The 112,703-nt window shown below is 67.3% G+C and carries 114 protein-coding genes, 1 tRNA gene and 2 pseudogenes (1 of these 117 only partly in view); 56 read left to right on the top strand and 61 right to left on the bottom strand.

Annotated elements, in window-relative coordinates; translation table 11 throughout:
- From IEY07_RS06895 to IEY07_RS06875, 5 genes are all read right to left on the bottom strand, one after another.
- Positions 1-3,375 carry the 5' portion of a UvrD-helicase domain-containing protein gene (locus tag IEY07_RS06895; RefSeq protein WP_188894393.1) on the bottom strand. 75 nt of this gene lie to the left of the window's left edge, so the window shows 3,375 of its 3,450 coding nt (coding positions 1-3,375); the start codon lies at positions 3,373-3,375; its stop codon lies off the left edge, out of view.
- Positions 3,372-6,878, bottom strand: coding sequence for an exodeoxyribonuclease V subunit gamma (gene recC / locus IEY07_RS06890; RefSeq protein WP_188894392.1), 3,507 nt, complete (start codon positions 6,876-6,878; stop codon positions 3,372-3,374). The genes IEY07_RS06895 and recC overlap by 4 nt, the downstream gene beginning before the upstream one ends.
- Before the next feature lie 61 nt (positions 6,879-6,939).
- Positions 6,940-7,617 (bottom strand): HAD hydrolase-like protein, encoded by a 678-nt coding sequence (locus tag IEY07_RS06885; protein WP_188894391.1) that lies wholly within the window; start codon positions 7,615-7,617, stop codon positions 6,940-6,942.
- Positions 7,614-7,874 carry a mycoredoxin gene (locus tag IEY07_RS06880; RefSeq protein WP_188894390.1) on the bottom strand — a complete coding sequence of 87 codons (261 nt, stop codon included), beginning with the start codon at positions 7,872-7,874 and terminating at the stop codon, positions 7,614-7,616. The genes IEY07_RS06885 and IEY07_RS06880 overlap by 4 nt, the downstream gene beginning before the upstream one ends.
- A 55-nt stretch (positions 7,875-7,929) precedes the next feature.
- Positions 7,930-8,991 (bottom strand): DmpA family aminopeptidase, encoded by a 1,062-nt coding sequence (locus IEY07_RS06875; RefSeq protein ID WP_229669787.1) that lies wholly within the window; start codon positions 8,989-8,991, stop codon positions 7,930-7,932.
- Between the two features lie 74 nt (positions 8,992-9,065).
- On the opposite strand from IEY07_RS06875, the gene IEY07_RS06870 reads away from it, so the two are divergent.
- From IEY07_RS06870 to IEY07_RS06860, 3 genes are all read left to right on the top strand, one after another.
- A complete protein-coding gene (locus IEY07_RS06870) occupies positions 9,066-11,165 on the top strand; it encodes an ATP-dependent DNA helicase UvrD2 (RefSeq protein WP_308422923.1) in 2,100 nt (699 codons plus the stop codon).
- A 213-nt stretch (positions 11,166-11,378) separates the two neighbouring features.
- Positions 11,379-11,750 (top strand): hypothetical protein, encoded by a 372-nt coding sequence (locus IEY07_RS06865; RefSeq protein WP_188894388.1) that lies wholly within the window; start codon positions 11,379-11,381, stop codon positions 11,748-11,750.
- Positions 11,751-11,974: 224 nt separating this feature from the next.
- Positions 11,975-12,328, top strand: coding sequence for a WhiB family transcriptional regulator (locus tag IEY07_RS06860; protein WP_444543316.1), 354 nt, complete (start codon positions 11,975-11,977; stop codon positions 12,326-12,328).
- A gap of 161 nt (positions 12,329-12,489) precedes the next feature.
- Here the strand turns inward: IEY07_RS06860 and IEY07_RS06855 are convergent, their stop codons facing one another.
- Positions 12,490-13,557, bottom strand: coding sequence for a helix-turn-helix transcriptional regulator (locus tag IEY07_RS06855; protein WP_188894386.1), 1,068 nt, complete (start codon positions 13,555-13,557; stop codon positions 12,490-12,492).
- A 61-nt stretch (positions 13,558-13,618) separates the two neighbouring features.
- Here IEY07_RS06855 and IEY07_RS06850 point away from each other — a divergent pair, with 61 nt between their 5' ends.
- A complete protein-coding gene (locus IEY07_RS06850; protein WP_229669786.1) occupies positions 13,619-14,026 on the top strand; it encodes a VOC family protein in 408 nt (135 codons plus the stop codon).
- A gap of 32 nt (positions 14,027-14,058) precedes the next feature.
- Here the strand turns inward: IEY07_RS06850 and IEY07_RS06845 are convergent, their stop codons facing one another.
- The 4 genes from IEY07_RS06845 to IEY07_RS06830 form a co-directional block, all read right to left on the bottom strand.
- Positions 14,059-14,436, bottom strand: coding sequence for a VOC family protein (locus IEY07_RS06845; RefSeq protein WP_188894385.1), 378 nt, complete (start codon positions 14,434-14,436; stop codon positions 14,059-14,061).
- Positions 14,437-14,455: 19 nt separating this feature from the next.
- Entirely contained in the window at positions 14,456-15,817 is a 1,362-nt protein-coding gene (locus tag IEY07_RS06840; protein WP_188894384.1) for an ABC1 kinase family protein, read from the bottom strand.
- Positions 15,818-15,867: 50 nt separating this feature from the next.
- Complete coding sequence (locus tag IEY07_RS06835) at positions 15,868-16,860, bottom strand: ThiF family adenylyltransferase (RefSeq protein ID WP_188894383.1); 993 nt, start codon at positions 16,858-16,860, stop codon at positions 15,868-15,870.
- Positions 16,861-17,059: 199 nt separating this feature from the next.
- A complete protein-coding gene (locus IEY07_RS06830; RefSeq protein ID WP_188894382.1) occupies positions 17,060-17,218 on the bottom strand; it encodes a DUF5679 domain-containing protein in 159 nt (52 codons plus the stop codon).
- 656 nt (positions 17,219-17,874) lie between these two features.
- Between IEY07_RS06830 and IEY07_RS06825 the strand changes: the two genes are divergently transcribed.
- Both IEY07_RS06825 and IEY07_RS06820 read left to right on the top strand, forming a co-directional pair.
- Positions 17,875-18,522 (top strand): M48 metallopeptidase family protein, encoded by a 648-nt coding sequence (locus IEY07_RS06825; RefSeq protein ID WP_188894381.1) that lies wholly within the window; start codon positions 17,875-17,877, stop codon positions 18,520-18,522.
- A 9-nt stretch (positions 18,523-18,531) separates the two neighbouring features.
- Entirely contained in the window at positions 18,532-19,269 is a 738-nt protein-coding gene (locus tag IEY07_RS06820; RefSeq protein WP_188894380.1) for a hypothetical protein, read from the top strand.
- 15 nt (positions 19,270-19,284) lie between these two features.
- Here the strand turns inward: IEY07_RS06820 and IEY07_RS06815 are convergent, their stop codons facing one another.
- Both IEY07_RS06815 and IEY07_RS06810 read right to left on the bottom strand, forming a co-directional pair.
- On the bottom strand, positions 19,285-19,839 hold the full coding sequence (locus tag IEY07_RS06815; RefSeq protein WP_188894379.1) for an NUDIX hydrolase: 555 nt from the start codon (positions 19,837-19,839) through the stop codon (positions 19,285-19,287).
- Positions 19,836-21,461, bottom strand: coding sequence for a zinc-dependent metalloprotease (locus tag IEY07_RS06810; protein ID WP_188894378.1), 1,626 nt, complete (start codon positions 21,459-21,461; stop codon positions 19,836-19,838). Before IEY07_RS06810 ends, IEY07_RS06815 begins: the two co-directional genes overlap by 4 nt.
- Before the next feature lie 190 nt (positions 21,462-21,651).
- Between IEY07_RS06810 and IEY07_RS06805 the strand changes: the two genes are divergently transcribed.
- From IEY07_RS06805 to IEY07_RS06785, 5 genes are all read left to right on the top strand, one after another.
- On the top strand, positions 21,652-22,122 hold the full coding sequence (locus tag IEY07_RS06805; protein ID WP_188894377.1) for a molybdenum cofactor biosynthesis protein MoaE: 471 nt from the start codon (positions 21,652-21,654) through the stop codon (positions 22,120-22,122).
- Positions 22,119-23,153: a YlbL family protein gene (locus IEY07_RS06800; RefSeq protein WP_188894376.1), complete on the top strand. Its 1,035-nt coding sequence runs from the start codon at positions 22,119-22,121 to the stop codon at positions 23,151-23,153. Before IEY07_RS06805 ends, IEY07_RS06800 begins: the two co-directional genes overlap by 4 nt.
- Before the next feature lie 164 nt (positions 23,154-23,317).
- The gene (locus tag IEY07_RS06795; protein ID WP_188894375.1) at positions 23,318-23,947 is read left to right on the top strand and encodes a PPA1309 family protein; all 630 of its coding nucleotides are present in this window, start codon (positions 23,318-23,320) and stop codon (positions 23,945-23,947) included.
- On the top strand, positions 23,944-26,832 hold the full coding sequence (locus IEY07_RS06790; protein WP_188894374.1) for a UPF0182 family membrane protein: 2,889 nt from the start codon (positions 23,944-23,946) through the stop codon (positions 26,830-26,832). The genes IEY07_RS06795 and IEY07_RS06790 overlap by 4 nt, the downstream gene beginning before the upstream one ends.
- 92 nt (positions 26,833-26,924) lie before the next feature.
- Entirely contained in the window at positions 26,925-27,539 is a 615-nt protein-coding gene (locus IEY07_RS06785) for a DUF4190 domain-containing protein (RefSeq protein WP_188894373.1), read from the top strand.
- Between the two features lie 5 nt (positions 27,540-27,544).
- On the opposite strand, the gene IEY07_RS06780 is transcribed toward IEY07_RS06785, so the two are convergent.
- Genes IEY07_RS06780 through IEY07_RS06770 form a run of 3 tightly spaced genes read right to left on the bottom strand, consistent with a single transcriptional unit; the run spans position 27,545 to position 28,959 of the window.
- Positions 27,545-27,814: a hypothetical protein gene (locus IEY07_RS06780; protein WP_188894372.1), complete on the bottom strand. Its 270-nt coding sequence runs from the start codon at positions 27,812-27,814 to the stop codon at positions 27,545-27,547.
- Positions 27,811-28,569 (bottom strand): M48 family metalloprotease, encoded by a 759-nt coding sequence (locus IEY07_RS06775; RefSeq protein WP_188894371.1) that lies wholly within the window; start codon positions 28,567-28,569, stop codon positions 27,811-27,813. The genes IEY07_RS06780 and IEY07_RS06775 overlap by 4 nt, the downstream gene beginning before the upstream one ends.
- A 3-nt stretch (positions 28,570-28,572) precedes the next feature.
- Positions 28,573-28,959, bottom strand: coding sequence for a BlaI/MecI/CopY family transcriptional regulator (locus IEY07_RS06770; protein ID WP_229669785.1), 387 nt, complete (start codon positions 28,957-28,959; stop codon positions 28,573-28,575).
- 99 nt (positions 28,960-29,058) lie between these two features.
- On the opposite strand from IEY07_RS06770, the gene IEY07_RS06765 reads away from it, so the two are divergent.
- The 4 genes from IEY07_RS06765 (at position 29,059) to IEY07_RS06750 (ending at position 32,384) form a co-directional block, all read left to right on the top strand.
- Positions 29,059-29,538, top strand: coding sequence for a DUF2231 domain-containing protein (locus IEY07_RS06765; RefSeq protein ID WP_188894370.1), 480 nt, complete (start codon positions 29,059-29,061; stop codon positions 29,536-29,538).
- A 143-nt stretch (positions 29,539-29,681) separates the two neighbouring features.
- Entirely contained in the window at positions 29,682-31,091 is a 1,410-nt protein-coding gene (locus IEY07_RS06760; RefSeq protein ID WP_229669784.1) for a ferredoxin reductase family protein, read from the top strand.
- Between the two features lie 4 nt (positions 31,092-31,095).
- Positions 31,096-31,575, top strand: a complete 480-nt coding sequence (locus IEY07_RS06755) for an FMN-binding protein (RefSeq protein WP_188894369.1) — start codon at positions 31,096-31,098, stop codon at positions 31,573-31,575.
- Positions 31,572-32,384, top strand: coding sequence for an FAD:protein FMN transferase (locus IEY07_RS06750; RefSeq protein WP_229669783.1), 813 nt, complete (start codon positions 31,572-31,574; stop codon positions 32,382-32,384). The genes IEY07_RS06755 and IEY07_RS06750 overlap by 4 nt, the downstream gene beginning before the upstream one ends.
- Before the next feature lie 127 nt (positions 32,385-32,511).
- Here the strand turns inward: IEY07_RS06750 and IEY07_RS06745 are convergent, their stop codons facing one another.
- Both IEY07_RS06745 and IEY07_RS06740 read right to left on the bottom strand, forming a co-directional pair.
- A complete protein-coding gene (locus IEY07_RS06745; protein ID WP_229669782.1) occupies positions 32,512-33,291 on the bottom strand; it encodes an RES family NAD+ phosphorylase in 780 nt (259 codons plus the stop codon).
- Positions 33,239-33,844 (bottom strand): hypothetical protein, encoded by a 606-nt coding sequence (locus tag IEY07_RS06740; protein WP_188894367.1) that lies wholly within the window; start codon positions 33,842-33,844, stop codon positions 33,239-33,241. Before IEY07_RS06740 ends, IEY07_RS06745 begins: the two co-directional genes overlap by 53 nt.
- Before the next feature lie 145 nt (positions 33,845-33,989).
- Here IEY07_RS06740 and IEY07_RS06735 point away from each other — a divergent pair, with 145 nt between their 5' ends.
- Positions 33,990-34,544, top strand: a complete 555-nt coding sequence (locus IEY07_RS06735) for a GNAT family N-acetyltransferase (RefSeq protein ID WP_229669781.1) — start codon at positions 33,990-33,992, stop codon at positions 34,542-34,544.
- Between the two features lie 22 nt (positions 34,545-34,566).
- Here IEY07_RS06735 and murA read toward each other — a convergent pair whose 3' ends face one another.
- Genes murA through IEY07_RS06710 form a run of 5 tightly spaced genes read right to left on the bottom strand, consistent with a single transcriptional unit; the run spans position 34,567 to position 39,941 of the window.
- Positions 34,567-35,865 carry a UDP-N-acetylglucosamine 1-carboxyvinyltransferase gene (gene murA, locus IEY07_RS06730; protein ID WP_188894365.1) on the bottom strand — a complete coding sequence of 433 codons (1,299 nt, stop codon included), beginning with the start codon at positions 35,863-35,865 and terminating at the stop codon, positions 34,567-34,569.
- Positions 35,866-35,868: 3 nt separating this feature from the next.
- Positions 35,869-37,233: a M16 family metallopeptidase gene (locus tag IEY07_RS06725; RefSeq protein ID WP_188894364.1), complete on the bottom strand. Its 1,365-nt coding sequence runs from the start codon at positions 37,231-37,233 to the stop codon at positions 35,869-35,871.
- Positions 37,230-38,510 carry a M16 family metallopeptidase gene (locus tag IEY07_RS06720; RefSeq protein WP_188894363.1) on the bottom strand — a complete coding sequence of 427 codons (1,281 nt, stop codon included), beginning with the start codon at positions 38,508-38,510 and terminating at the stop codon, positions 37,230-37,232. Before IEY07_RS06720 ends, IEY07_RS06725 begins: the two co-directional genes overlap by 4 nt.
- 34 nt (positions 38,511-38,544) lie before the next feature.
- Positions 38,545-39,108: a mismatch-specific DNA-glycosylase gene (locus IEY07_RS06715; protein WP_188894362.1), complete on the bottom strand. Its 564-nt coding sequence runs from the start codon at positions 39,106-39,108 to the stop codon at positions 38,545-38,547.
- Positions 39,109-39,134: 26 nt separating this feature from the next.
- Positions 39,135-39,941 carry an alpha/beta fold hydrolase gene (locus IEY07_RS06710; protein WP_188894361.1) on the bottom strand — a complete coding sequence of 269 codons (807 nt, stop codon included), beginning with the start codon at positions 39,939-39,941 and terminating at the stop codon, positions 39,135-39,137.
- A 62-nt stretch (positions 39,942-40,003) separates the two neighbouring features.
- Between IEY07_RS06710 and IEY07_RS06705 the strand changes: the two genes are divergently transcribed.
- On the top strand, positions 40,004-40,417 hold the full coding sequence (locus tag IEY07_RS06705; RefSeq protein WP_188894360.1) for a MarR family winged helix-turn-helix transcriptional regulator: 414 nt from the start codon (positions 40,004-40,006) through the stop codon (positions 40,415-40,417).
- Here IEY07_RS06705 and IEY07_RS06700 read toward each other — a convergent pair whose 3' ends face one another.
- Entirely contained in the window at positions 40,418-40,978 is a 561-nt protein-coding gene (locus IEY07_RS06700; RefSeq protein WP_188894359.1) for an NADPH-dependent FMN reductase, read from the bottom strand.
- Positions 40,979-41,131: 153 nt separating this feature from the next.
- On the opposite strand from IEY07_RS06700, the gene IEY07_RS06695 reads away from it, so the two are divergent.
- Positions 41,132-42,049 (top strand): aldo/keto reductase, encoded by a 918-nt coding sequence (locus tag IEY07_RS06695; protein WP_229669780.1) that lies wholly within the window; start codon positions 41,132-41,134, stop codon positions 42,047-42,049.
- A 75-nt stretch (positions 42,050-42,124) separates the two neighbouring features.
- On the opposite strand, the gene IEY07_RS06690 is transcribed toward IEY07_RS06695, so the two are convergent.
- Positions 42,125-42,505, bottom strand: coding sequence for a DUF427 domain-containing protein (locus tag IEY07_RS06690; protein ID WP_188894357.1), 381 nt, complete (start codon positions 42,503-42,505; stop codon positions 42,125-42,127).
- A gap of 100 nt (positions 42,506-42,605) precedes the next feature.
- Here IEY07_RS06690 and IEY07_RS06685 point away from each other — a divergent pair, with 100 nt between their 5' ends.
- On the top strand, positions 42,606-43,538 hold the full coding sequence (locus IEY07_RS06685; RefSeq protein ID WP_188894356.1) for a methylenetetrahydrofolate reductase: 933 nt from the start codon (positions 42,606-42,608) through the stop codon (positions 43,536-43,538).
- On the opposite strand, the gene IEY07_RS06680 is transcribed toward IEY07_RS06685, so the two are convergent.
- Both IEY07_RS06680 and IEY07_RS06675 read right to left on the bottom strand, forming a co-directional pair.
- Positions 43,539-44,480 (bottom strand): bifunctional methylenetetrahydrofolate dehydrogenase/methenyltetrahydrofolate cyclohydrolase, encoded by a 942-nt coding sequence (locus tag IEY07_RS06680; RefSeq protein ID WP_188894355.1) that lies wholly within the window; start codon positions 44,478-44,480, stop codon positions 43,539-43,541.
- A complete protein-coding gene (locus tag IEY07_RS06675; protein WP_188894354.1) occupies positions 44,477-45,058 on the bottom strand; it encodes a cyclodeaminase/cyclohydrolase family protein in 582 nt (193 codons plus the stop codon). The genes IEY07_RS06680 and IEY07_RS06675 overlap by 4 nt, the downstream gene beginning before the upstream one ends.
- Before the next feature lie 1,212 nt (positions 45,059-46,270).
- Here IEY07_RS06675 and IEY07_RS24545 point away from each other — a divergent pair.
- On the top strand, positions 46,271-47,203 hold the full coding sequence (locus IEY07_RS24545) for a LamG-like jellyroll fold domain-containing protein (protein WP_308422922.1): 933 nt from the start codon (positions 46,271-46,273) through the stop codon (positions 47,201-47,203).
- Positions 47,204-47,234: 31 nt separating this feature from the next.
- On the opposite strand, the gene IEY07_RS06665 is transcribed toward IEY07_RS24545, so the two are convergent.
- From IEY07_RS06665 to IEY07_RS06655, 3 genes are read right to left on the bottom strand one after another with little or no spacing between them, the layout of a single operon-like run.
- Positions 47,235-48,062 carry an RCC1 domain-containing protein gene (locus IEY07_RS06665; protein ID WP_229669778.1) on the bottom strand — a complete coding sequence of 276 codons (828 nt, stop codon included), beginning with the start codon at positions 48,060-48,062 and terminating at the stop codon, positions 47,235-47,237.
- An 18-nt stretch (positions 48,063-48,080) separates the two neighbouring features.
- On the bottom strand, positions 48,081-48,869 hold the full coding sequence (locus IEY07_RS06660; RefSeq protein ID WP_188894352.1) for an ABC transporter permease: 789 nt from the start codon (positions 48,867-48,869) through the stop codon (positions 48,081-48,083).
- Positions 48,866-49,846 (bottom strand): ABC transporter ATP-binding protein, encoded by a 981-nt coding sequence (locus IEY07_RS06655; protein WP_188894351.1) that lies wholly within the window; start codon positions 49,844-49,846, stop codon positions 48,866-48,868. Before IEY07_RS06655 ends, IEY07_RS06660 begins: the two co-directional genes overlap by 4 nt.
- Before the next feature lie 230 nt (positions 49,847-50,076).
- On the opposite strand from IEY07_RS06655, the gene IEY07_RS06650 reads away from it, so the two are divergent.
- Positions 50,077-51,057, top strand: coding sequence for a hypothetical protein (locus IEY07_RS06650; RefSeq protein ID WP_188894350.1), 981 nt, complete (start codon positions 50,077-50,079; stop codon positions 51,055-51,057).
- 22 nt (positions 51,058-51,079) lie between these two features.
- On the opposite strand, the gene IEY07_RS06645 is transcribed toward IEY07_RS06650, so the two are convergent.
- Together IEY07_RS06645 and IEY07_RS06640 are read right to left on the bottom strand one after the other, a co-directional pair.
- Positions 51,080-51,919, bottom strand: coding sequence for a polysaccharide deacetylase family protein (locus tag IEY07_RS06645; RefSeq protein ID WP_188894349.1), 840 nt, complete (start codon positions 51,917-51,919; stop codon positions 51,080-51,082).
- 480 nt (positions 51,920-52,399) lie between these two features.
- A complete protein-coding gene (locus IEY07_RS06640) occupies positions 52,400-53,428 on the bottom strand; it encodes an ABC transporter substrate-binding protein (protein ID WP_188894348.1) in 1,029 nt (342 codons plus the stop codon).
- 287 nt (positions 53,429-53,715) lie between these two features.
- On the opposite strand from IEY07_RS06640, the gene IEY07_RS06635 reads away from it, so the two are divergent.
- The 5 genes from IEY07_RS06635 to IEY07_RS06615 all read left to right on the top strand — a co-directional run bounded on the left by IEY07_RS06635 (position 53,716) and on the right by IEY07_RS06615 (position 57,194).
- Complete coding sequence (locus tag IEY07_RS06635) at positions 53,716-54,138, top strand: MerR family transcriptional regulator (RefSeq protein WP_229669777.1); 423 nt, start codon at positions 53,716-53,718, stop codon at positions 54,136-54,138.
- On the top strand, positions 54,138-55,142 hold the full coding sequence (locus tag IEY07_RS06630; protein WP_188894346.1) for an NAD-dependent epimerase/dehydratase family protein: 1,005 nt from the start codon (positions 54,138-54,140) through the stop codon (positions 55,140-55,142). The genes IEY07_RS06635 and IEY07_RS06630 overlap by 1 nt, the downstream gene beginning before the upstream one ends.
- Before the next feature lie 146 nt (positions 55,143-55,288).
- Positions 55,289-55,690, top strand: coding sequence for a cytidine/deoxycytidylate deaminase family protein (locus tag IEY07_RS06625; protein WP_229669776.1), 402 nt, complete (start codon positions 55,289-55,291; stop codon positions 55,688-55,690).
- Between the two features lie 204 nt (positions 55,691-55,894).
- The gene (locus tag IEY07_RS06620) at positions 55,895-56,365 is read left to right on the top strand and encodes a nucleotidyltransferase domain-containing protein (RefSeq protein ID WP_229669803.1); all 471 of its coding nucleotides are present in this window, start codon (positions 55,895-55,897) and stop codon (positions 56,363-56,365) included.
- A gap of 208 nt (positions 56,366-56,573) precedes the next feature.
- On the top strand, positions 56,574-57,194 hold the full coding sequence (locus tag IEY07_RS06615; protein WP_188894343.1) for a maleylpyruvate isomerase family mycothiol-dependent enzyme: 621 nt from the start codon (positions 56,574-56,576) through the stop codon (positions 57,192-57,194).
- Between the two features lie 138 nt (positions 57,195-57,332).
- On the opposite strand, the gene IEY07_RS06610 is transcribed toward IEY07_RS06615, so the two are convergent.
- From IEY07_RS06610 to ykgO, 4 genes and pseudogenes are all read right to left on the bottom strand, one after another.
- Positions 57,333-58,283 carry an aldo/keto reductase gene (locus IEY07_RS06610; protein ID WP_188894342.1) on the bottom strand — a complete coding sequence of 317 codons (951 nt, stop codon included), beginning with the start codon at positions 58,281-58,283 and terminating at the stop codon, positions 57,333-57,335.
- Positions 58,284-58,487: 204 nt separating this feature from the next.
- Complete coding sequence (locus IEY07_RS06605) at positions 58,488-59,498, bottom strand: arsenic resistance protein (RefSeq protein ID WP_188894341.1); 1,011 nt, start codon at positions 59,496-59,498, stop codon at positions 58,488-58,490.
- A pseudogene (locus IEY07_RS06600) lies at positions 59,492-60,678 on the bottom strand (NAD(P)/FAD-dependent oxidoreductase). The gene IEY07_RS06605 and the pseudogene IEY07_RS06600 overlap by 7 nt, the downstream one beginning before the upstream one ends.
- A complete protein-coding gene (gene ykgO, locus IEY07_RS06595; RefSeq protein ID WP_188894340.1) occupies positions 60,675-60,797 on the bottom strand; it encodes a type B 50S ribosomal protein L36 in 123 nt (40 codons plus the stop codon). The pseudogene IEY07_RS06600 and the gene ykgO overlap by 4 nt, the downstream one beginning before the upstream one ends.
- Before the next feature lie 83 nt (positions 60,798-60,880).
- Here ykgO and IEY07_RS06590 point away from each other — a divergent pair, with 83 nt between their 5' ends.
- The 7 genes from IEY07_RS06590 to IEY07_RS06560 all read left to right on the top strand — a co-directional run bounded on the left by IEY07_RS06590 (position 60,881) and on the right by IEY07_RS06560 (position 67,346).
- Positions 60,881-62,032 (top strand): GTP-binding protein, encoded by a 1,152-nt coding sequence (locus IEY07_RS06590; protein WP_188894339.1) that lies wholly within the window; start codon positions 60,881-60,883, stop codon positions 62,030-62,032.
- Positions 62,033-62,107: 75 nt separating this feature from the next.
- Positions 62,108-62,527 carry a Fur family transcriptional regulator gene (locus IEY07_RS06585; protein ID WP_188894338.1) on the top strand — a complete coding sequence of 140 codons (420 nt, stop codon included), beginning with the start codon at positions 62,108-62,110 and terminating at the stop codon, positions 62,525-62,527.
- A gap of 13 nt (positions 62,528-62,540) precedes the next feature.
- On the top strand, positions 62,541-63,551 hold the full coding sequence (locus IEY07_RS06580; protein WP_188894337.1) for a CobW family GTP-binding protein: 1,011 nt from the start codon (positions 62,541-62,543) through the stop codon (positions 63,549-63,551).
- 280 nt (positions 63,552-63,831) lie between these two features.
- Positions 63,832-64,686 (top strand): metal ABC transporter solute-binding protein, Zn/Mn family, encoded by an 855-nt coding sequence (locus tag IEY07_RS06575; protein WP_229669775.1) that lies wholly within the window; start codon positions 63,832-63,834, stop codon positions 64,684-64,686.
- Positions 64,683-65,552, top strand: a complete 870-nt coding sequence (locus IEY07_RS06570) for a metal ABC transporter ATP-binding protein (RefSeq protein ID WP_229669774.1) — start codon at positions 64,683-64,685, stop codon at positions 65,550-65,552. Before IEY07_RS06575 ends, IEY07_RS06570 begins: the two co-directional genes overlap by 4 nt.
- A gap of 10 nt (positions 65,553-65,562) precedes the next feature.
- On the top strand, positions 65,563-66,483 hold the full coding sequence (locus tag IEY07_RS06565; RefSeq protein ID WP_229669773.1) for a metal ABC transporter permease: 921 nt from the start codon (positions 65,563-65,565) through the stop codon (positions 66,481-66,483).
- Positions 66,483-67,346 (top strand): metal ABC transporter permease, encoded by an 864-nt coding sequence (locus IEY07_RS06560; protein ID WP_188894335.1) that lies wholly within the window; start codon positions 66,483-66,485, stop codon positions 67,344-67,346. The genes IEY07_RS06565 and IEY07_RS06560 overlap by 1 nt, the downstream gene beginning before the upstream one ends.
- A gap of 19 nt (positions 67,347-67,365) precedes the next feature.
- Here IEY07_RS06560 and IEY07_RS06555 read toward each other — a convergent pair whose 3' ends face one another.
- Positions 67,366-67,809, bottom strand: a complete 444-nt coding sequence (locus IEY07_RS06555) for a Fur family transcriptional regulator (protein WP_188894334.1) — start codon at positions 67,807-67,809, stop codon at positions 67,366-67,368.
- A 51-nt stretch (positions 67,810-67,860) separates the two neighbouring features.
- Positions 67,861-68,133 carry an HU family DNA-binding protein gene (locus tag IEY07_RS06550; RefSeq protein ID WP_188894333.1) on the bottom strand — a complete coding sequence of 91 codons (273 nt, stop codon included), beginning with the start codon at positions 68,131-68,133 and terminating at the stop codon, positions 67,861-67,863.
- 236 nt (positions 68,134-68,369) lie between these two features.
- Between IEY07_RS06550 and IEY07_RS06545 the strand changes: the two genes are divergently transcribed.
- Positions 68,370-68,654, top strand: a complete 285-nt coding sequence (locus IEY07_RS06545; RefSeq protein WP_188894332.1) for a DUF1490 family protein — start codon at positions 68,370-68,372, stop codon at positions 68,652-68,654.
- A gap of 15 nt (positions 68,655-68,669) precedes the next feature.
- The gene (locus tag IEY07_RS06540; protein WP_188894331.1) at positions 68,670-70,886 is read left to right on the top strand and encodes a heavy metal translocating P-type ATPase; all 2,217 of its coding nucleotides are present in this window, start codon (positions 68,670-68,672) and stop codon (positions 70,884-70,886) included.
- Between the two features lie 127 nt (positions 70,887-71,013).
- Here the strand turns inward: IEY07_RS06540 and IEY07_RS06535 are convergent, their stop codons facing one another.
- A complete protein-coding gene (locus tag IEY07_RS06535; RefSeq protein WP_188894330.1) occupies positions 71,014-71,481 on the bottom strand; it encodes an SIP domain-containing protein in 468 nt (155 codons plus the stop codon).
- Positions 71,482-71,587: 106 nt separating this feature from the next.
- Here IEY07_RS06535 and IEY07_RS06530 point away from each other — a divergent pair, with 106 nt between their 5' ends.
- From IEY07_RS06530 to IEY07_RS06515, 4 genes are all read left to right on the top strand, one after another.
- Positions 71,588-72,625, top strand: a complete 1,038-nt coding sequence (locus IEY07_RS06530) for an ABC transporter substrate-binding protein (protein WP_188894329.1) — start codon at positions 71,588-71,590, stop codon at positions 72,623-72,625.
- A gap of 229 nt (positions 72,626-72,854) precedes the next feature.
- On the top strand, positions 72,855-73,730 hold the full coding sequence (locus IEY07_RS06525) for an ATP-binding cassette domain-containing protein (RefSeq protein ID WP_188894328.1): 876 nt from the start codon (positions 72,855-72,857) through the stop codon (positions 73,728-73,730).
- A 217-nt stretch (positions 73,731-73,947) separates the two neighbouring features.
- Entirely contained in the window at positions 73,948-74,937 is a 990-nt protein-coding gene (locus IEY07_RS06520) for an ABC transporter substrate-binding protein (RefSeq protein ID WP_188894327.1), read from the top strand.
- Between the two features lie 145 nt (positions 74,938-75,082).
- Positions 75,083-76,126, top strand: coding sequence for an ABC transporter substrate-binding protein (locus IEY07_RS06515; protein WP_188894326.1), 1,044 nt, complete (start codon positions 75,083-75,085; stop codon positions 76,124-76,126).
- Between the two features lie 7 nt (positions 76,127-76,133).
- On the opposite strand, the gene IEY07_RS06510 is transcribed toward IEY07_RS06515, so the two are convergent.
- A complete protein-coding gene (locus IEY07_RS06510; protein ID WP_229669772.1) occupies positions 76,134-76,856 on the bottom strand; it encodes a metal-dependent transcriptional regulator in 723 nt (240 codons plus the stop codon).
- Between the two features lie 100 nt (positions 76,857-76,956).
- Here IEY07_RS06510 and IEY07_RS06505 point away from each other — a divergent pair, with 100 nt between their 5' ends.
- The gene (locus IEY07_RS06505) at positions 76,957-77,397 is read left to right on the top strand and encodes an SIP domain-containing protein (protein WP_188894325.1); all 441 of its coding nucleotides are present in this window, start codon (positions 76,957-76,959) and stop codon (positions 77,395-77,397) included.
- 41 nt (positions 77,398-77,438) lie between these two features.
- Here the strand turns inward: IEY07_RS06505 and IEY07_RS06500 are convergent, their stop codons facing one another.
- Positions 77,439-78,494 carry an ABC transporter substrate-binding protein gene (locus IEY07_RS06500; RefSeq protein WP_188894324.1) on the bottom strand — a complete coding sequence of 352 codons (1,056 nt, stop codon included), beginning with the start codon at positions 78,492-78,494 and terminating at the stop codon, positions 77,439-77,441.
- 392 nt (positions 78,495-78,886) lie between these two features.
- Between IEY07_RS06500 and IEY07_RS24040 the strand changes: the two genes are divergently transcribed.
- The 3 genes from IEY07_RS24040 (at position 78,887) to IEY07_RS06490 (ending at position 80,081) form a co-directional block, all read left to right on the top strand.
- Positions 78,887-79,144 (top strand): hypothetical protein, encoded by a 258-nt coding sequence (locus IEY07_RS24040; protein ID WP_229669771.1) that lies wholly within the window; start codon positions 78,887-78,889, stop codon positions 79,142-79,144.
- A 169-nt stretch (positions 79,145-79,313) separates the two neighbouring features.
- Complete coding sequence (locus tag IEY07_RS24035; RefSeq protein WP_229669770.1) at positions 79,314-79,484, top strand: hypothetical protein; 171 nt, start codon at positions 79,314-79,316, stop codon at positions 79,482-79,484.
- 102 nt (positions 79,485-79,586) lie between these two features.
- The gene (locus tag IEY07_RS06490) at positions 79,587-80,081 is read left to right on the top strand and encodes a Dps family protein (RefSeq protein WP_188894323.1); all 495 of its coding nucleotides are present in this window, start codon (positions 79,587-79,589) and stop codon (positions 80,079-80,081) included.
- A 69-nt stretch (positions 80,082-80,150) separates the two neighbouring features.
- Here the strand turns inward: IEY07_RS06490 and IEY07_RS24650 are convergent.
- A pseudogene (locus tag IEY07_RS24650) lies at positions 80,151-80,297 on the bottom strand (hypothetical protein); the annotation flags it as partial.
- A gap of 707 nt (positions 80,298-81,004) precedes the next feature.
- Positions 81,005-81,081, bottom strand: a tRNA-Met gene (locus IEY07_RS06485).
- A 442-nt stretch (positions 81,082-81,523) separates the two neighbouring features.
- Here IEY07_RS06485 and IEY07_RS06480 point away from each other — a divergent pair.
- Both IEY07_RS06480 and IEY07_RS06475 read left to right on the top strand, forming a co-directional pair.
- The gene (locus IEY07_RS06480) at positions 81,524-82,303 is read left to right on the top strand and encodes a ThuA domain-containing protein (RefSeq protein WP_229669769.1); all 780 of its coding nucleotides are present in this window, start codon (positions 81,524-81,526) and stop codon (positions 82,301-82,303) included.
- Between the two features lie 13 nt (positions 82,304-82,316).
- The gene (locus IEY07_RS06475) at positions 82,317-83,438 is read left to right on the top strand and encodes a Gfo/Idh/MocA family protein (RefSeq protein WP_188894321.1); all 1,122 of its coding nucleotides are present in this window, start codon (positions 82,317-82,319) and stop codon (positions 83,436-83,438) included.
- A 98-nt stretch (positions 83,439-83,536) separates the two neighbouring features.
- Here the strand turns inward: IEY07_RS06475 and IEY07_RS06470 are convergent, their stop codons facing one another.
- The gene (locus IEY07_RS06470; protein WP_188894320.1) at positions 83,537-83,698 is read right to left on the bottom strand and encodes a hypothetical protein; all 162 of its coding nucleotides are present in this window, start codon (positions 83,696-83,698) and stop codon (positions 83,537-83,539) included.
- A gap of 117 nt (positions 83,699-83,815) precedes the next feature.
- Between IEY07_RS06470 and serA the strand changes: the two genes are divergently transcribed.
- On the top strand, positions 83,816-85,021 hold the full coding sequence (gene serA, locus IEY07_RS06465; protein ID WP_188894319.1) for a phosphoglycerate dehydrogenase: 1,206 nt from the start codon (positions 83,816-83,818) through the stop codon (positions 85,019-85,021).
- Positions 85,022-85,109: 88 nt separating this feature from the next.
- On the opposite strand, the gene dgoD is transcribed toward serA, so the two are convergent.
- The 7 genes from dgoD to IEY07_RS06430 all read right to left on the bottom strand — a co-directional run bounded on the left by dgoD (position 85,110) and on the right by IEY07_RS06430 (position 92,754).
- A complete protein-coding gene (dgoD, locus tag IEY07_RS06460; RefSeq protein ID WP_188894318.1) occupies positions 85,110-86,258 on the bottom strand; it encodes a galactonate dehydratase in 1,149 nt (382 codons plus the stop codon).
- Between the two features lie 77 nt (positions 86,259-86,335).
- On the bottom strand, positions 86,336-87,091 hold the full coding sequence (locus tag IEY07_RS06455; RefSeq protein ID WP_188894317.1) for a 3-hydroxybutyrate dehydrogenase: 756 nt from the start codon (positions 87,089-87,091) through the stop codon (positions 86,336-86,338).
- A 2-nt stretch (positions 87,092-87,093) separates the two neighbouring features.
- Positions 87,094-88,494, bottom strand: coding sequence for an MFS transporter (locus tag IEY07_RS06450; protein ID WP_188894316.1), 1,401 nt, complete (start codon positions 88,492-88,494; stop codon positions 87,094-87,096).
- A 187-nt stretch (positions 88,495-88,681) separates the two neighbouring features.
- The gene (locus tag IEY07_RS06445) at positions 88,682-89,521 is read right to left on the bottom strand and encodes an inositol monophosphatase family protein (RefSeq protein ID WP_188894315.1); all 840 of its coding nucleotides are present in this window, start codon (positions 89,519-89,521) and stop codon (positions 88,682-88,684) included.
- Between the two features lie 10 nt (positions 89,522-89,531).
- Positions 89,532-90,542, bottom strand: a complete 1,011-nt coding sequence (gene rsgA / locus IEY07_RS06440; protein ID WP_229669768.1) for a ribosome small subunit-dependent GTPase A — start codon at positions 90,540-90,542, stop codon at positions 89,532-89,534.
- Positions 90,539-91,864 carry a 3-phosphoshikimate 1-carboxyvinyltransferase gene (gene aroA / locus IEY07_RS06435; RefSeq protein ID WP_188894314.1) on the bottom strand — a complete coding sequence of 442 codons (1,326 nt, stop codon included), beginning with the start codon at positions 91,862-91,864 and terminating at the stop codon, positions 90,539-90,541. Before aroA ends, rsgA begins: the two co-directional genes overlap by 4 nt.
- Positions 91,865-91,887: 23 nt before the next feature.
- Complete coding sequence (locus IEY07_RS06430) at positions 91,888-92,754, bottom strand: DoxX family protein (RefSeq protein ID WP_188894313.1); 867 nt, start codon at positions 92,752-92,754, stop codon at positions 91,888-91,890.
- A 62-nt stretch (positions 92,755-92,816) separates the two neighbouring features.
- On the opposite strand from IEY07_RS06430, the gene IEY07_RS06425 reads away from it, so the two are divergent.
- Entirely contained in the window at positions 92,817-93,575 is a 759-nt protein-coding gene (locus tag IEY07_RS06425; protein ID WP_188894312.1) for an SOS response-associated peptidase, read from the top strand.
- Positions 93,575-94,246, top strand: a complete 672-nt coding sequence (locus IEY07_RS06420) for an alpha/beta hydrolase family protein (protein WP_229669767.1) — start codon at positions 93,575-93,577, stop codon at positions 94,244-94,246. Before IEY07_RS06425 ends, IEY07_RS06420 begins: the two co-directional genes overlap by 1 nt.
- Before the next feature lie 33 nt (positions 94,247-94,279).
- Here the strand turns inward: IEY07_RS06420 and IEY07_RS06415 are convergent, their stop codons facing one another.
- The 4 genes from IEY07_RS06415 to IEY07_RS06400 all read right to left on the bottom strand — a co-directional run bounded on the left by IEY07_RS06415 (position 94,280) and on the right by IEY07_RS06400 (position 99,032).
- Positions 94,280-95,707 (bottom strand): lactate racemase domain-containing protein, encoded by a 1,428-nt coding sequence (locus tag IEY07_RS06415; protein ID WP_188894311.1) that lies wholly within the window; start codon positions 95,705-95,707, stop codon positions 94,280-94,282.
- Positions 95,704-97,104 (bottom strand): MFS transporter, encoded by a 1,401-nt coding sequence (locus IEY07_RS06410; protein WP_188894310.1) that lies wholly within the window; start codon positions 97,102-97,104, stop codon positions 95,704-95,706. The genes IEY07_RS06415 and IEY07_RS06410 overlap by 4 nt, the downstream gene beginning before the upstream one ends.
- A gap of 19 nt (positions 97,105-97,123) precedes the next feature.
- Positions 97,124-98,041, bottom strand: a complete 918-nt coding sequence (locus tag IEY07_RS06405) for an NAD(P)-dependent oxidoreductase (RefSeq protein ID WP_188894309.1) — start codon at positions 98,039-98,041, stop codon at positions 97,124-97,126.
- A gap of 121 nt (positions 98,042-98,162) precedes the next feature.
- Positions 98,163-99,032: an LLM class F420-dependent oxidoreductase gene (locus IEY07_RS06400; protein ID WP_188894308.1), complete on the bottom strand. Its 870-nt coding sequence runs from the start codon at positions 99,030-99,032 to the stop codon at positions 98,163-98,165.
- A 114-nt stretch (positions 99,033-99,146) separates the two neighbouring features.
- Between IEY07_RS06400 and IEY07_RS06395 the strand changes: the two genes are divergently transcribed.
- From IEY07_RS06395 to IEY07_RS06385, 3 genes are read left to right on the top strand one after another with little or no spacing between them, the layout of a single operon-like run.
- A complete protein-coding gene (locus tag IEY07_RS06395; protein WP_188894307.1) occupies positions 99,147-99,848 on the top strand; it encodes a sigma-70 family RNA polymerase sigma factor in 702 nt (233 codons plus the stop codon).
- Positions 99,845-100,117 (top strand): mycothiol system anti-sigma-R factor, encoded by a 273-nt coding sequence (gene rsrA / locus IEY07_RS06390; RefSeq protein WP_188894306.1) that lies wholly within the window; start codon positions 99,845-99,847, stop codon positions 100,115-100,117. The genes IEY07_RS06395 and rsrA overlap by 4 nt, the downstream gene beginning before the upstream one ends.
- Positions 100,118-100,148: 31 nt before the next feature.
- Positions 100,149-101,042 carry an aminoglycoside phosphotransferase family protein gene (locus tag IEY07_RS06385; protein WP_188894305.1) on the top strand — a complete coding sequence of 298 codons (894 nt, stop codon included), beginning with the start codon at positions 100,149-100,151 and terminating at the stop codon, positions 101,040-101,042.
- Between the two features lie 67 nt (positions 101,043-101,109).
- Here the strand turns inward: IEY07_RS06385 and IEY07_RS24645 are convergent, their stop codons facing one another.
- From IEY07_RS24645 to IEY07_RS06375, 3 genes are all read right to left on the bottom strand, one after another.
- Entirely contained in the window at positions 101,110-101,184 is a 75-nt protein-coding gene (locus IEY07_RS24645) for a 50S ribosomal protein bL37 (RefSeq protein WP_369797015.1), read from the bottom strand.
- A gap of 102 nt (positions 101,185-101,286) precedes the next feature.
- On the bottom strand, positions 101,287-102,924 hold the full coding sequence (gene mctP, locus IEY07_RS06380; RefSeq protein ID WP_308422920.1) for a monocarboxylate uptake permease MctP: 1,638 nt from the start codon (positions 102,922-102,924) through the stop codon (positions 101,287-101,289).
- A 2-nt stretch (positions 102,925-102,926) separates the two neighbouring features.
- Entirely contained in the window at positions 102,927-103,325 is a 399-nt protein-coding gene (locus IEY07_RS06375) for a DUF3311 domain-containing protein (RefSeq protein WP_188894304.1), read from the bottom strand.
- 89 nt (positions 103,326-103,414) lie between these two features.
- On the opposite strand from IEY07_RS06375, the gene IEY07_RS06370 reads away from it, so the two are divergent.
- Entirely contained in the window at positions 103,415-104,878 is a 1,464-nt protein-coding gene (locus tag IEY07_RS06370) for a sensor histidine kinase (protein ID WP_188894303.1), read from the top strand.
- Between the two features lie 83 nt (positions 104,879-104,961).
- Here IEY07_RS06370 and IEY07_RS06365 read toward each other — a convergent pair whose 3' ends face one another.
- Entirely contained in the window at positions 104,962-105,213 is a 252-nt protein-coding gene (locus tag IEY07_RS06365; RefSeq protein WP_091518273.1) for a WhiB family transcriptional regulator, read from the bottom strand.
- Between the two features lie 181 nt (positions 105,214-105,394).
- On the opposite strand from IEY07_RS06365, the gene IEY07_RS06360 reads away from it, so the two are divergent.
- Positions 105,395-105,853: a hypothetical protein gene (locus tag IEY07_RS06360; protein ID WP_188894302.1), complete on the top strand. Its 459-nt coding sequence runs from the start codon at positions 105,395-105,397 to the stop codon at positions 105,851-105,853.
- Positions 105,854-105,885: 32 nt separating this feature from the next.
- Here IEY07_RS06360 and menC read toward each other — a convergent pair whose 3' ends face one another.
- The 3 genes from menC to galK are packed head-to-tail and all read right to left on the bottom strand — an operon-like array spanning position 105,886 to position 108,983.
- Positions 105,886-106,995 (bottom strand): o-succinylbenzoate synthase, encoded by a 1,110-nt coding sequence (gene menC, locus IEY07_RS06355; protein ID WP_188894301.1) that lies wholly within the window; start codon positions 106,993-106,995, stop codon positions 105,886-105,888.
- 27 nt (positions 106,996-107,022) lie between these two features.
- A complete protein-coding gene (locus IEY07_RS06350) occupies positions 107,023-107,799 on the bottom strand; it encodes a GNAT family N-acetyltransferase (protein ID WP_188894300.1) in 777 nt (258 codons plus the stop codon).
- Complete coding sequence (galK, locus tag IEY07_RS06345) at positions 107,796-108,983, bottom strand: galactokinase (RefSeq protein ID WP_229669766.1); 1,188 nt, start codon at positions 108,981-108,983, stop codon at positions 107,796-107,798. The genes IEY07_RS06350 and galK overlap by 4 nt, the downstream gene beginning before the upstream one ends.
- A 31-nt stretch (positions 108,984-109,014) precedes the next feature.
- Between galK and IEY07_RS06340 the strand changes: the two genes are divergently transcribed.
- The 3 genes from IEY07_RS06340 to IEY07_RS06330 all read left to right on the top strand — a co-directional run bounded on the left by IEY07_RS06340 (position 109,015) and on the right by IEY07_RS06330 (position 112,530).
- Entirely contained in the window at positions 109,015-110,007 is a 993-nt protein-coding gene (locus IEY07_RS06340) for a zinc-binding dehydrogenase (RefSeq protein ID WP_188894299.1), read from the top strand.
- 98 nt (positions 110,008-110,105) lie between these two features.
- Complete coding sequence (locus tag IEY07_RS06335; protein ID WP_188894298.1) at positions 110,106-111,377, top strand: enolase C-terminal domain-like protein; 1,272 nt, start codon at positions 110,106-110,108, stop codon at positions 111,375-111,377.
- A 103-nt stretch (positions 111,378-111,480) separates the two neighbouring features.
- Complete coding sequence (locus IEY07_RS06330) at positions 111,481-112,530, top strand: LacI family DNA-binding transcriptional regulator (RefSeq protein ID WP_188894297.1); 1,050 nt, start codon at positions 111,481-111,483, stop codon at positions 112,528-112,530.
- Positions 112,531-112,703: the final 173 nt, after the last annotated feature.

Here is a 112,703-nt window from a genome sequence, read left to right as displayed (position 1 = left end):
CCCGCAGGGGATGCCATCGATCCGCGGCGTGTCCGGCCCTGCCATGCCTCGGACGAAGAGATAGAGCATCCCGCCGAGATGATCATCGGGGGAGTAGCCGGGCTGGCGCCACCGCAGGTAGCGGTGCAGCGCCACCGAATACAGCAGCGCCTGCAGCGGATAGTGGGCGTGCATCATCGCCTCGCCCAGCCGATCCGGGCTGTACGCCGTGACCCGCAACGGGCGCTGATCAAGATCACCGAGCCAGTTGGTCTTGTAGTCGACCACGACATAGCGCGGACCGGATACGCCGTGGATCCGCAGCACAGCGTCGATACTGCCGTTCAGATAGCCGCGCAACGGCTGATCGGCCAGCAACGGCTGCGCCAGCAGCTCGGGATAGCGGCTCAGTGGATCGCCGCCCGGCAGCGTGCGGGCCAGGAGGTCGCCGACATCGCCCAGCCGGACGTCTCGGTCGCGCGGTGTCGAGCCGCCGGCCAGTGGCAGCTCGAAGGTCAGCTCCGACAGCCGGTCCGCTACCGGGATGTCCGCCAGCCGGAGATCGTCGGCGAGTGGGCCGAGCGGGGTCAGCCAGGCGGGCAGCACCCCATCCGCCAGCGCCTGCGGTGTCATCTCCTGGGCCGGCAGATGGGCCAGCTCGTCGGCTGCGATCTGGCGCAGGGTCGCCGCGAGGTCACCAGACTGCGGATCGACCCGTTCGAAGATCGCATGCACGACGGTGCCGAACGCCGCACCCATCGGCAGCCCGTCCATCGGCGAGACCGGGCCGTCCACCGGCGGCCGGGCGGTCGCGTCCGCCAGCGTCTCGGCAGCCGGCGTCTCGTCGTCCTCCTTGGCCGGTTCGGGCTCACTGGTGACGCCGGCAGCACTCACCTCGGTTCCGTGCGCGGCCGCGGTCAGCGAGGTGTACGACGTACGCCGCCAGGCCAGGTCCAACTCCCGGTCGAATGTCCTGAGCCGCAGGGCTCCCTCGGCCCGAGACGGCGCCCGCCAGCTGGTGACGGGCCGATCGCCGATCGGCTCGATCGAGAAGCCGGGTCCGAGGGCCAGAGAACCGGGATCGGTGTTGACCGGGTAGCGGTCGGCCAGCTCGCCGGCGCCGTCGCGGGACCGGAAGAGCAGGCGCTGCAGCGCCGATCCCGGTGTGTTCCTGCTGTCCATCCACCACGCGACGACCTGCACCTGTGCCCGGGTCAGCGCCACGTAGGCCAGCCGCAGGTCGTCGCCCCCGGACTCCAATCGGTCCTGGGCGGCGCGGTCCTTCCGACCGGCGCCCGTCAGCCCGCCGACATCGAGGACAAGATCGTCCGCGGACGGGGTCCTCGTGATGCCGTCGGTTCGCGATTGATGTATCCGGAGCAGTTGGCCGTCGTCGTCGGGGCACCACCGGTCCCAGATCTCGGGCAGGTAGACGATCGGGAATTCCAGTCCCTTGCTGCCGTGCACGGTCAGGATCTGCACAGCCTGATCGTCGGTCTCCAACCGTCGGCTGCGCTCCTCGGTCGACTGAGTCCGTGCTTCGTCGATGCGCTGACGCAGCCATGCGATCAGCGCACCGACGCCGAGTTGGCCGGCGGTCGCAGTGGCGTGCAGGCTCTGTCCGATGTGGCGGAGATCGGTCAGCCGCCGCTCCCCGCCGAGGTCGGAGAGAATCCGCCGGCTCAGGTCCTCGTCACTGGTGATCGTCTCGACGAGTGCGGCCACACCGCGATGGGCCAGCACCCGGCTCCAGCGCCGGATCGTCGCCGACAGGCCGGTGAGCGCGGCCTCGTCGGCGGTTGCCAGCCGAGGCATCGTCCAGCCGACGAAGGGTGTCAGCGAGACGGCGCGGATCTGCTGCTGGCGCGGCTGTTCCAATGCCGTCAGCAGGGTCAGCCAATGGTCGGCCGATTCGGAGGCGAAGACGCTCCCGGCGCCCAGCACCACGGCCGGGATGCCGCTCCTGATCAACGCGCCGGCGATCTCCTCGGCGCGCTTGTTGCGGCGGACCAGGACGGCGATGTCGCCCGGCCGGACGCGACCGTCGCCGTTCACCCGGAGCTGCGGGCCCGCGGCGAGCAGATTGCTGATGTCGGCGACCAGATCGTCGGTGATCCGTGGTCGCAGGACATCGACCGACTCCGCCGACTCGGCCGCCGGATCGTACGGCTGGTAACGGATCCGGACCGGCTCGAGCATGCCGGGTGGCGCCAGGGCGTCCCCGGCGATCAGGCGGCGTTCGGTGTGGCTGGCCGCCACCGGTCGTACCGCGATCCGTGGATCGCCCAGCGTGACGCCGGACATCAGGGTGCCGAGTGCGTCGACCAGGCCTCCGTCGCTGCGCCAGTTCGTGGCCAGGGTGCCGACCGAACCGGCCTCGCCGACCGCATCCAGATAGGAGTAGACGTCCGCACCGCGAAACGCGTAGATCGCCTGTTTCGGATCCCCGATCAGGATCACCGTCGAGTGGCCGACGAAGGCCGTTCTGATGATGTCCCACTGCACCGGATCGGTGTCCTGGAATTCGTCGATCAGGACGATCCGGTAGCGATCGCGCAGCCGCTGCACGGCCGCCGGACCGGTGACCGGATCCTTCAGGGTGGCCCGCAGGCGCAGCAGCATGTCTTCGTAGCTGTAGAGCCGGCGGCGGCGCTTGCGGATCGTGAACTGTTCGCGGACGTCGGTGGCGAACCGGTAGCGTTCGGCCGGTTCGGACAGCGTCGTGTCGTCGGTCGGCACCGGCACCAGCGGAACGTGTTCGGAGCCGATCACCTCGGTGGCGATGCTGACGGCGGTGACCTCGCCGAACTTGTCGGAGCTGAACGGGAACGGCGGCTCGAACGGTGCCGCCGCGTACCGGCGCAGGTAGACGTCGGCGGCGACCTCATGCACCAAATCGGTCAGCGACTCGGTGAACACGGCGTCCGGTTCATGATCACCGAGCACGCCGAGCTCGTCCAGCATCCGCTGGCAGTACTCGTGGGTGGTGGCGATCATGACCGAGTCGAAATCGGCCAGTGCCGCCCGGATGCGCTGGTGTCGCACTCGTAGCTCATCCTGATCACCGGTGCAGAGCAGGGCCAGCACCTCGTCGGCCGGAGCAGTTCCCTGGTCGTCTTCATGATCACGATCCAGGGCGTGCGACAACGCCGACTCGACGGCCGCCAGTCGCTCCCGGATCCGCAACCGCAGCTCGTTGGTCGCCATCCGCCCGAAGGTGATCATCATCAGCTCCGACAGCGGCTCGCCTGCGGCGATGTACCGGGCGGCGAGTGCGGCGATCGCGTAGGTCTTGCCGGTGCCGGCACTTGCCTCCAGGACGGTGGTGCCGGTCGGCAGCGGCCCGCAGATGTCGAACGGCGTGGCTTCGACGGCGCTGGGCGGGGCGATCGTCATCGGTCGATCGCCTCCGACATCAGCAGCGGGATCCAACAGCGCACGGCAAAGGTCCCGAAGCGGCTCGGCTCAGCGAGGGTGCCGCGCTGTTCCGCCGGCGACGCGGTGGTGGCCAGGAACTTGTCGATGATCAACTTGTCCTTCTTGTCCGGGCCGTAGTCGGATCCCGTGCCGGACACGGCGGCGCCGAAGACGGCCCGGAAGCAGTCGTCGGACTCGAATTCGAAGGTCCTGCGGATCCGCGAGGTGATGACGTCGATGGAGCGGCCGTCGCGCCGTCGCTGGGCGTAGTCGGCGGCCGTCCGCGGTGGCAGCGGCAGCGGCTCGTCCTGCCCGAGTCGGTAGAGGTCGACGAGGTCGGCAAGTGCCTTGGTCGCGAATTCCCTCGGCACCGGTCCGAGGGTGCTGGTGCCACCCTCGAAGCCCCGCTGCGCGACGGTCACGGCCTGCCAGGGCTTCGGGTCGGTGACGGTCATGGCCAGCAGTCGGATCCAGGCCTCCAGGCGATGGGTGGCGTTGAGCTTGGAGTACTGCACGGTTACGACCCGGCTACCGTAGACACCGGGAACCGTGCCGGCGACCGTGTAGTGCTCATCACCGGCCGGCCCCGGCAGCTCGACTTCGGCGAGGACGTCGACGTTGGTCGGCCCGCCGTCGATCAGCGGCGCCGCGCGCTCGGCGATCTCCTCGACCGTGCGCGCGATCGGGTCGAGGACCCGGCTGCCCAACTGGCGCGGCGGTACGTCTCCACGGCGCCATTCGGCGTCGACGAGCCGGCCACGTGCGATCCCGGCCAGCCGGCGGCGAAGCATCCGTTCGCCGATCTTCCAGGCGGCCAGCCCGTCCACGATGATCGGGATGTCCTCCTCGTCGACATCAGGTGTCCAGAAAGGTGAGAATCCGATCCTGGTCCGCAGATAGGCGCGGACCGGATGTTTGAAGAAGTTGATCAGGTCCGACAACTGGATCACCGGATCGAGCTCGTACGGCGGCAGCGGCTCGGCGGAGAAGACCGGCTTCGGATCGGCCCGCACACCGAGCATCGCCCGAGCGCCGGCCAGGCCGTCGGGATCGAAGCTGAAGGGCTGGTCGGTCGCGGCCGGTGCCCGCAGGCCGCCGTCGAAGTTGATCGTGTCGAACGGCTGCAGCGGATGCCGTTGCAGGATCTGATCTCGGACCCGGCCACCCTCGGCGCCCTGTGCCGTCAGATCAAGGACGTCCAGAAGTTCACCGAGCGGAACCGCGGGCGGCTTGATCGCATTCGTGCGCGGATCGGCGCCGGAGTAGATGATCACCAGCCGTTCGGTTGCCGACATGATCGCATCCAGCAGCAGTTGCCGGTCCTCGCTCCGCCGGTCCCGGTCGCCGATCCACGGATCTGCCGACAGCAGGTCGTCTCCGTCCAGTCGGCCGGATCGGGGGAACACTCCGTCGTCCAGCCCGAGCAGGCAGATCACCCGATGGGGCACCGAGCGCATCGGCATCAAGGTGGCAACGGTCAGCGTTCCGGTTCTGAAGTTGGCGCGGCTCGGCCGTCCCGTGAAGAGCCCGCCGAGCAGCGCGCGGACCTCCCTGCGGGTGAGGTGCATGTCGGCGCGGTCGCCGGCCGACTCGGCGATCCGGGCGAGTTCGCCGTAGGCCTGTCCGAGCTGCCAGTTGTCCGTCGGCCGGACATCGGTCAGCAGCTCCAGCGCCTGGCGGCAGACAGCGATCCAGGTCCGCAGCGGCTGCCGTCGATCGAGTGCACCGATGACCGTCGTCAGCCGCTGGATCAGCTCGCTGAGCCGCCCGACCAGGTCGGCATCCTGGGCGTCGATGTCGTCCATCGGCAGCGTGGTGCCGACGAAATGCTGACCGTCCTCGTCCATGGCGATGCCGAGCAGCATCCGGTCCAGGCCGGAGGCCCAGGTGTTCTGACCGAAGTCGCCCATCGTGAACTGCTGTCGGTGCCGGGCGTCCAGGCCCCAGCGGATTCCGGAGCCCTTGACGAGCTCGCGCAGCCGGAGGATGTCGTCGTCGTTGAAGCCGAAGCGACGGGCGACCGGCTCGCCGGCGCACAGGTCGACGACCGCGGACGCCTCCATCCGGGACTCCGCGAGGTCGAACAACCGGCCGAGCACCTGCAGCAGCGGATTCAACTGTCGCAGTGATCGGTCGGCGAGCCGGACCCGCAGGCGGTGTCCCGGGTGCCCGGCGCCCGGATCCTCCTCGTCGACCTGCGCACCGAAGGCTGCCGAGATGAGTGGCGCGAAGGTCTCGATGTCCGGGCACATCACGACGATGTCGCGGGGCTCGAGTGTCGGGTCGCTTTCCAGCAGTCCGAGCAGGACCTCGCGCAGCACCTCGACCTGACGGTCCGGGCCGTGTGCCGCGTGGACGGCGATGCTGTCGTCCCCGGGCTCGATCGGCATGGGATCGAGCTGCTCGAGTGACCGGTCGGCAGCAAGATCACGTTGCAGCCGGGACAGGAGGTGATCACGACCGGGATCGCGCGGATGATCATGGCCGGGATCCAGGAGTTGATCATGGATCTCGGCGGGCAGGCCGGCCAGCGCGAGCTGCAGCTCACGACTGTCCCGGCCGAGATAGGCCAGCAGCCGATGGCGTACGAGACCGGCGCTGTCGTCGGCGCTGCGGCTGCCGGTCGGCGCCGGCAGCAGTTCCCCGGCAGGCAACGACCTGTCGATCACCCCGGACCCGGTGAGTGACCGGCTGACCGAGGACCACAACGCGGGGGAGGCGTGTGGCAGCCACAGGTGCACGTCGCGATGCCGGGCAAGCGCCGAGAGCACGGCCAGGGTCGCGTACGGGAGCCGGGTCGGTCCGAAGATCGACAACCGGTCGGGCAGTCCGGCGCGGTCCGGTCGGTCGATCAGCTCCTGACAGGCCGTACGCAACCGCTCGGCAGGCCCCGGTACGTCGATCTCGGCGCGCAGCCGGCGCCACAGCTCGGCCTGCCACGCGACATCGTCCGGCAGCGGCCCGCCGGCGCCGTCCAGATCCCGGCCGGCGAGCCAGTGCTGCAGCATCTGCGGCCGGTTGGCGGCGTAGCTGTCGAACAGGCCGGCCAGGTGGCTCGCGGTTCCGAACCGGCGCCCGGCGGCCTGCTGGTCGTCGGACCGCTCCAGATAGCGCCAGAGCGGTCCGGCCCAGCCCTCGTCCCGGGCGCCGTCAACCACCGTGAGCAGCGGCCAGACCGCCTGCCGGGGATGCCAGGGATCGGAGCGCGGGTCGATACCGGTGACGCCGGCCAAAGCTGTGCCGACGAGCCGGTCCGGAGACGGAAAGTCGATTCCGGCGCAGACGCCGTCGCCGGAGTCGGGCTCGCCGGGGTCGGCGCCGAGTTGATGGGAGAGCGTCTGGGCCAGCCAGCGCTCGACACCACGGGTGGGCACCGCCACGATCTCGGTCGCGAACGGGTCCCCAAGGCCCTCGCGCAGCAGCGATCCCAGACCGGTGGCCAGCCGGTCGGCCCGTTCGGCCCGATGCACCCACAAACCCATTTGCCGCCACTCTAGGGGGCCGGTCCGACAGTGCTCGGCGCGCTCCCGTCGCCGCGGGAGTTCAGGCCGTGGCCGACTGCAGGAGCCGGGTCGCCGCTTCGGCGAGTTGGTCGGGACGGTCGATGATCACATCCGGCTCCGAGGCCTCCAGCTCGGCCCGGCTTCCGTAGCCCCAGCTCACCGCAATGGTCCGCAGCCCGTTGCTGTGGCCGCCCGAGATGTCGGAGTGCCGGTCGCCGATCATGATCATGTTCTCCGCTGCCGGGCTGCCCAGGGCGACCCGGGTCTCGGCGATGATCGCGGCCTTGTCGAAGACCCCGTTGCGGGCGCCACCGACTACTTCGAAATGATCACGAAGTCCGTGCCGGGCCAGGAATTCGGTCGCGGTGTCGATCAGTTTCATGGTGGCGGTCGCCAGCCGGTAGCCGGCGCACAGACCACCCAGCGCCTCGGGGACTCCGGCGAATGCCTCGGCGCGGTCCATCCCGACCTGCCGGTAGTGGGCGCGGTAGGCGATCACCGCATCGTTGATCAACGACTCCGGTACGCCGACCCCGGCCAGCATCACAGCCGGCGGTGGGCCGAGATCGGCGCGCAACTGACCCTCGGCAGCGGGCTCCAGTCCCACCGCGGCCATGGCGGCCTGCAGGCTGCGTACCATCCCGGGCGCCGAATCGACGACCGTACCGTCGACGTCGAAGAGCAGTACCGGCCGTGCATCGACCGGACCGGCGCTCACAGGCTGGCGAGCTTGGCGGTGACCTCGCGCACCGACGGGTTCGTCAGCGACGAGCCGTCGGAGAAGATCAGAGTGGGTACGGTCTGGTTGCCGCCGTTGAGGCTCGCGACCAGGTCGGCGGCGTCGGGCTGCTTCTCGATGTCGACCTCGTCGAAGGCGATCTGCTCGCGCTTCAGCTGCGACTTGAGCCGGAAGCAGTAGCCGCACCAGGTGGTCGAGTAGAGAGTGAACTGTGCGCTGGATGTCGGACTGGACATGGGATCCCTTCGTGGTGCTGCAAGGTGCTTTCGGTGGCAGCTGCTGGTGACAACGCTACGGGGCGCGGTGCATTCCCGGGCCGGAACGGCGGGCGAGGATCTTCCGCACGGCGTCGAGCGGGATCGCCGGGCGGCGGGTGGCCTGGAAGCCGGTGACGGTGGTCGCCGCGAACAGCGAGTTGTAGACCGCCTCTTCGGTTGCATCCAACGTGGCTTCGAACAACGGTGACAAAGCTGATCCTCCGACCGCGACCTCGGCCGGCGCGGCCGTGTCCGCCGTGCTGAAGGCGACCGCGATATCTCCGCTGCCGTGGCTGTAGCTGGATCCGGTCCGCGCGAGCGCGAAGACCGCACGGGCGGCGATCCGTTCCAGGGAACGGGCCGCGATCGATGCGTCGGTGCCGATGATGATCATGCAGGAGCCGTCGGCCGAATCGGCGCCCGGGGTGTCGGGAGTCAGTTCGGGAGCGATCGGGACACCGTCGATCCGGAGCACGCCGCCGTAGTTGGTCTGCACCAGGACGCCGACGACCCGATCGCCGACGAGCCGCGATGAGGTTCCGATTCCGCCTTTCCAGCCGAAGGCGGAGGTCCCGGTCCCGGCGCCGACCGCACCTTCCTCGACCGGTCCGGAGATGGCCGCCTCGATGGCAGCGACGACGTCGGCCTCGGTCACGTGCCGGCCGCGGATGTCGTTCAGACCGCTGTCGTTGGTCTCGCCGACCAGCGCGTTGATCGAGGAGACCTGCTCGTTGCCCGGCTGTGCCAGGGTCCAGGTGATGACGCCGCCGATGCCCGCTGCGACGCTGAGGGTGTTGGTCAGCACGATCGGTGTCTCGATGGTGCCGAGTTCGCCGACCTGGATCGAGCCGGCGGTCTTGCCGAATCCGTTGCCGACGTGGACCGCGCCGGCGACCTTGTGCTGATACAGGTTGCCGCCATGCGGGAGTACGGCCGTCACTCCGGTGCGTACGTCGTCGCCCTCGATCAGGGTGCGCTGGCCGACCAGGACGCCCGGTATGTCGGTGATCGCGTTCAGTCGCCCGGTCGGCAGTCGCCCGGGCTGGATCCCGAGGTCGCGGGCCCGGGCGCGCCCTGGAGGAGTTGGTGACGTCACGCAATCATCTTCCTCGCGGCCCTGTGGACCGGCGACGGCGGATGTCACCGGCGCGGATTAGGGTTCGGATCGTGATGGGGCCTGATGAACTGCTGGACCGGTTGGATCCGGAGCAGCGTGAGGTCGCCACCAGCCTCGGCGGCCCGGTCGCGGTGATCGCCGGCGCGGGCACCGGCAAGACCCGGGCGATCACGCACCGGATCGCATACGCGGTCACGACGGGGGTCTACGCGCCGACCAATGTGCTGGCGGTCACCTTCACGACCCGCGCGGCGGGGGAGATGCGCGGTCGGCTGCAGCAATTGAGCGTGCACGGGGTCCAGGCCAGGACCTTCCACTCGGCGGCGCTGCGGCAGGCACAGTATTTCTGGCCGCGGGCGTACGGCTCCGACCTGCCGCCGATCGTCGACAACCGCTACGGGCTGGTCGCCGAAGCCGCGTCGCGGTTGCGGGTCCCGGCCGAGTCGGGCGGCCTGCGGGACCTGATCACCGAGATCAGCTGGGCCAAGGTGAGCAACGTGACCCCGGAGGAGTACCCGCGCATCGCGTCCGCCGGGAACCGCATGCTGGCGTCGTGCGATCCGGAGACCGTCGCCCGGGTGTTCGGGGCGTACGAACAGGTCAAACGGGACCGGGTGCGGATCGACTTCGACGACATCCTGCTCTGCACCGCGGCGATGATCTCCGAGCACCCCCAGGTGGCCGCCGAGATCCGTCGCACCTACCGGCATCTCGTCGTCGACGAGTACCAGGACGTCAGCCCGCTGCAACAGGCGGTGCTCGACCTGTGGCGCGGCGACTCCCAGGACCTGTGCGTGGTCGGCGATCCGGCCCAGACGATCCATTCCTTCGCCGGCGCCCAGGCATCCTTCCTCACGGGTTTCGCACGCCGGCACCCGCAGACGACCGTGGTCCGGCTGGTCCGGGACTATCGATCCACTCCCCAGGTCGTGCGGGCTGCCAACCGCGTCCTGCAGGGCGCGCGGCCGGCACAGCGCACGGGTCTCAACCCGGTCCTGTTGGAGGCCCAACGCGATCACGGACCGGAGCCGGTCGTCCGGGATGCGGCCGACGAGTTGTCCGAGGCGAGTGCGGTCGCGGACTGGCTGGCCGGGCTGCACGCCTCCGGGGTGGCCTATCGCGAGATGGCGGTGCTGTTCCGGGTCAACGCCCAATCGCCGATCCTGGAGCAGGCGCTGGCCGACCGGGACATCCCGTATCTGGTCCGCGGCGGCGAGCGGTTCTACGAGCGGCCGGAGGTACGGCAGGCGCTGCTGGCGCTGCGCACCCAGGCGCGTACCGCTGAAACCAACCAGGACGCGGGCGGCGCCGGCGAAGCACAGCCGGCTGTCGCCGAGGTCAAGGCGCTGTTGGCCGGCCTGGGCTGGACCGAACAGCCGCCGAACGGTACCGGTACGGTCCGGGAGCGCTGGGAATCGCTGGCAGCACTGGTAGCCGCGGCGGAGGACCTGGCGACGACCCGGCCGGGCTGCACCCTGACCGATGTCGTCGTCGAACTGCAGCGCCGTGCCGATGCCCAGCACGTGCCGGTGGCCAACGGCGTGACGATCTCGACCCTGCACTCGGCCAAGGGACTGGAGTGGGACGCCGTGGCGCTCGTCGGCCTCAGTGAGGGCTCGCTGCCGTTCGTGCTGGCCACGACGCCGGACCAGATCGAGGAGGAGCGGCGGCTGTTCTACGTCGGCATCACCCGGGCGCGGGTGCATCTGCGGATCTCCTGGTCGCGCAGTCGCAACGGGTCGACCCAACGGTCGCCGTCGCGATTCCTGGATGGGCTGCGACCGGGTGGAGACAGCGGTCCGGCACAGTCGAGGTCAGTTGTACGGCGCAATCGGCCGACCGCGCTCGCGGCGACCTGCCGGTCCTGTGGCAGGCACCTGACAGACGCCGCCGAACGCAAGCTCGGCCGCCACGAGGACTGCCCCGCCAGCTACGACGAGCCGACCCTGGAGCGGCTGCGGGACTGGCGCAAGCTCCAGGCGAGCCAGGAACGGATGCCGGCCTACGTCATCTTCACCGACGCAACCCTGGTCGCGATCGCCGAGGCCAGACCCCGCAGTGCGCGGGAATTGATCAAGGTGCCCGGTGTCGGCAAGACCAAGATCAGCAAGTACGGCGCCGACCTGCTCGAGGTCATCAACGACAGTGCGTGAGACCTGGTTGAGGACCGGCCGGATGACGACAAAATCTGTGCCGATCCGGGCTGCCGGTAACGAACCGACAAACTTGCCGATGAAATCCGGATAAATCGGTTGATCTGAAGACCGGTCGCACCATAGTGTTTCCATGCGGCTCTTTCGGGGCCGCCAACCAAACCCAACGCAGGAGCAACGGATGATGCTGAGCGCACGAGAGGAGGCAGTGACATGGCGACGTTGATGCTCGACGAGACGAGAGTCGATTGCACGCGGTCCACCCGGGCCGATCTCGTATCGCGACCGCGACCGGCCGTGGCGCTGTCGGATGCTCGTGGTTCGGTGATCGTCCTTCGACAGGCTCAGGACACCGTCCTCGGGCGCGGCCAGATCTTCGACCGGATTCCAGGGGAGAACTATGCCCTGGCCGATCTGTGTGGCCCGTCCAACGGTCATTCGCAGCCAGAGGTCCGTCTGGATGCAGTGATCAACCAGTCCAAGTCCATCAAGTCCATCGACGAGGGTCTCTCGGCCGCCAAGCACGACGGCATGGGTGCCTTTGTCACCAGTCTGGGTTCCAGACCTCCGAGTCCACCGGCGTAAAAACCGAGGCAGCTCAAAAGGCCGTGAACCCCAGACATTCCGGGATTCACGGCCTTCGTGTTTCCCGGCCACCGAGAGTGGATCCGCTCGGCGCGACCCAGCGCCCCAGCAGACCACTCGAGAACAAGAAGTTGGCCGACATGTTTGACGCAGGAAGTAACCAGTCCCTGGCAACCCAACTGCTCGCACCTGTCGTTGGGGGAGCCCCTGTCGCCAGTGGGCGCGTGGGTGCCGTCAACCTCGATGAGCTGCCGTGCCGGCTCGTCGACGATCCGGAGGTGTTCTTCGCCGAGCAGCCCGCCGATGTCGAGTACGCCAAGGCCCTGTGCCGGGAGTGCCCGGTTCAGGACAGCTGCCTCGCGGAGGCCCTCGAGCGGCATGAGCCCTGGGGTGTCTGGGGTGGACAGCTGCTGGTCCAAGGCGAGGTTGTGGCCCGCAAGCGGCCGCGGGGCCGGCCCCGGAAGCACCCGCTTCCGGAGCAGGAAGCGCCCGCGGCGCAGCTCCTGGCCGCGAAGCACCTGGCGGAGTTGCAGGCGCAGCGGACGCTGTCCAAGAGCGGGAGTGAACGAGCGGCATGATCGATGAGTCGGATGGTTCGCCCGTTTGGAAACGACCCGTGGTCTCGGTCGGTCACCTCGGACGGATGTTCCACACCATCCGGCTTTGGCTCGGCCGGGCGCTCGCCTGAGCACGGATCGCCCACAAGATAACCACCATCGCCGAGGCCCGGCGGAACGGCTCAACCCGTTCCGCCGGGCCTTCGGCCTGTCTTGTCGGCGGAGTGGACGAGTCGATCGGCCAGTCGCCGTACGCCCTCACGGAGGTCGTCCGGTTCCTCGATGACGAAGGGCCGGTCCAGAACGGCCAGCAGCCCGGGGATCCAGCCGAGATCCTCCACCTGCAACCGCAGCAGCAGCCAGCCGGCCGTGGCATCGTGATCTTCGGGGCTGTCCTGGTCTGGGCTGTTCTGGTCTGGGCTGTTCTGGTCTGGGCTGTTCTGGTCGGTGACGTCCTCAATGGAGGCGACGCTTGCAGGAAACACCCGCCGGGCCTCAGTTGTCGTCGCCCGGATCCGGATCCGGACCTGGTGGGTCCACGGCGTCCGGGCCAGGGCGGACAGCACAGCGGCGGTCGGATCGAACCCGGCCGGCGCCGGCCGAAAACTGCCGGGTAGCAGATCGGCTCGGATGATCCGATCAACCCGGAAGCTGCGCAGTTCTCCGGAGGCTGAGTCCTGGCCGGTGACGTACCACCGGCCTGCATGCGACACCACGCCGTACGGAGAGAGGGTGCGTTCGCTGCCGGTGCCCGAACGGTCCCTGTAGCCGATCCGGACCGGCACCCGGTCGCGTACGGCACCGGCGAGCGTGAGTAGGACGCCGGTCCCGGTCGATACACCGGGACGCTCGTCGACCGTGAATCCCACTGTTTCGATGAGCGCATCCAACCGCTGCCGGACTGTGTCCGGCAGCACCCGGCGGATCTTGGCGATCGCCGACTCGGTCGCCGCGGGCGGTGTCGTCAGCAGACCCGCGTGCCGGCCGGCGAGCAGTCCGAGGACAACCGCGAGCGACTCGTCGTCACTGAGCATCAGCGGCGGCATCCGATACCCGCGGGCCAGCCGGTAGCCGCCGTATCGACCACGCACTGAGGTGACCGGGATCCCGAGCTCGTCGAGATGGTCGACATACCGGCGTACGGTCCGTTCGTCGACCCCGAGCCGGTCGGCGAGGTCGGCGACCGTACGGGTCCCGCCGGCCTGCAGGATCTCCAGCAGGGCGAGTACGCGTCCGGTCGGTCGGCTCATGAAGGACAGTCTCTCGCATTACCGGGCGGATTCTGCCCGGTATCGGCTCTACGGTTGCGCCATGACTCGATCCATGAACTTCATCTCCGTCCGCATCATCACCGACGACGTCCCGGCTCTGGTCCGGTTCTACGAAGAGCTCACCGGGCTCGACGCCCGCTGGGCCGCTCCTGAATTCGCCGAGATCGTGACCGACGGCTGCACGTTGGCGATCGGCAGCACCCGCACCATGCAGCTCTTCGGCCCGGACATCGCCAGGGCGGCCGCCAATCGCACGGCCATCCTGGAATTCATCGTCGAGGACGTGGACCGGGAATTCGAGCGGGTCGGCAACCTAGGCGAGGTCGTGCAGCAGCCGACGACGATGCCGTGGGGCAACCGGTCGCTGCTGCTGCGGGACCCGGACGGCAACCTCGTCAACCTGTTCACGCCCCAGACCGCCGAGGCAGCGGCTCGTTTCACCCGCTGACCGGGGTCAGCGGGCCCGGTCCGGATGCCGGTTCAGTCGCCCTCGTTGGCCGTGTGGCAGACAGCCTCGACGTTGTTGCCTTCCAGGTCCCGTACGAAGACCGCGTAGTAGTGCTCGTGGTATTCGGGCCACATCCGAGGCTCGTGCAGGATCTCGACACCGAAGGTCCGGGCGGCTTCGCCGAAGGCGCGGACGTGGTCGGCGTCGGGAGCCGTGAAGGCGATGTGGTTCTCGCGGTTGGCGCCGACGCCGTCGAAGGTCGAGATCCAGAACTGTGGCTGCTGGGTGCCGTACCCGACGGCTTGTCCGAAGTCCATCAGCCGGCGGTGGCCGAGGGTGCCGAGCACGGCGTCGTAGAACCTCGACGCGGCGGCCATGTCCTCTACGTTGATGCCGAAATGATCGATCACAGATCGATCGTGCCCCAATTCAGGCCGGTTCGGGGGCGAATCCGGGAAGGAACTCGTCCAGGACGGAATGGAAGTCTGCGGTGATGCCGAGCTGGGAGAGCACTGCGATGCCGCCCATCCAGACGCGGTGGATCAGCAGATAGTCGGTCGGCAGGTTGAACGCCCGGCCGAATTCCCGGGCCGCCACCGAGTCCTCATTGGCGTCGCGGTAGATCTGCTGGGTCCAGGCCCGGGTGAAGGAGAACCGGTCGGCCTGGGCCGGCTCGACGAATGGCCGCAGGTAGTCCATCACCATCTCCGCGTCCACGTCTTGGGTCAGGAATCCCTCCCGCCGCAGCCCGGCAACGGCCGCCTCGTCGTCGCCGCTCATCGCGATCCGCAGGATCCGTCCGATCTCGGACGGCAGGCCGTCGGGCAGCCGGGCGATCAGGCCGAAGTCGACCGCGCCCAGGCGGCCGTCGGGGAGCACCTTGAAGTTGCCGGGATGCGGGTCGGCGTGCAGCAGCCCGACCCGGCTCGGCCCGGCGAACAGGAAGCGCACGTATTTCAGTCCGGCTTCGTTGCGAGGCTCGGTCTCCCAGTCGGCGATCGTGGTCAGCGGTACGCCCTCGACCCACTCGCTGATCAGCACCCTCGGAGTGTGCGCGACCACGTTCGGGACGAAGAACTCCGGGTCGCCGTCCAGGCCGTCGGCGAATGCCTGCTGGGATTCGGCCTCCAGCCGGTAGTCCAACTCCTCGTCGATCCGGGCGGCGAACTCCTCGGCGATCTCGCGAACATTCATCCCGCCGGCCAGTGGCCCGGCGATAGCCGCCATCCGTCCGAGTTGTCTCAAGTCGGCGCGCAACGCCTCGTCCGCTCCGGGGTATTGGACTTTGACCGCAACCTCGCGGCCGTCGGCCCAGGCGGCCCGATGCACCTGCCCGATCGAGGCGGCCGCCGCCGGCCGTGGATCGAAGCGCTCGAAATTGGATCGCCAGTCCGGGCCGAGTTCCCGCGCCAGGACGGCATGCACCCGCGAGGTCGGCATCGGGGGAGCCGAATCCCGCAGCATCGACAACTTTTCGCGGTACGGCGCAGCGACCTCGTCCGGCAGGTACGACTCCATCATGCTCATCATCTGGCCGACCTTCATCGCGCCGCCTTTGAGCTCGCCCAGCACCCGGAACAGCTGGTCAGCCGTCCGAGCCCGTAACTCCTCGTTGACCGAGTCGGCGGTCGCACCGCCGATCCGTCGGCCGAGACCGAGTGTCCTGCGGCCGGCGTAGCCCAAGGGCAGGCTCGCTAGCCGGGCACTGCGACGGAAGGCTGAACGCGCCAGTGAATCGCGCTCGCGTCTCGGGTTGTCTCGTGGCGTGTCCCGCGGCGTGTCCGAACCCATACCCCCATTGTGGCTCAGCCGTTCGGGCGCTTCACCAACGGCGCCGCGGGTCAGCTGATCCATGAGCACCCGCACGCGGGATGCATCGGCCATGGTCGGACGCGCAGTTCGAAGTCGTCGGCGGTCAGTTCGAAGGTGCCGCCACCGCTGCCGGGGTTTCCGCCGCCGGCCCAGCAGGCGATCTGGACAGCGGCGGTGCTGGCCGCCCACGCGGCCAGCATCGGCAGCACCGGCAGCCGGATCCGGCAGAGCTGGGTCAGCAACCCGGGCCAGGCCGGATCGGCGTCCCGTCGGACCCGGTCCAGACAGCCGAGACAGGGCGTACGGCCGGGGAGCACGAACGGGCCGATCACCGCGCCTGCCTGCATCGGGCGGACGTACAGGTGCGGATGGTCGGAGCGGACGTAATCGTCCCCGATCGCCCGGTCCGGCTCGGCGCGGTCGACGGCGATCACCGTCAGGTCCGGCGGCGGGTGGTCGGGCTTGTTCCAGTGCCGGGCGACCTGGATGGCAGGCGGCGGGCCGGCATCGCGGTTCGGTTCGGACCGGGACCGTGATCGGGCCCGGAGCCGCAGTGCCTCGGCCTGGGTCGTCGCCAATCCGGGGCGCGGATGGATGCCTGGGTCGACCGGATCGGGGTCGACGATGTCCAGCCGGGAGATGCCTGCTCGCAGCAGTGCGGTCGCCACCGCCAGGCCGAGCACACCCGCTCCGATCAGCCGGATTCGCAACCGTTGGGTCGGCGTGGCGGTGGGCGTCCCGGGGCGGGTGAGCAGTCCAGCGGCGTCAATCCCGCGGACGAGCTGCAGCGCCGTCTCCGGCTCGATCCCGTACGACCTGGCGATCATCGCCAGGTCGGGGAGGGAGATGCTGCCGTCCAACAACGCCAGCAGATCCTCGAAGTGGTCGGGTACTCCGGACAGAACCAGTCCGGTGCCAGCATCGGTGCCCAGCTGCAACTCATCCGGGCCACGCCGGAGAACAGGGATCCACGGAGCAAGTCGCGGTCGCTCGGCTGTGTCTCCTGCACTCTGATCGGGCACAGCAGCGATTGTGCGGCGTCCCCGACATCCGTGGTTCCCGTTGTCCACAGGGACGTGCACGGGCCGGCGATGAGTCGCATGCGTGCACGACGCGTCGTCAACGACGGGGCCGGACGTACGGCCTGCGGAATCGCGACCCGGACATGCCGACGGGACGGCACCCGTCAGGGCACCGTCCCGTGTCAGGCTCTTGGGCTGGTCAGGCCTTGCCGAGGATGCGGTTCAGGTTGGTGCCGCATACCGGGCACTTGGCCTTGGCCATCCGGGTGCCCTTGTCGTTCACCTGGACCTCGCCGGTGGCCTCACGCTTCGCCTTGCACTTCACACAGTAAAACTCGCCACTGTAGGTCTCTGCCAACGTTCTCTCCTCGCTCGTGCGTGCGCCTGACTCGGCCGGGTCCGGCCGAGTGGCACGACGCGGTCAGATTCTCGGCTGATCCGCCGTGTCTCCGGGCGCTCATTCGCCGGTAACTCTTGTGAGTATGCCGCACGTCAGCCGCATGGGCTCCGCCTCACGACGGTGTGTCGGTACCGATTCAAGCGCTCCAGTCACCTGCGCATCAGTGACCACTTGTCTCTCTGTTCCGCGGCCACGGTACCCCGGGGCAGAAAAGACGAAACCTCCAGGAACATCGGATCGCTTGCCTTCCCCTGCGAGCGCGCCGACCATCCGGAGGTTTCGTGAACCGAACGCTATGGCCAACTCGGTCCGGCCGTCAAACCCCTGGCGTTCCCACTGTGGTGGATAACCCTGTGGATGACGTGTGCACCGGGTGGGCCGAAATGTGGAAGTGTGTCGGACAACCTCAGGTCGGACGCGTGTCGGCTTGTGGACACACCCCGTTCATCAAATGTCGGATCCTGATGCTGTGCGGTCACACTCTGAGACATCGGACCCGACGACTAGTGTCGCTGAGCACCCACTGCGGCCCCGACGGGCGACACTTGATGACGGGCGAAACTTGATGACGCGCGACAATTGATGCCGGAGCGACCCGAATTGGAGGAGGTTTGATGGCAGGACGTCAGCGACAACCGTCCGTCGATCAGCCATCCCTTCTCGAGGTCGGCGGCCCTTCGCCGCTGGTACAGCCGACCAGGCCCGAACCGGACAGCAGACCCGAGCTGCTCGATCCGTCGGCAACCCCCAAGATCGTCGTGCGGCGCAGTGCCCGCCGGAAGCGCACGGTCACCGCCTACCGGGACGCCGACACGATCGTGGTGCTGATCCCGCAGCGGATGACCAAGACCGACGAGCAGGTCTACGTCGAGGACATGGTCGCCAAGGTGCTGGCCCGGGAGTCCCGGACCGGCGCACCGCGCGGCGACCAGGCGTTGTTCCGGCGTGCGCAGGACTTGTCCGAGCGCTACCTCGCGCCGCAACTGGGACAGGCGCCGAAGCCGGCTTCGGTGTCGTGGGTCCGCAACCAGAACCACCGATGGGGTTCGTGCACGCCGAGCTCGGCGACGATCCGGCTGTCCGACCGGATGCAGCCGATGCCGGCCTGGGTGGTCGACTACGTCCTGCTGCACGAATTGGCGCATCTGGTCGAGGCGGCGCACTCGGCCAGGTTCTGGCAGCTGGTCAACGTCTATCCGGACTCGGACAAGGCCCAGGGCTACCTCGAGGGCTTCCAGGCCGGCCGCTCGCAACACCCATGATGGTGGCCGATGGTCAACACTGAGTCCGGCGGCCGCTGCGCCCTGGTGTTGTCGACGTGCCGGGCCGTGCCGCCGCCCGGGATCGCAGCGGTGGCCTACGCCGATGCCTGCCTGGCAGACAGCTACGAGGTGGTGGCGACCATGACCGGGATCACTGCCGGTCTGGTCGGGGATTCGCCTTGTCTGGAAGAGATCCGTTGGCCGCAGGATCTGCTGATCACCGACGACGTCGCGTCGATCCGAGCGGTGGCCGCGCGGATGGTCGATCAAGGGTTCGCGGAGTTGATCATGCTGCCCGGCGACGTTCCCGATCTTCCCGAGCTGATCATCGCCAAGATCGCCAAGGCCTTGTCGCGGGCGGATATCGCCCTGTCACCGGAGCGCGGAGGCGATGGTCTGGCCGGCCTGGGCGTACGGCTGCCGTGGCCGGCCTGGCTCGACGGGGATCGCGTCGGCGACCTCGACCTGGACACCGATCCGTACGACCGGCTGCAGGAGTTGGCACCGCGTCGCAATCTCGTCGTGCACACACCGGGCTGGCACCGGATGCGTACGCCCGAATCGGTACACCGGCTGGACCCGGGGCTCGAGGGCTGGGACAACGTCCGGTTGTTGCTGTCCGGGCCGGGTGCCGGCACCGGCGCGTTTGCCGGTGGCACGCGGCGGGATGCCTCAACTCCGTACTCCGGCCTCGCTTCGGAGGGGAGCCGGAGTACCGGGGTGGAGCAGGAGCGGACCGGGCATTGACTGTGCGCACGGCGACTACCGGTCGGCGACCGCCACCCTGGCAGCTGCGACCAGCTGCCGTACGGAGTCGTCGACCTCGGGCAATTGATCGCAGGCGAACCAGCGCACGTCGTCGGACTCGTCGGAGACGACAGCCGGAGTGACCTCGTCGGCGACCGCCAGGAACTGCAGGTCCAGGTGGAACGTCGGCGTGGCCGGGCCACAGACCACCTGATGCCGGGACAACAGCAGCAGCGGTCCGAGTCGGAGATCGGCCAGCCCGGACTCCTCGGTCGCTTCCCGGAGTGCGGCGGACGGCAGATCTCGATCACCGGGCTCCAGATGTCCGCCGGTCTGCAGCCAGCGGCCGATCTTGCGATGCAGGGTGAGCAGGACCTGGTCGCCGGCGGCCGAGATGATCATGGCGCTGGCGGTCAGGTGCCGGCCGGGGCTGGATCTGGCCCAGCCGTCGTCCGGTCGGTCGTCGAGATGATCACGGTAGAGCCGCCGCAGCGCTGCCTGTCCGCGATCCGGGGGATCCCAGGTGGTCAGGACTTCGCGTGCCGATTCGGTGAGGCGGTGCCGACTCACTCCCGGGGATCGCCCGGTGCGTCGTCGCCCGGCTCCTGCTCGCCCGGCTCCTGCTCGCCCGGCTTCGTGTCGCTGTCCTTCGTGTCGCTGTCCTTGAGCAACTCGGCCAGCGCCGCGTCGAAGGCGTCGTCCGCATCGGACTTGGTCGCACCCCTGGCATAGCCGATCGGGTCGTCGAGATCGGCAGAACCCGGCAACAGGTCCGGGTGGGCCCAGATCGCGTCCCGGCCATCGGCGCCGCGTTCGGCCCGTACGGCGGCCCAAAGGTTTGCCGCATCGCGCAGCCGACGCGGTCGCAACTCCAGTCCGACCAGGGTGGCGAAGGTCGCCTCGGCCGGGCCGCCGGTCGCACGCTGACGGCGCACCATCTCCGCGATCGCTTCGGCTGCGGGCATCCAACGGGCGGTGGCCTGTCCGACGACATCGTCCACCCAGCCCTCGACCAGGGCCAGCATCGTCTCCAGCCGTTCCAGCGTCGCCTGCTGTGCCGGAGTCTTCTGCGGCTCGAACAAGCCGCCCTCAAGCACCGAGGACAGGTCCTCCAGGTTGCCGGAGTCGATCTCGCCGACGGCCTGTTCGAGGGCCGAGGTGTCGATCGTGATGCCGCGGGCGTATTCGGCGATCAGCGCGTACATCTGCTCTTGCAGCCACGGGGCAGAGCCGTACAGTCGCAGCCGGGCGGCCTCACGCAGGGCGAGGTAGATCTGGACGTCGGAGCCGGACTGCTCCAAGCCCTCGGCGAATTTCGCCACATTGGTCGGCAGCATGGCCAGTTGCCCGCCCGGTGCGAGCGGCAGCCCGATGTCGGTGCTGCCGACCACCTCGCTCGCCAGCTGCCCGAGCGCTTGTCCGACCTGCAGGCCGAACATGCTGGCCCCGGAGTTGCGCAGCATCGGCCGCAGCATCTGCTCCAGTCCCTGCATCTGCGGCGGCAGTCCCGGGTGGTCCTCACCGCCCAGTGACATCGCGCCCTCCATCGCGTCGGCGATGTGGGTGGCGACCGGTTCGATCAGCCGCTGCCAGACCGGCATCGTCCGTTCGACCCAGTCGGCTCGGCTCCAGGCCGCCACCGTACGGGCGGCACGTGGGAATCCGGTGGCATCGTCCAGCCAGGTCTCGGCCAGCGACAGCGCCTCACGCACCTCGCGCTGCTGACCGTCGTGCGGGGTGGGATCCGGTCCGAGGCCGGCAACTGTCTTGCGGGCGGTGTCCTTGCTGAGGTCCCAGTTGACACCGCCGTCCGGCGCGGCGCCGCCGAACATGCCGGCGGAGCCGCTGAACATCGCGAAGGCGTTCTGCAACTGCTGGAAGAACGCGTTCATGTCCTGGCCCTGGGCGCCGGGCTGACCCGGTTGGCCGAGGGCGCCGAACAGCGCCTCGAACGGATTCTGGCCGGGATTCTGATTGCCGGGCGTGCCAAATCCCGCACCCCCGAACCCGATCGGCCCGTTGCCGGGAGCGGCGGGGGAATGCTCGCCCGGGGTCGGGCCGAGCGGACGCTGGCCACCGTCGCCCTGCTGGCCACCGTTGCCCTGCGCATCGCGGTCGCTGTCGGACGAGCCGGTGTCGGGCAGGGGGTCCTCGGGCAGATCCTCGTCGTCGGGTCGCGGATCGTCAGCCATGATCACTGCTCCTGTTGCATAGCTCGTCATCTCCGGGTGCACAGAACTCTGCGCACCCGCCTGCCAGGCGCCCTGAGTCCACCAGACTCAAGTCCTGAGGATCCATTGAAGCGCACCTGCCCAACTCGATCGAAGCGGTCCCGGCCGTGTTCGCTCCCAGCGGAGTCGGCCGACCGATTAAGGTCGAGTCATGCAACAGAAGGTGCGTGCCGCCCGGCTGCTGGACGAGCCGCTCAGCGTGGACCGGGTGGTCGCCGCGGTCACGGATCCGGCCGTCGGCGGCATCGTGACCTTCATCGGCGCCGTCCGCGACCACGACCGCCCCACGCTCCAGGATTCCGGCACGCTCCAGGATCCCGACCCGGGCGAACGCGGCGTGGTTGCGCTCGACTACACCGCGCACCCGTCGGCTGCCGACCGGCTGGTCGAGGTGGCGGAGCGCGCTGCCGCGGTCGAGGGCGTCCATGCCGTCGCGGTCGAACACCGGATCGGCCACCTCGAGGTCGGCGACCTGGCCGTGGTGATCGCCGTCGGCGCCGCGCACCGTGCCGAGGCGTTCGCCAGTTGCCGGCAGTTGATCGACGAGCTCAAGAGTGGCGTACCGATCTGGAAGGAACAGACCTTCCTCGACGGCGTCTCGGAGTGGGTCGGCCTGCCATGACCCGGCAGACCTGGACCGCATTCGTCGCAGCCGTCGCCTTCGTACTCACCGCGGTCGGCCTGGTCGTGCTGCCGGTCCCGTACGTCAGCTGGACGCCGGGATCGGTCACCGACACCCTCGGCAAGGTCAACAACACCCCGGTGATCAGCATCAGCGGAATCACCACCTATCCCAGCCGGGGACAGCTTGACCTGACGACCGTCTCCGAGACCCGCGCCGATGCGCGGCTCTCGTTGCCGGAGGCGTTGCTGTCCTATTGGCTGCCGCACCGTGACACGTTGCCACGGGAGGCGATCTACCCGTCGGGAAAGACCGCCGACCAGGTCAACAGCGAGAGCCGGGTGATGATGGAGACGTCCCAGAGCAACGCGGTGGTGGCCGCTCTCCGGGCGGCAGGGCAACCGGTCACCCAGCGTCCCGCGGTGGCGTCGGTGACGGTCGGAAGCGCGGCGTACAACAAGCTGCAGCCCGGCGACCTGATCACCGCGATCAACGGCACCAAGGTGACCAGCAACCAGCAGGCCACCGATATTATCCGCGGCCGGACCGCCGGCAGCACACTGATCTTCGACGTGATCCGGGACCGGACGGCGAAAGTGGTGCGCTTCAACAGTTCCGCCTCCACCGGCGGTTCGGACCTGTCCGGCATCACGATCGGCGACGGCTTCGAGTACGCGCCCCGGATCTCCTTCGACCTGGGCGAACAGATCGGCGGTCCGAGCGCGGGCCTGATCTTCTCCCTGGCGATCTACGACAAGATCACCCCCGGCTCGCTGACCGGTGACCGGCGGATCGCGGGCACCGGCACCATCGACGCGTCCGGAAACGTCGGCGCGATCGGCGGCATCCAACAGAAGATCGCCGGTGCGTCGAACGCCGGCGCCTCGGTCTTCCTGGTGCCCGCCCCCAATTGCGGCGACCTTGCGGGCGTACGAACCCACCTGACCCTGGTCAAGGTCACCAGCCTGCAGAGCGCGATCGATGCCATCAACGCCGTGGACAAGGGATCGCACTCGCTGCCGCACTGCTGACGACCGCCCGATCCACGACGTCGAACGACGGTTGGACAGCGCCAACCGGTAACGGATCCGACGGCTCGTTCGTTCCCACGGGTAGCCTCTGCCCGACAGGCAGAACGTCGACAGCCCGAACGTCGACAGCCAGAACGAAGCAGCAGGATCACCGGAACAGGACGATGAGCGAGAATCAGACACCATCCGACCAGCAGCCGCGGGCCCTCAGTGAGGGCGGCGAGGAGATCCTGGACGGCTCCGACGCCCTGGCCGCCGCACTGATCGAACTGGAGCGCCACATCGGTCAGGCCGGCTGGGACCAAGCGCCGCGGCTCTTCGCGCTGGTCAACACCGACTCGATGCTCGCCGCCGAGCCGCAGCTGGCCACCCAGCTCGGGCTGCGGGGCAGTGCCGAGGGCGGGCATCCGGATGCGCTGACCGCGGTCGAGCAAGATCAGTTCCGGCCCGGTGAGGACCTGCTGGCCGATCTCTCGACGATCTTCTGGCCCGAGACGGTCTTCGGCTGCGCGCTGAGCCTGGAGAGCACCTTCCTGCCGTCCGGGGCCGACGCCGACATCCCGGATGATCCCGCGCTCGCCGCGGCGTACGTCGCCCAGCACGAGCAACGCCTCGAGCTGCGGGTGGTGATGGGAGTCGACCGGGCCGGCAACACCCACGGGGTGGCTCGGTTGCGCAATGACCCCGATGAGCTGCTCGGCTCGCCGGACCTCGTGCCCGGGCTGACCGAGGCGCTGGCCCAGACGCTGACCGATCCCGAGGATTCGGCGTCCGACCAGGAGGGGCAGCAGTGAGCACCCCGACCTTGCGCCTGGGCAGGCGGCGCAGCGCGGTCCTGCCGTTCCTGATCATCGTCGCCGCACTGATCGTCGTGCTGGCGATCTACACCACCATCTGGACGAATCGGTTGTGGTTCGCCTCGCTCGGTTACTCCTCGGTCTACACCCATCTGCTGCTGGTGAGGATCGGCCTGTTCGTCTCCTTCGGGCTGATCATGGCGGCCGTGGTCGCGGCCAACGTGGCGATCGCCCACCGGGTGCGGCCGCGCAGTCGAGGCGGGGCAGCCACCAGTCCGATGCTCGAGCGCTATCGGATGATGCTGGAATCGCGGTTCACCATCGTGATGGTGGTGCTGGCCGTGATCGCCGGCCTGTTCGCCGGCGGCATCTCGACCGGACAGGCGCAGACCTATCTCGCCTGGGTCAACCGGACACCGTTCGGTACCACGGATCCCAAATTCGGGATCGACGTCTCGTTCTTCGTGTTCGGCTATCCCTGGCTGCGCTACATCCTCTCCTTCGTCTTCACCACGTTGATCCTGAGTGCGATCGCCGCCGCGATCGTGCATTACGTGCTGGGCGCGATCCGGCTGAACGCGCCGCGCCGTGGCGGCACCTCCGCTGCGCAGGCGCACCTGTCGATCCTGGTCGGCCTGGCCGTGCTGGTCCGCGGCGTGCAGTACTGGTTCGACCGCTACGGGCTGGAGATCAACGATGGGCCGCGCTTCACCGGTCTGCGCTACACCACTGATCACGCGACGGTGAATGCCCAGACCATCCTGGCCGTGATCGCTGTGATCTGTGCGGTGCTGTTCTTCGCCAACGGCGTGCTGCGCCGCTGGGTGGTGCCGACCATCGGTCTGGTGCTGATGATCATGTCGGCGATCATCCTCGGCATGGTGTATCCGGCGATCGTCCAGGGCTTCACCGCAGGCCCGAACGAGCCGGACAAGGAACGCACCTACATCCAGCAGAACATCAACGCGACCCGGGCGGCGTACGGCCTGACCGACACCAAGGAGATCAACTACAACGCCAAGACCACGGCCACGGCGGGGCAGTTGAAACAGGACGCGTCGGTGCTGCCGAGCATCCGCTTGATGGACCCGGCCAAGGTCGTGCAGTCCTTCGAGCAGTTGCAACAGGTCAAGGGCTACTACCAGTTCCCGAGTGAACTGGACGTGGACCGCTACCAGCTCAACGGGAGCTCGACCGACACCGACACCGTGGTAGCGGCGCGCGAGCTCAACATGAGCGGGATCCAGAATCCGAACTGGAATCTGCTGCACACCGTCTACACCCATGGCTACGGTCTGGTGGCGGCGTACGGCAGCAAGGCCGGAGATCAGGGCGAGCCGGACTGGATCGAAAGCGATCTTCCTCCCACCGGTGCGCTGGACGAGAAGCAGTCGCGGATCTATTACGGCGAGATGTTCGACTCCGGCAACGACTACTCGATCGTCGGGGCCAAGCCCAGCGGCAACTCGCTGGAGTTGGACACGCCGACCGGTGGCGTCGGGAACGGGCCGAAGTACAACACCTACAACGGCAGCGGTGGCGTCAAGCTCAACGGCTGGCGCCGGATCCTCTATGCGCTGAAGTACTTCGACGCCAACATCCTGCTCTCCAACCGCACCCGCGGTGACAACGTGAAGATCCTCTACGACCGTGACCCCAAGGAGATGGTCGAGAAGGTGGCTCCGTGGCTGACCGTCGACCGCGACGCCTATCCGGCGGTCGTCGACGGCCGGGTGGTCTGGATCGTCGACGGTTACACGACGTCGGACAGCTATCCCAACAGCCAGCGGGTCTCCTTGCAGGACGCGACCAGCGACACCCGGACCCGGATCAACACCATCGGTGCCCAGCCGGACACCATGATCAACTACATGCGCAATTCGGTGAAGGCCGTCGTCGACGCCTATGACGGCAGCGTCAAGCTGTACGCCTGGGACGAGAACGATCCGGTGCTGAAGACCTGGGAGAAGGCCTTCCCCGGCACGGTTCTGCCGAAGTCCGACATCAGCGCCGACCTGATGAAGCACTTCCGGTACCCGCAGGACCTGTACAAGGTGCAACGGCAGATCCTCACCACCTATCACGTCACCAATGCCAGTGACTGGTTCGCCGGAAATGATCAGTGGGCGATTCCGAATGACCCGACGGTGGATTCCAACGACAACACCAAGGAACCGCCCTATTACCTGACGGTCCGGATGCCGGGTCAGAGCACCGGGTCGTTCAGTCTGACCAGTGTGTACGTCCCCAACGGCCGGCAGAACATCGCCGCCTATGCGGCGGTCAACTCCGATCCGACCAGTCCGGACTACGGGCAGTTCACGATCTTGAGAGTTCCTGCCCAGAGCCAGATCGACGGGCCGGGTCAGGCATCGAACGCGATGCGCACCAATGAGGATGTCGCGACCCTGCTGCGAAGTTTCACCCAGGCGTCGATCAAGGTCACCTATGGCAACCTGTTGACATTACCTTTGGGTGGCGGGTTGATCTATGTGCAGCCGATCTACACCCAGCAACAGGGAAGCGGCGGCGGGCAATACCCGATCCTGCGTGCGGTGGTGGTGAAGTTCGGTGCCGAGGTTGGAATCGGTACGACCTTGCAGGAGGCACTCGACCAGGTCTTCAAGGGCAATGCCGGAGCCAGTACCGGGGAGGAGTCGCCGCCGACGACCAGCACCGGTGACTCGGGCGACAGCGGCAAGGGCACCCAGACCGGGACGGCGGACGAGCAGGCAGCCCGCAGCCAGTTGGAAGCGGCGGACAAAGCGTTCCAGGCGGCCGAGGATGCGCTGAAGGCCGGGAATCTGGCCGAATACCAGGCCGAGAACAAGAAGGCCCAGGCTGCGGTCGATGCCGCGATCAAGGCGCTCGGGGGCTCCTGACCCAGGACCTGATCACCCGGACGCGTTTCTGGTCCGTTTCTCCGCTACCCTCAACCGTCGGGGTTTTCCGACGTCATTCCTATAGGGGAGCAATGAGCGAATCGAACGCGTACGGGACCGGTAGCCCGGCGTCGCAGCCGGAAGGCGCCAGCCCGTGGGCCCAACCGCCAGTTGGTTCTGATCCGCAGCAGGCGCCGCAGTACGGCCAGCCCGAGCAGTACGGGCAGCCGCCGCAGTACGGCCAGCCCGAGCAGCCGCAGCAGTATGGGCAGCCGCAGCAGTATGGGCAGCCGCAGCAGTATGGCCAACCCCAGCAGAACGGGCAGCAGCCGTATGCCCAAGAGTCCTACGCCCCACAGTCCTACGCCCAGCAGCCCGACGGGCAACAGGCGTACGGACAGCCGCCCGCATACGGACAGCCGGGTGTGCCGTACGTCCAGCCCGGCGTGGCGCCCTACGGTCTGCCCGCCAACGGCGAGCGCAAGTGGTCCGGGCTGGCGATCGCCGGTTTCGTCGCCTCGTTGATCGTGCTCGGCATCAGCCTGTTCTCCGGCATCGTCGTGATCGCCGCCCTGCCGATCATCCTCAGCGTCCGTGCACTGCCCGACATCAAGCGGAACAACAAGAAGGGCAAGGTGTTCGCGATCGCGGGCATCGTGCTCGGCGGCATCAGCGCGATCCTCTACATCGTCAACCTCGCCGGCTGACCGGTTCAGCGGTGGCGATCATCTCCGTCATGATCACCCAGCTCGGCGGCCCAATACACCCTGCCGTGCACGGTGACGGTGTCTGACGCTGCGCGCTCGAATTTGGCCTGGGTGAGCGTCGCGATCGATGCCGACGCGACGACGACGGCCAGTCCGAGGGTGACCAACGGCCACGCATGGCGAGGCTGCGGAGGCTGATACGCCCGCGAGAGGGCATGGACCCGGTCCGGCACGCCGGTCGTGGTGGCGCTCAGACCGGGGGAGCCTGCGGTCACTGTGGCCGACGATCCGGACGCCGTGCGCAGGCTGGATGTCCGCGCCAGTGCGGCCTGGCCACCGTGCGGGCGGCGAACCGGCGACTCCCGATCCGGGCAGCGGCGTCCTCGTCGGCCCAACGCTCGGTGAGCATCCGGGCGCGCCGGGCAACCGGGATCAGCAACGGGTTCGTGGCGGCAGCCAGCCGGGCCGCTTGCACCAGCAACTGGTGATGGTTGGCCAGGTGGGAGCGTTCGTGGGCGACCAGGAACCGGATCTCCTCCGGATCCAGTGTCTGCAGCATGCCGCGCGTGATCACGATCCGGCCGGAAGCGCCGAGCAGAGCCGGCACCGCGAAGGCGTCGGCGATCGGGCTTTCGGCGATGGCGACCCCGTCGTCGGCCGGTGCGAGGTCACGAAAGGCCAGCCGGGCGCGTGCCGCGGCCACCAGCACCCGGACGGATCCGACGATCCCGGCGACCAGCATGCCGATGATCAAGAGCAACAGGACGGCACCGCCGATCGGCGGCGGTGTGCCGTCATCCGGGTCGACCGTGGGGATCCAATGCCCGATCCGGGCGATCGCAAAATTCTCGGTCAGCGCGTTGAAGGCCAGGACCGCAAGGCAGAAGACGGTCGCCAGTGCGGTCGTCCCGGCCGCAGCGACCAGGAGCCGTACCGCAGTTGCCGGCGCCAGTCGTCGGCTTGCGGGATCGGCCAGGAGGCCGAGCACAACGCTGGCGACCACCGGGATCGCAGCCAGGGCGAGCAGCACCGATCACGCCTCGTCGTCGCGGTCGGCATCCGACAGTAACCGGAGCAGGACCTGCTCATCCTCCGGCGTCAGGTCGGTCACGAATCGCGCGAGGACACCTGAGCGATCGCCGCCACTGTCGAGGATCTGGCGCATCCGGCGCGCCTGGACCGATGCCTGCACCTGCTCGAGCGGGATCGGCAGCTCGTAGCTGAAGCCCCTACCGGTCCGATGCCGGACGACGATCCCCTTGGCGAGCAGCCGGGAGAGCACCGTCATCACGGTCGTATAGGCGTACTCGCCGGCGAGCCGGTCCTGGACCTCGCGAGGGGACAGCGCGGTCTCCGACGAGGCCAGGCAATCCAGGACGTCCTGTTCCAACCGGCCGGGCGAACGTCGTGCTGAAACCACTGCACCCTCCCGTCGACCAACCGACGAGCTCAGCTACTACACATTCTGTAGTAGTACGCTTCTTCGCACCATCGTGACACAGCCCGAAGGAGACCAGTCATGCCGGCGCCGCTGTTCATCACTGTATTCGGATTGCCCTTCCACCCCTTGGTCGTCCATGCGACGGTGGTCGTTGTCCCCGTTGCCGCGGTCGTGGTCCTGTTCGCCGCCGTGTGGCCGCAGTTCCGGCGGTGGATCAACTGGGGAGCTCCGGCGCTGGCGCTGCTGGCCGTCGTGTTGGACCCGCTGACCACCGCGTCCGGCGACGCGTTGCGGCATCAGCTGCCGCCGTCGCCGCTGATCGCGCGACACGCGGAACTGGCCGACGGCCTGCTGCCGTGGCTGATCGCGTTGGCGGTCGGCGCACTGGCCGTCTTCACCGCGCGCCTGCCGTGGGTGCGGCGTCGATGGACCCTGCCGCCGGTGCTGGTTGCGATCGCGACAGTGCTGGCGGTCGTTTCGGCGATCGGCAGCTTGGTCTGGGTCACCCTGGTGGGCCACGCGGGCGCGGCCGCCGCCTGGCACGGCGTCGGCGGATAGCGGCGCGGATTCCCACAGGAGGCTCACAAGCTGCGCTCGGCGGACGTCCAGCAGGCGGAGTCAGACTTCGGGCACGGCGATAATGAATCTGTCGGGGGAATCGCCGGGTCGCGGACCCGGCCGGCGTGGGTTGGATGATGATCATGGCGACAGCGACTGCGGAGCCACCGCTGGTGGTCGTCGGCGACGCTCGTGGACTCGGTCGCCATGCGCGGACGGACGCCGTCGTACGCCTCGGTACCGGGTTGCTGCTCTGGGCCGGGCTGTTGCTGATCACGTACTGGTGGGACGCCGATGGCGGCATCAATGATCTTGCTCGGCCCGCGACGGGTCTGCTGTCGATCGGTCGGCTGACCGGACTGTGGTCGGCGCACCTGCTGCTCGTCCAGGTGCTGCTGATGTCCCGGCTGCCGGCGCTGGAGAATGCGTTCGGCCGGAACCGCCTGGTCGCGATCCACCGGATCGTCGGCCTCACCTCGTTCTATCTGATGGTCGCCCACATCGTGACCATCGTCGGCGGCTATGCCTCGGCCCGCTGGTCACTGGTGCTGCCGACGACCTGGCAGTTGGTCACCGAATACGGCGGCATGCTGCTGGCCACGGCCGGAACGGTCGCGTTGATCATGGTCGTGGTCACCAGCATCAAGGCTGCCCGCAGGCGGCTGCGGTACGAGTCCTGGCACCTGATCCATCTGTACGGCTACCTCGGAGCCGGCCTGGCACTGCCACACCAGCTGTGGACCGGGCAGGAATTCCTGCGATCCCGTGGCGCGACCCTGTACTGGTGGTCGCTGTGGGGCGCGGCCGGACTGGCGGTGATCATCTGGCGTTTGATCCTGCCGATCTGGCGGTCGGTTCGCTTCGACCTGCGGGTGGCAGCCGTGATCACCGAGTCCGCGGACACCGTATCAGTGCTCCTGTCCGGCCGCCGTCTGGACCGGCTACCGGTGCAGCCCGGGCAGTTCCTGATCGTCCGGTTCCTTTCCGGGGCGGGCTGGACCAGGGCGAACCCGTTCTCCATCTCGGCCGCTGCGGACGGACAATCGCTGCGGATCACCGCCAGGGCGGTCGGCGACGGCAGTGCCCGGCTGGCCGGACTGCGGCCGGGTGTCCGGGTGGCGTTCGAAGGGCCGTACGGCCGGCTCAGTCCGCGCGCCCGCACCGTCCGGCCCGTCCTGCTGGCGGGAGCCGGCATCGGCGTGACCCCACTACGTGCCCTGGCCGAGGGCCTGGAGTATGCAGCCGGGGAGGCGACATTGCTCTACCGCTACACCGGCGAACCGTTGTTCGCCGCCGAATTCGACCGCCTGGCCGGCGCGCGCGGCCTGAAGATCCTCGCTCTGCCCGGTGCCCGGAGCGGGTCGGGCGGTGTGCTCGGTCCGGTCGCCGCCGGGCACGACGAGCTGCAGGTGCTCCGGCATTGGTTGCCCGAGCTTGTCGAGAGCGACGTCTACATCTGCGGCCCGCAGCCGTGGGCCTCCGGTCTCGAGCGTCTGGTCGCGGCCGCCGGCGTACCCGCCGATCGCATTCACACCGAGGCATTCGGGTGGTGACCGGATGAAGAAGATCGCGATCTGGATCGCCTCGACCGTGACCGTCGTGGTGCTGCTGTTCGGGTATCACACCTCGACCAACAAGACGTCGGCGCTCGGCAGCACGACCGACCAGTCGCCGGGCACGACCGTCGGCCAGTCCGGGCAGTCGTCTTCGACGCCGAGCAGCGCCCCGAGCACGTCGCCACCGAAGACTGGGACCGGCGGCAGCAAGAGCTACACCGGTGACGTCGCGCAGACCGAACGCGGACCGGTCCAGGTGAAGATCACCGTGAAGCACAAGAAGATCACCGGCGTCTCGATCCTGCAGGTGCCGTCGGAGGATCCGATGGACGTCCGGATCAACGACTATGCGGTGCCGATCCTGATCAAGGAGACGATCAGCGCCCAGAGCGCCCAGATCGACATGGTCAGTGGTGCGACGGTCACCGGCGGTGGCTACCTCGAGTCGCTGCAGTCGGCCCTGGACCGGGCGGGGATATGACGGCAGCGGCCGATCCGGGGACCGTCGCGGTGCACCGACGGGTCGAGATGATCATGGGGATGCCGATCAGCCTCGCCGTCCGCAGGACCGATGGTGTACGAGCGGGACTGGACGCTGCGTGGGCCGAGGTAGTGGCCGACCTGCGCGAGATCGACCGGATCTTCAGCACCTACCGGAATGACTCGATCATCAGCCGGCTGGGTCGCGGCGAGATCGTCCTCGATCAGTGCCCGCCCGAGGTCGGCGAGGTGTTCGGCATCGGCGCGGAGGCGAATCGTCGCAGCGGCGGCTCGTTCTCGATCATGCTGCCGACCGACGACGGTCCGCGGCTGGATCCCACCGGCGTGGTCAAGGGCTGGGCGGTGGAGCGCGTCTCACAGCTCCTGACAGAGCTTGACGACGTCGACTTCTGCCTGTCGGCGGGCGGCGACATGGTCTGCCATACGGCGACGGAGCAATCGCCGCCCTGGCGGATCGGGATCGAGGATCCGCGGGACCCGACCAAGATCATCGCGGTCGTCCCGGTGTCATGCGGGGCAGTGGCGACGTCGGGCGCGAGTCGCCGCGGTGAACACATCGTCGATGCCCGGACCGGCAGACCGCCGACCGGGATCGCCTCGGTGACGGTGATCGCCGACTCGCTGACCCGCGCCGATGTCGATGCCACCGCCGCGTACGCCCTCGGTTGCGATGCCGTCGACTGGCTGGCCCGTCAGAGCGGTCTGCTGGCACTGGTGGTTGAGCCCGACGGCCACTGCATCACGGTGGACAACCGAACCGGTACCCCGAAGATCATCGGCCGGCCCTGAAGACGAGTTCCGGCGCTCGCGCCACAGCCGCACCGACTACTGCGACTCGCACCAGCTGCACCAGGTGCGGATCGCGGCAGCGGGTGCGGATCTGAATGGTGGGCATCGTTGCAGGCCGGTCCACCAACTACTGCGAGACGATGGTCGCCTTCAGCGCGTTCGCGATTGTGTCGACCAGTAGTCGCCCCGGCCCCTGGAACAAGTCCTGACTGCCTGGTCCGAGCCGCTTCCACCCGCCGCGACCGACGTTGTAGCTGTCGGTGTAGATCACCATGGCCAGGGCAGGCTCTGAGTCGTGGAGTTCCGCTTGCCGCGAGTCCCAGACGAAGCCCTGCGCAGCGCCCCGATCGACATAGGCATCATGAAGCTGTTGCGCGATCATGCGGGTGCACGGATAGTGCTCGGCAGACGTTGAAACAAGCTGGTCGCGTCGGATGCCCAGGTCCCCGAGAGCCTCATCGCGCAAATCAACTAGATTCAGCCTTGCCGGTGTCGCCAGATGGGCAAGCAACTGCCGACGAAGATCGCCCTCGTAGATGATCCGGGCAGCCGATTGATGGACGTCATGAAAGATCGTCTCGAGGAGTGCTCCGGCGGGGGTCTGGGCGACATACCGCACGGGTACGCGACGTCCGTCCGACAGGGCGTCGAACGGCGAGAACCTAGCGTCGCCGAAGCCGGGGTTCGGCTCGTCATAACCCCAGGCACCGTCGTAGACACGGTAGAGAACTGTCTGTTCGGCGATCTGCTCGACGTGCAGCACAGAACCGAGTTCGGCCGGCTTGATGACGGGACACCGAGTCGGATCAGGGCAGACCAGATCCTGCGACGGATAGTCCATCTGGCGGGTCCGCCTAGGCAGCCGGCCTGTGCCGGCTCGCGAACCGTTGCGCCGCACGCCGGACACGTGTCGGTTCCGTCGACATCAAGTCCACCGGGACCCCACCGGACAAGAGAGGTGTTCCGACGACGAGCCACGTCCACAGTGTCCATCCGTCCACTCCAGCACCCAGCAGCGCGTCGAGGATCGGTGCAAGCTCTGCGCGGGGCTTGCCTTCTGCGTTCAACTGAAACGCCGGGATGATGACCTGGTTGCCGATCTTGACGGTGAACAGTCGCCTTTCGGCCTTCTTCCTGGATACCCAAGTCCGGGTCGTCGACGGTTGGGAATGACCAAGCAGCTCGCCGAGCGTCTCATTCGTGTACACCGGGGACGCCAGGAGCCGGCGTCGGCGATCGGCCTGCTTTCTTGCCTGTTCGATGGCCGCCGGAGGGGTGAGATCAAGATCCGCCTCCGCCATCACCTCGATGAGGTTCGCTGCCGTTGTCGAGCCGCGCTCGGACTGCAGTCGACGAGCTGCCCGGAGAAGTCGCAGAGCCTCCGTGGCATCCGATGGTTCGAGACCCTCGATCTCAACACCCCATCGCGTGGGCAGGATGGTGTATCCCGCGGCCTCCATCCGGTCCTCGGGCGAGATCTGGTCGGGTCCCTTGCGATCGTGGACAGTCATCCCCGGCATCTCCTGGAATCACTGTAGCGCCTGTCATACAACGTCGGGACCGCTACACGCGTCCCAAACGAGAGACGCGCGCTACCTTGTCCGGGTGCACGTCGCCTACACCGAGATCGATCCCCGTACCGACGCCGACGAGATCGTCGCGTTCCTGACCGGGAACAGCTTTCCCTTCCACGGCCGGACCTCCTACACGCCCGCCCAGGCGCGGGAATCGGTCGCCGGCGGCCGGTTCCGCTCCGATGATCATCTCGGCTTCTGGATCGACGCCGACGGCCAGCGGGTCGGCCTGGCCGTCCTGGACGATCTGGAGGATCTCGCCGGCGGCGGCAATCCGGTCTTCGATCTGCGGCTGGACGAGCGCTTCAGGGGACAGGGGCTCGGCGTGCCGATCCTGAAGGAACTCACCGCACTGGTGTTCAACCGGTTTCCCGGGGTCGCCCGCTTCGAAGGACAGACCCGCGAGGACAACATCGCGATGCGCACGGTGATGTTGCGCGCCGGATTCATCAAGGAGGCCCACTACCGGGAGGGCTGGCCGGTGGAGGGCGGCGAGCCGAAGGCATCGGTGGCGTACGCGATCCTGCGCCGGGACTGGAGGACCGGGACGACGACGACCTTCGTCTGGGAAGACCTGGTCGTCTAGGGCCCCTATCGGGTTCAGGGACTCAGCGGGTGTTGACAGTCAGGCCGAGTGCCCGGAACTGCTCGACCGGCCGGTGGTAGCCGCGTTCGATGTGATGGACGCCGCGCAGCGTCGACGGTCCTTCGGCGACCGCCGCGGCCAGCACCGCCGAGAATCCGGCCCGGATATCGGGCATGGTGACGTCGCCACCGTGCAGCTTGCTGACACCGCGGACCACCGCCGAATGCACGGCGCCGGTGTCGTGATAGCGGCACGCCGGTCCGCCGAGACAGGTGTCATAGGTCTCGATCTCGGCGCCCATGCTCTGCAGTGCCGGCACATAGGCCAGCCGGTTCTCGTACACCGTCTCGTGCAGGACCGACATTCCGTCGGCCTGGGTGAAGAGCACCATCAGCGGCGTCTGCCAGTCGGTCGCGAAGCCCGGGTGGGTGTCGGTCTGGACGGCAGCCGGCCGCAGGCCGCCCGGTGCCGAGGCCATGATCCAGTCGTCGGTGATGTCGAATTTGGCGCCCATCCGGGCCAACGTCGTGATCGGGGTGACCAGCCGGTCCTGCGGACATCCGTGCACCCGGACCTCGCCACCGCTGACCAGGCCGGCGACCAGGTAGGAGAAGGCCTCGATCCTGTCACCGCCGAGCCGGGTGCGGGCGCCGCGCAGCTTGTCGACTCCGTCGACGACGATCCGCCGGTCCGGGCTGAAGGCGATCCCGGCGCCCATCCGCTGCAGGAAGAGCGCCAGCTCGGTGATCTCCGGCTCCGTCGCAGCATTGGAGATCACCGTACGGCCCTTGGCGAGCACGGCGGCCAGCAGTGCGGTCTCGGTGGTCATGACGCTCGGATACGGGAGGTCGATACGAGTTCCGACCAGCCACGTCGCCCGGGCCCTGATGCCGTCGGACTCGATGCTCACCTCGGCTCCGAAGCGGCGCAACGCCTCGACGTGGAAGTCCACTGGGCGGCGACCGATCGGATCGCCTCCGACTTGCGGTATGAACGCCTCGCCGGCCAGGTGCAGCAGCGGACCGAGCAGCAGGATCGGGATCCGGTTGACCCCGCTGAACGCCTTCGGGACACTCGGCTCGGCGACCGGGCCTGGGACGATCGTGATCGAGTCGTCGGTGCGCTCGACGGTCATGCCGATGTGCTCGAGCATGCCGGCGGTCAGACCGACCTCGCCGACGTCCGGCGTGTTGCTGATCGTGCTCGGGCCGTCGGCCAGCATCGCCGCCACCATGTGCTTGCTGACCGCGTTCTTGGCGCCGCGGACCGTGACGTCCCCGCGCAGCGGCCCCGACGGCTCGATCTCCCAGGTCGCGTCCATGCCTCAGCCTTCCAGGTCGATGATCTCGATGTCGGCGAAGCGCGCCTGTCGCAACGGCTCGGCGATCTTGTCGGCGTCGCCGGCGACGGCCAGCGTCAGCTGGTCGGGGTCGACCAAGGATTCGTACGCGGCAGCCGCCGATTCCGGGGTGACGTCGCGAAGCCTGGCCAGCCGCTGGTCCAGGTAGTCGTCGGGCAGTACGGCCAGCGCCTGGATCGCTGCCTGATCGGCGACTCCGTCGGCGGTGGCGTACCGCAGCGGGGAGACTCCGGCGAAGTAGGTCACGGCGTCCTTGACCTCGGCCGGGGTGAAGGGCTGGTCCTTGATCGACAGCAGGTCGCGCGCCCGGGTCAAGGCGTCACCGATGACCTCGGTCCGGAAGGATCCCGAGACCGAGAAGGTGCCGCCGGAGCGCAGCGGGTTGAAGCCCATCCGGACACCGTAGGTGTAGCCGAGCTCCTCGCGCAGCACGCCGTTGAGCCGGGACAGGAAGGCACCGCCCATGATGTAGGAGGCGACGCTGATGTCGGCCCAGCGAGGATCCGTACGATCGATGCCGAAACCGCCGAACTGCAGGTCGGCCTGGACTGCGCCCGGCCGGTGCACGATCACCGATCGGCGGGCGCCCGGCTCCGGCGGGCGATGATCAACTGCCCGCTGATGATCACCGCTCCAGACTCCGAAATGCTGCTCCACCAGGGATTGCACCGTGTCGGGGAGTTCACCTGCCAGGATCAGCTTGCTGCCACGCGGGCCGAAATGATCATGGTGGAAGCTCTGTGCGGCTTCGGCGTCGACCGCTGCGACGGTGTCCGGCTCGCCGTCGTTCATCCGGGCGTAACGGGTGCCGGCTGCGAAGACCGTACGGCGGAAGGCGATCGCGGCGGCCTGGCTGGGATTGGCACGGGCCTGGCCGATCTCGGCCAGCCGCAGCTGCACCTGCCGATCGATGTCCGGTCCGGCCAGTGCGGGGATGGTGACCGCCTCGGCGAAGAGGTCGAGTGCTGCGTCCAGCCGCCGCGAGGGCACGTCGAGGATCAGCTGTAGCCCGGCCGAGCTCACATCGAGGCCGAATCCGGCGCCGGCCGTCTCGAGCAGCTCGGCGAATTCGTCGGTGCTGTGCTTGGCGGTGCCCTCGTCCAGGGTCCGGCAGGTGATCGTGGCGACCCCTTCCAGTTCACGCGGCTCGGCGGCCAACGGCACATCGAGCACCAGACTGGCCGAGATCACGTGCTGGCCTGGCAGGTCGTAGCTGACCACCTCCAGACCGTTGTCGAGAGTGGCCCGACGGGGTGTCGGGAAGCTCCAGGGCCCGGGCTCGGCGATGTGCGGTCGCGGGCCGGGCGCGAAGGCGTTGGGCTGGCTCATCGGCCTTCCTTCCGGTAGATCAGCGACGCGCGCCGCTCGGGTGTGAACCACTCGGCGACCGCCGCGGACACCTCTTCGGGCGTGATCGCCTCGACCTCGGCGAACCGGGTGTTGATCAGCTGCGGGTCGTCGTAGAGGGTGGCGAAACCGCTCAGCTGATCGGCACGGGAGTCGATCCGGGCCAGTTCCTGCATCCAGTGCCGCTCGGTCTGGGCCTTGGCCCGTTCCACCTCGGCGCTGGTGGGCGGCTCGTCGGCCAGCCGGTCGATCTCGGACAGCAGCGCGTCCTCCAGCTCCTCCGGGGTCGTACCGGCTCGGGCCCGCGCACCGACCATGCCGAGCGAATTCCCGCCGACCAGTCCCATCGCACTCGCGTACGCTGATTCGGCGATCTCCCGGCCGCGGACCAGGCTCTTGATCAGCCGGGAGCTCTGGCCCTGTCCCAGCACTCCGAAGCCGAGATCAAGAGCGTCGAAGCCCGGCGCGCGGTCAGCCGGCAGCCGCCAGGTCAGGTAGACGGCCTCGCTGGGCACGTCCTGGGTGGTCTCGATCCGCGGCAGGCCGGTCAGCGGTGGCAGCGGGTCGGTGATCAACTTCTCCGGCCGGTCGGCGGCCGGGACGATGTCGAAATACTGTGCCGCCTTGGCGAAAGCGGTCTCGGGATCGACGTCACCGACGATCGACAGCACAGCGTTGTTGGGCATGTAGAAGCGACGGAAGAACTCCCGGGCGTCTTCGACACCGGCCGCGTTGAGGTCGTCCATCGAGCCGATCACGGTGTGCCGGTAGGGATGGCCTGTGGGGAAGACCTGGTCCAGGATCCGCTCCATCACATCGCCGTACGGGACGTTGTCGTAGCGCTGCCGCTTCTCTTCCTTGACGACCTCGCGCTGATTCTCGAAATTCTCAGCCGTCAGCGCCGCCAGCAGGCTGCCCATCCGGTCCGCCTCGAGCCAGAGCGCCAGATCCAGGCCGCCGGCCGGCAACGCCTCGAAATAGTTGGTCCGGTCGAACCAGGTGGTCGCGTTCACGGTGGCGCCGGCAGGCTGCAACAGCGCGAAATGCTCCGAGCTCTTGACGTTGGCCGAGCCCTGGAACATCAGGTGCTCGAAAAGGTGGGCGAAACCCGTCCGGCCTTCCTCCTCGTGCCGGGAGCCGACGTCGTACCAGAGATTGACCGCGACCGAGCCGGTCGCGTGATCAGGACTGGCGATCACCCGGAGCCCGTTGTCCAGGACGTGCTCGGCGACCGGATAGTCGAGGCTGGCAGAGGTCATGGGCCCCATCACAGCACACTGCCGAAACGGCAGCTCACAGCAGTCCGGCCGCACGCGCGGCTTCGGCGTACTTGGCGGCCAGCGAATCGATGGTCTCGTGCGCATTGAGTCCAGACGGGTTCGGTACGATCCACAGCTCGGCCCCCTCCAGCGGCTCGGGCTGCCGGCCCAGTTTGGCCGACCGCGCGCCGAAGGCGGTCCGGTAGGCAGTGATTCCGGCCATGGCCACGACCCTCGGGCGGTGCGTCGCGACGAATGTCCGCAGCCGTACGGCGCCGGCCCGCAACTCCTCCCTGGTCAGCTCATCGGCACGGGCGGTGGCCCGGTTGACCAGATTGGTGTTACCGATCCCACGCTCGATCAGATACGTTCGATCGGAATCGGTGAAGCCGGCTGCCGGATCGATCCCGCGATCGATGATCCCGGCCCGGCGGAGGGCGGGGTAGAACCGGTTTCCCGGATGGGCGAACGGGGTCTGGACCGCCGCCGTCCACAGACCGGGGTTGATGCCGACGAACAGCAGCTTCAGACCCGGCCCGACAAGATCGGGGATCGACTCGTCGCGATGGCTCTCCAACTCGGCTCGGGTGAATCCCACAGACGGCGAGGATAGCCGTCGACTAGCTAGCGGCGGGAGCCTTCCGGTGCAGCGATGAAGTCGCCGAGGAGGGCCGCGAAGGTTCGCGGCGCCTCCAGTTGCGGCAGGTGCCCGGTGTCGCTGATCAATTCGAACCTGGCACCGGGAATCGACGCGGCATAGGCCTTTCCGATCTCCGGGTCGATCATCCGATCATGATCTCCCCAGACCACGAGGGTCGGGACGGTGATCTTCGCAAGCCGATCAGTCAGCGTCGGGTCGGCCATCTCGGCACCGGCGTAGTCGTGGAGCGCCTGCATCCCGGCCGCCATCGCAGCGCGAACGGCCGGCGGCAGAGTCGTCGGATCGACCCGGAAGCGGTCCGGGTCGGCATAGCTGAGCTCGGCGATCTGACCGAAGTCGAGAGCGAACACGTCGGGCACCGGATGGTCGGCAACGGCCAGACCGGCGGCATCGACGACGACCAATCGGGACAGGGTGGCAGAGGTGAGGGCCGCGATCTCTGCTGCGATCCAGCCGCCTACCGAGTTGCCGACCACGACCGGGTTGTCGAGCCGCTCGTGCTCGAGCAGTGCGACGTAGAGCCGGGCGAGATCAGTGATCGTGTTCAGAGCCGGGTGTCTTTCGGTGCCGGCGAAACCGGGATGGGTGGGAATGATCACCCGCGCGTTGTGGGTCTCGGCGAAGCTGCGGGCGAAAGCGTCGAAGGATTGCGGGCCGGCTCCGCCGTGCAGGAACAGCACGGGAGGGCTCGCGTCGGCAGGGCCGTACTCGGTGATCGTGACGGGAACGGTGGTCTGGTCGAGGGGAATCGTTGCGGTGCGTGCGGTCATACCGAGGACTCTATATAAACATGTTGATATAAGCAAGCTGATTCAGACCTAGAATCATTGCCATGACGCGTTCACCATCCCGCATCGGTCTCGACATCAAGCGACTGCAGTCCCAGCATCACCGGGCGATCGACAGCGCGCTCGCGCCGCTGGGGATCTCTCTGGTGCAATGGGATGCCCTCCGTCACCTGTCTGAGAATCCCGGTGCATCCCTGCATGATCTGGCCGTCCTCACATTCCAGTCGGATCAGGCCTTCGGGACCCTGGCGCGCCGGATGATCGACCGCGGGCTGCTGGAACGCGTACCGGGTCCGGGCCGGGCGATCCGGCCGAAGATCACGGCGAAGGGCGGCGAACTCCGTCAGCGGGCGCAGGTAGTGGTCGACGAGGTGCTTGCGGACTCGCTGGGCCGGCTGTCGCCCGCCGACCTGGCCCGCTTCGACAATCTGCTCCAGCGGCTGGTCGACGACCGATGATCACCGCAATGGCTTCAGTGCGGCATCGAGCTTGACGAACTCATCCAGTTGCAGCGACAGCACGGTGGCCTGCTGCTCGTTCGGCTCGAATTCGCCATCGTCGTTGACCTGCTTCTGGGGGAAGTTGATCTCGATGTTGCCCTTGGTGAGCACCATGCCGAGTGCGGTCACCACCGGCCGCAGCGCGACCTGGGCGCGGGTGCCGCCAGAATTGCCGCCCCAGTTGACCAAGCCGACCGGCTTGCGATCCCACTCGGTGTGCAGGTAGTCCAAGGCGTTCTTGATCGGCGCCGAGTAGCTGTAGTTGTACTCCGGGAAGATCAGCAGGAAGGCGTCGGCGGCCTCGACCCGCTCGCTCCAGGCGATCGTGTGGGCGCGTGTGTACTTCTTCATCCGGGGATGATTGGGTTCGTCCATCAGCGGCAATCGCACTTCGGCGAGATCGGCATAGTCGACGGTGAAGCGGCCGTCGGCCTCAGCCGCCGTCCGGACCCACTCGCCGATGGGCAGGCCGACGCGCCCCTCTCGGACGCTGCCGTTGATGATCAGAAGTTTGGGCACCGTACCGCCTTCACGAGCAGAAATTCTCACATGTGGTGGGGGAGCGTAACAGTGCCGGCAGAGGCCGCAGGCAGCAGGTACTTGTCTTCCGGCAAGCAACGCGAAGATGATCATGATGAGCACCTCTCCACCCTTCGACTCTGTGAGGTATCAGTGCCTGACCTACCGAAGCGAGAACTCGGCCGTACCGGTCTCCAGGTGACGACCCTCGGCTACGGCGCGATGGAGTTGCGCGGTATGCCGCGCGGACGCGACATCTCCGAGGACCAGTCCGAGCGCATCCTGAACGCCGTCCTGGACTCCGGCATCAACTACATCGATACGTCGGTCGACTACGGGCTGAGCGAGGAGCGGATCGGTCGCTCCATCGCCGGCCGGCGCTCTGAGTACTACCTCGCCTCCAAGTGCGCGTGCTGGGCGTTGCCGGGCGAACCTCCGCCGGCACCGAACGGGCGCAATCCGCATGTCTTCACCGCAGAGAACGTCCGGGCCGGAGTCGAGCAGAGCCTGCGCCGGATCAGAACGGACTACCTCGACGTCGTCCAGTTCCACGCCAGCCCGTCCCGGCAACAGCTGGAGGAGCACGGCGCGCTCGAGGAACTGCAGAAGCTCAAGGACGAGGGCAAGGTGCGCTTCCTCGGCGTGTCGGGCACCCTGCCCAACCTTCCCGAACAGATCGAGCTCGGCGTGTTCGACGTCTTCCAGATTCCCTATTCGGCGCTGGAGCGCGACCACGAGGATGTGATCACCGAGGCGTCCGAGGCCGGCGCCGGCACCGTGATCCGCGGAGGGGCTGCCAAGGGCGATCCGGGCAAGGGAGAGGGCGTGTACTGGGACCGCTGGCTGAGCGCGGGGATCGACGATCTGCTCGATGGCGAATCCCGCCAGGAGTTCATTCTGCGCTTCACCTTCTCCCATGCCGATCTTGACACCACGATCGTCGGCACAGCCGATCCGGATCACCTGCGGGACAACATCAATGCCCTGCTGAAGGGGCCCCTCGACCCGGCGTTGTATCTCGAGGCGAAGAGTCGGTTAGCCGGTGCCGGCTTCACCCCGCAACCTGCCTGAAAGCTGTCCGCCTCGACGGCCATTGCGTCCGCGGCGCTGCCGATCCGGTTGGGGCTGACTGAAGCCGCTGGCGGATCAGTCCACCGGCGTGGAGACCACGTCCACCCGGTCGGTATAGAAGGCCACGTACTCGTCGATCTCCGCGAGCGCGTCATGCGGTTGCTCGTAGGTCCAGACCGCGTTCTCCAGCAGGCCGTCGGCCGTACGGATGCTGAAGTAGGAGGCGTCACCCTTGTACGGGCAGTAGGTCTTGTGGTCGGTCCGCTCCAGAGCGGTCATGTCCACATCGGCCCGAGGGAAGTAATGGACGACCGGATAGCTCGCCTCCGCCAACGCCAGCGTCGACGTCGACTCCGCGATGGTCCGGCCGGCGACGATTGCCGTGACATGATCCGGGGACGGCGTGACAGTGATCGGGTGATCCGGACCGGGGACTTTGATCGGCTTCTGGCTCATGAGGGTCGCAACAGGGCATCGCGATCGCGAATTCCCGTTCCGCGGAACACTCGTCACCCGGTTCGACCGCCCCAGGCCCGCCAGACGGTAGCGTCGCCTCGTGGATCTGCGACAGCACCTTCGTGACGGACGGGGCGAATTCCTCCTGTTCGCGATCACTCCACCGCGGGCTTCGACGAAACCCGAGCGCCTGGAGACGATCGCCGAATCGACGCTGCGCCGGTTGGAGTCCCTCGATCCCGACGGCGTGATCTTGTACGACATCGCCGAGGAGAACGACCGCAACCCGGATGCGCGGCCGTTCCCATTCCTGCCGACGGTCGATCCGGCCCACTACCTGGCCGACTACCTGTCCGGCCCGCTGGGCGGCTGGCAGAAGCCGACGATCGTCTACCGGTCCGTCGGGAAGTACCCGGAGCCGAGTTTCGAAGCCTGGCTCGCCGAGCAGCCGACCGACCGGGTGCTGTCGGTGCTCGTCGGCTCCTCCTCGAGCGTCAATCCGGGGCTGACCTCACTGAAACGCGCCTACGCCCTGCGCGAGGCCGTACAACCGGACCTGACGATCGGGGCCGTCGTGATTCCGGAGCGACACGCTGCCCGGGGCGACGAGCATCTGCGGATGCTCGACAAGCAGGCGGCCGGTTGCTCGTTCTTCGTCAGTCAGGTCCTGTACGACGTGAACGCGGCCAAGAATCTCGTCTGTGACTACCGCGACGAGTGCGACGCTCGAGGCATCAGCCCACGGCCGATCGCGTTCACCCTGTCGGTCTGCGGCTCGGTCAAGACGTTGGAATTCCTGACCTGGTTGGGAGTTCAGGTGCCGCGCTGGATCCAGCGCGATCTCACTCGGAGCGACGACACGTTGGCGGCGTCGTACGACCAGGTGCGCGCGATGGCGCTCGACATGCTGGCCTATTGTCGGCGGCTCGACGTCCCGGTCGGCTTCAACGTCGAGAGCGTCTCGACCCGGAAGGTCGAGATCGAGGCCGCGGTACGGCTGGCCGGAGAGGTCCGGGCTTCGCTGCGCCGCTGATCAGCGGTCGACGCGTTCGCCGGGAGCGGCGGCCGTACGCGCCGCCACCAGGCGGGTCAGGTTGCGGGCCGCCATCGCGATCGTGAGCGGGCCGACGCGCGGTACGAAGACGCTGGCCCGGTCCAGTACGGACTCCTCGTAGTTGCTGTATTCGGCAACGTCGACGCAGATGGCGCCCGCGCGGATCTCGTCGCCGCGGATCCGCTCGAAGGTGGGGGTCGGGACTGCCGAGATCACCACGTCGGCGGCGGCGAGCGCCGTCGCCCGGTTGATGCCAGAATCGCGGACGTCATGCTTGTGCCGGCCGATCGCCGGCTCGAAGGTGACCGCACCGGTGATGTCCAGCGAATGCACTCGTGCACCGTCGTTGGCGAGCATCGCGGCCAGCGGGCGGCCGACGAGCTCGCTGCGGTTGATCACGCAGGCGGTCACACCCTCCAGCGGTGCGTCGCCGCGGCGGCCTCGCATTCCTGCGTGCTGCAGCAACTTCAGGATCGCCAGCGGAGTGCACGGCAGGATCGCGCGGACGGTGCCCTCCGGGTCCAGGAACCGCTGGTTCTCGTACAACAACCGGCTCCAGAAGGAGTGCAGCCCTTCGACGTCCTTGCGCGGATCGACGAGTTCCCGCAGCCACCGGTCGCCACCCGGATCGGTGAGCGGGTAATAGAGGAAGATGCCGTCCACTGTCGGGTCGATGTTGGCGCCGGCGATCGTGGCCTCGACCTCGTGCGGCTTGACGTGCCGGACATCGAGTTCGATGCCGACCTCCTCGCAGCCCCGCCGGGCGTAGCGGGCGTAGGTCGCCGCCGGCCCCTTGCGCTGTCCGAGCAGCCCGACGATCCGCAGTCTGCGCTCCGGGGTCGTCAGCCGGGCGACAGTGTCGCGTGTCGCTCTGCGGTATTCGGCCGCGATCGGGGACGGGTCGAGCACTCGGGCGGTCACGCCGGAATCTCCAATCGCGAGGTCACCGAGGTCCGGCGGTCCTGCAACCCGGCGGCCGAGTCGGAGTCGAGGCGCAGCAGGCCGGCGATGTTGATGTCCGCGGTCCGCAGAGCGGCCCGGGCCGAGCCCAGGACGAGGTCGCGTCCCGCCTGGACGTCGCTGACGACCGTCTTCTTCACCAGTGGTTCCACCTCGTGGGACAGTCCCACGGCCTCGGCGAAGGTCTCCACCAACTCCAGCGGACGTCTGGTCGCCGCAACGGTCGCCTCCTCGATCGTTCGCTTTCGTTCGGCGCGCTGGACGTCGTCGGTCCGGGGCAGGCGATAGGCGGCCATCAGCGCCGAGAAATCCTCGACATCGCCGTCGGCGGCCGGAACGATCCGCTCCCGAAGAGCTTGGAGTCTGCTGCCGAAGTCATCAAGGGACGGGTCTGCCGTGACGTTGATCGCCATCTGGATCAGTCCGACCCCGAGCGCCCCGGCAATCGCGGCGACGGATCCGCCTCCGGGCGTCGGATCCGAGGAAGCCGTCCGGCGCAACAGGTCGTCGAGGTGGGTCGACCACAAACTGGTGTTCACATCGGGTCAGGCTATCGATCTTCGATTGTCATCCGAAGTCCGCCGAGCTGTACACAACCGGTGGCTAGCGTCAGTGCCGCGTCAATCCGTCGACCCGAGAGGCACCATGAGCACGTACGACGACGCCGACACGAGCGCCAACGAGACGTCGGCAGCACCGACCGGCCACGATCTCCGGAAGGGCCACGATCTCCGGAAGGGACACGATCGCGGGAAGGGTCATGATCGCCGCGGATTCCTGCGCGGCGCGGCCTTGGCCGCCGCCGGGACGGCTGCGGTCGTCGGTGAGACGGCGGTCGGCGGAGTGCCCGCGTTCGCCGACGTGTCCGGCAGGAGCGCCTCGTCCGCCGGTGGCGGCAAGATCGGAAAGTGGACGCCGGACCCGGTCGCTCAGCAGTTCACCCTGGCGGTGATGCCGGACACCCAGTTCCTGTACTGGGGCAGCCAGGACAGTGTCAATCGGCAGCCGCAGGAGGAGTCCTTCCGCTACATCATCGACAACAGCGGAGACCCCGACAACAACATCGTCTTCATGGCACACCTGGGCGACCTGACCGAGGACGCCGATGCGTCGTCGTTCGCCGAGATCGACAAGGCGTTCGCGATCCTGGACTCGCACGGGGTCGCGTACAGCGTGCTCGCCGGCAACCACGACGTGACCGGTGACGACACCCGCGGCGACACCCCCTATTTGCAGACCATGGGCCCGCAGCGTTTCCAGCACAGCAGGACATTCGTCGGCGCCGACTCCAGCGGTTACAACACCGCGCACGTCTTCCAGGCGGCCGGCCGCTCATGGCTGCTGCTGGCGCTGGACTGGCGGACCACTGATGCCGGTTACGCCTGGGCGAACAAGATCATCAAGTCCTACCCGAAGCTGCCGGTGATCGTCACCTCCCACGACATCGTCGCATCGCCGTACGACGACAACGTCTACCCGTACGAGTCCGGCGATCCGGAGGACAACGCGATCTTCCAGGACAACGGCCAGGCGATGTGGGACAAGTTGATCAACGACAATGATCAGGTGTTCCTGACTCTCAGCGGCCACTACTGGCCGCCGGGCCGGACGACGAAGAAGAACGCCGCCGGCAACGACGTGCACCTGCACATCACGAACTACCAGAACCGCTACTTCGGTGGCGGTGCGATGCTGAGGCTCTACCACTTCGATCTTGATCGCACCATGATCGACGTCGAGACCATCAACCCGTGGATCCTCGCCCAGGAACCGGGATCGCGCAACGAGCTGGCCGGGGAGCTGTCCCGGGTCACCGGGCCGGTGGACGACTTCTCGGTCGCGATCGACTTCGAGCAGCGCTTCTCCAGCTTCATCCCCGTGCCGGCTCGGCCTGCACGGCCGGCCGGCAAGGAGCTGGTGCCGGGCACGCTGGCGTACTGGCGCTTCGACGGGCAGGGGGCATCCGGTACGTCACTCTCGGCAGGACAGACGATCAAGGACCTGTCGGGCAAGCGCAACGACCTGACGGTGGTGACCGTTCCGGGCACCGCGAGCGATGCGTTGACCTGGTCCGACGACCATCACCCGGACCAGCCCGGACATGCCAGCCTGAAATTCGTCGGGGGCAGGAACCCGGTGCACGGCAGCTATCTGACGACCGCCGACAAGGCCCCGCTCAACGCAGCGACCTTCAAGGCCGGGTACACGTTCGAGACCTTCGTGATGATCCCGTTGGCTGGGACGCCGGCAATAACGGCTGGGCGTCGATCCTCACCCGGCGGGGTTCTGCGTCGGCCGCCGGTAAGCACGGCGAGAACACCGATCCGGACGAGCCGGTGGTCCAGTTCGCGATCTCCAACAACGGCCGCGAACCGCAGTGGAACCACTATTCGCTCAACAACACCTATCCGACGACCAACTGGGGCCACGGCCTGGTGGAGATCAGGTGGTGGCATCTGGCGGTGGTCAACGACGGACGGCACACCCGGCTGTACGTCGACGGGGCTCCGGTCGTCGACAACCCCAGTCGACTGTCGGTCGGCCTGACAACACTCGGACTACCGTGGCTGCTGGGCGGCCACGAGTACGCCGGTTCCATCGACATCGTCTTCCTCGGCAGCGTCGGCGACACCCGGATCGTCAACCGGCCGCTGTCGGCGCGGGAGTTCCTGACCGCCAGGTAGTCGAGGTGAGCAGGTAGCCCAGGTGAGACCGTCAGGTCCGGATCCCTGACCAGGAATCGACTGCGCACTGCGAATCGCTGTTGTTTCCGGCAGCGACCACAGTGCCGTCGGCACGCAGACCGAGGGTGTGTGTGGAGCCGGCCGCCACCGCAACGATGTTGCGCCACCCCGCGACGTCGCACTGTCCGTAATTGTTGTCGCCGGCGGCGAGAACGTGCCCGGATGCCGTGACGGCGACGCTGTGATAGCTCCCAGCGGTCACTGCCACCACCCTTGTCCAGTCCTCGACATCGCAAGCACCGATTCGATGATCACCTGCGCTGCATACGCGACCATCGACGCCGAGCCCGAGGGTGTGCAGATATCCGGCTGCCACCGCGCTGATGTTGCGCCACTCCTCGACGGCGCACTGTCGGCGCAGGTTGTTGCCGACCGCGACGGCCGAGCCGTCGGCCCGGACACCGACGGAATGCCAGTCGCCGCAGGCGATTGCAACGATCTCGCGCCAGGGCTGAACGGCGCACTGTCCTTCCGAGCCGCGGCCGGCGGCGAGGACCGTGCCATCGGTGCGCAACCCGAGGGTGCGCCGCCACCCGGCGGCGATGGCGGCGATGTCCTGCCAGGCGCCGATGTCGCACTGCCCGTCGCCGTTCCAGCCTGCCGCCAGGACGGTGCCGTCGGCCCGGAGTCCCACCGTATGTGATCGTCCGGTGTTGGAGGCGGTGTGGACGTTGCCTGCCGCAACGGCGACGACGCCTTCCCATTCCTCGACACGGCATTCGCCGGCGGCACCGTTGCCGACGGCGACCACGGTGCCGTCCGTCCGACACCCGACCGAGTGTCGCCTGCCGGCTGCCAACAATGGAGATCCTCCCGATCAGACGCGGGCGGTGTCCTTGCGGAATCTCCAGACCGCGCCGGCAACGAAGATCGCCAGCCAGACGACGGCGTTGACGATCCAGACCCAGCTGAACGGCGTGCCCTGCAGGGCGGCCCGGCCGAGATAGTTGATCCCGTACATCGGGGTGAACTGGGCGAAGTGATCAAAGCCGCTGCCACGGGTGATCGGGATGAACAGGCCGCCGGCGAAGGCGAACATCACCAGCACGAAGGAGAGCAGCTGCATGACGTTCTCGGTCGGCAGCAGGTAGCCCATGAACAGGCCGAACGCGGCGAAGATCAGCGAGCCGATCCAGACCGTCAGCCCGGAGATGATCCAGGCCGAGACCGGCATGCTGGCTTTGCCGGTGACCAGCGCGACGATGTAGACGGCAAGCACTGAGGCGAGGCCGAGCGTCATCGCAGTGATCGCCTTGAGCAGCACGTAGGCGACAGGGGAGAGCGGAGTGAGCCGCAGTTGCCGCGACCAGCCCTGGGCGCGCTCGATCGAGACCATCCCGCCGCCGGCAGTGGTGGCCAGAGCGGAGCCGTACAGGGCCATGCTGATCGCTATGTAGGCAGAGACATTGCCGGTGCCGTACCGCTCGTCACCGTAGTTCTGCAGCAGCCCGAAGATGATGTAGAACGCGACCGGGAGCAAGATCGAGAACAGCGCGGTGCGCTTGTTGCGCAGCAGCCGGCGGACCTCGAGCTTGAGCAGCGTTGGGTTGAATCCTCCGGCGGCCGGTCCGCGACGATCAAGGTTCGGTACGGCCGGTGCGCTCATCGTGCTTCTCCTTGCTGGTGGTCGTTGTGCTGACCGGTCGGTACGGCGTCGTCGGAGGTCAGTGCGATGAACGCGTCCTCCAGCCCGCGGGCAGCGATTTCAAGATCATGGGCACCCGTCTGGGTGAGCAGATGGCGTGCGACCTTGTCGGTGTCGGAGGAGGTGACGATCAGCCGTTCACCCTGCACCTCCACGCTGTCGGCGGCCGGAATGCTGCGGAGCAGCTCGTCCGTCAGGTCGGGGACCGTGGCCGAGACCGTACGACCTGACGCCATCGCCTTGATCTGGGCGGACGTACCGTCCGCAACGATCCGGCCCCTGCTGACCAGCACGACCCGGTCGGCATATCGCTCGGCCTCCTCGAGGTAGTGGGTCGCGAAGATCACCGTGCGGCCCTTGCCGACATCGTCGCGGATCGCCTGCCAGAACGCCCGGCGCCCTTCGACGTCCATCCCGGCGGTCGGCTCGTCGAGCAGCAGCAGTTCAGGATCGGAGAGCAGCGCCATGGCGAAACGCACCCGCTGCTGCTCACCGCCGGAGCACTTGCCGACCAGATTGTTGGCGATGCCGGTGATGCCGGCGCGCTGCATGACCGAGTCGATCGACTCGGAGACGGCGAAGACGCTGGCGGTGTAACGCAGGATCTCGGCGACGGTGAAGTCTTTCAGCAGGCCACCGGTCTGCATCACGGCCGATACCAACCCGCGGGAGATCGCCTGGTGCGGATTCATCCCGTACACCTGGACCTCACCCTGGTCCGGTTGGCTCAGCCCGAGAATCATGTCGATCGTGGTCGTTTTGCCCGCGCCGTTGGGCCCCAGGAAAGCGAGCACCTCGCCGGAGCGGACGGTCAGGTCGATTCCCTGTACGGCATGGACCGAACCGAACGACTTGTGTACGGCGTCGAGCCGCACTGCCGGCGGGATCCCGGCCTGGGCCCGGTGCGCATCCGCACCGACCGGCTGCACAAATGACATGCCCGAAACCTTTCCGTTGCGGGCGGCTGACCGCCAGTCACCCGGGTCATCCAAATCGTGTGACAGATGTCAGGTGCTCGACCATCGGTATTGACCCCCAGCAGGCCCCGACCTCACTCAGCGTCGTCACAGAAGCCGGCACCACATCAGCATCCGGGTTCGGTGACCAGAACGAAATTCGGTGCCGTCATGGTCGGGGGCATGAACCGCCAGATCGCTAGCATCGGGCGATGCCGAGTTCGGAGAGCAGGTCGCGCTTGGGGGTTACTGCGCTCGCGACCGTGTTGATCTTGGTCCTGGGTGCGTGTTCGCACGCCAGCCCGACAGGTGATCACAAGCCGGCGCCGGGGTCGGATACCGGACTCAAATCCGCATTGGCCCGGATCTCCGACACTGCCGCGAACCGGAACGGCGTCTACTACGACGACACTGCCGGGCTGACCAAACTCACCGGAGACAGCCCCGCCGAGGGATTCGGACCGCTCCTGGGATTCGGCGCTTCCTCGCTCAGTTCGATGGGAAAGCCGCTCCGCGATGACACCGGCATCGATGTGGCGGGGGAGTCGTACGCGATCTCGGCCGGCCAGCCGCCGAGGGCTCTCACCGTCGTTGCCGGCGGTCAGGACGGTAGGCAGGTGACCAGCCGGTTGACCAAGCTGGGTTGGAAATCTGCTGCCGGTGCGCTGACTGCGCCGTCGGTGACGGCAACCTACGGAATCCAACTCGCCAAGGTCCGCCCCGACGGTTCCGACGTGATCATCGGTGGCACCGGCGCCGACCTGGATCGGGCCGGTGATCCGGACGGGGCGACGCTGGCCGACGATGCTCTCACCAGCGCGTTGGCCGGATGTCTCGGCGACGTGGTGACCGCCTACTTCGTCTCCGGCTCCACGGTGACGTCGTCCGGGATGACCGAGCTTGCGGCCGGAATCGCCCGGCCTGCCAGCGCGAGTGCGACGCCGAGAGCTGTCGTGTGCACGGCCTGGTCATCCCCGGGGACCGCGAGCAGGTATGCGGCCGCGGCACGTACCGACCTGAAGAGCGGGACGTCGGACGCCTCGAACAGGCCGTACTCCAGCCTCCTGAAGAATTCCGGCGTGACCTCGGTCGGCGGCCGACAGAACGTCGTTCGCTGGCAGGCGGACACGCCGGGCAACGCCTCCATGATCTTCACCATGGTCGTGCAGCGGGACCTTCCTGGTCTGGAATGATCGGCACCGAGCGATCGGGAAGTCACAGCCTCCGCGGCGCTCGTATCGGTGCGACCCGGCGGACTGGTGGATAGCTGCTGATGAGCTCGCCGACCGTACGCACGGCAAGGCCCTGCGCGGCGAACCGATCGAGTACGCCGGCCAGCACTGCCGCCTTGTCGAAATTCGGCAGACGTTCACCGGCACGCAGCGTGTGTGGATCGCCGCGGTTGTCGTGCAGGAGCAGGACGCCGCCGCTGAACACCCCGGCCAGGGCACGGTCCACGATCGCGCCGATCTCATCGTCGATCCAGTCCTTGGCGTCGGACGACCAGACGACCGTCGGGAGACCGAGGACCGCTCGGATGGCGGCAACCTGGGGCGCGGTGTGGGCGCCGTACGGCGGCCGGAACCAGGTGATCTCCCGTCCGATGACGTCCTCGACCTCGGTGCGGGCACGCCGCATCCGTCGTACGGCCTCCGGCACACTCATGGTCAGGAGCGAGTCGTGGGTGTCTCCGTGCAGCTGGATCTCGTGACCGTCGGCCACGATGCGCCGGGCGACGTCGGGGAACTGTCTGACATGGCGGGACAGCACGTAGAACGACGCATGAAGTCCGCGTTCGGCCAGCAGATCGAGGATCCGCGGCGTGTGTTCCGGATGTGGGCCGTCGTCGTAGCTGAGGCCGATCACCGGGTCAGCGGTGTCGACGCAGTAGATCGCGGCGAGACGGCTGAGGCGGCGCGGAAGAATCCGCGGCCAAGTGTCGGCTGCGGTGAACGTGCCGCCAGTCGGTGGTGCCTGCGGATGCGAAAGCTGGCCGAGCGGCACTACCGGTCCGGATTCAGTCTTGGTCATCTTGTCCTCAGGCGCAGCCGTCACATTGATCAATTCTGGATGCTATCGAGCCCCTGAATGGGCGGACCGCTTGGATCCCGGCCGTCGAGATCACCACCATGACCCGTGGCGGCGGCATCATCGTCGGATCCGATTGTCGGATCCGATGTTGCCGATCGAACGGAGTTCCGATGGCAGTCGCGCTGCCACCAGAGGCGGTTGGGCTGGGACTGGCCGAGTTGATCGTTGTTGCGGCTGTCGCCCTGGTCGTTGTGGTGCCCGGCGCTGTCCTCGTCCTTGTGCTCACCAGAGCTGGCCGACGTGCTCGACAGAGCACCCCGATGAGACGATGCCGTCGCCCGTGATCGGGCGTCGGGGACCTCGGGTCCTGGCTGCTTTGCCGGCGATCGCGGTTGTGACCTTCCCTATCTACCGGTGGTCCGGACCACGCGTGCTCGACTCGATCGTTGTGGGTGCGACGGTCCCGCTGATCAGAGAGGCGCCGTGAGCGAGACGGAGTTCAGTTCAGCGGGCGTTGTTCCATGTGGTCAGGATCGGCTCAATCTGGGTGAGAAGGGCCCTCGCGGTTCCGTAGCTGCTGGGGAAGAACCACTTGAGCCGGGTGAGGTGGTCGTTCTTGACAGCGGGGAGGCGCTGGAACAGTTTCTGTCCGGTCAGGGACTTGTCCCAGCTCGTGTTGACCGACCGGCCCAGGCCGATGGCAGAGGCTGGCCGCAGCTGTCCGAGTTGCTCGTTGGATAGCTGGGCGAAGGCGGTTTCTTGTGCCGCGGCGGCGTCGGTGAAGCGGAATCCTGCGCCCGCGAGGACCTTGCAGTGCGAGGCGCTGGTCGAGTAGCGGTACCAGCCATCGTCTCCGGCGTTGATGATCTCCCAGCGCAGGGTTTGGAGCAGGTCGGCGTAGGTGGTGCGGATCCGCTCTTGCACGGCGAGGAACTTCTGACGCAGCGGCTCGAGTGCCTCGATCTTGTTGACGGCATCGGCATAGCCGTGCGCCTGGTCAGTCCAATTGCCGACCGATGGTGCCTGCTCGAAGACGGCGGTCGGGGCAATCTCGCGCAGCTTGGTGTAGGGGAGCAGAGCCGGTGAGCCACTCGCCCAATCCGAGCCGACGATCAGGTCGGGGTGCAGCGCGGCGATCGCCTCGAGATCGACCTTGCCGGAGGAGTCGGCAACCAGCGGCATCGCGGCGAGCCTGGCCTTGTAGTCGGGCAGGAACTCCACGCCTCCCGTGGTGCCGCCGACCGGCGTCACTCCGAGGTCGAGCAGGTTAGCCGTTCCGATGAAACTGACTGCGACGACTCGTTTGGGATCGGACGGGACGTCTACCTTCCCGTGGATGGTGTTCACCTGACGGGTGCCTGCGCCGCTGGGGGCAGTGCTGGACTCGCTGTCGGATGAGCCGCAGGCCGCCAGCCCGAGTAGGGCGGCCGAACCGAGACCGCCCGCAAGGAACCCTCGCCTCGTTAACTCATCCGCGATGCCGGCGAACTCGGTGTCCACCTCGAGAATCGTTGGGTTGACGAGCGATGTCATAGAGCGCCTCCGTACGAGTTGGCCAACATTAAGTTAGGCAAGCCTAACCAATGTGTCGGGCTAGAGCTGCAGAGGGCCTGCGTTCCTACACCTGCGGTCTGTTATCAATCGGCATTCGCAGCCGCAGTCGCTCCGGGCGAGGTTATCGGCGGGGTATCTGACTCGTCGTGTTCGGTTGCGGGTGGATGGCTCGCTCCGTGCTGCGTATCTCGGGGACGTTCGCGAGTTGACTTGAAGCGCTTGAGGTTTTTCATGATGGCGGGGTGACCGATACAGGTAGGGCTTCAGTGAGTATTCAGGAGGTTGCGCGGCGCACTGGATTCAGCGAGCCGACGCTGCGCTACTACGAGCGGGTCGGTCTGATTCCTCGAGTGCCGCGGGATCCATCGAGCCGTCACCGCCGGTATCCGATGGAGTTGGTGGAGCGTCTTGAGGCGTTGGCATGCTTGCGTGCCAGCGGTCTGGGCATCGACGACATGAGGGCCTATCTCCTGGGGGTTGAGCACGGGGACGCGGAGCGGCTCGTCGCGCTCTTCGGCGAGCAGGTGGTGCGCTTGGATCAGGAGATGGCCGCGCTCCAAAGACGGCGGCGGTACGTGCTGTCGAAGGTCGGTCTGTGGCAGGCGCGGGTCAGTGACGACCCTGCCGCGGAGGCGGCCGCCACCCGGGAGACAGTCCAGGCTGCTGAGGAATTGTGGGGTGAGTTCTGATGCACCGAATCTTGGTTACCGGTGGGACAGGGTTCGTGGGCGGGTATGCGGTGCTCCGACTGCTCGACGACGGCTATGAGGTGCGAACGACCGTGCGCAACTTGAGTCGTGCCGACGAGCTGCGCCACCTTCTTGCCGGGCATGGTGCAGCGATTGGCCGGCTGGAAATCGTGTCAGCAGATCTGACCAAGGACGACGGCTGGCCGGCAGCGGCAGCTGGCTGCCAAGCAGTCCTCCATGTCGCATCGCCGTTCCCGTCAGTCGCGCCGGACGATCCCGAACAACTCGTCCGGCCGGCGCGGGACGGAGCGATCCGCGTGCTGGCCGCTGCCCGGGATGCCGGCGTGGATCGGGTCGTTCTCACGTCATCGTTCGCCGCGGTCGGCTACAGCCCGACGACCAACGGGGGGATCTATACCGAGCAAGACTGGACCGACCCGAAGGGCCAGCCTGCCTATATTGCGTCGAAAGCGATCGCCGAGCGAGCGGCATGGGACTTCGTCGCCGCCAACGGAGGCCCGGACCTGGCGGTGATCAACCCGACCGGGATCTTCGGCCCGGCACTGGGCCCGGACTACTCGGGATCGCTCGGCCTGATCAAACAGCTCTTGGACGGCGCTCTGCCCGGCACGCCCAACCTTGCGTTTGGAGTAGTCGATGTCCGCGACGTCGTCGATGCTCACCTACGGGCCATGACCAATCCGCGGGCGGCCGGTGAGCGGTTCATCGTGGTCGGCGGTTCACCGGTCACGATGCACGAGATCGCCATGATGCTCCGGTCGGGCCTAGGACCGGAAGCCCGCAAGGTTCCGACCCGGCAGCTGCCGTCCTGGCTGGTCCGCGGGTTGGCACGATTTCGGCCGCAGCTGCGGCCGATGGTCCCTGAACTCGGGAAACGGAAGCAGATCAGTAACGCCAAAGCTCGGGCCGTGCTGGGCTGGACGCCACGCTCAGTCCAGGAGACGATCATCGAGACGGGTCGAAGCCTGCTCCAATTGTCCTGAGGCTTACCATCCATCCGCCCGGTGATGATTCGCCGCTGTGAGCGGCCGATTCGCGTGCAACTGGCCGTCCAAATGAACCCGTTACGGCAGACGCCTGGCGCGAAGATGGCGGAATGAGTTCTACCGAGGTCTTGCCGTCGGCGCGGGTGCTGGACGCCGAGGACTTTGATCTGATTCGAGCCGCTGAGCAGGTGATCGACGGCGCCACCGACTCCGGACCGGGAGAGCCGGGCGTGCATACCGTCGGGTGCGCGATCCGCAGTTCAGATGGCAGCATCCAGACGGCTGTGAATCTCTATCACTTCACCGGCGGGCCGTGTGCTGAGATCGTTGCTCTGGCCAGCGCCCGCGCCGAAGGTATCCGCTCGCTGGCACGAATCGTCGCTGTGCGCAGGTTCGGTCGTGGAGTGATTGGTCCTTGCGGTCGGTGCCGTCAGGTTCTGGCCGACTATCACCCGGGCATCCGAGTGGTTGTGCCCGCCAAGGATCAGCTGATCAGTGTGGTCGTGGAGGACCTGCTGCCATTGGCATTCTCCCGCGAGGAATGACCACAGCAACAACTGACGGCCAAGGCCAGATCATGTGCCCGGTCACCGATCCCCTGTGACACACGTCGGCCGTCAACGTGCCGGATACGCACGGGCGGCGTACGGCCGTGTCCGCGGTGGAACGGCTGTCGGCACGGCCTGCCGGCGGTTGCGTGTCGGGGTGTCTGCCGGTCTACTGGGCACAGGCGGACAATGGCAGCCGTGATGGCTGCCTCCGGTGTGCTTGCTGTGTTGTCGGCGCTGCGTGCCGCGGGTGTGACTGCATGGGGCGACGGCGGTTGGGGTATTGATGCGCTGCTCGGCACAACGACCCGGGAACACTCCGACCTTGATCTGGTTGTGCTGATGCCGGAACTGAGCTCGGTGCGAGCCACCTTGTCCGATATCGGGTTCGGAATTGTCTTGCGGGACTGGCTGCCAGCAGCATTAGCTGTGGCTGACCAGGCAAGCAACGAGGTTGATCTGCACCCGATAAGCCCGGACGGCATAGGTGGCGGCCATCAGGAACTCCCCGACGGTGGCCGCTTCTACTATCCTCGGCCCGTGGTCGGGGAGATTGATGGGGTCGTAGTGGATTGCGTTGACGCGACCACCCAGGTCCTGGCTCACCAGGGATACACACCCACTGAGAAGGACCTCGCCGATCTGCTCCTATTGCGGTCACTAACGGATTGATCGCAGCCACTGCTGTGCCCGGTGCAGGATCCGCTCGCGGTGACGATGCGTGATCGTGATCTTGGTGTCTGCTGGGGAACGATCACCGGGCAGGGAACGGCTATCGGGCAGGGAACTTCGGCTCGGCGCCCCGAGATTGGTCGGATGGCAGCGGTTCTTTGGCCGGAGGCCTGCTCCGGCGTGACCGGTGGGCCGTTACGGTGATGCCGTGGCTCCTCCGTTTGCTGAGGTCGCGGCGACGCATCAGCGGTTCCTGCGCCTCATTCCTAGCCTGTCCGACTCCGAGATTGCCGCCGCGTCGCGGCTGCCAGGGTGGACTCGTGGTCATGTGCTGGCGCATCTGACTGATGCAGCCCGTGCTCGAGCGCGGCTGATCGAGCATGAGCTGCGGGGTGAGCACGTGGAGATGTGGGCCCCGGGTGAACGTAATCGGATCATCGAGGAGACCGCTGGCCGGACTGCCAGCCAGCACGAGCAGGCGTTCGCGGAATCGGCGATGAACCTGGAGCGGGTGTGGTCAACCGTTCAGGACTGGGACGCTTACGAGACGACGGTGTTCACCCGGTGGCGTGAACTCCTGGTCCATCTTGTCGATCTTGATGTCGGTGTGGAGCGCACGGAGTGGGAGGACTCGTTCGTGATCCACGTGCGCGATCTGTTCAGCCGGCGGCTGCCGGACGGTTCCGCGATCCTGGCCGGCGACCTGAGCCGTCGATGGGGCACTGGGACGGTGGTCGCCGCTGGTGGTGGGCGTGATCTTGCTGCCTGGTTGCTCGGTCGCGAGTCACCTGTGGTTGGCCCCGAACTTGGTGGATGGCCGACGTACTAGAAGGGCATGGTTCTGGTTGACGCTACTGCCCGTAGCGGATTCCGCTGGCGGTGACGATGCTTGATCGCGATCTTGATGCTCGCCAGGGAACCTTTTGCGGCGATCTCGGCGGCTGCGATCACCGGAGGATGAGGATGGTTAGGCCGCGCTCGATGATAGGGCCGTCAGCTTTGTGGCGATCTCGGTCGGGAGGGTGAGGCTCTCGCTTTCGAGGTTGGCTACCAGTTGTTCGTTGGTGCGTGCTCCGATGATGGGCGCTGTCACGCCTGGCCGGTCACGGACCCAGGAGAGAGCGACGTTTGCTGGGCTGGTCCCGAGTTCGTTGGCGGCGTCAGTGACGGCGTCAACGATCTGATCGGATGGGCCGCCGATCAGCGGGTTCACGAAGTCTTTCCACTGCGGGGTGTCGGCGCGGGATCCTTCGGGGGTTCCGGAGCGGTATTTGCCGGTGAGTACGCCTCGTCCGAGCGGGGACCAGGCGAGGATCCCAACGCCGAGGAAGTCGGCTGCGTCGACGAGTTCGTTTTCCGGTTCTCGTTTGAGCAGTGAGTATTCGACTTGGTTGGAGATGATTGGGGGCTGTCGGGTCAGTGATTGCCGGGTCGCGGCGAAGGTGAGTTGCCAGGCTCGGTAGTTCGAGACGCCGACGTAGCGGACCTTGCCGGAGGCGACGGCTGTGTCGAGTGCTGCCAAGGTCTCCTCGGCCGGGACAGCGGTCCCTCCGTAGGCATGTATTTGCCAAAGGTCCAGGTAGTCGACACGTAACCGTCGCAGTGACGCGTCCAGGGCCGATAGGAGGTGGCCTCGTGATCGGCCCTCGCCCATCGGACCGGGCTTGGTCCGGCCGAATGCCTTGGTCGCCAGGACGAAACTATCCCGGTCGTATGAGCTCAGTATCTCCCCGAGGATCGACTCGCTCCGGGTTGCGGCGTACACGTCGGCAGTGTCGATTAATGTGCCGCCGGCGTCGAAGAACGTGCGGATCTGTTGGGCAGCATCTTCTGCGGGGGTCTGTTCGCCGAAGGTCCAGGTACCTAGTGCGAGTCGTCCAACGACGAGGCCGCTTCGGCCGAACGGGCGGGTCAGCATTCTCGTAGCGTAAACAGTGACGTCTGGCTGACAGCGCGCGGGTGGCCGATGATTGATCGTCGGGAACTGCCCGGTGATGGGACGATCCCTCTGCGGATGCTTCCGACAGCGATGCTTGTCAATCCGGCTGGGTCGAGCCTGCTGCGCATCCCCCACATATTGGCCCGAACGTCGTAAATCTACTAATGAGAAGAATTCTTATTATCAAATCATACGGCGAACCACTACGCGATGTACAGACCCGCGCCGGCGGAGCAGTGTGCTGACGGCCACCAGATGGGGAAACTCGATGAGCATGCCGATCACGATCGCCGCGTAGGTCAGCGGCTCGCCCGGGATGGCCACTGTGGTGATTGCAAGCATCAGTGGGGCGTTGCGGGCAGACGTCGTCATCGTCAGCAGAACCTGGTCGCCGCGGTCGAGCCGGCAAGCCCGACCGACGAGTTCCCCGATGAAGAAGATGATCACGAAGAAGCTGAAGACCGCCACCAGGCACCAGATGAAGATCCGAAAATGAGCCAGGATCGTCTGGGCGTTGGCCCCGAAGATCTCGATGATCAGCGCCGTGATCACCCAGGGCACCAGCCTCCCCGCGCGACGCGTCAGTCGCGCCTGCAGGGAAGCCGAGGTGGAAGCCGCGACCATGCGGCCCAGTCGGGCGGCGACGAACGGCAGAGCGAACCAGATCAGCACCGTGAATCCGACATCCGGGACTCTGCCGGAGCGATGTCCGAAGAAGATCGACAACATCAGCGGATAGGCGGCCAGTTGGGTGACCATGTTGATCGGCAGCAATACCGATCCGGCGACGATGTTGCCGCCGGCGATCCGTGTGAAGCCGAGGAACCAGTCCGTGCACGGCGCCGCGAAATAGATGAAGAGCCCGAGCATGGCAGCAAGCTCACGTCCGACGAAGGTGCTTGAGATCACGTACGCCAGGACCGGCACCAGCCCGAAGTTGACTGACCATGCGGGGCCGACGACCCGCCAGGCGCGCAGCGCTCCACGCAGATCCAGCCGGGCCTCGAAGAAAAGTGCGGTCACCAATAGGAGCACGGTCGGGGGCAGCAGCCTGCCGGCCTGCTGGCCGAGCCCAGGCAGCAGAATGCCGATGCCACTCCCGACCACGACCGCCGCCGCGAGCAGCGGGGCGATCCGGCCCGGCAGCAACTCCTCCCGGGCCGGATCGCGATCAGTTGGTCCTGTACTCAGCATGCACAACTGACGCCGCAGCAGCCGAGATCCTCGGTCCACATCCCCGCCGCCCGCCAGAAGTCCAACCCGCTGATGTCCCGACCGAAGCGTTCCCCGACCGTCTTGGCGATCTGTGCATAGCGCTGACGGAACTTGTAGACAAAGCAGAACCGGAGATCGACGTGCCGCACGCTCGGCCCGCTGAGGAAGAGCCCCGGTGTGCTGGTGGACTCGTCGTCATCGGTCAGCACCGGCCAACCGTCAGGACGCTTGGCGAAGTACGGGGCTACCGGGCCGAGTCCGGGACCGAATCCGGTCGCGAGCACCGGCCGCAGATCGGATCGGTAACGCGTCCCCGAGGTCGTGCTGACGACGTGCCCATCGCCGTCGGGAGCCACCACCGCCACCCGACCGGTACTCAGCTTCAGCCGGCCCGTCCCCAGAGCCGTTGCCAGTCGGCTTCTGGTGCGCGGGGAAAGTAGATAGGACGGATCCGAACCTGCGCCTCGGCCTGCTTCTGCCTTCCACGGGTGGCCGGGATCGATCACGGTCACTCGGTTGCCCAATGCCACGTGGTGGCAGGCGATGTCCATACCGGACTCGTAGCCGCCGATGACCACCAGCCGGCCTGGTTGGTCCGGTGGCCTCCAGGCGTCGGGATACTTGTTGTGGATGGCGAACTCGGCTCCGGCGATGCGCGTGGCTGCGGGATCGGCGAATTCGCCACCTGCCCAGACCAGGCACCGGGCGCGGATCGGGCCCGGTCGGTGTCGACTCGGAATGCATGATCGTCAGGTCGCACCGTAAGGACCTCGGTTCCCGACGACACCTGGATCCCGAAGTGTTCGGTCACCGCGCTCAGATACCGGGCGTATGCGAGCCCGTCCGGATAGTCGACACCGAGAGAGAACGCCGGCGACGTGTCAGGGTGGACCGCATTCAGGTCCGTGGCCCCGAATCCGTTGCCGGTGAAGGATGGTGTGAGAAACCGTTGATCATGTGGCCAGTCGATGAATGTCTGGCCGATCTCACCGCGCTCGACGATTCCGGTCGTCAAGTTGGGTATCGATGCCAGAGCCAGCGCAGTTCCGATACCTGCTGGGCCAGCTCCGACCACCAGACAGTCGAGACTTCGCGGCAGCCGACGGGCCCGTGGTCGAGGCCGTCGCACCGATGATCTGCTGGGCGCGGCTGCCCTCATCCCTGGCGCGCCTTCAAGCGGGGATCGCGCTTGTTGATCACGAACATCCGACCGCGACGCCTGACGACTTGCGCGCCCGGCCTGTTCTTGAGCGTCCTGAGTGAGTTGCGGACCTTCATGGAGCACCTCCTGTAGTTGTGATACTAATGAGAAATATTCTCAATAGCATAATCATTCCCGAATGCCAGGGACAGGAGTGCTCATGTCGCCAGATGACCTGCGGCCAGATTTCGCGGCCACCGGACAGCGCGACGGCCCGTCGCCGGTGATCACGATCTGTGCGCTGACCGATGCCCTCCGGGTCGCAGCCACGGGCAGCCTGCTGATCGATCTGCCGACAGGCGTCCAGCTCAGCTATCAGGTACTGATCGAGCAGGCCTTGTTGCGGCGGACCGTCTCGGACATCACCGGAGTCGTCGACGACGTGCTGGTGCCGATGCGGCACGACTGTGTCTGCTGCAGTCTGGCCGATGAGATCGTCCCGACGTTGAGACACTGGGGCGAACGCGGCCGTCCGATCCTGCTGTCGCTCCCGCCGGCCGTCGAACCTGCCGAGATCGTGAAGGCTCTCGTTGACGCGGCGTCGGCTGAGCCGGAGCTGCTCCGGATCGCCCAGGTCGTGGTCGCGATCGACAGCCAGTCGCTGGAGGACGATCTGTTCGGCGATGACCTCCTGGTGGAACGGGGGCTCAGCCATGGCGAGCTGGATCGGCGCGCTGTTGGTGAGTGCCTGGTGCACCAGATCGAGTTCGCCGACCGGATCGTCTTCGAGACCGCGGCGCCACCACGCGTCGCGACTGCCCTCGACCACCTGGTCGGCGGCCGGGCCAGCTGGACCGAGTTGCACCGGACCGACGGCACCAAGCTGCTGGAGCCGCGAGCGATCGACGACGATCTCAGGATCGCCGGTGGTTGCGGCGACCTGGAAGGCTTCTGGCGCGGCAATCCGTCGTTCGCGATGGCAACCGGTGCTCCCGATCGGCTGGGGATCTGGTCGGTCGAGTTGCAGTCGGACCGGCCGTTCTCCCCGTACCGGCTGCAGGTCGAACTCGGACGGCTCGGTGCCGGCAGACTGCGCGGCCGAGGACGGTTCTGGCTGCCGACCCGGCCCGGGCTGCGCTGCGCGTGGGACGGTGCCGGTGGCCAGTTGAGCATTGGGCCGGCGGGACGATGGACCGGACCACCCGAGACCTATCTGGTGATCACCGGCATCGACGGTGACCCGCGCGAGGTACGGAACGCGTTCGAGCGAGCATTGCTGACCGATGAGGAGCTGATGCTGGGGGAGACGGCCTGGCAGCTCGGCGACGACGGCCTCGACCCATGGCTGGGGGAGCGGGCGCGGCTGTGGTGAGCGTCCCCAGCGATCTTGCGACGCGACCCGGTGCGGCACGATCGGCGGGTAGGCTCTGCTGCTGGAGGTGGAAGGATGGCGCCGCGCCGCAGGAACACACAGCAACGAGCCCTGATCGAGGCCGAACTGGCCGACTGCAGGGGCTTCGTCAGCGCCCAGGAGTTGCACGCCCGGCTCCGTCAGGGCGGCAATCCGGTCGGTCTCGCGACGGTCTACCGCAATCTCAACGACCTCGCGGAATCCGGTGCCGCCGACACGATCCAGATGAGCGGGGCAGAGCAGCTGTACCGCTCATGCAGCGACGAACACCACCATCACCTGGTCTGCGTGGACTGCGGGACGACGATCGAGATCGGTCCCGAACACGAGGAGTGGGTGGAGTCCATCGCCCGCCGCAAGCGCTTCACCCTGATCAGCCACACGATCGAGATCTTCGGTCGCTGCCCGGATTGCCGGCGCAAGCTGCGGGAGCAGGAGTTGGCTGCCGCCAACTGAAGCCGGCCGGCCGGTGAGACCTCCCGTCCCGGTCGTCACCTTGGCCGGCTGTCTCGGTGCCGGCAAGACGACACTGCTCAATCACCTGCTTCGGCACTCCGACGCCCGGATCGGCGTCGTCGTCAACGACTTCGGAGCGCTGAACGTCGATGCCGGGCTGGTCCGTGGACAGATCGACGATCCGGCCTCGATCGCCGGAGGTTGCCTGTGCTGCCTGCCCGACAGCGGCGACCTCGACGCGGCACTGTCGCGGCTGTCCGTGCCGCGGCTCGCGTTGGATGTCATCGTCATCGAGGCCAGCGGAATCGCCGAGCCGACGGCACTGGCCCGGTTGGTGCGCAGTACGGCCGTCGGTGCCGTCCGGCCGGCGGGGATCGTCGAGGTCGTCGACTTGACCGCCTGTGAGCGCACGCTCGGCAGCACCGGCCCGCACCGATTCGCAGCCGACTCGCTGGTGGTGCTGAACAAGATCGATCTGCTGGCCCCCGCAGAGCGTCGCGCGGCGATCGAGCGGGTCACTTCGGCGGTCCGGGCGGTCAACGCTTCCGTCCCGATCATCGAAACTACACAGGGGGCGTTGGATCCTCTGGTTCTCTTCGAACCACGGATACGGGATGTGGTCACCCGCCAGGATGAACTCCCGCGCAGCGAAAGCGTCGTCCACCGTCATCCGCCGGCGAGGTCCGTCGCAGTCGAGTCGGCCGGTGTCGTCGATCCGTCGGCGCTGGTCGACCTGCTCGAGAATCCTCCTGACGGTGCGTACCGGATCAAGGGTGTCGTGACCGTCGCAGGCGACGGGTCGCTGAGCCGGCGGCGCTACGTGATCAATCGTGTCGGACGGGCGATCCATGTCGCACCGGCACCCGGGCGGCGGGCCGTCAGCCGGCAGTCGCTCAGCCAGATCGTGGCTATCGGTTTCGGTTGGGACGAACCAGAGGTCCGTCGGCGACTCGACCAGGCGCTGCTTGGCGGAGGTCCGGCAGCGCCGAAAGGCGTCGAGCGCTTGCAGCGTTACTGCAGCTGAGACCGGTGTCTTAATGGGAGCGATTCCTGATATCGTTACTTCTCGATAGTGAAAGTCAGTGTCAACAAGACAGTGTCAACACGAACGTGGAATGGATGCATTGATGACTGCACACAACGGGCGGACGCGCGGCGCCGGGATCGTGGCGCTGATCGCCGGGGCTGCCCTATTGGCTGCCTGTAGCAACTCGAACACCACGACGACTTCGGGGGCCTCCTCCGCACCGTCGTCGGATCCGCCCTCCGCTCCGGCAAGCAGCGCCGCTGCTCCCAATGCACCCGTGTCCAGCACGCCGACCGGCACGGCTGACAAGATCATCGCCGTCGGTGCTGAGAACGAGTATGCAAATGTGATCAGCCAGATCGGCGGCCAGTATGTCGAAGTGACGTCGATCATGAGCAATCCGAACACCGATCCGCACACCTTCGAAGCCTCGGCGAATGTCGCCAAGACCGTGCAGGCCGCCTCGTTGGTCGTGCAGAACGGAATCGGCTACGACGACTTCATGAACAAGATCGAGAAGGCCTCGCCGAACGCGGACCGGAAGGTGATCGACGTGCAGAAGTTGCGTGGTCTGCCGGACAACACCCCGAACCCGCACCTGTGGTACGACCCGAAGACGATGCCCGCCGTCGCGAAGGAGCTGGTGGGTGACCTGTCGGCACTGCAGCCGGCCCATGCGTCGTACTTCCACGACCAGCAGACGAAGTTCCTGGCTTCGATGAAGACCTGGACTGATGCCATGGAGACATTCAAGAAACAGTACGGCGGGACCGGGGTTGCGGTCACAGAGCCGGTTGCGGACTATTTGATCGATGCGTCCGGCCTGGACAACAAGACACCGTGGAGCATGCAGGCGGCGATCATGAACGACACCGATCCTGCACCCCAGGACATCGCCACCCAGGACTCGCTCTTCAAGAACAAGTCGGTCAAGGTGTTCCTGTACAACCAGCAGGTGACCGACGACATCACCACGAAGTTCCTCGGTCAAGCGCATTCGGCCGGCGTTCCGGTGGTCGGGGTGTACGAGACGATGCCCACGGACGGCTACACCTACCAGTCGTGGATGCTGGCCGAGTTGACAGCGATCAAGAAGGCGATCGCCAACGGCACTTCGACCGAGAAGCTGTGACGCAGAGCGTGGTCGACGACGTCGCGAGGAGAGCCTGCGGGTCGGAGGCTCTCCTGAGTGTCAGCGGCGTCGACGTACGACTCGGCGGACGGACGATCCTCGATCAGGTGGGATTCGAGGTCAGGCCGGGTGAGTTCACCGGCCTGATCGGATCCAACGGCGCCGGCAAGACCACGCTGTTGCGCGTCATCCTCGGCCTGCAACGTCCGACGAGGGGAAGCGTACGGCTGACGCGCACCGGTCGCGGTCGCAGCGGAATCGGTTACGTCCCCCAGAAGGTGCTCCTCGAGCCCGATGTCCCGCTGCGTGCTCGCGATGTCGTGGGTCTGGGAATGGACGGACATCGCTTCGGGATCGGGCTGCCGTCACGGCGGCGGCGGCTGCTCGTCGACGAGATGTTGGCTGCGGTCGATGCATCGCGCTTCGCCAATGCCCGGGTGGGTGAGCTCTCCGGTGGCGAACAGCAACGGATCCTGATCGCTCATGCGCTGGTCAGCAGGCCGGATCTGCTGCTGCTGGACGAACCGCTGGCCAACCTCGACCTGGGCAGTGCCCACGAGGTCGTCGGACTGCTGGCCCGGATCGCCCGCGAACAGCAGATTGCGATCCTGCTCTCGGCGCACGAGATGAATCCGCTGCTACCGGTGATGGATCGGATCGTCTATCTCGCCGGAGGGCGCGCAGCATCCGGCACGACCGAGGAAGTGATCACCACCCCGGTGCTGAGCCGCCTCTACGGACACCGGGTGGATGTGATCCACGTCCACGGCCGGGTGCTGGTGGTCGTCGGCGACAGCGAGACCGCCGGCGATTCCGTCGGCGACATCGGTCGCGAAATCAACAGCGACGTCGACGTGGTGGGATGACGGAGCCTCGATGCTGGAGCACATCTTCCAACCCGGCTTCTTCGCCAGTGACGAGGTCCAGACCGCACTGATGGTGGGCGGCGTGGTCGCCGTGGTCTCCGCGATCGTCGGGGTATTCACCGTCCTGCGCGGCCAGTCGTTCGCCGGGCACTCCCTGGCCGATATCGGTACAACGGGCGGATCGGGTGCCTTCCTGGTGAACGTGTCACCGCTGTTCGGCTTCCTGCTCTTCACCCTGACCGGTGCCGGTGCGATGGAGTTGATCGGGATTCGGCGAGCTCGCGGACGTGACCTGGCGACCGGGATCGTGCTGGGCGTCAGCCTGGGGATCTCGGCGCTGTTCCTGTATCTGGACACGACGATCGACAACACCAGCGGGGCGGTGATGACCGTGCTGTTCGGGTCGATCTTCACGATCAGTCCGTCGACGCTGCGACCGGTGGTGATCTTCGCGGTGATCAGTCTGATCCTGATGGCGCTGCTCTACCGGCCGCTGTTGTTGACCGGGCTGGACCCCGATATCGCAGCAGCCCGGGGAGTACCCGTCCGCCTGGTCGGATTGGGCTTCCTGGCGGCTCTGGCGATCGCGGTCGGGCTGTCAGCGATTGCCATCGGTTCGATCCTGTCCACCGCGCTGCTGATCGGTCCGGCCGCGACCGCCGTCCGGCTGACCCGGCGACCGGGCGTCGCGATGCTGCTGGCCAGCGGTCTCGGCCTGGCCGCCGTATGGCTCGGGGTGCTGCTGTCCTACGACAGTTACGACTGGCCGCCGGCACACCACGGCTGGCCGGTCAGCTTCCTTGTGGTCGCGCTGGTGTTCGTCGCGTTCCTCGCGACGGAGGTCGGATCGGGAATCCGCCGCGGGATGCGCGAGCGGAACCGGACGAGCGCCAGTGTCGGCAGTGATCTTCCCGAGGCGGTGAGGAGCTGATGTTCAGCGGGTTCATGATCGACACCTGGCTGGCAGCCAGCATGGTTGCGATCGTTGCCGGGGTGGTGGGCTTCTTCGTCGTCCTGCGCGGCAGCGCATTCGCCGCCCACGCAATCCCCCAGGGCGCCTTCGCCGGCGCCGCCGGCGCCGACCTGATCGGCGTCAACCCGCTGCTCGGCCTGGGGGTGTTCGCCGTCGCGTCGGCGCTGGGGATCGGCTCGCTCAGCCGCCGAGGTCGCCACGACGTGGTCGCCGCGCTGGTCCTGGTTCTGTTGCTGGGGCTCGGATCCTTGTTCGTCAGCTGGAACACCGAATACGGATCGGAGCTCTTCGCGCTGCTGTTCGGCGAGGTTCTCGGGGTCAACAACAGCCAGCTGCCGCCGACCATGATCCTGGCCGCGGTCAGCCTGATCGCGATCGGCGTACTGTTCCGACCGCTGCTGCTTGCCTCCACGGTGCCGGATGTAGCCGCCGCCCGTGGTCTCTCGGTCGGACGGGTCGATCTGGCCTTCCTGGTCGTTGTCGCACTCGCGACGACGATGACCCTGCCGGTTGTCGGTGCGTTGTTGATCTTCAGCCTGATGATCGGGCCGCCGGCCGCGGCGCGGTCGATCGTCGCCCGGCCGCTCGCAGGCATCGGGTTGTCCGTGGGCATCTCGCTGCTCACGTTGTGGATCTCGATCGCGGCCGCATACCACTGGAACCTGCCGGTCGGTTTCCTGGTCGGCACGTTGTCGGGCGTTGCCTATGGCGTGGGTCGTGGCTGGACCTGGGCAAGGCGACGGTCACGGCCGACCACGAGCTCTGGACCGGCCCCAGCGGAATCCGGACGGCTCCGTCTCACCGACGGTCTCCGGGACTGAGGCCTCGTGCAAAGATCGGTCAGGCCGTCTCGGCGGTGCAGGTGGCACAGATGCCGAAGATCTCCACGGTGTGGTCGACATCGGTGTAGCCCAGTTGCTGTGCGGTCTGGTCCGCCCATCGCTCCACTGCGCGGCCCTCGACCTCTGCTGCCTGGCCGCAACGGCGGCACACGAGATGATGATGGTGGCCGCGGGTGCCGGGATCGCCGCAGAACCGGTAGGTCGCTTCACCGTCGGATCGATGGATCGTGTCCAGGGTGCCGTCCTCGGCCCAGGACTGCAGATGTCGGTACACGGTCGACAGTCCGATCCGGTGGCCTTCGGTGCGCAAGCGGGCGTAGAGGTCCTGGGCGCTGAGGAAACGGTCCTGGCGCTCGAGGATGGAGCGGATGGTCCGGCCCTGGGTGGTGGCTCTGTGCTTTCTCGCTCGGCCAGGAAGTCCTGTACCGTCGTCGATGGGCATTGCCCCATTGTAGCGGGAATCATTATCGCTACGATGGGTCCAGGTCTGTGGTCAGCGGGCCGCTGACTTCAGCCGCGATCCCGGCCGGACCCGTACGGTCCTGCTGGCCGGGATCTCCAACGGCTTGCCGGTTCGCGGACTGCGGCCGGTTCGGGCGGCGCGGTCGACGACATCGACCGTGAGCATGCCTGGCCAGCGCAGCTCACCGCTGGCTCCGACCAGCGAGATCAGCTCCTCGGCGAGCGCATCGAGTATCGAGTCGACGGTCGCTCTGTCGGTGCCGGTCCGGCTGGCGATGGCCCTGGCCAGGTCGCTGCGGTTCATGGGTTCTCCTGCTCGGTCTGAGCGACAGGCCCGGCCCGTCGCATCGAGGATGTAAATCTATCTCTAACGAGAACTATTATCACGTAACCGCAAGGTCGCGTCGGAACGACAAGTGGTCGATCGGATGCTCTTAGAGGATGAGCGGTCCTGTTGCGAACGAGAATCGTTCCTGGATAGTGTCATCCCGTCGTCGCCCGTGAACGAGGTGCGGCCGGCTCGAGTGAACGGAGCGATTGATGGTGACATGGCGGGGAATCACCCGGAAGACTGCGAGCACGGTGGCGACAGGAGTCGTCGGGGTGGCGGTCGTTTCGGCGGCGCGGAAGTGGCTCGGTCCCCGGTTGGGCCGGCATACGCTCGTGGGTGCGACGACCTGGGGTCTTCGCGGTGTCCGGGCGGCCGAGACCGGCGCCGAGAACGCCCGGCTCTTCGGTGCCGATGTGCTGGCCGAGGCCCGGCAGAATCTCGGCGAGACGGCTCCGCCGCCGGGATTCGAGCCATCCCATGACCACGAGCACTGACCGCGAGCAGTGATCATGGCCGACGCTGATGGGAAGTACCTGCCGGTACCTTTCCGGGTCTGCTCCGATGCGGCCGGGCGGATCCGGATGGTGGTGCCCGGATTGCGCGGATCGGTGGCGCGGGCGGTCGCGATCGAGGCCGCCCTCGACGCGGTTACCGGGGTGATCACCTCGCTTGCCTATCCTCGCACCGGATCTGTCGTGATCTGGGTGCGCCGGCACGACGACCGCGCGGACCCGGTCGCTGGGACGTCCGAGGTTCGCAGCCGGATCGCCGGGGCGATCGACAAGGGGTTGGCGACCCGCTGGGATGCACCCGCCGACCGTCGTCCGCGTTCGGCCGATGGCTCTGGCGGAGACCTGGCTCGGATCGTCGTCGGTGGCGTGGCTCTGGCTCTGCTGGGTTGGCGCCGGTACGGGATGCGCCGGCCTTTGCTTTTGGGCCCGGCGAGTCGCACCGTCGCCACGGGTGTGACCATCTTCACCGGTTACCCGTTCCTGCGCGGCGCACTGCGTGCGCTTGCCGGCCGCCGATCATCGGGCACCGACGCGTTGGTGTCGGCAGCGACGATCGCGAGCTTGGTGCTACGGGAGAATGTCGTCGCCCTGACGGTGCTCTGGCTGCTCAACATCGGGGAATACCTGCAGGACCTGACATTGCGCAGGACCAGGCGGGCGATCCGGGACCTGCTGACCGGTGCCCAGACCGAGACCTGGCTCCGCGATGACGACGGGATCGAGCGGCTGGTCGACATCGCAACGCTGGCGGTCGGCGATCAGGTCGTGGTCCACGAGCATGTCGCTGTGCCCGTGGACGGGATCGTCGTCGACGGGGAAGGACTCCTGGACCAGTCCGCGCTGACCGGGGAGAACATTCCGGTCACCGTGTCCGTCGGCCAGCAGGTCAATGCTGGCTCGGTACTGGTCCGGGGGCGGGTCGTCATACGTGCCGAGGCGGTCGGCACCCATACGGCAGTCGGACGGATCCTTGCGCGCGTCGAGGAGGCGCAGCAGGATCGAGCGCCGATCCAGACCATCGGGGAGAGTTTCTCCCGCCGATTCGTGCCGTTCTCCTTCGCACTGGCCGGTGCGACCTTGGTGGTCACCGGAGACGTAAGGCGGGCGATGACCATGTTGTTGGTGGCGTGCCCGTGCGCCGTCGGCTTGTCGACCCCGACGGCGATCTCCGCGACGATCGGCAACGGCGCACGGCGCGGGATCCTGATCAAGGGAGGATCGCATCTGGAGGCCGCCGGATCGGTGGACGCAGTGGTGTTCGACAAGACTGGCACGCTAACCGTTGGCAGGCCTGTCGTGACCAATGTGGTGTCGTTCGCCCCCGACTGGGAGCCGGAGCAGATCCTCGCCTACGTCGCCAGCTCGGAGATTCACTCCCGCCATCCGTTGGCCCAAGCGGTGATCCGATCGACTGAGGAGCGGCGCATCGCGATCCCAGCGCATGAGGAATGTGAGGTGCTGCTCGGACTGGGAATGCGTACCCAGGCCGACGGCCGAACGCTGCTGCTCGGAAGTCCCGGGCTGCTGCACTCCGAAGGGGTGCCGCTGAGCCCGGACGCCGAGGACTGGACCGAGCGTCTGCAGCATGCGGCAGAAACCCCGCTGCTGCTGGCCGTCGACGGTCGGCTCGTCGGCCTGGTCAGTCTGCGAGACGAACCACGCCCCGAGGCGGCCGCCGTCGTCGCAGCACTGCGAGCCTCCGGTGTGCGGCGGGTCGTGATGCTGACCGGCGACCATCCCCGGACAGCAGCTGCCGTCGCCGCCGTGGTCGGCATCACCGAATGGCGCGCCCAGGTGATGCCGGAGTCCAAGCTCGCCATCGTTCGCGAGTTGCAGGCCGAGGGGTACACCGTTGCAGTGGTCGGCGACGGCACCAACGACGCCCCGGCCCTGGCGCGAGCGGATATCGGCATCGCGATGGGCGTCTCCGGCACCGACGTGGCAGTCGAGACCGCAGACGTCGCACTGGCCGGCGACGACCTGACCAAGCTCCTCGCGCTCCGAGATCTCAGCAGGCGAGCCGTGCGCGTCATCCGGCAGAACTACGGGATGTCCATCGCCGTCAACGCGGCCGGCCTGCTGGTCAGTGCCGGTGGGGCACTCTCGCCGGTCCTGGCCGCAATCCTGCACAACGCTTCATCGTTGGCCGTCGTCGCCAACAGCTCGAGGACGACGCGGTACGAGCCGGTGCCAGTAGTCCCGTCAGGGGCGTGAGTTTCTCCAAGTGAGCACCTCGACGGGGTCGTGCCTGGTCGCCGGAGCTGCGGACGTCAAAGGATCGATCCGGGTTCAGCGCCGCGATCTGCTCATAGCTCGGTTCCAGAGTCTGGATGATGGTCGGTTATGAGCCGTGGACCTCGCGGACGGGGGTCGGATCGCTGATCAACGGCGTCGACTGCTCGAAGTAGCTCGGGTCCGGCTGATCCGTGGTGGCCGCGGCCGGGATCGTGGCGAAGGTCGCGTCGGGGAAATAGGACAGCTCCTCGGCGATCCGATGGCAGGCATGCTGTCCGACCCATATCACCGGTCGCAGTGCATCGCCCGGCTCGCCCACCATCCACTCGGCGGCCCATGCCGCGAGTACGGCCGGCAGTCGGCGATCGGCGGCGACGTGGTCCCCGGGCAGCCAGTTGGTCGAGATCCGCGCCGGGCAGGCGAACGCGTCGGGATGTGCGGGGGCCGTTCCCATGATGAAGATCTGGCCGTAAGCGTCCGCGGGAAGACCGCGCACCAGGCAGGTGATGTCGTTGAGGTCCTCGGCCGTGCCGATGATGCACACATGCATGGACGGCCCGCGACGTCGGCTCATGAACTTTAGATTAGCCTACCCTAAGCGAGTCATTCAATCTCGCCATAGTTAGGATAGCCTATCCTTGTCTTGGGTGCCCGGGCATGTACCGAGAGGTGAATGACGGATGGTTGTTGATCCTGGAACCGGCGGAGCGCCGGCCCGAACCTGGGGCCGGCGCGGGATGCTGCTCGGCGGCCTCGGTGTCACCGCAAGCCTGATCGCGGCCTGCGGCACCGATACGGATGCGGCAGGTCCCAGCGGTTCGCCGTCGACGGCCAGGTCGTTGTTCCCGGTGACGGTGCCGGGCAAGGAAGGCTCGGTGACGGTGAAGACCCAGCCGTCGCGGGTGGTCGCGGCGGGTTATCTGCGCGACACCGATCTCGCTCTGGCTCTCGATGTCCCGCTGGTCGGTGCGGCCAAGAACTCGGCCTTCGCGTCCGGGCTCGCGCCGTGGCAGAAGCCGTCCGACAGCCCGGAGCTCTTCGACACGACCAACGGCTTGCCGCTGGAGAAGATCGCCGGCCTGCGCCCGGACCTGATCATGGCCTCGGACGATTACACGCTCATCAAGGATTGGGCCAACCTGGCCAAGATCGCGCCGACCCTGAGCTATCTCAGCGGGGTCGGAGCCGACTCGTGGCAGACGATGACCACCCGCGCCGGAACGGTACTCGGCAAGCCTGACCAGGCCCAGCAGTTGATCAAGAAGACCCATGATGCGATCGCGTCGGCCAAGAAGAGCAATCCGCAGCTGGCCGGAAAGACCTACACGTTCGGGCCGGTCAGCAGTCTGGACTCCCTGTTCACGATCAACGACGACAGCGATGCCAGCGCCCAGTTCTTCGATCAGCTGGGCATGAGGCTGTCGCCGGAGGTCACCTCGCTGCCGACATCGTCCACGCCCCGCCGTGCACAGCTCTCGATGGAACGGATCGGCCTGCTGGACGCGGACGTGTTGATCCTGGCCTTCCCTGATCTGGCAGTCCGCGAGCAACTCGAGGCGGAGCCGTTGTTCAAGAAGCTCAAGGCGGTCCAGCGCGGCTCCTATGTCGCTTTTGACATGGCGGCCGCGGTGGCTGTCGCATTCCCCTCTGTGCTGAGCATCCCGTACGGCCTGCAGGTGACGGTGCCCAAGCTGGTCGCCGCCGCCTCCAAGGTCTGAGCTGCGGAGACTGCGGTGAGCACCTCCGGACGGCCGCAGGACCCCGCGGCCGTGATCTTGGCGAGCTGCAGAGCCCGGTCCTGGTCACCGTCACCGTGGGCCGCCATCCTGCAGGCCCTGGCTGCTGCGCTCTCGGTGACCCCGGTGGTGATCCTGGTCGAGATGGGTCGGCGCCTGCTCCAGGGCTCCGCTTCGGTCTGGCCGTTGGTTCGGGCAGCTCGGTGTTCAGGTGGCCTTCACGGCACTGGTCGCGACCAGGGCCGCGCTGGTGACCGGACAGCAGCTGACAGCGGCGCGGACGATCCCGCTGGTGGTCCCGGGCATCGCCATGTTGCTTCCGCTGGAAGCGATCGTCGGTACCAGCACCGCGCTCAGTGCCTGGCAGGCGTCCCAGCAGCGCGTCCGGTCGGTGCTCGACGCTCCGCGACTCCCCGAACCGGACCGGACCGGGATCGTGGCGCCTCGGATCGCCGACCATCGGATCGACTTCGACGACGTCTGTTTTGGCTATCCCGGTCGGGGGCCGCTGCTGCGGGGTGTTGACCTTGAGATCGTGGCCGCCGGTACGACAGCGCTGGTCGGCGTCTCCGGATCAGGGAAGACGACGCTGACCAAGCTGATCGCCCGATTCCACGACGGCGACTCCGGCGCCGTCCGGATCGGCGGGGTCGACGTCCGTGATCCCACCGCGTGCGAGGTGCTGGACCAGGTGTCGGTGGTCTTCCAGGACGTCTTCCTCCTCGACACCACGATCGAGGAGAACATCCGGGTCGGGAATCCGCCGGGGAGCGCCAGCGCGTTGCCATCGCACGGGCGCTGTGCAAAGACGCCCGATCGTTCTTCTCGACGAGGCGACCGCCTCGCTGGACACCGAGAACGGTGCGGCCGTGCAGGCCGTGATCGCGGAACTGGCCCGCGATCGTACGTGCTGATCATCGCTCATCGCCTCGAGACGGTGGCTGCCGCTGACCGGATCGCCGTCCTCCACAGCGGGCGCATCATCGAATCGGGCACGCACACCGAGCTGCTGGGCGCGGCCGGCCGGTACGCCGAATTCTGGAACCAGCGGCACCGCGCGGACGGCTCGCGCTTGAGCAACCGTTGAGCTGCCTTTTCGTCGGGCTCGTGACATCGCGGCGGATAGGCGACAAGACTTGGCGTCGGGGCTCGTTGCGCCGCTGGACGCCGGCCTCCTAGCCTTAGTTAGGCAAGGCTGACCTAACCGTCCCTCCTCCTGCGGTGTACCAGCCTGCCCGGAGCCGCGGTCCCGCACCGATCTTCCGATCAGCGCAACTTCACCCTGAACATGTCAAGGAGCACTTGTGAGTCTGTCCGCACGCCTCGGTCCCGGGGACATCGTCGACGAGTTGACCAGACGTCGGCTCCTGGGCGCGGGTTTGGGTGCAGTGTCCCTGGCCGGGCTGGCAGCCTGTGGCAACGACAGCCGCACCGCCACCGCACCGAAGTCGCTCGCGGCGCCGACAACACGCCAGGTCGAGGCCGACAACGGCACCGTGACGGCGCCGTCACAGGCCAAGCGGGTGGTGGCGCTCGACACCTGGACACTCAACTCCTGTCTCGACGTCGGAGCGCATCTCGTCGGGACCACTGAAGGGGCGGCCGCCTTCGTGCCGCCGCAGTTTCGTGCCCGGGCCAAGGCGGTCCCGGTTGTTGCGGCGAGCGGCACTCCCGACCTGGAGAAGATCGCCGCAGCACAGCCGGACTTGATCATGACGATCTTCCTGGACAAGAAGGTATTGCCCAAGCTGAGCGCGATCGCCCCCGTCGTCGCCCATCAGAACACCGACTTCGCCTCGACCGAGAGCTACTTCGCGACCGCCCTCGGCCGGCCTGATCAACTCGCCGCTGCCAAGCGGAGCTATGGGAACCGGATCGCCGACATCCGGTCCAGCTATCGCAAACAGCTGGTTGAGCTGAAGTGGTCGATCGTCTCCGCCCTGTCGACCAGCAATGCCTACGTCTACCACCAGCTGTCGACCGGCGGAAAGGTCCTGGTCGATCTCGGCGCGCACTGGTCGAGCGCGGATGTTCCCGGTAAGGATCCGGTGGACGACGGGACGGTCGTCTCCTTCGAGAATCTCGACCGGCTCGCAGATGCCGACATCATCCTGAACAACTCCAGCGGGGTCGCCGGCACCCAACAGGCGCTCACGGCAGACCCGGTCGTACGCAGCCTGCCGGCCACCAAGGCGGGTCATCTGTACGCGACCACCGTCGCCTATCCGCAGAGCTACGGCCAGGCGGCCCAGATGCTCGACCTGGTCGAACGCATCCTCCAACAGTTCGCCTGAGCCCGTCGATTCTCGGGGCCAATCAGTAGGACGGGCCATCATGACCTCTGCACTTTTGCACTCGGACGTCGATCGGGAGTTCGTGCGCAAGGCGCCCGACAGCCCTACTCCCGCCGCACATCGACACGTCACGAAAGAGCCCACGATGACTACCACGACCACCAATTCCACCCTGTTCGAGATCGACATCGAGAGCCGTTTCGCCGCGATCGTCGACCAACTCACGCGCCGCGGTTTCCTCGCCGGCGGGATCACCGCGGCCGGCATCCTCGGTCTGGCCGCCTGCGGCAGTTCCGCTGCCGACGATCCGGCATCCGCGGCACCGACCCGGACGATCGAGGCGCCACTGGGAGCGAGCCTGGTCGTGCCGTCGGAGCCGAAGCGGGTTGTTGCGCTCGGTGCGTCGATCAGCAATCTGTGCGAGCTCGGCGTACCGGTCGTCGGCACCTGGACCAACGCCGAGAATGCGGTTCCGGCGGCATACAAAGCTGCGGTGGCGAAGTTGCCGAAGGTGCAGGCCGCCGATGGCACCATCGACGTCGAGGCCATTGCAGCGCTGCGTCCTGACCTGATCTTCGTCTGGTCGGGCGTATCCGCTCTCGAACGGATCGAGAAGATCGCCCCGACCTTCGTCTACGACAGTTCCAGCAGCATCACCTGGCAGCAGCGGGCCCAGCAGACTGCCTACGCCGTCGACAAGATCAATGCCTTCGACGTCGCCCGGAAGGCCTACCGTGCAGAGGTCGCGCGGATCCGCACTGCCTACGCCGCCCAGCTCGCGAACAACCACTGGTACGTCGTGACGCCATGGGACGACGCGAACTTCCAGCTCGAGGCAGTGTCGACGCCTGGTCCTGCGGCCCTCAAAGAACTCGGCGCACGCTTCGGCAAGCAGCAGAAGCACGCCGACACCGCCGCCAACGGTGGCAGCAAACTGTCGATGGAACTCATCACGGACCTGTCCGATGCCGATGCGATGATCTTCGACGACAACGGCTACGGGTCGACCGACGGCACGCTGATCAGCGCCAACGGTCGACATCTGATCAGCCAGCCGGCGTGGAAGAGGCTGCCTGCCGTCACGTCCGGCGCCATGACGGTATACAACGCCTTCAACATCGACAATTTCACCAGCGGCACTGCCTACTTGCACGCCATCGAGGCACTCTGCAAGAAACTGAAGGGCTGACCGGCCGTCACGCGTCAGCCGTCAGGGGAGCGGGGACCTCGGCCATCGCGAACAGGTGCACGGCCAACTCGTACGGCAACTCCAGGTCGAAATCGTCGCAGGCCCGGCGCAGGGTCACCCAGTGGCCATCGGCCGCGGAGATGGTGACTTCGGTGCCCGGAAGCAGGCCGTGCTGGCGCAGGCTGGCGAGGGCCGCGGTGTCGGCCTGCAACGGCTCGCCGATCCAGATGATCCTCGCCGTCAGCTTGTCGTCGAGGTCCGCGCCGAGGCGGGTCAGATTCTGTGGTCGGTCGGTCGACGTGGCGGGCCTGTCGGGATGCGGAGCGCGGACCGGGTTTCCGTACGGGGTCACCCTTGGGTGGCCCAGCAGTTCGTCCAGCCGGTCGGCGAGTTGATCACTCATTACGTGCTCCCAGCGGCACGCCTCCTCGTGCAGCAGTTCCCAGTCGAACCCGACGACCTGCTCCAGGAACACCTCCGCCAGCCGGTGTTTGCGCATCACGGATGCGGCCGTCCGCCGGCCGAGGTCGGTCAGGGTCAGATGCCGGTCGGCCTCGACCTCGACCAGGCCGTGCCGCTGCAGCCGCTCCACGGTCTGACTCACCGTCGGACTGGCCTGCTCGAAGCGCTCCACCAGCCGCGCCCGCATCGCGACGACGCCCTCCTCTTCCAGCTCGAGCATCGCCTTCAGATACATCTCGGCGGTGTTGACCAGATCGTCAACCGGCACGGTCTCCCCCTCCCGGCATCGTCGGCAGCTTCAGCGTCCAGGCCGGCCGCATGGCGGCTGCGGCTAGCGAATTGAGGTAAGCCTAACCTACACTCTAGGCGTGGGATCGCAGCACAGGAATCCGTGCCGATACGTCCTGATCGCCGGAGATGAGTACGACCTACCGGCGATACGGCGCCTGTTGGGCGGCCTGCCAGAGGACACCTATGGTCAGGTCTTCGTCGAAATCCTCACTGAACGGGTGCAGGAGTCGTTGCCGGCACCTGAGCGGGTGGCGGTCACGTGGCTGGTCCGGAGCAGGCGAGCGAGCCGTATCCCGCTGCTGCCGTTCGCCGACCGCGGCGAGCCGTTGGCCGCGGCACTGGCGGGCTGGGCCACCGAGTGGCTTGCCGGCGCCGATGAGCAGTCGGCCGAGCATCCTCTGATGTGGATCGGGGTCGCCGAGAGCGCTCATGTCGCAGCCGTCCAGGACCTGCTCCTCGGCCCGGTGTATGACCAGGTCCGATCACTCGATGATGCCCTTGACGATCGGTTCGGCTGAGACGGGTGGCAACGGCGGGTGGACTGCGGGATCGATGATCGTCAGGCCTCGTCGAGATTGGCAACCGGCCGTCCGGCGAGCGCGTTCGCAAGCTGCGGTACCAGTATGTCGAGGGCATAAAGCAGCGCTTGTGGCCCGTCATACGACAGCGCTGCACTGAGTCGCGAATCGAAGCCGGTGTAGAGAGTTCGGCCCTGGGTGACGACGGACAGTCGGGCGAAGGCCGGAGCGGCAAGCATCTGCCGCTTGGTGGCGCCTTCGACGAACAGGATGTCACGATCCAGCAGGTCGACCCGCTCGGCACTGACATCCTTACCGGTCGATTGTGCGGCGAATCCGAGGTCGTCGAAGAGCGCTCGTCTCGGGTCGCCGGCGGGCACCAGCCAGTGACCGCCATTCTCCGGCCCGTAGTCGACGACGAGCACCGTGCCGGCGAACTCGGGGTGTTCCTTCCTGGCGGTGTTGATCTTGGCCTCGACCCGGGCCAGCAGCGTCCTGGCCTCGGACTCCCGGCCGAGTGCCTTTCCTGTCAGCAGCAGTTCGTCCCGCCAGGGGATCGTGTCGGCGGGATACTTTGCCCCTTTGACGACTGTCGGAGCGATGGCGGACAGCTTCTGGTAGGTCGGACGATCGATGTCTTCGTACAGGGCCAGGATCACGTCCGGGTGCGTGGCCGCGAGCGCCTCGTAGTTGATCTCGGCCGAACCCGCTGTGTCAGCTACACCCTTGCCGCGGGTTGCCTGCTGCACCCAGGGCAGCCGGTTGTAGTTCTCGTACCAGCCGCGGGTCGTGACCGGGACGATTCCGAGGGCGAGGACGAAGTCCTGGTCGTTGTACCCGACCGTGGCAACCCGCTCGGGATGCCCGGGCACCTGGGTCGTGCCGTACTCATGGGAGATCATGACCGCTGCAGGAGACCGAGTGCCGGCCGGACGGTCACGGTCGCCGCAGCCGGCGAGACCGAAGAGGGCAGCACCGCCGAGGCCACCGACAAGCAGTCCGCGACGAGTGAGCTGGTCGACGATCTCGGCGAACTCGGCCTCGGTGTCGATGCCGGACCGAGCGTGATCCGCGGTCGTTTGTACGGCCAGGGGCATGTGGGTCTCCTTCGTCGGGAATTCCTCGAGCGCTTACCGGACGGCTCGTGTCTGGCACTCGAAGTCGATGAAGGTTAGCCTAGCCTTACTTTATCTGAGTAGAGATCGGCGGGGAGAATCGAGCCCCGAGGTTGATCTCGCCGACTCAAACCGGCGTCGTCATACGCGTGTGAAGTCTCGATAATCTTGGCTTTCGACATCACGACATTCGCCCGCGACTCCCGGCGACTGGCCTGGCAGGATCTTGACTTTTCGGCGTTCAGGACCGATCCGCTGCCGGCCCGTCCGCTCCGCTGTCTGCGCCATATGTGCGATATCGAGTTCCACACCGTCTGCTGTCTGCGAGACATGTTGATGACGCCGTCCCGGGTAGATGCGATGTCACCACCTTGATGACGATCCGGAACCGTGAGGCGTACAGGCGCAGCGAAGCGCTGGCCGCGGTCCCGGCCGAACACGGCATCACGGTCGACTTCGACGTGCTCAAGGAGACCCGGCTCAAGGCTGGATGGCCCGACAAGCCGGCACCGGTCCGCCAGGCGCTGGCCAGGATGCTGGTCGGCGCCGATTTCATCGCCGTGCATATGAGTTGGGATGCCGCCGACGAACGGTCAGCAACCGCCGCGGCCAACCGGCTCGTAGCGATGTAATCCCATCCGGTGCTCAGCCTGCTGGTGCGTCGGATCGCCCACCGGGAGACCCGGCACGTCGCGTTCTACGTCACCCAGGCGCGGCGCCGGCTGGAGCACAATCGCAAGGCCCAGTTGCTGACCCGGTAGGCCTTGCGCAGGTTCTCGGGGCCGGTCGGTTCGAGGCAAGATGGCTGACGAGGGGGCCGCCTACGTGATGGCCATCTGTTTCGCCGGCCCTGACGGCGCGGCCCAGGGCGATCGATTCGATGATCACATCGCGAAGCTGCCGGGAATGGCCGGCCTGATGATCGTCAGGGACGCCTTCGCCAGCCGCCGGATTGCACTGAAGACCGGATAGGGCAGCCTTCACTTCGTTGCGGAATCAGGGCCCGCGTCGCATCGTTACCAGTGACGAACGACATCGTCGGACCGAACGCATCAGGAGGAAGGAACCGTCACCATGACCACCTCAGCCAGCTCCACCACCACCTCGTCCACGTCGACAACCCCCGAACTCGCGGCCGGTGCCGCGCAGTTCCTCACCCCGGTTGTCATCGATCTGGAGGCGCTGGTAGTCAACGGCAAGCAGGCACACTGGCACGTGCGCGGCTCCAGCTTCATCGGCGTGCACGAGCTGCTCGACCAGGTTGTCGATCATGCTCAGGAATTCGCCGATCTTGCCGCTGAGCGAGTGATCGCGCTTGGCCTGCCGTTGGACGCCCGGGTATCCACCGTCGCGGAGAAGACCACCCTGCCTGCGCTGTCCGATCGCTTCCAGAACTGGGAGACGACTGTGGCCGAGGTCGTGGCCCAACTCGACGCTGCGCTCGTCACCGTCCGCGACGCGGTTGCCGGACTCGATGAGGTGGATCTCTCAAGTCAGGACGTTGCCATCGAGATCGAGCGCGGTCTGACCAAGGACCGTTGGCTGCTCCAGGCCCACATCGCGGCCTGACAGCAGTCCCGGCAACAGGTGCCGGCTGACAACGAGGAAGTCGCGCCGGAGGCGGCCGCTACCCGTCGGTCACGCGTGCGGCTCAGTCTTCGCCGTTTCGTGATCGGGGTGGTCGGCCTCGCCGGCGCGCCAATAGCCGCGGGTGGTGATCAGGGCGCTAGGTAACCCGCGTTCGCTGAGGAAGTGTCGCCTGAACTGCGGGACGGCGACCGCCTCGCAGCCGAAGTGAAGATCCGATCCGACGACCGGGAGCTTGACGTCCGACGTATCTCAGGAGAATCCGTTGTCGCGCGACGGCCGGCCGGACGAGCGGTACGGGCATCGCGGACACGGAGATAAGGGCCGAAGTGGGGGCGAGCACCGGCACGGCGGGATGCGGGGCCGTGGTACCCGGCCACGCCATCCCTGATCGACTTGCGCACAACGACGCCGCAGCGACTCCTATGGCGCGTTGCATCGCGAGCTCGACCAACTCCAGCTGGCCCTCCGGCAGATCACCACGGCCGCGGAGGCACCCAGGTCGAGCAGACGACGGTCCTGCTCCGCGGCGTCCGCCCGTCGCTGTAGCAACTTCTGGCGGACCAGGGCTGAGCCGGTTCGTCACGTCGACTAGGGAGAGGGCGATCAGCCCAGATTGTCTGGAAGGGGTGGCCATGGCGTGACAGAGAGCATCATCGATTGCACGGCATCGCCGGGTCCCGGTGGGCGAAAGTCCAGGATGCCCGCGCTGGATGCGAAGGCGTGGACCTTCCAGGTCGCGCTTTCGCAACGTCCGTGGAGTTTCGTCGCATCGATCGGCATGGACCGCCGACATCCACGAGAGAGGCGCGTTCATGGCTCGACGGGCGTTGCACAAATGGACACAATCCGCAAAGAAAGAGGCCCCTTGACTAGGAGTGTCACCTAGTCAAGAGGCCCTTTCGTGGTAGCGGGGAGAGGATTTGAACCTCTGACCTCTGGGTTATGAGCCCAGCGAGCTACCGAGCTGCTCCACCCCGCGTCGCGTTCAGTTAACTTACCCGACACCCCGTCGGGTTTCAAATCGCGCCACGGCAAGACTCCCGCTTCAGCTGATTCCAACCTCGCCTCACGCCCGTGCCCTCGCTTCCCGGGCAAGAGAAGCGCGGGCATGGAGGGGAAGCGAGGGGTCTCCCGGGCGGACCGAAGTGAAGCGAGGGCACATACGCGCGGACTGATGGGAAGCGGTTCCGGCAAGGGCCGGGGTGAGGCCGGGAACACGCGCGGCGCGACTGACCGGAGCCGGAGCACACCCAGACGGCGGTCACAGAGGCTTGGGACGTGACACGATCGGACTATCGCCAGGAGCTTTCTCACCCGGCCCAGGCACAGCTCGTACGACTTCGGAAGGTTCTCGTCCGAATGTCGGAATGGCGGCGAGCCTTCCCTGCGAAATCCTCCGGTCAGTGATCGGATGGGTGGCTGTGAACCAACCGATCCGCGTCACCGTATGGGGCGAGAACTACCACGAAAACAGCGATAACGACCGCGAAGGCATGGCCGAGCGCTATCCGGACGGCATGCACGGCGCGATCGCCGCAGGCCTGACCAAACTCCTCGGCGACGCCGTCGAGGTCCGGACTGCGACCCGCGACCAACCGGAGCACGGCCTCACCGACGAGGTCCTCAACAGCACCGACGTGCTGACCTGGTGGGGACACGTCCGGCACGCCGAGATCGACGATGCCATCGTCGAGAAGGTGCACCAGCGGGTGCTGTCCGGCATGGGCATCCTGTGCCTGCACTCGGCGCACTTCTCCAAGATCTTCAAGAAGCTGATGGGCACCACCTGTTCGCTGGCCTGGCGCAACAGCAACGACACCGAGCTGGTCTGGACGACCTCGCCCGATCACCCGATCGCCGCCGGCGTGCCGAGCCCGATCGTGATCGAGGGCCAGGAGATGTACGGCGAGTACTTCGACATCCCGCAGCCCGACGAGCAGATCTTCATCTCCTCCTTCACCGGCGGCGAGGTCTTCCGCTCCGGCTGTACCTGGAAGCGCGGCAAGGGCAAGGTCTTCTACTTCTCGCCCGGCGACCAGGAGTACCCGGTCTACAACCACCCGGACATCCAGCGGGTGCTGGCCAACGCCGTCCAGTGGGCGGCCCCGGTCTCGAGCACCTTCCAGGTGCCGTCGGTGGTCAACATGGCCCCGCCGAAGTTCGTCGACACCAAGCTCAACCCCGCGCTCAACGCAGAGTAGGACCGTACGTTTCATGAGCAATCCGATTGATGGAAGCAACCTCCGTGCTGGGGTGGTCGGCCTGGGCTGGGCCGGCCAGCAGCACATGAAGGGCTATCACCTGGCCAGCGGGGTCGACCTCGTCGGCCTGGCCGGTCTGGAGACCGACCACCTGCAGCGGCTCGGCGACGAGTACGGCGTCGAGCACCGGTACGCCGAGTGGGCCGACCTGTTCGCCGGCACCCAGCTCGACGTGGTCAGCGTCTGCACCCCGCCGTCGCTGCACGCCCCGATCGCCATCGCTGCGCTCGAGGCCGGGATCAACGTCCTCAGCGAGAAGCCGATGGCACTGGACTCGGTCTCCGCCCGGGCCATGGTCGATGCGGCCAAGGCCAATGGCCGGATCCTTGAGGTGTCCTTCAACCATCGCCGCAAGGCGGAGGTGTCGGCCGCCAAGGATCTGATCGACCGCGGCCTGCTGGGCAAGATCTACTACGCCAAGGCCGGCTGGATGCGGCACTCCGGCATCCCGGGCCTGGGCAGCTGGTTCACGCGCAAGGCCACCGCCGGCGGCGGCCCGATGATGGACATCGGCGTACACATGCTCGACATGGCGCTCTACCTGATGGGTGAGCCGGATGTGGCTGCCGTCAGCGCCAGCACGTACGCCGAATTCGGCCCGCGCGGCCGGGGTGGCTCCAACTGGGGCATCACCACCAAGACCGGCGGCGACGGCACCCAGACCTACGAGGTCGAGGACCTGGCCACGGCGTTCGTCCGGATGACCAACGGCGGCACCCTGCTGCTGGAGAGCAGCTGGGCCCAGGGGGTCGGCCACGACGACATGTACGTGACCCTGTTCGGTACCGAGGGTGGCGCCGAGCTGACCTGGAACCCGCCGGGCCCGCAGATCAAGGCATGGACCCAGGTCGAGGGTGTCGATGCCACGCTGCAACCGCGGCTCGGTCCCAACGGAGGTCATACCGAGGCGGTCGCCGACTTCGTCAGCGCGGTCCGGGCCGGCGAACTCGCCGGCCATCAGGGTGACGAGGCGCTGACCCGCGCCCTGATCGTCGACGCCGCCTACCGGTCGGCCGACGATTCGGCCGAGATCCGGGTCGAACCCCGCTCCGGCGAGGGGTCACAAACTCACTGATATTGGCGGCGTGTCGTGCGCAGCACCGAATGTGGATCCTCGGGCGCACGACACGCCGCAGATAGTGAGTATTTAGCGACCCCTCGGCAGGAGGGGAGTCAGGTGACCAGCAGCACGACGACCAGTCCGAGGATGCCGTGGCCGATCGCGACCCAGGCAGCGCACAGCGAACCGACCGCGATCGTCACGACGCCGGTAGCGAACGCCAACACCAGTGCGATCAGCAGGGCCTGGTTGGTCTGCGGACCGGGGGAGTGCACCAGCGTGCCCGCCAGGCCCTCGCCCGCCGCTGCCCGTCCCGCCGAAGGCGCATACGACTGTTATATGTCGCGAGACGATCCGACGTGTTCCGACCGGAACCAAATAGACTGCCGTGCGTGAAGGCGCTGCTTCTGGAGAACATCCATTCCGAGGCCCGACGGCTGCTGGCCGAGCGCGGGTTCGAGGTCGAGACGCGCAAGGGCGCGCTCGACGGCGACGAGCTGGTCGAGGCACTGCAGGGCATCGACCTGCTGGGCATCAGGTCCAAGACCCAGGTCACTCGCGAGGTCCTGGAACAGTCTCCGCAGCTGCTCGCGGTCGGTGCCTTCTGCATCGGCACCAACCAGATCGATCTGACCACGGCGGCCGACCGGGGCGTCGCCGTCTTCAACGCCCCGTATTCCAACACCCGCAGCGTGGTGGAGCTGGCGATCGCCGAGATCATCGCGATGGCCCGGCACCTGACTGACAAGAATGCGGCGTTGCATGCCGGGATCTGGGACAAGTCCGCGAAGGGCGCCCATGAGGTACGCGGCCGGACTCTCGGCATCGTCGGCTACGGCAACATCGGCAGCCAGCTCTCCGTGGTCGCCGAGGCACTCGGCATGCAGGTCTACTTCTACGATGTCGCCGACAAGCTTGCGCTCGGCAACGCCCGCCGGTGCTCTACCTTGGACGAGTTGCTGGAGAAGGCCGAGACGATCAGCCTGCACGTCGACGGCCGCGCCGCCAACAGCCACCTCTTCGGCGCTGAGCAGTTCGCCAAGATGCGGCCCCGCAGCCTGTTCCTGAATCTGTGCCGTGGGCCGGTCGTCGATCATGAAGCGCTCCGGGATGCACTGCTCAGCGGGCAACTCGCGGGTGCCGCGATCGACGTCTTCCCCGAGGAGCCCAAGACCGCCGGCGATCCGTTCATCTCTTCGCTGCAAGGGATCTCGAATGTGATCCTCACCCCGCATGTCGGCGGCTCGACCGAGGAGGCACAGACAGATATCGGGCAGTACGTCGCCGGAAAGTTGCGCGATTACGTCGCCGACGCCAACACCACGATGTCGGTGAACCTGCCCCAGGTGGCGGTCACCGAGCGGATGTCGGCAGCACGCATCCTGCACGTGCACCAGAACGTTCCCGGTGTGCTGGCGACGACCAACGGCATCCTGGCCGACTTCGGCGCCAACATCGAGAGCCAGACCCTCAATACCCGCGGCACCCTCGGAGTCGTGGTGACCGACGTCGGGTCGCAGTTGTCGGACGAACTGGTCGAGAAGTTGCGGCAACTCCCGGAGACCGTCTCGCTGCGGGTGATCACCGACCCGGTGTGATCAGGAGTCCTTGATCAGGGTCAGCCATCCAGCAACGCCGGGTAGATAGCTAGCTTATGCAGTTGGCTGACGTCAATCGCCAGCCAACTCACCACTCGGCGAAGGACCCGTCCGCGTGCCTCCAGACCGGGTTGTGCCAGTTATGGCTGTCCATGGCCTTCCGGCGCACCACGTCCTCGTCGATCTCGATACCCAGCCCCGGCCCGGTGAGCCGGGCGATCGAGCTGTCGGCGAATTCGAAGACGCCGGGATCGACCAGATAGTCCAGCAGCTCCGAGCCCACTGCGTTGTAGTGGATGCCCAGGCTGGTCTCCTGGATGATCGCGTTGGGGCTGGCGAAGTCGACCTGCAGGCAGGACGCGAAGGCGATCGGGCCGAGGGGACAGTGCGGGGCCAGCGAGACTCCGTACGTCTCGGCGGCGGCTGCGATCCGGCGTACCTCGGAGATGCCGCCGGCGTGAGACAGATCGGGTTGGACGACGGCGATCCCGGTCCTTAGCACCTCGCGGAAGTCCCAGCGGGAGTAGAGCCGCTCGCCGGTGGCGATCGGGATGGTGGTGGCCTCGGTGATCTTGGCCAGGTCGAGCTGCAGCTCCGGGACGACGGGTTCCTCGACGAAGAGCGGATGCAGCGGCTCGAGCTCGTGGCAGGCGACCCGGGCCAGCGCGGGGGAGAAGCGGCCGTGGAAGTCGATGCCGATGTCAACTGCGTCGCCGACTGCGTCACGGACGGCGGCGACCCGCTCGACGATGCCCTTGATCTCCGCGCGGGATTCCAGCGCCCGCATCTTGCCGCCGCCGTTCATCTTGACGGCGTCGTAGCCCTGCTCGACCCGCTGCCGGGCCGACTCGGCGAGCTGACCGGGCTCGTCGCCGCCGATCCAGCCGTAGATCCGCTGCCGCTGCCGCACCGGGCCGCCGAGCAGCTCGTGGATCGGCAGTCCGAGCGCCTTGCCCTTGATGTCCCACAGCGCCTGGTCGATTCCGGCGACCGCGCTGGAGAGCACCGGGCCGCCCCGGTAGAAGCCGCCTTTGATCAACGTCTGCCAGTGATCTTCGATCGGGCTCGGGTCCTTGCCGATCAGGAATCCGGACAGTTCCCTGATCGCCGCGGCCACTGTGGCCGCTTTGCCCTCGACGATCGGCTCACCCCAGCCGGTGATCCCCTCATCGGTACGGACGGCCAGGAACAACCAGCGGGGTTCGACGATGAACGTTTCCAGAGCAGTGATCTGCATGGATTTCATTCTCGCCCACCCGGATCCGCAGCGGTTGCCGGGTGTCGATCATGATCAGATCGTGAACAGCCCGCCGGCTAACTCGCGCTCCAGCCGCCGTCGACCGTGTAGGAGGCACCAGTGACCATGGACGCCGAATCGCCGGCCAGCCAGCGGGCGAGCGAACCGATGTCGGCGGGGTCGATCAACTTCTTGATCGAGGCGTGGGCCAGCATCACCTGCTCGACCACCGCGTCCTCCGCGATCCCGTGGGTCTTGGCCTGATCGGCGATCTGGCCCTGCACCAGTGCCGTCCGGACGTAGCCGGGGTTGATGCAGTTGCTGGTGACGCCGTGCGGACCACCCTCGAGCGCGGTGACCTTGGACAGGCCCTCGAGGCCGTGTTTCGCTGCCACATAAGCGCTCTTGTACGCCGAGGCCCGCAGCCCGTGCACCGAGGAGATGTTGATCACCCGTCCCCAGCCGGACTCGTACATGTGCGGCAGCGCGGCCCTGACCAACAGGAACGGCGCCTCCAGCATCAATGTGAGGATCCGCCGGAACGCCGCCGGTTCGAACTGCTCGATCGGCGCCACGGTCTGGATGCCGGCGTTGTTGATCAGGATGTCGCAGTCCAGCTGCAGCGACTCGAGTGCGGCGGTGTCCAACAGGTCGACCTGCCAGGACCGGCCGCCCAACTCGTCGGCGACCCGGCGGGCTCCGTCGCCGTCGCGGTCGGCGATGATCACCGACGCACCGGCATCGGCCAGCGCCCGGGCGCATGCGGCGCCGATGCCTGCGGCGCCGCCGGTGACCAGTGCCGTACGGCCTGCCAGATCACGATCTCCAGCCATGGTCAGGACCCTACCGGTGGGATACCTCCGGCCGGCGCGACCCCTTCGGCAACCAGCCGGTCGTGATCATCGCGATCCAGGGAGTGCAGCGAGATTCCCCTGGTTTCGCGGGCGGCAGCGATCGCCACACCGGTGATCACACAGCAGGCCAGGACGTAGAGGGCGACCGGTGTGGAGGAACCGTACGCACTGAGCAGCGCAGCCGCGATCAGCGGTGACCAGGAGCCTGCAACCACCGAGCTGACCTGGGCGCCGAACGAGACGCCGGAGTACCGCATCCGGGTCGGGAACATCTCGGCCATCGCAGCCGCCTGGCCGGAATACATCATGCTGTGCCCGACCAGCCCCAGGGTCACCGCCAGCACGATGATGCCGGTCGAACCGCTGTCGAACATCGTGAACGCATAGAAGCCCCAGGCGGCCGACAACACCGTGCCGACCGCATAGACCGGACGTCGTCCCACCACATCGGTGAGCCGGCCCCAGAGCAACATCAGACAGAACTCGACGGCGTGGGCGATGCCCATCGCGAAGAGGATGGTCTTGGTCTCGACGCCGGTGACTTTCACGGAGAGGTAGGTGATCGAGAAGGTGACGATGACGTAGTAGACGACGTTCTCCGCGAGCCGCAGCCCGACCGCGGTGAGCACGCCGCGCGGGTAACGCTTGATCACCTCCAGGACGCCGTACCGCTTGGACTCGTCGGCCTCGAGGTCTGCCTGTGCTTGCTTGAAGATAGGGGCATCGGAGACCTTGGTCCGGACGTACCAGCCGACGAAGACGATGATCGCGGACAGGAAGAACGCGATCCGCCACCCCCAGCCCAGGAAGGCGGAGTCGGACAGCGCACCCGACAGGATCCACAGCACGATCGTCGCCAGCAGGTTGCCGCCGGGCACACCTGCCTGGGTCCAACTGCCCCAGTAGCCGCGACTCCTGTCCGGCGCGTGCTCGGTGATCAACAATGCCGCGCCACCCCACTCGCCGCCGACTGCGAAGCCCTGGATGAAGCGCAGCACGACCAGCAGGATCGGCGCAAGGTAGCCGACCGCGCCGAAGGTCGGCAGACTGCCCATCAGGAAGGTCGCGGCACCCACCATCAGGATGCTGATCTGCAGCAGGTGCTTGCGGCCGTACTTGTCGCCGAAGTGGCCGAAGACCAGACCACCCACGGGTCGGGCGATGAAGCCGACGGCATAGGTGAGGAAGGCCTTGATGATGCCGTCGAGGGGATTGTCGGACTCGGGGAAGAAGATCTTGCCGAACACCAGCGTCGATGCCGTGCCGTACAAGAAGAATTCGTACCATTCGACGACCGTGCCGGCCATCGAGGCGGTGACGATCTTGCCGAGGCCCTGCGGCTTGCCCGGCGCGGAGGATGCAGCGTTGGACGAGGTAGCCATTGTTTCTCCTGGTCGACTCTGACCTGCAAGAAAATTCCTGGTTACCGCTGAGTATCGCCGGATGATCACCGATCCGCAACGCAGCACCGCGCCGGGTGCGCGGAATCTTGATCGAAAGTGGTTACAAGATCAAGTTGTCTACCCCGACATCCGGCGCGAAGATCAAGTAATCGTCAGTTTGCGACGATCACGATTCCGTGCCCGTTTCGTCCGGGGCGTCGGGATCGTCTGACGATGCGAGCCGGCTGAGCAGCTCGTCGTGCAGCCGACCGTTCGACGCGTACGCCCCAGTGCCGTTCGGCCCCGGCTTGCCGTCCAGATCGGTGAACCTGCCACCGGCCTCGGTGACCACGATCGAGCAGGCGGCCATGTCGTGCAACTCCAACTCGGGCTCGCAGGCAAGATCGACAGCGCCCTCGGCGAGCAGCATGTAGGACCAGAAATCGCCGAAGGCCCGGGTCCGCCAGCAGTCCCGCAACAAGTCGACGAATCCCTGTCCGATGCCCGAGGTGATCCAGCCGTCCAGCGACGAATAGCTCAAGGAGGCGTCGGAGATCTTCGCCACGTCGGAAACATGGATGGGGCTGGCCGACATCAGCGACTTGCCCATGTAGGCGCCGCCGTCGAGGCTGGCCCACCACCGGCGACCGAGCGCCGGCGCACTGACCACACCGACCACCGGCTGGTCCTCGATCATCAGGCTGATCAGCGTGGCCCAGACCGGCACTCCGCGCACGTAGTTCTTGGTGCCGTCGATAGGGTCGATCACCCACCGCCGCGGACCCCAGCCGGTGTCGTCCAGCTCCTCGCCGTGCACGGCGTCCCGCGGCCTGGCGCGGCCGAGTGTGCGGCGAAGGGCTTCCTCGACCGAGGTGTCGGCATCGGTGACCGGCGTCAGGTCCGGTTTGGACGTGACGTGCAGGTCGAGTGCCTTGAACCGGCTCATCGTGATCGAATCGGCGTCGTCGGCGAGCAGGTGGGCAAGCCGCAGGTCATCGGTCAACTTGGCGGTGGGCACAGCAGGCATAGCGCTGAGATTACTGTTCCCCGCTCAACATCCGTCGGAAGGAGGCCACTCGTGCCGCCGACAGGTCGCCGCGGGCGACCGCAGCGTCCAGGCCGCAGTCGGGCGCGTCCGCCCCGTGGGTGCACCCGCGCGGGCAATCGGAGACGAAGCGGTCGAGGTCCTCGAAGGCCGCGACGATGCGGTCCCGGGACACGTGGCTCAGCCCGAACGACCGGACGCCCGGGGTGTCGATCACCCAGCCGGGATCCGCTTCCGGATCCTCGGCCAGTGCCGGAAGCCGCATCGCGTACGCGGCGGTCGAGGTGTGCCGGCCCTTGCCGGTCACCTCGTTGACCTCGCCGGTGGTCCGGTGCGCGTCCGGGATCAGAGCGTTCACGAGAGTCGACTTGCCGACCCCGGAGTGGCCGATGAAGACGCTCCGCTGGCCCGCCAGCCGGGCCCGTAGGCCGCTCAGGTCGGCGCCCGGCCGGGTGATCTCGATCGGCACGTCCAACGGCTCGTACAGCGCGACCAGGTTGTCGGGGGAGCCGAGATCCGATTTCGTCAGGCAGAGCAGGGGGCGCAGCCCGGCGTCATAGCCCGCAACCAGGCAGCGGTCGATCATCCCGGTCCGGGGCGGCGGATCGGCCAGCGCGCTGACGATCACCATCTGGGTCGCATTGGCCACGATCGGGCGTTCGTACGGATCGTCGTCGTCCGCGGTTCGTCGCAGCACGGTGGCCCGGTCGAGAACCTCGACGACCCTGGCGAGCGTGCCCTCCTCGCCGGAGGTGTCGCCGACCAGGCGGGCGCGGTCGCCGACGATCACGCCCTTGCGGCCGAGCTGGCGGGCTTTGGCGGCGATCACCTCGTGCGGATCGGATTCCCCGACCAGGCAGGTGTAGCGGCCGCGGTCGATGGTGATCACCATGCCGACCTCGGCGTCGGAGTAGTCCGGTCTGATCTTGGTGCGTGGTCGGGTCCGGCGCTGCGGTCTTTCGAACCGAGCATGATCATCTTCACCGACCACGCGCGGCGTCACGCCCGACCAGCCTCCTCTTCGGCGGCGACGCTGTCGGCGAGCATGCCGGTCCACAGATCGACGAAATCGGGCATCGTCTTGGAGACGCACTCGACGTCGTCGAGCTGGATGTCATCGATCACCAGCCCCAGCAACGCGCCGGCGGTGACCATCCGATGGTCGGCGTAGGTGAGCCAAGTGTTGCTGCGCAGCAGCTTGGGATGGATCACCAGCCCGTCGTCGGTCTGCCGAACTTCGGCACCGACGGCGGTGAGGTCGGTCTCCAGCGCGGCCAACCGGTCGGTCTCGTGGCCGCGGATGTGTGCCACGCCGTGGATGCGGCTGGTGTGGTCGGCCAATGCCGCCAGCACCGCGGCGACCATGGTCAGCTCCGACGCATCGTGCAGGTCAAGATCAACGGCCTCCAGCTTGTCAGTGCCCTGCACCGTCAACAGGTCACCGTCGAGACTGACGTCGGCCCCGAAAAGGGCCAGCACGTCGGTGATCGCAGCACCCGGCTGGTTGGACTCCCGCGGCCAGCGGGGCACATTGATCCGGCCGCCGGTCACCGCAGCAGCGGCCAGGAACGGCGCGGCATTGGCAAGGTCAGGTTCGATCACGAATTCGCCGGCGGCGATGGTGCCAGGGTGGACGATCCAGTGATCGGCTTCCGGCTCCTCGATCACCACGCCGCGATCGCGCAGCATCTGGACGGTCATGTCGATGTTCGGCCGGCTCGGCACCCAAGGACCCTGGTGGCGCAGGTCGAGCCCACCAGCGAACCGGGCTCCCGCGAGCAGCAGCCCGGAGACGTACTGGCTGGTCGCCGAGGAGTCGACGACGACCTCACCGCCGGGGAGATCGGGGCGCCCGGTGATCGTGAACGGCAGCCCATTGGCCGCGATCTCCACAGCTGCCCCCGCCGCGTTCAGGCCCTCGAGGAGACCGCCCATCGGGCGAACCCGGACCTCTCCGCCGTCGAGAACCGCAACCTCGCCGGTGAAAGTCGTCGCCCCAGCGGCCAGCGCCGCGACCGGCGGCAGGAACCGCATCACGGTCCCGGCCAGGCCGCAGTCGATCTCCGCGGCGGGGCTGAATTCCGACGGCGGGGTGATTTCCCAGCGGTTATCGTGTTCGGTGATCACGACTCCGAGAGCGCGCAGTCCGTCGCGCATCAGTCGGGTGTCCCGGGCGTCGAGGCCGCCGGTGATCACCGACGGCCCGTCGGCCAGGGCAGCCAGGATCAGGGCGCGGTTGGTCTCGGACTTGGATCCGGGAATGCTGACCGTCGCATTGACGGGAACCGGAGCCAGTGGCGCGGTCCAGGGTCGGGAATCGGGCATGGCTCCAGGTGTCTTCTTCGCGGTCAGTTCGAGCCCAGCTGGATGTGCTCGCCCAGCTGGCTCCGGGCATCCTCGGCGCGCTTGCGGACGTTCTTGCCGGCATCGCCCGCCGCCTCGAGCGCCCGCTGCTGCACCGCGGCCGTGGACTTCTGCAGCTTCTTCTTGTTCTTCTTCGCCGACTTCCGGGCGGCCTTGCGCGCTTCCTCGGCTCGCTTCAACCCGTCCTTGCGCGCCTGTTCGGCCCGCTTGGCGGCCTGTTTGCGTGCCTTGCGCCCCTCGGTCACCACCTCCTCGACGGCATCGCCGAGCACGTCGGAGACGGCTGCGAAACCGGTACCGAGGGCGGCTGTCGCGGTCTGGCTGCGACGGTTCTGCTTGAGCGCCTTCTTGGCTGCCTTGCGGGCCTTCCGGGTGCGCTTGACGGCCAGTTCGCGACCCTCGTTGGCACGCCAGACCAGGCCCGGCTTGCCCTCGGTGTCCCGAGCAGCGATGATCACGCCGCCCAACAGGCCGACGTTCTTGACGAACTGCTGGCGCTCGTGGACCTTCTCGTCCTGGCTGCCGGCACGCCAGAACGGGTGCCGCGCGATCGTTGTCGGGACCAGCGACAGGGCCAGCAGCCCGGCGCCGAACCGGCGCCCTTTGCCGGTAGCCAACGCCAGCCCGCCGGCCACCTGGACGGCGCCATTGAGCCGGACCAGCAGAGCGGTGTCCTCGGGGATGAACCCGGCGACCTCGGCCGGAGCAAAGCGCTTGACGGCCGGCACGAGCCGATCGGTCAACGGCTCGGCATCGGGCACGAACTCCTCAGGTCTGCGGATTGCCCGGATCCCGCTGAGCACGAAATAGCTGGACAGCATGGTTCGGCCGACGGCCCGTACAAGAGTCATATCCTCATTCCTAACACAGCGGTGCTCGGGCATGGGTGGAACGCTCGACTACGGTACCCAATATGTGTGGCAGGTACGCGTCCTCGGCCTCGCCCGATGAGTTGGCCGAGGAGTACGAGGTCGACGACATCGTCGGCGAGCTTCCCGGTGCGGACTACAACGTCGCGCCGACGGTCGAGGTTCCCGCGATCCTGGAGCGCAAGGCCAAGGACAGCCGGGACGTATGCCGACGGTTGACCCCGCTGGTCTGGGGTCTGGTGCCGTCGTGGGCGAAGACCCGCGGTACCGGTGCGAAGATGATCAACGCCCGGTTCGAGACGGTCGCCGAGAAGCCGGCCTTCAAGCGAGCCTGCGCCGTCCGCCGCTGCCTGCTCCCTGCCGACGGCTACTACGAGTGGTACGAGCCGGAGGGCAGTTCGGGGAGCAAACCGCGCAAGCAACCCTTCTTCATCCACCGGGCCGACGGCGGGCGGCTGGCGATGGCAGGCCTGTACGAGATCTGGCGCGACCCGGACAAGGACAAGGACGACGACTCGGCCTGGTTGCGGACCTGTACGGTGATCACCACCCGGGCCACCGACGCGGTCGGGCACATTCACGACCGGATGCCGATGGTGGTCACCCCGGATCGCTGGGACGCCTGGCTGGACCCGGGGCAGACCGACCCGGGAGCAGCCCGCGATCTGCTGGTCGTCACCGAGCCGGCGATGCTGGAGGCGTACGCGGTGTCCGCGCTGGTCAGCAATGTCAAGAACAACGGACCCCAGTTGCTGGAGCCATTGGCCGAGGATCCGGCCAGGGACGAGGAGACGCTCTTCTGATGCCCGGAGCCGAAGACCGGATCCTGGAAGTGGACACCCCGGAGGGTCCGGGCCGGTTCTTCATCGCCGACGCCGACGACCCGGCGGCACTGTTGATCATGGGACATGGTGCCGGTGGCGGGGTGGACGCCGTCGATCTCTCGGTGCTGTCGAGCCGGCTTCCCGAGCACGGCATCACTGTTGCCCGCTTCGAACAGCCCTGGCGCACGGCCGGCAAGAAGGTCGCCAGCCCGCCGCCGCGGCTCGACAGCGCCTGGACCGGCGCGGTGCCTGCGTTGCTGGCCGGATCCGCCGGCCTGCCGTATTTCTTCGGCGGTCGGAGCGCGGGTGCCCGGGTCGCCTGCCGGACTGCGCCGGGTTTCACCGACGTCCGTGGCGTCGTCTGTTGTGCCTTTCCGCTGCACCCGCCGGGCCGACCAGATCGCAGTCGGGCCGGCGAACTGCTCGGTGCCGGGGTCCCGCGACTGGTGATCCAGGGCGAGCGCGACACCTTCGGTGGCCCCGACGAGGTGCGGGCCGTGATCACCGAGACCGATCCGATCACGATCATCGAGGTACCGGGCGCCGACCACTCGATGCGAACCCCGAAGTCGGCGCCGATCACTCCGGTCGAGGTGCGCGATCTGATCACCGTCTCGGTGATCGACTTCGTACGATCAGCCGGGTCCTGAGCTTGTCGCCGGGTCCTGAGCGCGGTCGTAGGATCAGCGGGCGGCCAGATGGTAAGCAGGCTTGGAGAGTTGCGGGATCACGAGCACCCGCGGATTCCCGCCGACGTATTGCTCCGCGGCGGCCAGGGCCGCCTCGACGCTGCCGATCGGGATGCATCCCATCCCCTCGGCAAAGCGCGCCTCCTGCGCGCCTGCGATGAAGATCGCCGCCGCGGCGTTGGTCGCGACACCGCCCATGTAGGCCATCGAGAAGGCGTGGAACGGGTGGTAGGCGGCACCCGAACGGTACGCATCCACCCACTCCCGCCGGGTCGCGTACGACTCCTCGAAGCGGACGAGATCAGCAGCGGATTCCACGGTCTGCAAGGCGTCGTAGAGCGGCACCGTCGCCGGGAACTCCGGCTCGTTGAAGTAGCCGTCGCAGACCGACGCGGCGATGATCACCGGCCCACCCCGCTCGGACCTGGGCCGCAACGCCGACCCCGCGCGAGCGACAGCCGCACCGATCGCCTGGGTCATCAGGATCGGATTGGAGCCCATCCCGCCGCCGTAGTGGAAATTCCGGGGCATGCCAAGGACCAGCACGTCCGCGGGCGGGCCGTCCAGCGTGACCTCGGTACGCCGCCGAGCGAGCGGCCAGGTCGCCTGCTCGACCGGCGTGATCGCGCCGGCGCTGACCTGCACCTGCCGGGACTGTGCGTCGAGCACGGCGTCGACGCTGAAGAACGGCCGACCCATCGCCTGCTCCATCGCTCTGCCGATCGCCTCGAGCTGGTGGCGGAAGTGACTGTGCGTCGAGGCGGGGACGAAGTCGGGACGATGCATGGTGCCGGGGGAGTGATGGGCCCGGATCGAGCGCCAGGTGGTCAGGCCGGTCGCGGGCATCTTGTAGCCGCCGCTGAAACCGCCGTACGGGTTGCCGGAGGTGTGGCCCAGCAGGACGGTCAGGTCTGACTCGGCCAGCAGCCTGTTGAACTGCACCGGATCGCCATGCCGGGAGAGCCCGGCGTCGGCGATCCCCGGATCCTCCGCGTCGTGGTTGACGATCTGCCCCGGGTCGAGTCGATCAAGGACTGCCGGGCCGAGCAGTGCTGCGAACTCCTCGGCGGTGTTCTTGCGGTGCAGGCCGATCGCGCAGACCAGGGTGATGTCACCGGATCGGACGCCGGCGCGTTCCAGTTCGTCCAGCACCAGGGGGATCGCGACCCGACGGTGCGCGGTTTCGTGGATACCGCCCTTGACCCGGTCCGGGAAGGCGATGGTGATCTTGGAACCGGGCCCGACCTGATCCGCGATCGGCGGCAGGCCCAAGGGGGCGCGGAGCGCGTCCCGGGTGGCTGCCACCGGGTCGGAGAGTGGCTCGGGCTCCTGGTGTGCGCGGCCGGCGATGATCTCGATCGCGGTGTCAGGAACCTGCGCATCGATCTCGTGGTCGCCGTACTCCAGCCGGACGGTTCTCATCGGGTGATCGCCTCCTGGGGCTCGTCCTCGACCTCCGCGGTCAGCGGATTCCACTTGATCAACAGTACGGCGAGCAACCCGACAGCGGGGATGATCGTCAGCCATCCCATGGTCCCGGCCAGACCGACCGATGCCAACAGCAGCGGGAAGATGTAGAAACCGAGGATGCTGCCGACCCGGGACATGCTCTCGGCCCAGCCCGTGCCGGTGCCGCGCAACCGGGTCGGGTAGGAGAGCGCTGCCATCGTCTTGCCCTGGGGTCCGGGACCGAAGGACTGGCCGAGGACGAAGAGGGCGACCAGGCCGGTGGAGATCCAGACGCTGATCGAATCGCTGCCGAAGGCCAGGCTCACCGTGCAGACGATGATCAACACGTAGCCGATCCCGGCCAGCAGGCGCATCCCCAGCCGACCGGTGACCAACGACTGCAAGACGCCGCCGACGATCCCGAAGAGGTTGATGATCAAGGTCGCCAGGATCGTGTCGGTCAGGTCGTCACCGAACAGCACCGCCGCGACCGTCGGGATGTAGAAGCCGACCGCGAAATACTGTGCGGCCTGGGTGCCCGAGATGATGGATGCCAGCGCGGTCCGGCGGCGGTAGTGCGATGTGAAGAGCTCCTTGGTCCGCCGCCAGGCAGCCTCCGCGCCGTGGTCGGCGCCATCGCCGGCTGCGGGCTGGACGTCGACGCTGACGTGATAACTGGATTCCAGGATCCGGGCTGCCTCTCCCAAGCCGAGATTGTGAGCCGCCCACATCGGGCTCTCCTCGGTGAACCGCAGTCGCAGCAGCAGGACCACCAGGGCTGGAACGGCGCCGAGCCCGACCAGCCAGCGCCACAGGTTCGCAGCACCCGCACCGAGGAAGATCGGCAACGCGATCGCCGCGGCCGCGCACACCGCGATGTACCACATCGCCTGCCAAAAGTTGACGAAGTTGCCTTTGCGGCGCCGGTTGGTGAATTCGGCGACGAAGCTGAAGGACGCCGGCATGTCGATCCCGACCCCGACGCCGAGGAAGAAGCGACAGACGACCAGGAAGCCGTAGTTGGGCGACAGGCCGGCGGCGACCGCAGCGACCACGAACAAGATCAGGTCGAGGATGAAGATCTTGTAGCGGCCGAGCCGGTCGACCAGCGGGCCGCCGACGAGTGCGCCGACCAACGCGCCGAAGGCCATCACCGAGGTGAGTAGTCCGACCCGTACGGCGCCGAGCCCCCACTGTTTGGTGAGGCTGCCGATCCCGAGCCCGAGGCTGGTGAAGTCGTAGGCATCGACGAACACGCCACCCAGGGCGATGATCGCCAGCAACCGCGTCCGGCCGGTACCGGTCGGGTGGTCGTTGACATAGTCGATGATGTCCCGGGGCGTACGGACGGTGATCGCCGGTGACGACATCCGAAGGGCTCCTGTCAGGTCAGTGCTGATCAGCGGGTGCTGATCCGTCGGCTTCGGTGCGGTAGAGCTCGACGACCGCGGCCGTGTCGAGATCACCGAGCCCCCCGGCTACCGCGCGTTCGGTGATCGTACGCACCAACTCGGCCATCGGCGCGGAGCGGTCGAGTTCCCGGGCGAGTTCGGATCCCAGCCGGACGTCCTTGGCGAGCAGCTTGATCGCGAACGCCGGATCGTAGCTGTGAGCGGCCATCCGCGGCGCGATATCCCGGAACAGGCCAGAGACGCTCGCGGCGCCGGAGTCGGCGATGACGGAGGTGAACCGGCCGGCGTCCAGGCCCGCCTGTTCGGCCAGCGAGACGATCTCCGCGGTGATCATGTTGATCGCCCCGAACATCAGGTTGTTCAGCAGCTTGAGAGTGGCTCCGGCACCGACATCGCCGATCCGGTGCACGGCCTTGGCGATCGTGCCGACCGCGACGTCGGTGATCATCGCGACCGCGGATTCGGCGCCGCCGCAGACCAGGGTCCAGCCGCCGCACGCAGTGGGCCGCCCGAGGATCGGCGAGTCGGCATAGTGACCGCCCCGGGCGGTGATCGACTCCGCCACGTCACGCGCGGTGCCCGGATCGATGGTGGAGAGGTCGGCGACCGTCCGGCGGGCGATGCCCGCACCAAGATCAGCGACAAGATCAGCGATCACGGCACGGACCACGTCCGGTGTCGGCAGCGACAAGAAGATCAGCTCGGCCCCCTGTGCAGCCCCGGCGGCCGAATCGTGGACCGTGACGCCGTAGCCTGCTGCCCGGTCGCGGGCAGCAGGAACCGGATCGTAGCCGTGCACCGGATACCTTGCGGCCAACGCGGCGGACGCCGGTCCGCCCATCGCCCCGAGTCCGATGACGGCAACCTTCCCGATGCGATCAGCTGTTGTCGGCACGGTCCAGTTCTACCTCAGCCGGCATCCGGAGCCCGCGGTCGGCGCCGTGGCGGCGGTTTCAGCTACCGGGCACCGGACGGCAGCGGCCCCACGCAACCGGCGGTGGTCGGTCGGCTCCGGGTCAGATCGTCTTCAGCCGCGGCAGCACGTCGGTCACCATGCCTTCGGTCCAGCCGACCGGATCCGGGGTCGGCGGCGCGATCGTCACCAGCCCGATCCCGAGGGCGGCGTACCGCTCCATGTCGGACAGGAAGGCGTCCGTTGATTCGACCGGATTGCCGTGATACATGATGCTCTTCTCGATCGCATCGTAGTCACGGACCAGCCGGGTGCAGTGCTCACGCAAGACACTGAGCTTGTGCGCCACACCGTCGACGCCGTCGGCGGTGAAGAGGTTGCAGACGTCGGCGTACTGGGCCACCATCCGCAGCGTCTTGCGTTCACCGGAGCCGCCGATCAGGATCGGGACCCGGCCGCGTACGGGCTTGGGCAGGCAGATCGTCTCGGCCAGCTGGTAGTGCTTGCCGTCGTACGGCCCATCGTCGTCGGACCACATCTGGTTGGCGATCTGCAGCGCTTCCTCGAGCCGCTCGAACCGCTCCCCGGTGCTGGGGAAGGGGACGCCGAGCCCCTGGTGCTCGCGCTCGTACCAGGCAGCGCCGATGCCCAGCAGGGCCCTGCCGCCGGACAGTACGTCCAGGGTCGTCACGGTCTTGGCCAGCAGGCCGGGGTGCCGGTAGGTGACGCCGGTGACCAGCGCGCTCAGCCGGACCCGCTCGGTCCGGCCGGCGAGGTAACCGAGCGTGCTGTAGCTCTCCAGCATCGGCTGGAACGGGCCGCCGATCGGGATCATCTGGAACCAGTGATCCATCACGGTGAGCAGCGACACGCCGCCTTGGTCGGCGGTCGTCGCCGTCTCGGCGAGGCGATCGGTCAGTTTCGATTCCCACTCCGGGTGGGTGAAATTGGCGTAGTGAACTCCGAGTTCCACGGTCAGCACGTTACGCCGGACGGCGGGAATACCAGCCCGCGGTCGGCGTTTTATCGGGTGATGGCTACTTTGACCGCTGATAGGCGACCGCAGACTTCGGTACGCTCGTACCTGATGACGATTCCTGTTGGTCCTGACAATTCCGCCGACCGTACGGTCGGGACGGACGAACACCACGAGACCGAGGCCCAGCGACGGCAGCGGTTCGAGGCTGACGCGCTCGAGTTCATCGACCAGCTCTACGCGGCGGCGATGCGGATGACCCGCAATCCCGCCGATGCCGAGGATCTGGTCCAGGAGACCTACACGAAGGCGTACTCCTCGTTCCAGCAGTTCGCGCCGGGCACCAACCTCAAGGCGTGGCTCTACCGGATCCTCACCAACACCTACATCAACAACTACCGCAAGCGGCAGCGCCAGCCCCAGCTGTCCGACGGCGCCGATGTCGAGGATTGGCAGTTGGCCCGGGCCGAGTCGCACACCTCGAGCGGGCTGAAGTCGGCCGAAATGGTCGCCCTGGAGAATCTACCGGACTCCGATGTCAAGGACGCGCTGCAGGCGTTGGCGCCGGACTTCCGGTTGGCGGTCTACCTGGCCGATGTGGAGGGGTTCGCCTACAAGGAGATCGCCGACATCATGGGAACGCCGATCGGCACCGTGATGTCGCGACTCAACCGAGGTCGCAAGCAGTTGCGCGCCCGGCTCGAGGACTATGCGCGCGACCGGGGCCTCCTGCACGATCATGATGACCGCAGCGATGATGACCGCAACGATCAGCCCACTCGTGGCAAGCACGAACAGGAGGCCCGCGCATGACCGGGCAGGGTGACGGTGTCAGTGACTGCGATCGAGCGATCTCGCAGCTCTACGCATTCCTTGACCACGAGCTGAAGGCGGCCGACGCGGACGAGATCCGTGAGCACCTGGCCGCCTGCGAGCCGTGCCTGGACACTTTCGATGCCGAGCAGGCGCTGAAGGAGCTGGTGCGGCGCGGCTGCAGCGGTGAGGTCGCCCCCGAGCACCTGCGGGCCAAGATCCACGCGGTGATCGAGACGTCGACAACCGTTGAGGTCCGCAAGTTCTGACCGCTGGTCCGGCCGCTGACATGATGGTCGGATGATCACAGTCCCGGACCCGTTCGCCGCGGCAACGATCGCGCGCGAAGGCGAGGCCGGACGGGCCTGGATCCAGCGTCTTCCTGCGCTGACCGAGAAGTACCTGGCGTTGTGGCGGTGCGATCTCGATGGTGACGTGACCAGCGGCGCCGTGGGCCTGATCATGCCGGTGCGCTCCCCACATGGGCCGGCGGTGCTCAAGATCAGCTTCACCCATCCCGGAAATGTCGACGAGCCTCGTGCATTACGGCTGTGGCAGGGCAATGGCGCAGTGCAGCTGTACGACGAGGCGCCGGAGGACTTCGCCCTGCTGCTCGAACGAGTCTCGACGCGCCAGCTCGACCTGCCGGACGACGAGGCGATCGCGATCGGCGGTGAGTTGCTGCGCCGACTCGCCGTCCCGGCCACGGACGACATGCCGACCTTGGCGGCCCAGGCTCAGGGCTGGGAGGAACAGCTTCATGATCAGGACCACCGATCCGGCCGGGTGCTGCCGCGGCACATCGTCGGTGCCGCGTTGGAGACCATTCGTGATCTTGCCCAGGACCGCACTCCAACCATGACCCACGGAGACCTGCATGCCGGCAACATCCTGGACTCCGATCGCGGCTGGGTGACCATCGATCCCAAAGGCGTGGCCGGCAATCCTGCTCACGACGCGATGACGATGATGCTCTACGGCTACCAGCGCGCACTGCAGGCACCGGACCTGCGTGCTGAATTCGACCGGCGGCTGACGATCTTCTGTGACGCCTCGGGTGCCGACCCGGACTGGGCCCGTCGGCTCACCCAGGCGCGTTTCGTCAGCGGCGCCCTCTGGGACAACCTGCTGATCCACGACGGCGCGGCTGCGGCGACCGATCCTCGCGCGGTGATTGCCGGCCTCCTGGTCTAGCGGGGACGAGAAAGGGTGGGAGATCGCGATGATCTCCCACCCTTTCGTACGTTCAGCGTGATGCGTCTCAGGCGTTGGGACGCTTGCCGTGGTTTGCGCCCTTCTTGCGACGAGCGCGGCGCTTCCGCCCGGTCTTTCCCATGTCAAATCTCCCTGAATTATCGGTCCGGCAGGCACGCCATTGTGCCACGCCGGCCGCCCCCGGAACGAATCCCGGGGGAGTCCAGTGCCCGTCCTGGCCGGGCTAGCGGATGGGTTCCGTCACGTCGGGCTGGACCAGTCCGGGAGTGTCGGCATCCACGAAGTAGTCCGACTGCCGGGTGATGTCGGACCCGTTCGACACCTTGGCCGCCCGGAGGATCAACGTCAAGACCACAGCCACGATCAGGTTCAGCACGAAGGCCGTGAAGCCGATGTAGGCGGTGGTCCCGAAGATCGGCATCGCTGCCAGCGAACTGCCGAAATGCTTCACCGTGCAGGCGGTGCAATAGCCGTACGCCACGATCGTCCCGTAGACCATGCCGACCGCCCAGCCGGCCAGCAGCGCCCACTTGTGGAACCACCGGGTGAAGAGCCCGAAGATCAGCGCGGGCAGCGTCTGCAGGATCCACAGACCACCCAGCAGCTGGAAGTTGATCGCATTCTGCTTGTCCAGGAACAGCACGAACAACAGTGCGCCGACCTTGGTCAACAGCGAGACGATCTTGGACACCCGGGCCTCGTGGCCGGCCGTGGCATCCGGCTTGAAGAAGGCCCGATAGATGTTGCGGGTGAACAGGTTGGCCGCAGCGATGGACATGATCGCCGCCGGCACCAGGGCGCCGATCGCGATCGCGCCGAACGCCACCCCGGCGAACCAGCTCGGAAAATGATCTTCGAAGAGCTGCGGGATGACCAGCTGCGGATTGGGCTTGCCGTCCAGCCCGATCGGCTTGGTGCCGGCCTTGATCGCCACGAAACCCAGCAGCGCGAGCAGGCCGAGCATCAGTGAGTAGGCGGGCAGGATCGCCGCATTGCGCCGACCTGTCCAGCGGTCCTTCGAGCTCAGCGCGGCGGTGACGCTGTGCGGATACATGAATAGCGCCATCGCCGAACCGAGCGCCAGGGTGGTGTACGCCCAGGCCTGGGATGCGCCGGGGATGAAGACCCCGGTCGGCTTGCTCGGATCGGTCGCGCTGGGCGCGTCCATCTTGGCCCTGGCCGCATCGAAGATCCCGTTCCAGCCGCCCAGATGGTGCGGCAGATAGATGATCGCGACGATGATCACGATGTAGATCAGGCCGTCCTTGACGACCGCGATCATGGCCGGCGCCCGCAGCCCCGACGAGTAGGTGTATGCCGCCAGCACGGCGAAGGCGATCAACAGCGGCAGGTCGCGGGCGATCACGCTCGAGCCGCCGAGTCCGGCGACCTCCAGCACCGCCTGGATGCCGACCAGCTGCAGGGCGATGTACGGCATGGTGGCCAGGATTCCGGTGACCGCGATCGCCAGGCTCAGCCACTTGCTCCCGTACCGACCCTGGACGATGTCGGCCGGCGTCACGTAGCCGTGCCGATGGGCGACCGACCACATCCGGCCCAGGAAGAAGAAGATCACCGGATACAAGACGATCGTGTAGGGGACCGCGAAGAACCCCGACACCGCACCGGTGGCGAACATCGCTGCCGGCACCGCGATGAAGGTGTAGGCGGTGTAAAGATCACCGCCGAGCAGGAACCAGGTCACCCAGGTGCCGAAGGACTTGCCGCCCAGCCCCCACTCGTGGAGCGAGTCCAGACCGGCCTCGCCGCGCCGCCACCGGGCGGCCCGGAAGCCCATGAAGGCGACGATCACGAACAGCGCCGCCAGGATGATCAATTCGACCCAGTTGACGTCGTGCACGACTACTCCGCCTTCCGCTGGTCCGCTGCCGCGGTATCGGCAGGATTGTCGGCAAGCACGTCGCTGGACGCATCACCAGGCGGCGGTGCCGTCGGCGGTGTCAGCGTCGTGGGATGTCCGGCCTGGTGGGCCCGTGCCTCCCGGCGGAGCAGGACATAACACAGGTAGCATGCGCCCGCCGCCAGGAACACCCAGATGAACTGGTACCAGTAGAAGAACGGGAAGCCGAACAACCGCGGACTGTCCCGCGAGTAGGTCCAGGTGAGCAGCGGCAGCACGATCGCCGCGACCAGGATGATCGTGACCACGATCTTGGTCGGCGTCACCCGCCACCGCGGATCGTCCTCGCCGCGATACACCGATTGCGGGCGATCAGGTTCAGGCTCCTCGTCGATGGCCATGAGGACACAACTATCATGCGTTTGCCACCGAACGCAGGTATTTGGTGCCGGAGTCAGCCAAGCAATCGAGGCAGGAAGGCGAGGTCGGAATGCCGTCGATGTCGGAGGTGATCGCCGAGCACACCTCATTGTCCCGAGAGGACGAGCAGTGGCTCGGCCTGCTGGTCGAGGAATGGCAGCTGATGGCCGATCTGGCCTTCTCCGATCTGGTGCTCTGGGTTCCCGAACCTGATGCGAATGTCTTCTGGGCCGCCGCCCAGGTGCGGCCGACGACCGGACCGACCGCGTTGGTCGACGACGTCGTGGGCGACCTGATCGCGTACTCACCCGAGCATCTGGTCGCCGAGGCGTTCCTGAGCGGCCGGATCACCCAGACCAGCCAGGGCAAACTGCAGGCCGGTATCCCGGTCGACGTACACGCCATCCCGGTCGGTCGCGACGGTCGCACGATCGCGGTCGTCGAGCAGCACACCAACCAGCTGGCGATCCGAACGGCGGGTGCTCTGGAGCAGACCTATCGAGAGTCGGCATCCGAGCTGGCCGAGATGGTGACCGCCGGTGACTTCCCGACCGGCGGCCGGGGCACGATGGTCGGCCTGCGGGTCGGCGACGGTTTCATCCGCACCGACCCGGACGGCGACGTCACTTACGCGTCCCCGAACGCGCTCAGCGCCTACCGCAGGCTCGGCCTGAGCGGCGACCTGATCGACCGCAACCTCGCTGCCCTGACCGCCGACCTGGTGCCGCCGTCGGCCGAACCGGTCGAGGACTCGCTGACCTCGGCGCTTTCCGGCCGGTCTGCACGTGAGGTGGAGGTGGAGGCCGGCACCGCGCATGTGCTGATGCGGCTGGTGCCGCTGCATCCGCACAACACCCGGACCGGCGCGGTGATCCTGTGCCGCGACGTCACTGACATCCGCCGCAAAGAGCGTGAGCTGCTCAGCAAGGAGGCGACGATCCGGGAGATCCATCACCGGGTCAAGAACAACCTGCAGACGGTGGCTGCGCTACTCCGGATGCAGGCCCGCCGGATCGATGTTCCCGAGGCCAAGCAGGCGCTCAACGAGGCGATGTCGCGGGTGGCGTCGATCGCGATCGTGCACGAGACCCTGTCGCAGGCCTTCGACGAGCTGGTCGAATTCGACAAGGTCGCCGACCTGATCCTCAAGATGGTCGGCGATGTCTCCTCGGCCGACGGCAATGTCCGCGCCCATCGCAAGGGCAGCTTCGGGGTGGTCTCGTCCAGTGTCGCGGCCAACCTGTCGCTGGTGATGACCGAGATCTGCCAGAACGCCGTCGAACACAGCCTGTCCAACGGCTCGGGCGAGGTGGTGGTCCAGCCGACCCTGTCCAACGGGCGATTGCGGATGGAGGTCGTCGCCGACGGTCACGGTCTGCCGGAGGGCTTCTCGATCATCGATTCCAAGCGCAAGAGCCTCGGCTTGTCGATCGTCACCGGGCTGGTGACCGAGCTCGGCGGCACCTTCGAGCTCACCGACCGTACGGATGCGCCGGGGACCCGTGCCGTGGTCGAGATCCCCAACGAGCGCTAGACACGCTTAGCGGTCTGTATCCGGGCACGACAAAAGCGCCGGGACAATCGTCCCGGCGCTTACGTCAGCTAGATGTTCGTGGGTCAGGCGGTGCGGATGCGGGAGCGAGCAGCCCTGCGCTTGAGAGCGCGGCGCTCGTCCTCACTCATTCCACCCCAGACTCCGTGATCCTGACCGGCCTCCAGTGCCCACTGCAGGCAGGCATCCCGGACGTCGCAACGCCTGCACACCTGCTTGGCCTCTTCGATCTGCAGAAGGGCCGGGCCGGTGTTGCCGATCGGGAAGAAAAGTTCCGGATCTTCGTCCAGACAGGCAGCCTTGTGGCGCCAATCCATGCCGTTTTCACTCCTTACTTGTACGTGTCAGTGCCGCCTCGGGGCAGCATCGATTGCACCGTACGGCTTACGGCCTCCAACACTGTCAAGTATTTGACGATCACACAAGGGTTACCAACGTTGGCTGCCTCACATTGGGCCACGTCAGGACGTTGTTAGCCCTGCGACCTAAGGTGTCGGTGTGAACGCAGCTGCACGACCCGGATCCGGTCCGTCACACCCGGCCGCCACCCCGGCCGCACGTCAAGCGCGACCCGCCCTGCTGGTCGCAGCCGGGGTGCTGTGGTTGGAGGCGCTCGGCGTGGTCGTCTTCGGCGTCCTCGTCCTGATCTCGGCGGCCCGGACCTCGTCCGGCGTGGGCTTCGGCGTTGCCGGACTGCTGATCGCCTGGGGCGTCGCGTTGGGCCTGGTCGGCCGCGGCGTTGTCCTCGTACGGCCGTGGTCCCGCGGTCCGGCGGTGGCGCTCCAGCTGCTGCAGTTGCCGATCGCGTACGGCTTCCGGCACGGCTTCGCGGGACTGGCGATCGCGCTGTTCGTGACCGCGGCGGTCGTCCTGGTCGCGGTCTTCCTGCCGGCTTCGACGGTCGCCTTCACCTCCGGGCGCCGCCTGCCGGGCAGCGGTCCCGCGGGCCAGGACTGACCCATTGCGGCGTCGACAAGCTCAGAGGTCATCTAGAGTTCGACGGTCTCGGTGGTGATCTCCTTGATCAGCGCGGTGTCGATCGTGTGGCCGAGTCCGGGCCCGGTCGGCACCTGGACGACGCCCTTGTCGGCGACCACCTCCGGCACGATGATGTCGCGCTCGTAGTACTTGGCCGAGGCGGACACGTCGGACGGCAGGCTGAATCCCGGCAGCGACGAGATCGCGACGTTGGCGGCCCGGCCGATGCCGAATTCATGCATCCCGCCGCACCAGACCGGGATGCCGTGCTCGCCGGCCAGGTCGTGGGCGGCCAGCGCCGGGGTCAAACCACCCATCCGGGACACCTTGATGTTGAGGATCCTGATCGCCGACAGCTCGATCGCGGTGCGCAGGTCGTCGGTGGTCTCGACACTCTCGTCCAGACAGATCGGGGTCGAGATCCTGGCCTGCAGCCTGGCGTGGGCCAGCAGGTTCCGCGGCGCGAACGGCTGCTCGATCATGGTCAGGCCGAAGTCGTCCAGCGCGGTCAGTGCGGCCAGATGGTCCTCGCTCTCGCTGTAGGCGCCGTTGGCGTCCACGTGCAGGTCCAGATCGCCGAATTCGGCCCGGACCGCCTTGACCGGCTCGACGTCCCAGCCGGGTGCGATCTTGAGCTTGACCCGGGGATACCCGGCAGCGGTCTGCAGCCGGACTTGCTCCAGCAGGTCCTCGATCGTCGGCTCGATGCCCAGTGAGACCCCGGCGACCACCTCGGTCCGGGTGCCGCCGAGCGCTTGTGCCAGCGGGATGCCCTGGGCCGTCGACCACAAGGCCCAGACAGCGGTGTCGATGCCGGACTTGGCGAATTCGTTGCCGCGGATCTTCGACCACAGCTTCGCGGCCTCGGCCGGATGCTCCCAGGACTTGCCGAGCAGCGCGGGCAGGATGAAGTCCGTGACCACCTGCCAGCAGCTGTCGGTGGTCTCGGCGCAGTAGAACGGCCCGCTGGGCGAGGCGATCTCACCCCAGCCGACCGTGCCGTCGGCGTCCTGCACCTCGACCAGGAGGTGCTCCAGATAGCTCTTCTGATGCGAGCTGGTGCGGAATTCGTGGACCAGCGACTGCCGCGCCCGATGGATCCGCGCTGTGACTACCTGCACGAGCCTGCCTCTTTCGCTAGTTCGGCTTCAGGACATCGCCGCTTGAGGATGTCGCTTGAGGATGTAGAACGCCGTGGTTGCGACCGCATGGCACGATACGGCCTGATATCCGGCCCCGAAGAGGGCGGTCAGCCGTTCGCGTACGACGGTGGCCAGCAGGGTCGCGCGCTCCGGATCGGCGCGGCGCAGGCCGGCGATGTCGGAGGGCACCGCCAGCAGCACCCGGCCCGGCTCGGTCAGCTGGTCGCCCCAGTCGGCGTCGGCGGGGAGGTCCTCCCGCTGTGCCCGGGCACCCTGATCGCGCAGGAGGTCCCATTCGACGACGATCCGGTCCGTGTCCGGCTCGCCGTAGAGCTCGGGTTTGAAGCTGATCCCGACCGCACCGAGCACGTCCAGGTTGAAGTGCGCGTTGCGGGTCACCAGCGGGTCGTACGCCCATCGCATCCTGGTCTCGCCCCAGGCCAGGGCGACATCCCGCTGGGCGAGTTTGAGCCGCCGCCCCAGGCCCTTGCTCTGCAGGCCGGCCGCCACCACGGCCGCCTGGGAGTAGTGGAAGGTGCGGTCGCCGTCGGTGCCCAGGAACCCGTACGCGAAGCCGACCAGTCGGTCGCCCGGATCGAGGGCGCCGACCACCGAGCCGCCGTTGACCGCCATCGCCGCGAGCAGCCGTGGATTCACGCCGTACGCCGGGTCCTGGTAGCCGAAGACGGCGCGATACAGCGCGGCCGCCTGCTGGCGCTGCTCCGCCGTCTCCAGGCTGATGACTCGGTAGTCGGATCCGCCGACCTCCGTGCCGGCGGTCATGCGGCCAGTCGCCGGGCGCCGTCGGACGGCACGCCGAGGAAGTGCGCGGGAGCACCGAATCCGGCGTCGGCGAATGCCGTTGCGACCGCGGCAGCAACGCTGTCCGCGGTGCCGGCCGGGACCAGGGCGATGATGCAGCCGCCGAAACCTCCGCCGGTCATCCGGGCGCCGAGCGCACCGGCCCGGCGGGCGGTCTCGACCGCCAGGTCGACGGTCGGCACGGTGATCTCGAAGTCGTCGCGCATCGAGGCGTGGGATGCGTCCAACAGCGGCGCCACTGCCGCGAACCGCTCGGCGGGCGTGCGGGAGCCGTCCGACAGGACGGTACGAGCCAGGAGCACCCGCTCGTTCTCCGTCACCACGTGCCGGACCCTCCTGCGCATGGTGTCGTCGGTCAGCTTCTGCAGCGCGGCGTCCAGATCGTCGACATCGCGGAGCGCCGGGACTCCGAGGATCCCGGCGGCCTCCTCGCAGCTGCGCCGCCGCGCGGCGTACTCACCGTCGACATGGGCGTGTGGGGTCCGGGTGTCCAGCACCAGCAACTCCAGCCCCGCCGCGGCGAGCTCCAGCGGCACCTGCTCGTGGGCGTAGTCCCGGCAGTCGAAGAAGAGCGCATGATCACCGGTGCACAGCGTGGAGGCGGCCTGGTCCATCAGGCCGGTCGGGGCGCCGACGAACTCGTTCTCGCAGCGCCGGGCCAGGATCGCCCGGTCCAGCGGCTCGATCTCCAGGCCGTACAGGTCGATCAGCGCGGTCAGCACCGCACATTCCAGTGCAGCTGAGGATGACAGCCCGGCGCCGACCGGGACCGTCGAGCTGATCATCAGTTCTGCGCCGCCGACGGCGTGCCCGGCCTCCCGCAGCGCCCAGACGATCCCGGCGACGTACGCCTGCCAGCCCGCCATTCCGGGGACCAGCTCGTCCGGGCCGAAGCTGACCGTCTCCCCGTCGCCGATGGTGCTGGAGTGCACCGTCCAGTGTTCGTCGGCAGTCGGTGAGGCGGCCACGAGGGTCTGCTCGGCGAGGGCGAACGGCATCACGAAACCGTCGTTGTAGTCGGTGTGCTCACCGATCAGGTTGACCCTGCCGGGCGCTGCCCAGACGCCGGCCGGCAGGCGGCCGAAGAGTTGGGTGCTCCGGTCCCGGAGCAACTGTTGCTGATGCTGATCCACGTGCTGATCCACGGCGCCATCCTTCCATCCCTAGAGTGGAGTCATGCTCGCCGCCTACGCCGCCCGGATCGATCCGCAGCATCCGCTGGACGCCCTCGAGGTCGGCGAGATAGACGTCGCGGCCACCCCCGGTGGAGCCCAAACATCCGATGATTGGGTGGAGGTTCAGGTACGGGCTGCCGCGCTGAACCACCACGATCTGTTCTCTTTGAGAGGGGTCGGGCTGTCGGCCGCGTCGCTGCCTATGGTTCTGGGATGTGATGCGGCCGGGATCGCGCCGGACGGCTCGGAAGTGATCGTGCACGGCGTGATCAACGATCCGGGCTTCGCCGGGCCGGACAGTACCTTCGATCCCCGCCGGTCGCTGCTGTCGGAGCGCTGTCCCGGCACCCTGGCGGAGCGGGTCCGGGTGCCGCGAACCAATCTGGTCGCCAAGCCGGCTGAGCTGACCTTCTCCGAGGCGGCCTGCCTGCCGACCGCGTGGCTGACGGCTTACCGGATGCTGTTCGTGCAGTCCGGCCTGCGGCCCGGGCAGACGGTGCTGATCCAGGGCGCCGGCGGCGGAGTCGCGACCGCGCTGGTGCTACTGGCCCGCCACGCAGGCTTGCGGGTCTGGGTCACGTCCCGCTCTGAGGAGCGGGGTGAGCGGGCGGCGTCGTTGGGTGCGCATGCCTGGTTCCCCAGCGGGTCACGGCTGCCGGAACGCGTCGATGCGGTGATGGAGTCGGTCGGCGCGGCGACCTGGTCGCACTCGATCAATGCGCTGCGCCCCGGTGGGGCGGTGGTGATCTGCGGCACCACCACGGGTGCCGAGCCGGAACGCGCCGAACTCACCAAGATCTTCTTCAAGCCGCTGCGGGTGATCGGCTCGACGATGGGCACCCGGGACGAGTTGGCCGACCTGGTCGGGCTGCTGGTCGCGACCGGGCTGCGCCCGGTGATCGATTCGACGACGCCGCTGGCCGAGGTCGGGCAGGCGTTCGAGCGGCTTGAGTCGGGCAGCGGATTCGGCAAGCTGGTGGTCAGCGTCGGCTGAATGGCCGCGGATCCGACCGTAGAGCGGTCATTCTGATTGACACGGCCCAAAGATCCGATGTTTACTGCCCACATCGCATCATCACCAGGCCGGAGACCATGACCCGCATCCAGTCCGTACGGACCTTCGACGTCCGTTTCCCCACTCACGAGACGCTGGCGGGCTCGGACGCGATGAATCCCGACCCCGACTATTCTGCCGCCTATCTCCGCCTGGACACCGAGATCGGATCCGGGCACGGATTCACCTTCACCATCGGGCGCGGCAACGACATCCAGGTCGCGGCGATCGAGGCGGTCGCCCGGCTGATCGCCGACGCCGACGTCGACGGGCTGCTGGCCGACATGGGCGACACCTGGCGGCGTCTGGTCCACGACTCGCAGTTGCGGTGGCTCGGTCCGGAAAAGGGTGTCGTGCACATGGCGATCGGTGCGGTGGTCAATGCGCTCTGGGACCTGCGGGCCAAGCGGGCCGGCCAGCCGCTGTGGCTGCACCTGGCCGGACTCAGTCCGGACGAGCTGGTCTCGCTGGTCGACTTCCGCTATCTCACCGACGCGCTGACCCCGGACGAGGCGCTGGACATCCTCAAGACTGCTGAGCCGACCCGGTCCGAGCGGATCGCGGCGCTGCAGGCCGAGGGCTATCCCGGCTACACCACCGGCCCGGGCTGGCTCGGCTACAGCGACGAGTTGCTCGACAGGCTTTGCCGGGAGGCCGTGCAGGACGGCTTCCAGCAGGTCAAGCTCAAGGTCGGCGCCGACCTCGACAGCGACAAGCGCCGGCTGAAGATCGCCCGCGCCGCGGTCGGCGACGACATCAGGATCGCCGTCGATGCCAACCAGCGCTGGGATGTCGGCACGGCGATCGACTGGATCCGGGCACTGGAGCCGTACGACCTTGCCTGGGTCGAGGAGCCGACCAGCCCCGACGACATCCTCGGCCATGCGACGATCGCTCGGGCGGTCGCGCCGATCAAGGTCGCGACCGGCGAACATGCCGCCAACCGGGTGATCTTCAAGCAGCTGCTGCAGGCCGAGGCCCTGGGCGTCGTCCAGATCGACGCCACCCGGGTCGCCGGGGTGAACGAGAACATCGCGATTCTCTTGCTGGCTTCGAAATTCGGAGTCCCGGTCGCCCCGCACGGCGGCGGCGTCGGGCTCTGTCAGGCGGTCCGGCACCTGGCCTTCTTCGACTACGCCGCGGTCTCCCGGCAACTCGACGGCCGGATGATCGAATACGTCGATCATCTGCACGAGAATTTCGTCGAGCCGCTGGAATTCAGACGCGGCCGCTACGTCGCGCCGCACACACCCGGTGCGAGCACCGAGATGCGCGCCGAATCCCTGGAGCGGTACCGCTTCCACGGCTGACCGACGGAGGTGACGGCCGCCGACGGGCGGTCCGGCGTCGACTGCGCAACTGCTTTCCCGCGCAGGTGTGCACCCCGGAGCAGGCCGCCTATGATGCGACTCCATGAACGAGAAGCCGGTTCGCCTGAGCGACGTGGCGACTCTGGCTGGGGTCTCCGTGTCGACCGCCTCCAAGGTGCTGAACGGCCGGGGCCGGGTGTCCGCGGAGACCCGGCGGCGCATCGAGGAGGTCGCCGAGAGACTCGATTTCCGGCCGAACGCACTGGCCCGCTTCTTCGCGACCGGCAAGAGCCAGACGATCGGCGTCGTCACCAGTGATGCACCGAGCGTATTCGCGCTGCCGGTCCTTCTGGGTGCGCAGTCGGCGCTGGGCAAGAGCGAGATGGCGACGCTGCTCTACAGCGTGCGCTACGACCTGCGCGGCCTCGGCGACGTCGTTCGCAGGCTCCGTGCCCGTCAGGTGGATGGCGTGATCGTCGTCGGCGACAGCCTCGAGTCGCCGTTGCATTCGATCTCCCACGACGTTCCGGTCCCGGTGGTCTACGCACTCGGTGTGTCGGAGGATCCTCGCGACATCTCGGTCACACCGGACGGTCGGATGGTCGGCAATCTCGCGGTGCAGCACCTTCTGGACATCGGCCGCCCCAGGGTGGTGCACGTCGCCGGCCCGGCGACCGATCTCGCCACCCAGGACCGGGTCCGGGGAATGTTGGCGACGCTGCAGGGCGCCGGTCTGGAACTGGTCGGGGACGTGCAGTACGGCGACTGGTCGCGCGGGTGGGGTGCCCGCGCCGCGTCGCGATTGCTCGATCAGGGGACGGTTTTCGACGCGATGTTCTGCGGCAACGACCAGATCGCCACCGGTGCGCTGCTCGCGCTGCGTGCGGCCGGGGTGCGGGTGCCCGACGATGTCGCCATCGTCGGTGTCGACAACCTCGCCAGTCTGGTGCGCCAACCGGACGGACTCATCACGACGGTCGACACCAACATGGCCGCCCTCGGGGAGGTTGCGGCCGGCTGTCTGCTGGACGCGGGCAGCAGCACGATCGAGCCGGGTGTCCATTACCAGCGGTGCTCCCTGGTCCTCGGCGAGTCGACGACCGGGGCCCGGCCTGGTGCGCCGACCGACGAAGAGCGCTACCTCCCGATCTAGGTCGGCGGTCTTGGTCGGGCAACCTGTGGGTTTCGCCGGATTCCCTTGACTTCGACAAACACGCTGGGGTACTAGTTGAGAAACCGATTGCCCACGTCCGCCGTAATCGATGGGCGGGTGGTCGGCGCGATCGAAGAGTCATCGAGGACTTGGAGGTGCCGGTGCAGAGTCGC

Source organism: Microlunatus endophyticus, from assembly GCF_014646195.1.
Classification (GTDB): Bacteria; Actinomycetota; Actinomycetes; order Propionibacteriales; family Propionibacteriaceae; genus Microlunatus; species Microlunatus endophyticus.
Note: the sequence above shows the minus strand (reverse complement) of the source record. Positions and strands in the feature narration are given on the sequence as shown.

Excerpts from the sequence above, each read along its gene's own strand:
- recC (WP_188894392.1), bottom strand. The coding sequence starts at position 6,878 with ATGGGTTTGTGGGTGCATCGGGCCGAACGGGCCGACCGGCTGGCCACC.
- IEY07_RS06880 (WP_188894390.1), bottom strand. The coding sequence starts at position 7,874 with ATGTCCAGTCCGACATCCAGCGCACAGTTCACTCTCTACTCGACCACC.
- IEY07_RS06870 (WP_308422923.1), top strand. The coding sequence starts at position 9,066 with ATGGGGCCTGATGAACTGCTGGACCGGTTGGATCCGGAGCAGCGTGAG.
- IEY07_RS06865 (WP_188894388.1), top strand. The coding sequence starts at position 11,379 with ATGGCGACGTTGATGCTCGACGAGACGAGAGTCGATTGCACGCGGTCC.
- IEY07_RS06855 (WP_188894386.1), bottom strand. The coding sequence starts at position 13,557 with ATGAGCCGACCGACCGGACGCGTACTCGCCCTGCTGGAGATCCTGCAG.
- IEY07_RS06850 (WP_229669786.1), top strand. The coding sequence starts at position 13,619 with ATGACTCGATCCATGAACTTCATCTCCGTCCGCATCATCACCGACGAC.
- IEY07_RS06840 (WP_188894384.1), bottom strand. The coding sequence starts at position 15,817 with ATGGGTTCGGACACGCCGCGGGACACGCCACGAGACAACCCGAGACGC.
- IEY07_RS06825 (WP_188894381.1), top strand. The coding sequence starts at position 17,875 with ATGGCAGGACGTCAGCGACAACCGTCCGTCGATCAGCCATCCCTTCTC.
- IEY07_RS06820 (WP_188894380.1), top strand. The coding sequence starts at position 18,532 with ATGGTCAACACTGAGTCCGGCGGCCGCTGCGCCCTGGTGTTGTCGACG.
- IEY07_RS06810 (WP_188894378.1), bottom strand. The coding sequence starts at position 21,461 with ATGGCTGACGATCCGCGACCCGACGACGAGGATCTGCCCGAGGACCCC.
- IEY07_RS06805 (WP_188894377.1), top strand. The coding sequence starts at position 21,652 with ATGCAACAGAAGGTGCGTGCCGCCCGGCTGCTGGACGAGCCGCTCAGC.
- IEY07_RS06800 (WP_188894376.1), top strand. The coding sequence starts at position 22,119 with ATGACCCGGCAGACCTGGACCGCATTCGTCGCAGCCGTCGCCTTCGTA.
- IEY07_RS06795 (WP_188894375.1), top strand. The coding sequence starts at position 23,318 with ATGAGCGAGAATCAGACACCATCCGACCAGCAGCCGCGGGCCCTCAGT.
- IEY07_RS06785 (WP_188894373.1), top strand. The coding sequence starts at position 26,925 with ATGAGCGAATCGAACGCGTACGGGACCGGTAGCCCGGCGTCGCAGCCG.
- IEY07_RS06765 (WP_188894370.1), top strand. The coding sequence starts at position 29,059 with ATGCCGGCGCCGCTGTTCATCACTGTATTCGGATTGCCCTTCCACCCC.
- IEY07_RS06760 (WP_229669784.1), top strand. The coding sequence starts at position 29,682 with ATGGCGACAGCGACTGCGGAGCCACCGCTGGTGGTCGTCGGCGACGCT.
- IEY07_RS06755 (WP_188894369.1), top strand. The coding sequence starts at position 31,096 with ATGAAGAAGATCGCGATCTGGATCGCCTCGACCGTGACCGTCGTGGTG.
- IEY07_RS06750 (WP_229669783.1), top strand. The coding sequence starts at position 31,572 with ATGACGGCAGCGGCCGATCCGGGGACCGTCGCGGTGCACCGACGGGTC.
- IEY07_RS06740 (WP_188894367.1), bottom strand. The coding sequence starts at position 33,844 with ATGGAGGCCGCGGGATACACCATCCTGCCCACGCGATGGGGTGTTGAG.
- murA (WP_188894365.1), bottom strand. The coding sequence starts at position 35,865 with ATGGACGCGACCTGGGAGATCGAGCCGTCGGGGCCGCTGCGCGGGGAC.
- IEY07_RS06725 (WP_188894364.1), bottom strand. The coding sequence starts at position 37,233 with ATGAGCCAGCCCAACGCCTTCGCGCCCGGCCCGCGACCGCACATCGCC.
- IEY07_RS06720 (WP_188894363.1), bottom strand. The coding sequence starts at position 38,510 with ATGACCTCTGCCAGCCTCGACTATCCGGTCGCCGAGCACGTCCTGGAC.
- IEY07_RS06710 (WP_188894361.1), bottom strand. The coding sequence starts at position 39,941 with ATGACCGCACGCACCGCAACGATTCCCCTCGACCAGACCACCGTTCCC.
- IEY07_RS06705 (WP_188894360.1), top strand. The coding sequence starts at position 40,004 with ATGACGCGTTCACCATCCCGCATCGGTCTCGACATCAAGCGACTGCAG.
- IEY07_RS06690 (WP_188894357.1), bottom strand. The coding sequence starts at position 42,505 with ATGAGCCAGAAGCCGATCAAAGTCCCCGGTCCGGATCACCCGATCACT.
- IEY07_RS06660 (WP_188894352.1), bottom strand. The coding sequence starts at position 48,869 with ATGAGCGCACCGGCCGTACCGAACCTTGATCGTCGCGGACCGGCCGCC.
- IEY07_RS06655 (WP_188894351.1), bottom strand. The coding sequence starts at position 49,846 with ATGTCATTTGTGCAGCCGGTCGGTGCGGATGCGCACCGGGCCCAGGCC.
- IEY07_RS06650 (WP_188894350.1), top strand. The coding sequence starts at position 50,077 with ATGCCGAGTTCGGAGAGCAGGTCGCGCTTGGGGGTTACTGCGCTCGCG.
- IEY07_RS06640 (WP_188894348.1), bottom strand. The coding sequence starts at position 53,428 with ATGACATCGCTCGTCAACCCAACGATTCTCGAGGTGGACACCGAGTTC.
- IEY07_RS06630 (WP_188894346.1), top strand. The coding sequence starts at position 54,138 with ATGCACCGAATCTTGGTTACCGGTGGGACAGGGTTCGTGGGCGGGTAT.
- IEY07_RS06620 (WP_229669803.1), top strand. The coding sequence starts at position 55,895 with ATGGCTGCCTCCGGTGTGCTTGCTGTGTTGTCGGCGCTGCGTGCCGCG.
- IEY07_RS06610 (WP_188894342.1), bottom strand. The coding sequence starts at position 58,283 with ATGCTGACCCGCCCGTTCGGCCGAAGCGGCCTCGTCGTTGGACGACTC.
- IEY07_RS06605 (WP_188894341.1), bottom strand. The coding sequence starts at position 59,498 with ATGCTGAGTACAGGACCAACTGATCGCGATCCGGCCCGGGAGGAGTTG.
- ykgO (WP_188894340.1), bottom strand. The coding sequence starts at position 60,797 with ATGAAGGTCCGCAACTCACTCAGGACGCTCAAGAACAGGCCGGGCGCG.
- IEY07_RS06590 (WP_188894339.1), top strand. The coding sequence starts at position 60,881 with ATGTCGCCAGATGACCTGCGGCCAGATTTCGCGGCCACCGGACAGCGC.
- IEY07_RS06585 (WP_188894338.1), top strand. The coding sequence starts at position 62,108 with ATGGCGCCGCGCCGCAGGAACACACAGCAACGAGCCCTGATCGAGGCC.
- IEY07_RS06565 (WP_229669773.1), top strand. The coding sequence starts at position 65,563 with ATGCTGGAGCACATCTTCCAACCCGGCTTCTTCGCCAGTGACGAGGTC.
- IEY07_RS06560 (WP_188894335.1), top strand. The coding sequence starts at position 66,483 with ATGTTCAGCGGGTTCATGATCGACACCTGGCTGGCAGCCAGCATGGTT.
- IEY07_RS06555 (WP_188894334.1), bottom strand. The coding sequence starts at position 67,809 with ATGCCCATCGACGACGGTACAGGACTTCCTGGCCGAGCGAGAAAGCAC.
- IEY07_RS06550 (WP_188894333.1), bottom strand. The coding sequence starts at position 68,133 with ATGAACCGCAGCGACCTGGCCAGGGCCATCGCCAGCCGGACCGGCACC.
- IEY07_RS06545 (WP_188894332.1), top strand. The coding sequence starts at position 68,370 with ATGGTGACATGGCGGGGAATCACCCGGAAGACTGCGAGCACGGTGGCG.
- IEY07_RS06540 (WP_188894331.1), top strand. The coding sequence starts at position 68,670 with ATGGCCGACGCTGATGGGAAGTACCTGCCGGTACCTTTCCGGGTCTGC.
- IEY07_RS06535 (WP_188894330.1), bottom strand. The coding sequence starts at position 71,481 with ATGAGCCGACGTCGCGGGCCGTCCATGCATGTGTGCATCATCGGCACG.
- IEY07_RS06530 (WP_188894329.1), top strand. The coding sequence starts at position 71,588 with ATGGTTGTTGATCCTGGAACCGGCGGAGCGCCGGCCCGAACCTGGGGC.
- IEY07_RS06515 (WP_188894326.1), top strand. The coding sequence starts at position 75,083 with ATGACTACCACGACCACCAATTCCACCCTGTTCGAGATCGACATCGAG.
- IEY07_RS06500 (WP_188894324.1), bottom strand. The coding sequence starts at position 78,494 with ATGCCCCTGGCCGTACAAACGACCGCGGATCACGCTCGGTCCGGCATC.
- IEY07_RS24040 (WP_229669771.1), top strand. The coding sequence starts at position 78,887 with ATGACGATCCGGAACCGTGAGGCGTACAGGCGCAGCGAAGCGCTGGCC.
- IEY07_RS24035 (WP_229669770.1), top strand. The coding sequence starts at position 79,314 with ATGGCTGACGAGGGGGCCGCCTACGTGATGGCCATCTGTTTCGCCGGC.
- IEY07_RS06490 (WP_188894323.1), top strand. The coding sequence starts at position 79,587 with ATGACCACCTCAGCCAGCTCCACCACCACCTCGTCCACGTCGACAACC.
- IEY07_RS06475 (WP_188894321.1), top strand. The coding sequence starts at position 82,317 with ATGAGCAATCCGATTGATGGAAGCAACCTCCGTGCTGGGGTGGTCGGC.
- dgoD (WP_188894318.1), bottom strand. The coding sequence starts at position 86,258 with ATGCAGATCACTGCTCTGGAAACGTTCATCGTCGAACCCCGCTGGTTG.
- IEY07_RS06455 (WP_188894317.1), bottom strand. The coding sequence starts at position 87,091 with ATGGCTGGAGATCGTGATCTGGCAGGCCGTACGGCACTGGTCACCGGC.
- IEY07_RS06450 (WP_188894316.1), bottom strand. The coding sequence starts at position 88,494 with ATGGCTACCTCGTCCAACGCTGCATCCTCCGCGCCGGGCAAGCCGCAG.
- IEY07_RS06445 (WP_188894315.1), bottom strand. The coding sequence starts at position 89,521 with ATGCCTGCTGTGCCCACCGCCAAGTTGACCGATGACCTGCGGCTTGCC.
- aroA (WP_188894314.1), bottom strand. The coding sequence starts at position 91,864 with ATGCCCGATTCCCGACCCTGGACCGCGCCACTGGCTCCGGTTCCCGTC.
- IEY07_RS06430 (WP_188894313.1), bottom strand. The coding sequence starts at position 92,754 with ATGACTCTTGTACGGGCCGTCGGCCGAACCATGCTGTCCAGCTATTTC.
- IEY07_RS06425 (WP_188894312.1), top strand. The coding sequence starts at position 92,817 with ATGTGTGGCAGGTACGCGTCCTCGGCCTCGCCCGATGAGTTGGCCGAG.
- IEY07_RS06420 (WP_229669767.1), top strand. The coding sequence starts at position 93,575 with ATGCCCGGAGCCGAAGACCGGATCCTGGAAGTGGACACCCCGGAGGGT.
- IEY07_RS06415 (WP_188894311.1), bottom strand. The coding sequence starts at position 95,707 with ATGAGAACCGTCCGGCTGGAGTACGGCGACCACGAGATCGATGCGCAG.
- IEY07_RS06410 (WP_188894310.1), bottom strand. The coding sequence starts at position 97,104 with ATGTCGTCACCGGCGATCACCGTCCGTACGCCCCGGGACATCATCGAC.
- IEY07_RS06395 (WP_188894307.1), top strand. The coding sequence starts at position 99,147 with ATGACGATTCCTGTTGGTCCTGACAATTCCGCCGACCGTACGGTCGGG.
- rsrA (WP_188894306.1), top strand. The coding sequence starts at position 99,845 with ATGACCGGGCAGGGTGACGGTGTCAGTGACTGCGATCGAGCGATCTCG.
- IEY07_RS06385 (WP_188894305.1), top strand. The coding sequence starts at position 100,149 with ATGATCACAGTCCCGGACCCGTTCGCCGCGGCAACGATCGCGCGCGAA.
- IEY07_RS06375 (WP_188894304.1), bottom strand. The coding sequence starts at position 103,325 with ATGGCCATCGACGAGGAGCCTGAACCTGATCGCCCGCAATCGGTGTAT.
- IEY07_RS06370 (WP_188894303.1), top strand. The coding sequence starts at position 103,415 with ATGCCGTCGATGTCGGAGGTGATCGCCGAGCACACCTCATTGTCCCGA.
- IEY07_RS06365 (WP_091518273.1), bottom strand. The coding sequence starts at position 105,213 with ATGGATTGGCGCCACAAGGCTGCCTGTCTGGACGAAGATCCGGAACTT.
- IEY07_RS06350 (WP_188894300.1), bottom strand. The coding sequence starts at position 107,799 with ATGACCGCCGGCACGGAGGTCGGCGGATCCGACTACCGAGTCATCAGC.
- IEY07_RS06340 (WP_188894299.1), top strand. The coding sequence starts at position 109,015 with ATGCTCGCCGCCTACGCCGCCCGGATCGATCCGCAGCATCCGCTGGAC.
- IEY07_RS06335 (WP_188894298.1), top strand. The coding sequence starts at position 110,106 with ATGACCCGCATCCAGTCCGTACGGACCTTCGACGTCCGTTTCCCCACT.
- IEY07_RS06330 (WP_188894297.1), top strand. The coding sequence starts at position 111,481 with ATGAACGAGAAGCCGGTTCGCCTGAGCGACGTGGCGACTCTGGCTGGG.